This window comes from Streptomyces sp. NPDC001536, from assembly GCF_042894505.1.
Lineage (GTDB): Bacteria > Actinomycetota > Actinomycetes > Streptomycetales > Streptomycetaceae > Streptomyces.
In genome coordinates, this window is the sequence record NZ_JBIAVQ010000009.1 from 338,562 (window position 1) to 430,487 (window position 91,926).

General features: G+C 69.4%; 90 protein-coding genes (1 of these 90 cut by a window edge). 56 read left to right on the forward strand and 34 right to left on the reverse strand.

What is annotated here, in order from left to right; genetic code table 11:
• Both ACFY0U_RS25545 and ACFY0U_RS25550 read left to right on the forward strand, forming a co-directional pair.
• Positions 1-192 carry the end of a glycosyltransferase gene (locus ACFY0U_RS25545; RefSeq protein ID WP_388639465.1) on the forward strand. It extends 972 nt beyond the left edge of the window, so only the last 192 of its 1,164 coding nucleotides appear in the window; the start codon falls outside the window, past its left edge; it ends in the stop codon at positions 190-192.
• Entirely contained in the window at positions 189-2,588 is a 2,400-nt protein-coding gene (locus tag ACFY0U_RS25550; protein ID WP_388639467.1) for a galactose oxidase-like domain-containing protein, read from the forward strand. The genes ACFY0U_RS25545 and ACFY0U_RS25550 overlap by 4 nt, the downstream gene beginning before the upstream one ends.
• Here the strand turns inward: ACFY0U_RS25550 and ACFY0U_RS25555 are convergent.
• The 4 genes from ACFY0U_RS25555 to ACFY0U_RS25570 form a co-directional block, all read right to left on the reverse strand.
• Complete coding sequence (locus ACFY0U_RS25555) at positions 2,575-3,306, reverse strand: Mut7-C RNAse domain-containing protein (RefSeq protein ID WP_388639469.1); 732 nt, start codon at positions 3,304-3,306, stop codon at positions 2,575-2,577. The two genes, ACFY0U_RS25550 and ACFY0U_RS25555, sit on opposite strands and share 14 nt — an antisense overlap.
• A 33-nt stretch (positions 3,307-3,339) precedes the next feature.
• The gene (locus ACFY0U_RS25560) at positions 3,340-3,969 is read right to left on the reverse strand and encodes a TetR/AcrR family transcriptional regulator (RefSeq protein WP_388639471.1); all 630 of its coding nucleotides are present in this window, start codon (positions 3,967-3,969) and stop codon (positions 3,340-3,342) included.
• A gap of 4 nt (positions 3,970-3,973) precedes the next feature.
• Positions 3,974-5,518, reverse strand: a complete 1,545-nt coding sequence (locus tag ACFY0U_RS25565) for an MFS transporter (RefSeq protein WP_388639473.1) — start codon at positions 5,516-5,518, stop codon at positions 3,974-3,976.
• 87 nt (positions 5,519-5,605) lie between these two features.
• Positions 5,606-6,319, reverse strand: coding sequence for a hemolysin III family protein (locus ACFY0U_RS25570; protein WP_388639475.1), 714 nt, complete (start codon positions 6,317-6,319; stop codon positions 5,606-5,608).
• 330 nt (positions 6,320-6,649) lie between these two features.
• Between ACFY0U_RS25570 and ACFY0U_RS25575 the strand changes: the two genes are divergently transcribed.
• The 7 genes from ACFY0U_RS25575 (at position 6,650) to ACFY0U_RS25605 (ending at position 13,927) form a co-directional block, all read left to right on the forward strand.
• The gene (locus ACFY0U_RS25575) at positions 6,650-8,473 is read left to right on the forward strand and encodes a phosphoenolpyruvate carboxykinase (GTP) (RefSeq protein ID WP_388639476.1); all 1,824 of its coding nucleotides are present in this window, start codon (positions 6,650-6,652) and stop codon (positions 8,471-8,473) included.
• A gap of 253 nt (positions 8,474-8,726) precedes the next feature.
• Complete coding sequence (locus ACFY0U_RS25580) at positions 8,727-9,713, forward strand: serine/threonine-protein kinase (protein ID WP_388639478.1); 987 nt, start codon at positions 8,727-8,729, stop codon at positions 9,711-9,713.
• A gap of 85 nt (positions 9,714-9,798) precedes the next feature.
• Positions 9,799-10,155 (forward strand): hypothetical protein, encoded by a 357-nt coding sequence (locus ACFY0U_RS25585; RefSeq protein ID WP_234441697.1) that lies wholly within the window; start codon positions 9,799-9,801, stop codon positions 10,153-10,155.
• Between the two features lie 91 nt (positions 10,156-10,246).
• On the forward strand, positions 10,247-11,182 hold the full coding sequence (locus ACFY0U_RS25590; protein WP_388639480.1) for a hypothetical protein: 936 nt from the start codon (positions 10,247-10,249) through the stop codon (positions 11,180-11,182).
• A gap of 25 nt (positions 11,183-11,207) precedes the next feature.
• Positions 11,208-11,969, forward strand: coding sequence for a hypothetical protein (locus ACFY0U_RS25595; protein WP_388639482.1), 762 nt, complete (start codon positions 11,208-11,210; stop codon positions 11,967-11,969).
• Positions 11,970-11,972: 3 nt separating this feature from the next.
• Entirely contained in the window at positions 11,973-12,764 is a 792-nt protein-coding gene (locus tag ACFY0U_RS25600) for a PP2C family serine/threonine-protein phosphatase (RefSeq protein WP_388639483.1), read from the forward strand.
• Positions 12,761-13,927 (forward strand): hypothetical protein, encoded by a 1,167-nt coding sequence (locus tag ACFY0U_RS25605; protein WP_388639485.1) that lies wholly within the window; start codon positions 12,761-12,763, stop codon positions 13,925-13,927. Before ACFY0U_RS25600 ends, ACFY0U_RS25605 begins: the two co-directional genes overlap by 4 nt.
• Positions 13,928-13,929: 2 nt before the next feature.
• On the opposite strand, the gene ACFY0U_RS25610 is transcribed toward ACFY0U_RS25605, so the two are convergent.
• The 6 genes from ACFY0U_RS25610 to ACFY0U_RS25635 form a co-directional block, all read right to left on the reverse strand.
• Complete coding sequence (locus ACFY0U_RS25610; RefSeq protein WP_388639487.1) at positions 13,930-14,523, reverse strand: hypothetical protein; 594 nt, start codon at positions 14,521-14,523, stop codon at positions 13,930-13,932.
• Positions 14,510-16,066 (reverse strand): substrate-binding domain-containing protein, encoded by a 1,557-nt coding sequence (locus ACFY0U_RS25615; RefSeq protein ID WP_388639489.1) that lies wholly within the window; start codon positions 16,064-16,066, stop codon positions 14,510-14,512. Before ACFY0U_RS25615 ends, ACFY0U_RS25610 begins: the two co-directional genes overlap by 14 nt.
• Positions 16,063-17,283: a toxic anion resistance protein gene (locus ACFY0U_RS25620; protein WP_388639491.1), complete on the reverse strand. Its 1,221-nt coding sequence runs from the start codon at positions 17,281-17,283 to the stop codon at positions 16,063-16,065. Before ACFY0U_RS25620 ends, ACFY0U_RS25615 begins: the two co-directional genes overlap by 4 nt.
• 13 nt (positions 17,284-17,296) lie before the next feature.
• Positions 17,297-18,361 carry a hypothetical protein gene (locus tag ACFY0U_RS25625; protein ID WP_388639493.1) on the reverse strand — a complete coding sequence of 355 codons (1,065 nt, stop codon included), beginning with the start codon at positions 18,359-18,361 and terminating at the stop codon, positions 17,297-17,299.
• A gap of 217 nt (positions 18,362-18,578) precedes the next feature.
• The gene (locus ACFY0U_RS25630; RefSeq protein ID WP_388639495.1) at positions 18,579-18,998 is read right to left on the reverse strand and encodes a hypothetical protein; all 420 of its coding nucleotides are present in this window, start codon (positions 18,996-18,998) and stop codon (positions 18,579-18,581) included.
• A 75-nt stretch (positions 18,999-19,073) separates the two neighbouring features.
• A complete protein-coding gene (locus tag ACFY0U_RS25635) occupies positions 19,074-20,285 on the reverse strand; it encodes a pyridoxal phosphate-dependent aminotransferase (protein WP_388639497.1) in 1,212 nt (403 codons plus the stop codon).
• Between the two features lie 1,328 nt (positions 20,286-21,613).
• Here ACFY0U_RS25635 and ACFY0U_RS25640 point away from each other — a divergent pair.
• Complete coding sequence (locus ACFY0U_RS25640; protein WP_388639499.1) at positions 21,614-21,925, forward strand: hypothetical protein; 312 nt, start codon at positions 21,614-21,616, stop codon at positions 21,923-21,925.
• A gap of 115 nt (positions 21,926-22,040) precedes the next feature.
• The gene (locus ACFY0U_RS25645; RefSeq protein WP_388639500.1) at positions 22,041-22,970 is read left to right on the forward strand and encodes a serine protease; all 930 of its coding nucleotides are present in this window, start codon (positions 22,041-22,043) and stop codon (positions 22,968-22,970) included.
• Positions 22,971-23,001: 31 nt separating this feature from the next.
• On the opposite strand, the gene ACFY0U_RS25650 is transcribed toward ACFY0U_RS25645, so the two are convergent.
• Positions 23,002-24,600, reverse strand: coding sequence for an amidohydrolase family protein (locus ACFY0U_RS25650; protein ID WP_388639502.1), 1,599 nt, complete (start codon positions 24,598-24,600; stop codon positions 23,002-23,004).
• A gap of 13 nt (positions 24,601-24,613) precedes the next feature.
• Entirely contained in the window at positions 24,614-25,891 is a 1,278-nt protein-coding gene (locus ACFY0U_RS25655; protein WP_388639504.1) for an amino acid deaminase, read from the reverse strand.
• A gap of 179 nt (positions 25,892-26,070) precedes the next feature.
• Between ACFY0U_RS25655 and ACFY0U_RS25660 the strand changes: the two genes are divergently transcribed.
• From ACFY0U_RS25660 to ACFY0U_RS25680, 5 genes are all read left to right on the forward strand, one after another.
• On the forward strand, positions 26,071-27,165 hold the full coding sequence (locus tag ACFY0U_RS25660; protein WP_388639640.1) for a sugar kinase: 1,095 nt from the start codon (positions 26,071-26,073) through the stop codon (positions 27,163-27,165).
• Positions 27,162-27,923, forward strand: coding sequence for an IclR family transcriptional regulator (locus tag ACFY0U_RS25665; RefSeq protein WP_388639506.1), 762 nt, complete (start codon positions 27,162-27,164; stop codon positions 27,921-27,923). The genes ACFY0U_RS25660 and ACFY0U_RS25665 overlap by 4 nt, the downstream gene beginning before the upstream one ends.
• Positions 27,920-28,330, forward strand: a complete 411-nt coding sequence (locus tag ACFY0U_RS25670) for a RidA family protein (RefSeq protein ID WP_362671425.1) — start codon at positions 27,920-27,922, stop codon at positions 28,328-28,330. The genes ACFY0U_RS25665 and ACFY0U_RS25670 overlap by 4 nt, the downstream gene beginning before the upstream one ends.
• Before the next feature lie 105 nt (positions 28,331-28,435).
• A complete protein-coding gene (locus tag ACFY0U_RS25675) occupies positions 28,436-29,908 on the forward strand; it encodes a GntP family permease (protein ID WP_388639508.1) in 1,473 nt (490 codons plus the stop codon).
• 105 nt (positions 29,909-30,013) lie between these two features.
• Positions 30,014-30,538, forward strand: coding sequence for a hypothetical protein (locus ACFY0U_RS25680; protein ID WP_388639510.1), 525 nt, complete (start codon positions 30,014-30,016; stop codon positions 30,536-30,538).
• A 100-nt stretch (positions 30,539-30,638) separates the two neighbouring features.
• Here ACFY0U_RS25680 and ACFY0U_RS25685 read toward each other — a convergent pair whose 3' ends face one another.
• Positions 30,639-31,988, reverse strand: coding sequence for a M14 family metallopeptidase (locus tag ACFY0U_RS25685; RefSeq protein WP_388639512.1), 1,350 nt, complete (start codon positions 31,986-31,988; stop codon positions 30,639-30,641).
• Positions 31,989-32,231: 243 nt separating this feature from the next.
• On the opposite strand from ACFY0U_RS25685, the gene ACFY0U_RS25690 reads away from it, so the two are divergent.
• Positions 32,232-32,717: an ATP-binding protein gene (locus tag ACFY0U_RS25690; protein ID WP_388639514.1), complete on the forward strand. Its 486-nt coding sequence runs from the start codon at positions 32,232-32,234 to the stop codon at positions 32,715-32,717.
• Positions 32,718-32,886: 169 nt separating this feature from the next.
• Entirely contained in the window at positions 32,887-34,212 is a 1,326-nt protein-coding gene (locus ACFY0U_RS25695) for an Nramp family divalent metal transporter (protein ID WP_388639516.1), read from the forward strand.
• Here the strand turns inward: ACFY0U_RS25695 and ACFY0U_RS25700 are convergent.
• The 3 genes from ACFY0U_RS25700 to ACFY0U_RS25710 form a co-directional block, all read right to left on the reverse strand.
• Entirely contained in the window at positions 34,188-35,459 is a 1,272-nt protein-coding gene (locus ACFY0U_RS25700; protein ID WP_388639518.1) for a hypothetical protein, read from the reverse strand. The two genes, ACFY0U_RS25695 and ACFY0U_RS25700, sit on opposite strands and share 25 nt — an antisense overlap.
• Before the next feature lie 88 nt (positions 35,460-35,547).
• Positions 35,548-36,057: a SigE family RNA polymerase sigma factor gene (locus ACFY0U_RS25705; protein ID WP_388639520.1), complete on the reverse strand. Its 510-nt coding sequence runs from the start codon at positions 36,055-36,057 to the stop codon at positions 35,548-35,550.
• Positions 36,058-36,396: 339 nt separating this feature from the next.
• On the reverse strand, positions 36,397-38,085 hold the full coding sequence (locus tag ACFY0U_RS25710; protein ID WP_388639522.1) for a chitinase: 1,689 nt from the start codon (positions 38,083-38,085) through the stop codon (positions 36,397-36,399).
• A 270-nt stretch (positions 38,086-38,355) separates the two neighbouring features.
• Here ACFY0U_RS25710 and ACFY0U_RS25715 point away from each other — a divergent pair, with 270 nt between their 5' ends.
• From ACFY0U_RS25715 to ACFY0U_RS25780, 14 genes are all read left to right on the forward strand, one after another.
• The gene (locus ACFY0U_RS25715; protein ID WP_388639523.1) at positions 38,356-39,207 is read left to right on the forward strand and encodes a hypothetical protein; all 852 of its coding nucleotides are present in this window, start codon (positions 38,356-38,358) and stop codon (positions 39,205-39,207) included.
• A 40-nt stretch (positions 39,208-39,247) separates the two neighbouring features.
• Positions 39,248-39,955 (forward strand): Flp pilus assembly protein CpaB, encoded by a 708-nt coding sequence (gene cpaB, locus ACFY0U_RS25720; RefSeq protein WP_388639525.1) that lies wholly within the window; start codon positions 39,248-39,250, stop codon positions 39,953-39,955.
• 7 nt (positions 39,956-39,962) lie between these two features.
• Complete coding sequence (locus ACFY0U_RS25725; protein ID WP_388639526.1) at positions 39,963-41,216, forward strand: CpaE family protein; 1,254 nt, start codon at positions 39,963-39,965, stop codon at positions 41,214-41,216.
• A gap of 59 nt (positions 41,217-41,275) precedes the next feature.
• A complete protein-coding gene (locus ACFY0U_RS25730) occupies positions 41,276-41,599 on the forward strand; it encodes a pilus assembly protein (protein ID WP_388639642.1) in 324 nt (107 codons plus the stop codon).
• 1 nt (position 41,600) lies between these two features.
• Positions 41,601-41,966 (forward strand): TadE/TadG family type IV pilus assembly protein, encoded by a 366-nt coding sequence (locus tag ACFY0U_RS25735; protein ID WP_388639528.1) that lies wholly within the window; start codon positions 41,601-41,603, stop codon positions 41,964-41,966.
• 12 nt (positions 41,967-41,978) lie between these two features.
• Complete coding sequence (locus ACFY0U_RS25740; RefSeq protein WP_388639530.1) at positions 41,979-43,316, forward strand: CpaF family protein; 1,338 nt, start codon at positions 41,979-41,981, stop codon at positions 43,314-43,316.
• 10 nt (positions 43,317-43,326) lie between these two features.
• Positions 43,327-44,271: a type II secretion system F family protein gene (locus ACFY0U_RS25745; protein WP_388639531.1), complete on the forward strand. Its 945-nt coding sequence runs from the start codon at positions 43,327-43,329 to the stop codon at positions 44,269-44,271.
• A gap of 14 nt (positions 44,272-44,285) precedes the next feature.
• Positions 44,286-45,173: a DUF5936 domain-containing protein gene (locus tag ACFY0U_RS25750; protein WP_388639532.1), complete on the forward strand. Its 888-nt coding sequence runs from the start codon at positions 44,286-44,288 to the stop codon at positions 45,171-45,173.
• Between the two features lie 21 nt (positions 45,174-45,194).
• Entirely contained in the window at positions 45,195-46,538 is a 1,344-nt protein-coding gene (locus tag ACFY0U_RS25755; RefSeq protein WP_388639533.1) for a sensor histidine kinase, read from the forward strand.
• Between the two features lie 56 nt (positions 46,539-46,594).
• Positions 46,595-47,407, forward strand: a complete 813-nt coding sequence (locus ACFY0U_RS25760) for a response regulator (RefSeq protein ID WP_388639534.1) — start codon at positions 46,595-46,597, stop codon at positions 47,405-47,407.
• Positions 47,408-47,526: 119 nt separating this feature from the next.
• A complete protein-coding gene (locus ACFY0U_RS25765; RefSeq protein WP_361480188.1) occupies positions 47,527-47,679 on the forward strand; it encodes a hypothetical protein in 153 nt (50 codons plus the stop codon).
• Entirely contained in the window at positions 47,676-48,275 is a 600-nt protein-coding gene (locus ACFY0U_RS25770; RefSeq protein WP_388639644.1) for a pilus assembly protein TadG-related protein, read from the forward strand. Before ACFY0U_RS25765 ends, ACFY0U_RS25770 begins: the two co-directional genes overlap by 4 nt.
• Positions 48,276-48,309: 34 nt before the next feature.
• Positions 48,310-48,888 carry a hypothetical protein gene (locus tag ACFY0U_RS25775; RefSeq protein ID WP_388639535.1) on the forward strand — a complete coding sequence of 193 codons (579 nt, stop codon included), beginning with the start codon at positions 48,310-48,312 and terminating at the stop codon, positions 48,886-48,888.
• 7 nt (positions 48,889-48,895) lie between these two features.
• Complete coding sequence (locus ACFY0U_RS25780; RefSeq protein ID WP_388639537.1) at positions 48,896-49,528, forward strand: OmpA family protein; 633 nt, start codon at positions 48,896-48,898, stop codon at positions 49,526-49,528.
• A gap of 61 nt (positions 49,529-49,589) precedes the next feature.
• Here the strand turns inward: ACFY0U_RS25780 and ACFY0U_RS25785 are convergent, their stop codons facing one another.
• A complete protein-coding gene (locus ACFY0U_RS25785; protein ID WP_388639539.1) occupies positions 49,590-50,063 on the reverse strand; it encodes a carboxymuconolactone decarboxylase family protein in 474 nt (157 codons plus the stop codon).
• Between the two features lie 152 nt (positions 50,064-50,215).
• On the opposite strand from ACFY0U_RS25785, the gene ACFY0U_RS25790 reads away from it, so the two are divergent.
• Both ACFY0U_RS25790 and ACFY0U_RS25795 read left to right on the forward strand, forming a co-directional pair.
• Entirely contained in the window at positions 50,216-50,494 is a 279-nt protein-coding gene (locus tag ACFY0U_RS25790) for a hypothetical protein (protein WP_388639541.1), read from the forward strand.
• Complete coding sequence (locus ACFY0U_RS25795; RefSeq protein ID WP_388639543.1) at positions 50,485-50,649, forward strand: hypothetical protein; 165 nt, start codon at positions 50,485-50,487, stop codon at positions 50,647-50,649. The genes ACFY0U_RS25790 and ACFY0U_RS25795 overlap by 10 nt, the downstream gene beginning before the upstream one ends.
• A 21-nt stretch (positions 50,650-50,670) precedes the next feature.
• On the opposite strand, the gene ACFY0U_RS25800 is transcribed toward ACFY0U_RS25795, so the two are convergent.
• Positions 50,671-51,036, reverse strand: a complete 366-nt coding sequence (locus tag ACFY0U_RS25800) for a DUF192 domain-containing protein (RefSeq protein ID WP_388639646.1) — start codon at positions 51,034-51,036, stop codon at positions 50,671-50,673.
• A gap of 276 nt (positions 51,037-51,312) precedes the next feature.
• On the opposite strand from ACFY0U_RS25800, the gene ACFY0U_RS25805 reads away from it, so the two are divergent.
• The 8 genes from ACFY0U_RS25805 (at position 51,313) to ACFY0U_RS25840 (ending at position 58,176) form a co-directional block, all read left to right on the forward strand.
• Entirely contained in the window at positions 51,313-51,969 is a 657-nt protein-coding gene (locus ACFY0U_RS25805; protein WP_388639544.1) for a hypothetical protein, read from the forward strand.
• A complete protein-coding gene (locus ACFY0U_RS25810; RefSeq protein WP_388639546.1) occupies positions 51,957-52,988 on the forward strand; it encodes a hypothetical protein in 1,032 nt (343 codons plus the stop codon). The genes ACFY0U_RS25805 and ACFY0U_RS25810 overlap by 13 nt, the downstream gene beginning before the upstream one ends.
• Before the next feature lie 129 nt (positions 52,989-53,117).
• On the forward strand, positions 53,118-53,441 hold the full coding sequence (locus ACFY0U_RS25815; RefSeq protein WP_388639548.1) for a hypothetical protein: 324 nt from the start codon (positions 53,118-53,120) through the stop codon (positions 53,439-53,441).
• Complete coding sequence (locus tag ACFY0U_RS25820) at positions 53,438-54,793, forward strand: hypothetical protein (protein ID WP_388639549.1); 1,356 nt, start codon at positions 53,438-53,440, stop codon at positions 54,791-54,793. Before ACFY0U_RS25815 ends, ACFY0U_RS25820 begins: the two co-directional genes overlap by 4 nt.
• A gap of 119 nt (positions 54,794-54,912) precedes the next feature.
• The gene (locus ACFY0U_RS25825) at positions 54,913-55,527 is read left to right on the forward strand and encodes a hypothetical protein (RefSeq protein WP_388639551.1); all 615 of its coding nucleotides are present in this window, start codon (positions 54,913-54,915) and stop codon (positions 55,525-55,527) included.
• A 24-nt stretch (positions 55,528-55,551) separates the two neighbouring features.
• Positions 55,552-56,259 (forward strand): hypothetical protein, encoded by a 708-nt coding sequence (locus ACFY0U_RS25830; protein ID WP_388639553.1) that lies wholly within the window; start codon positions 55,552-55,554, stop codon positions 56,257-56,259.
• A 128-nt stretch (positions 56,260-56,387) separates the two neighbouring features.
• Positions 56,388-57,260: an LLM class flavin-dependent oxidoreductase gene (locus ACFY0U_RS25835; protein ID WP_388639554.1), complete on the forward strand. Its 873-nt coding sequence runs from the start codon at positions 56,388-56,390 to the stop codon at positions 57,258-57,260.
• An 88-nt stretch (positions 57,261-57,348) separates the two neighbouring features.
• On the forward strand, positions 57,349-58,176 hold the full coding sequence (locus ACFY0U_RS25840; protein WP_388639556.1) for a methyltransferase domain-containing protein: 828 nt from the start codon (positions 57,349-57,351) through the stop codon (positions 58,174-58,176).
• 84 nt (positions 58,177-58,260) lie between these two features.
• Here the strand turns inward: ACFY0U_RS25840 and ACFY0U_RS25845 are convergent, their stop codons facing one another.
• Positions 58,261-59,463, reverse strand: coding sequence for a winged helix DNA-binding domain-containing protein (locus ACFY0U_RS25845; RefSeq protein ID WP_388639558.1), 1,203 nt, complete (start codon positions 59,461-59,463; stop codon positions 58,261-58,263).
• 731 nt (positions 59,464-60,194) lie between these two features.
• Here ACFY0U_RS25845 and ACFY0U_RS25850 point away from each other — a divergent pair.
• From ACFY0U_RS25850 to ACFY0U_RS25880, 7 genes are all read left to right on the forward strand, one after another.
• Complete coding sequence (locus ACFY0U_RS25850) at positions 60,195-60,968, forward strand: isoprenyl transferase (protein WP_388639559.1); 774 nt, start codon at positions 60,195-60,197, stop codon at positions 60,966-60,968.
• A 315-nt stretch (positions 60,969-61,283) separates the two neighbouring features.
• Positions 61,284-62,609, forward strand: a complete 1,326-nt coding sequence (locus ACFY0U_RS25855) for a PhoH family protein (RefSeq protein ID WP_388639561.1) — start codon at positions 61,284-61,286, stop codon at positions 62,607-62,609.
• Between the two features lie 401 nt (positions 62,610-63,010).
• Positions 63,011-63,712, forward strand: a complete 702-nt coding sequence (locus tag ACFY0U_RS25860; protein WP_388639562.1) for a transglycosylase SLT domain-containing protein — start codon at positions 63,011-63,013, stop codon at positions 63,710-63,712.
• A gap of 152 nt (positions 63,713-63,864) precedes the next feature.
• Complete coding sequence (locus ACFY0U_RS25865) at positions 63,865-65,199, forward strand: AI-2E family transporter (protein ID WP_388639564.1); 1,335 nt, start codon at positions 63,865-63,867, stop codon at positions 65,197-65,199.
• Between the two features lie 255 nt (positions 65,200-65,454).
• A complete protein-coding gene (locus ACFY0U_RS25870; protein WP_388639566.1) occupies positions 65,455-66,309 on the forward strand; it encodes a MarR family transcriptional regulator in 855 nt (284 codons plus the stop codon).
• A 78-nt stretch (positions 66,310-66,387) separates the two neighbouring features.
• Positions 66,388-66,774, forward strand: coding sequence for a roadblock/LC7 domain-containing protein (locus ACFY0U_RS25875; RefSeq protein ID WP_046262351.1), 387 nt, complete (start codon positions 66,388-66,390; stop codon positions 66,772-66,774).
• Between the two features lie 4 nt (positions 66,775-66,778).
• The gene (locus tag ACFY0U_RS25880) at positions 66,779-67,207 is read left to right on the forward strand and encodes a hypothetical protein (RefSeq protein ID WP_388639568.1); all 429 of its coding nucleotides are present in this window, start codon (positions 66,779-66,781) and stop codon (positions 67,205-67,207) included.
• Positions 67,208-67,259: 52 nt separating this feature from the next.
• Here ACFY0U_RS25880 and ACFY0U_RS25885 read toward each other — a convergent pair whose 3' ends face one another.
• From ACFY0U_RS25885 to ACFY0U_RS25905, 5 genes are all read right to left on the reverse strand, one after another.
• Positions 67,260-69,584 (reverse strand): ABC transporter permease, encoded by a 2,325-nt coding sequence (locus ACFY0U_RS25885; RefSeq protein ID WP_388639570.1) that lies wholly within the window; start codon positions 69,582-69,584, stop codon positions 67,260-67,262.
• Positions 69,581-70,207 (reverse strand): ABC transporter ATP-binding protein, encoded by a 627-nt coding sequence (locus ACFY0U_RS25890; protein WP_388639648.1) that lies wholly within the window; start codon positions 70,205-70,207, stop codon positions 69,581-69,583. The genes ACFY0U_RS25885 and ACFY0U_RS25890 overlap by 4 nt, the downstream gene beginning before the upstream one ends.
• A gap of 56 nt (positions 70,208-70,263) precedes the next feature.
• Positions 70,264-70,788, reverse strand: a complete 525-nt coding sequence (locus tag ACFY0U_RS25895) for a PadR family transcriptional regulator (protein ID WP_289927171.1) — start codon at positions 70,786-70,788, stop codon at positions 70,264-70,266.
• 116 nt (positions 70,789-70,904) lie between these two features.
• Positions 70,905-71,138, reverse strand: coding sequence for a hypothetical protein (locus ACFY0U_RS25900; protein ID WP_388639572.1), 234 nt, complete (start codon positions 71,136-71,138; stop codon positions 70,905-70,907).
• A complete protein-coding gene (locus tag ACFY0U_RS25905) occupies positions 71,135-72,067 on the reverse strand; it encodes an SPFH domain-containing protein (RefSeq protein WP_388639573.1) in 933 nt (310 codons plus the stop codon). The genes ACFY0U_RS25900 and ACFY0U_RS25905 overlap by 4 nt, the downstream gene beginning before the upstream one ends.
• Positions 72,068-72,327: 260 nt before the next feature.
• Between ACFY0U_RS25905 and ACFY0U_RS25910 the strand changes: the two genes are divergently transcribed.
• Positions 72,328-74,613, forward strand: a complete 2,286-nt coding sequence (locus ACFY0U_RS25910) for a transglycosylase domain-containing protein (protein WP_388639575.1) — start codon at positions 72,328-72,330, stop codon at positions 74,611-74,613.
• Positions 74,614-74,685: 72 nt separating this feature from the next.
• On the opposite strand, the gene ACFY0U_RS25915 is transcribed toward ACFY0U_RS25910, so the two are convergent.
• The 4 genes from ACFY0U_RS25915 to ACFY0U_RS25930 all read right to left on the reverse strand — a co-directional run bounded on the left by ACFY0U_RS25915 (position 74,686) and on the right by ACFY0U_RS25930 (position 81,114).
• On the reverse strand, positions 74,686-76,731 hold the full coding sequence (locus tag ACFY0U_RS25915) for a SpoIIE family protein phosphatase (RefSeq protein ID WP_388639577.1): 2,046 nt from the start codon (positions 76,729-76,731) through the stop codon (positions 74,686-74,688).
• Positions 76,732-77,024: 293 nt separating this feature from the next.
• The gene (locus ACFY0U_RS25920) at positions 77,025-77,717 is read right to left on the reverse strand and encodes a DUF402 domain-containing protein (protein WP_388639579.1); all 693 of its coding nucleotides are present in this window, start codon (positions 77,715-77,717) and stop codon (positions 77,025-77,027) included.
• Positions 77,718-77,790: 73 nt separating this feature from the next.
• Positions 77,791-79,176 carry a class II fumarate hydratase gene (locus tag ACFY0U_RS25925; protein ID WP_388639580.1) on the reverse strand — a complete coding sequence of 462 codons (1,386 nt, stop codon included), beginning with the start codon at positions 79,174-79,176 and terminating at the stop codon, positions 77,791-77,793.
• Positions 79,177-79,446: 270 nt separating this feature from the next.
• Positions 79,447-81,114: a fumarate hydratase gene (locus ACFY0U_RS25930; protein WP_388639582.1), complete on the reverse strand. Its 1,668-nt coding sequence runs from the start codon at positions 81,112-81,114 to the stop codon at positions 79,447-79,449.
• 155 nt (positions 81,115-81,269) lie between these two features.
• Between ACFY0U_RS25930 and ACFY0U_RS25935 the strand changes: the two genes are divergently transcribed.
• Positions 81,270-81,953 carry a DUF1707 domain-containing protein gene (locus ACFY0U_RS25935; protein ID WP_388639584.1) on the forward strand — a complete coding sequence of 228 codons (684 nt, stop codon included), beginning with the start codon at positions 81,270-81,272 and terminating at the stop codon, positions 81,951-81,953.
• A 163-nt stretch (positions 81,954-82,116) separates the two neighbouring features.
• Complete coding sequence (locus ACFY0U_RS25940) at positions 82,117-82,491, forward strand: WhiB family transcriptional regulator (RefSeq protein ID WP_095046695.1); 375 nt, start codon at positions 82,117-82,119, stop codon at positions 82,489-82,491.
• Between the two features lie 151 nt (positions 82,492-82,642).
• Here ACFY0U_RS25940 and glpX read toward each other — a convergent pair whose 3' ends face one another.
• A complete protein-coding gene (glpX, locus tag ACFY0U_RS25945; protein ID WP_388639586.1) occupies positions 82,643-83,677 on the reverse strand; it encodes a class II fructose-bisphosphatase in 1,035 nt (344 codons plus the stop codon).
• A gap of 127 nt (positions 83,678-83,804) precedes the next feature.
• Here glpX and ACFY0U_RS25950 point away from each other — a divergent pair, with 127 nt between their 5' ends.
• Complete coding sequence (locus ACFY0U_RS25950; RefSeq protein ID WP_388639588.1) at positions 83,805-84,329, forward strand: DUF4245 domain-containing protein; 525 nt, start codon at positions 83,805-83,807, stop codon at positions 84,327-84,329.
• Positions 84,330-84,410: 81 nt separating this feature from the next.
• Here ACFY0U_RS25950 and ACFY0U_RS25955 read toward each other — a convergent pair whose 3' ends face one another.
• The 4 genes from ACFY0U_RS25955 to ACFY0U_RS25970 form a co-directional block, all read right to left on the reverse strand.
• The gene (locus ACFY0U_RS25955; RefSeq protein WP_388639590.1) at positions 84,411-85,001 is read right to left on the reverse strand and encodes a malonic semialdehyde reductase; all 591 of its coding nucleotides are present in this window, start codon (positions 84,999-85,001) and stop codon (positions 84,411-84,413) included.
• 134 nt (positions 85,002-85,135) lie between these two features.
• On the reverse strand, positions 85,136-85,369 hold the full coding sequence (locus tag ACFY0U_RS25960; protein ID WP_388639591.1) for an exodeoxyribonuclease VII small subunit: 234 nt from the start codon (positions 85,367-85,369) through the stop codon (positions 85,136-85,138).
• Positions 85,370-85,451: 82 nt separating this feature from the next.
• Positions 85,452-86,660: an exodeoxyribonuclease VII large subunit gene (gene xseA / locus ACFY0U_RS25965; protein WP_388639593.1), complete on the reverse strand. Its 1,209-nt coding sequence runs from the start codon at positions 86,658-86,660 to the stop codon at positions 85,452-85,454.
• Positions 86,661-86,708: 48 nt separating this feature from the next.
• On the reverse strand, positions 86,709-88,079 hold the full coding sequence (locus ACFY0U_RS25970) for an APC family permease (RefSeq protein WP_388639595.1): 1,371 nt from the start codon (positions 88,077-88,079) through the stop codon (positions 86,709-86,711).
• A 125-nt stretch (positions 88,080-88,204) separates the two neighbouring features.
• Here ACFY0U_RS25970 and ACFY0U_RS25975 point away from each other — a divergent pair, with 125 nt between their 5' ends.
• Together ACFY0U_RS25975 and ppgK are read left to right on the forward strand one after the other, a co-directional pair.
• A complete protein-coding gene (locus ACFY0U_RS25975; RefSeq protein WP_388639597.1) occupies positions 88,205-89,206 on the forward strand; it encodes a 4-hydroxy-3-methylbut-2-enyl diphosphate reductase in 1,002 nt (333 codons plus the stop codon).
• 29 nt (positions 89,207-89,235) lie between these two features.
• A complete protein-coding gene (gene ppgK, locus ACFY0U_RS25980; RefSeq protein WP_388639599.1) occupies positions 89,236-89,979 on the forward strand; it encodes a polyphosphate--glucose phosphotransferase in 744 nt (247 codons plus the stop codon).
• A gap of 1 nt (position 89,980) precedes the next feature.
• Here ppgK and ACFY0U_RS25985 read toward each other — a convergent pair whose 3' ends face one another.
• The gene (locus tag ACFY0U_RS25985) at positions 89,981-90,511 is read right to left on the reverse strand and encodes a DUF6542 domain-containing protein (RefSeq protein WP_388639601.1); all 531 of its coding nucleotides are present in this window, start codon (positions 90,509-90,511) and stop codon (positions 89,981-89,983) included.
• 168 nt (positions 90,512-90,679) lie between these two features.
• Here ACFY0U_RS25985 and ychF point away from each other — a divergent pair, with 168 nt between their 5' ends.
• On the forward strand, positions 90,680-91,768 hold the full coding sequence (ychF, locus tag ACFY0U_RS25990) for a redox-regulated ATPase YchF (RefSeq protein ID WP_388639602.1): 1,089 nt from the start codon (positions 90,680-90,682) through the stop codon (positions 91,766-91,768).
• The last annotated feature ends 158 nt before the right edge of the window (positions 91,769-91,926 follow it).

Genomic DNA, 91,926 nt, shown 5'->3' on the forward strand with positions numbered 1-91,926 from the left:
GGCCGGTTCGCCCTGCTCGCCAACGCCGACCTGGTGCTGCGCATCCCGCTGATCGCGCTGTTCGTGCACCGGTTCGACATGGGCGCGCTGTCCGCCACCGCGCTCGCGCTGGTGACGACGTTCGTCCTGCGCTTCGCCGGGACCGAAGCGCTGGTCTACCTTCCGCGCAGAAACAGGAGCCGCACCGCATGAAGCTCAGACGGAGAACCGCCCTGCTCTCGGTGGGCGCCCTCACCGCCGGCCTTCTCCTCACCGCACCCCAGCCCGCCTCCGCCGCCAACCTCATCAAGAACGCCGGCTTCGAGACCGCAGGCACCGGCGACATGCCGTACTGCTGGGAGAAGTCCGGCTGGGGCGACAACGACTTCACCTTCACCACCACCTCCGACGCCCACTCCGGCTCCAAGGCCATGAAGGTCGAGCTGACCCGCCGGGTCGAGGGCGACCGCAAGGCGCTGATCACCGAGTCGGCGGAGTGCGCCCCCGTCGTCAGCGTGGGCAAGCAGTACGACCTGAGCCTCTGGTACAAGTCGACCACCCCGGACGCGGCGGTCACCCTGTTCCGGCACGACACGACGGCCGGCTGGCAGTACTGGACGGACCTGAAGACCCTGGAGATCGCCGGGAGCTGGACGCAGGCGAGCGTGCGTACGCCCGAGGTCCCCACCGGCACCGACCGCATCAGCTGGGGTGTCTCCGTCTACGGCACCGGCTCCGCCACCACCGACGACTACACGATGGAACAGGTCGCCGACCCGGTCCCGCCGGCGCAGTGCACCGGCACGGCCGAGCAGTGCGCCAACGGCCGCTGGGACGTGCTGCCCACCCAGAACCCGGTGCGCTCCATGCACTCCGTCGTCCTCAACAACGGCAAGGTGCTGCTGATCGCGGGCTCCGGCAACAGCGAGGAGCAGTTCAACGCGGGCACCTTCACCTCGGCCGTGTACAACCCGGTCAACGGCACGTACAAGGTGATCCCCACCCCGAAGGACATGTTCTGCGCCGGGCACGTCCAGCTCCAGGACGGCCGGGTGCTGGTGATGAGCGGGAACAAGGCGTACCCGGTCGCCGGCGGACACGGCTACGAGGGGTTCAAGGACTCGTACGTCTTCGACCCGGTCACCGAGACGTACAGCAAGACCAACGACATGAACGACGGCCACTGGTACCCGTCGGCGACGATCCTCGGCAACGGTGACGTCATCTCCTTCGGCGGGCTGCGCGAGGACTCCACCGGTTCGGTGACCGCCGAGCTGTGGTCGGACGCCGAGCAGAAGTGGCTGGAGCTCTGGAAGGTCAACCAGACCTGGTCGTACTGGGGCCTGTACCCGTCGATGATCCTGATGCAGGACGGCCGCCTCTTCTACTCGGGCAGCCATGTCTTCGGCAACAACATCCCGGGCACCGGCAGCGCGATCTACGACTACGACGCCAACACGATCACGCAGGTCCCGGGGTTGCAGAACAAGGACGAGCGGGACCAGTCGGCGAGCGTGCTGCTGCCGCCGGCGCAGGACCAGAAGGTCCTCACGATCGGCGGCGGCAACATCGACTCCAACCCGGACGCCAACCGGCTGACCGACGTCATCGACCTCAAGCAGGCCAACCCGGCGTACACCGCCGGTCCACCGCTCCCGCAGGGCACGGTCGACCTCGGCAACGGCAAGCAGGCCCAGACCGGCAGCCAGGGCAAGATGTACGTCTCCGTCGTGCTGCTGCCCGACGGCAAGGTGCTGGAGACCGGTGGCGCGCTGCACAACCGGGCGGACCCGGTCTACGAGTCCTCGATCTACGACCCGGACACCGGCACCTTCGACCCGGTGGCCGCCGACCCCGAGGCCCGCGGTTATCACTCCTCGGCGTTCCTGCTGCCGGACGGCCGGGTGATGACGACCGGCGACAACCCGGGCAACGGCACCTGGAACCACAACGTGTCGATCTACACGCCGCCCTATCTCCTCAAGGGGCCGCGTCCGGCGATCACTTCGGTCATCGACACCGAGTGGACCTACGGCGACACCCAGCGGATCACCGTCGACCGGCCCATCGCCAAGGCCGAGTTGATCCGCCCGGCCGCGGTGACGCACTCCTCCGACCCGAACCAGCGGTTCGTCGATCTGCCGCTGTCGGTGGACGGCAACAACGTCGACCTCAATGTGACGAGCAATCCCGATCTGGCCCCGCCCGGCTGGTACATGCTCTTCGCGGTCGACGCCAACGGGGTGCCGTCGGTGGCCAAGTGGGTCCATCTGCAAGGGCCTTCGGCGCTGAGCGCGACGGACGCCTCGGCGCACGTCCACTCCTTCGCCGACGACCTCTCGGGCAAGGTCACCGAGCCCGGCAAGAAGCGCACCTCGCAGAAGGTCCCGGTCACCGTCTCCGGCTGCGACCGGCACTACGGCTCGATCAACGTGTGCGTGCCGACCGACTTCCCGCCGACCGTGAAGGCCACCACCAAGGCCCGCTGCGACTGGCTGAAGAAGAACGACTACGGCCGGCTGAAGGTCAACGGCAAGGACGACCCGCTGCGGCTCGACCGCAACGGCGACGGGACCGCCTGCGGGAAGGCCGACCTCAGGAAGCGTTAGGGAAGTCCGCCAGGGCGCGTGCCACGATGGCCTCCAGCTGTTCGTGGTGCGCGCCCTTCCAGTACGCGCGCCCGCACTGGGTGCACTGCGCGAACACGTCGTAGGACCGGTGTGTGCCGCCCGCCAGCTGGTCCGCCACCTCCTCCTTGGTGGCCTCCTTGAGCAGGCCGTTGCAGGCGGTGCAGCGCGTCCAGGGCCGTAGCTCGGGGCGGAACCGGTCGAGGATGTCGCGGAGTTGTTCCTCGGGGCGGGTGCTGTAGACGTAGGCGCCGGCCCACAGTTCGCGGCGGCGCAGCAGGCCCCGGTCGCGGCTGAGCAGGACGCGCTGCTGGACGGCGGAGCGGGTGGCGAGGGCCGGGTCGCCGATGTCGGTCGACTCGTAGGCCGTGTCCACGCCGAGCAGGCGCAGCCGGCGGGCGAGGGTGCCGAGGTGGACGTCGAGGAGGAAGCGCAGCGGAGCGCCGGGCACCCGCTGGGGGCGCTCGACGTCCCGTACGGTCACGGAGTCGCCGGCGGCGGGGACGTAGGACCTGGGTACCTCGCGGCCGTCCACGAGGAGGGCGCCGACCTCGGTCAGCGGGACGCCGAGGGACTCGACGACATGGCCGAGGGTCGAGACGCCGTCGGTGGTGACCGTGGTGGAGCCGTGGCGGCGTTCGTGCGGGACGAACAGGGCCGGCCTGGGCGCGAATTCGACGTGGATCTCCGGTCCGTTCACCTGATCAGGATGTCATGTCGGCCGTCGGTGGCCTCAGGTTTTCCGGACCGGCAGGCCGTTCGTCAGGACCTCCACGGTGCGGTCGACGAGGTCGACGAGGTCGTCCCGGAAGCCGTTCTCGGCCCAGTACTGGGTGATCTCCCCGAAGCCGCTGATGAGCGACATCGTGTAGACCCGTACCTCCAGGCCGTCCTTGTCCCAGCCGGTGCGCTCGGCGACGGCCTCGGCGAGCATGCGGCTGGTGTCCGCGATGTGCTCCCGCATCCGGGACCGCACCGCGGGGACCTGGACCAGGAGATGCGACCGCATACGGGTGATCTCGGGTTCCCTTTCGAGCCCGAAGCCGATGGCCTTCTTCATCACGTACCGCATCGAGTCGACCCACGCCTCGTCCGCCGGCCGGTTGCGCAACTCGCCCAGGATGATCGGGTCGTACTCGTCCGTGAGGACGATGTCCTCCTTGGTCGGGAAGTAGCGGAAGACCGTGGACGGCGACACCTCGGCGCGCTCGGCGATCTGCTCGACGGTGGTGGCGTCGTAGCCCTGCTCCTTGATCAGGGCGTACGTCGCGTCGCGGATCGCCGTCCGGGTCTTGATCTTCTTCCGCTCGCGAAGTCCCAGCTGGGGGGCGTCGGTGAGCGGGAGGGGGCGTGCGGGCGTCATGGGTTCATTGTCGGGCATCGGCCTGCGGGGCCACCATGTCCGGGGTGTCGGCGCTCTCGTCGGTCTTGCGTGTCCCTGGCAGGAACGCCGCCGCGAGGAGTGCCGCTACGAGGGCGGCGGCACCGCACACCAGCATGACGACGCCCATGCCGTGGACGTAGGCACCGTTCGCGGAGGCCAGCAGGTCGGCCGAGCCCGCCTTCTCGGCGACGAGGTGTGCCGCGACCACGGACTCCCCGGCGGTGTCGGCGGCCTTCGTCGGCAGCCCGGTGACGTCGAGCCGGTCCCGGAACGTGCTCGCGAGGAGGCTGCCGAGCAGGGCGATGCCGATCGCGCCGCCGACCTGGCGCATCGTCATCAGCAGCCCGGAGCCGCTGCCGGCGCGGTCGCGGGGCAGGGCGCCGAGGGCTCCGGCCATGGCCGGCATGAGCGAGAAGCCGAAGCCGAGACCGGTGATCGCGAGCCACAGCGCGGTGAAGCCGTAGCCGGAGTCGACCGTCGTACGGGCGGCGAGGAACGCGGCGAACGCCAGGACCACCAGACCGGCGCTGACCGTGGCGCGGCCGCCGAACCGGTCGGCGGCCTGCGGGGCGGTGCGCGAGGCGATGAGGATGCCGCCCATCATCGGCAGCAGCCGTACGCCGGTGCCGAGGGCGTCGTTGCCGAGGACGGCCTGGAGGTAGGGCGGCAGGACGAACAGGAGGCCGGACAGGACGAACATGACCAGGGTCGCGGCGATCGTGTTGCAGAGGAAGCCGCGATGGGCGAGCAGGGTCATGTCGAGCATGGGGCGTTCGACCCGGCGTTCGCGCAGGACCAGGGCGGTGATGAGGGCGACGGCCGCCGCGAGCATGGCCAGGACCAGCGGGTCGCCCCAGCCGCGGGTGGGCGCCTCGATGATCGCGTAGACCAGGGCGCCGAGGCCGGTCGCGGTGAACGCGGTGGAGACGGTGTCGACCCTGGGGGAGGCGGGGTCGCGGGTCTCGGGGAGCAGGAGGACGCAGGCGGCGATGCCGAGCGCGGCCATCGGGACGTTGACGAGGAAGACCGAGCCCCACCAGAAGTGGTTGAGCAGCCAGCCGCCGATGATCGGGCCGAGCGGCAGGCCGAGCGCCGAGGCGGCGGAGACGATGGCGGTGGCCTTGGGCTGCTCGTCGCGGGCGAACAGGGTGGGCAGGACGGAGAGCGCGAGCGGGGTGATCAGGGCCGCGCCGACGCCCATCAGCGCACGGGCCGCGATGACCCAGTGCACGTCCCCGGCCAGGGCGCCCACGAGGGAGCCGGCGAGGAAGACGCCGAGCCCGGTGATCAGCATCCGCCGCCGTCCGAAGCGGTCGCCGAGCAGTCCGGCGGGGAGCATCAGCGCCGCGAACACGATCACGTACGCGTCCGCCATCCACTGCTGCTGGCCGGTGGAGGCGCCGAGGTCGGCGGCCATGGTCGGCAGCGCCACGTTGAGGATCGTGGTGTCGAAGCCGAGGGTCAGCATGCTCGCGACCAGGGCGGCGAGGGCCCACCAGCGCCGCGGGTCTGAAGTGGAAGCGTCCATGAAATGAGAGTAGCTCTCAAAAAGGAGTTCCTGTCAACAAGAAAAGGGCCACGGCTTGAAGCCGTGGCCCTTCCGGAGGAGCAGGGGTTACGCGTGCTGGTACGCCACCAGCGAGATTCCGACGTAGTGGGTGACGAAGGCCGCCAGCGTGAGCGAGTGGAAGACCTCGTGGAAGCCGAAGAAGCGCGGGGAGGGGTCCGGGCGCTTGAGGCCGTAGATCACGCCGCCCGCGCTGTAGAGCAGACCGCCGACGATCACCAGGACCAGGACCGCGATGCCGCCGGTGCGCATGAAGTCGGGCAGGAAGAAGACCGCCGCCCAGCCCATCGCGATGTAGCAGGGGGTGTAGAGCCAGCGCGGGGCGCCCACCCAGAAGACCCGGAAGATGATTCCGGCCAGCGCGGCGCCCCAGATGCCCCACAGCAGCCACTGCCCCTTCGCGCCGGGCAGGAGCAGCATGGTCAGCGGGGTGTAGGTGCCCGCGATGATCAGGAAGATGTTGGCGTGATCCAGTCTGCGCAGGACGCCGTCCATGCGCGGACTCCAGTTGCCCCGGTGGTAGAGGGCGCTGACGCCGAACAGCAGGCAGGCTGTCAGGGCGAAGATCCCGCAGGCGACACGGCCCCGCGGCGAGTCCGCGAGGGCGGTGAGCACCAGGCCCGAGATGAGCACGGCCGGGAACATGCCGAGATGGAGCCAGCCTCTGAGCTTGGGCTTGATCTCTTGCGGCAGGGAGAGCGCCGCGGGGCCACGGCCGGCGGCCGGCGAGTCCAGAGGCGCATCGGAGGCGGACGCAGTCATACCCGGCATCGTACCTACGGAACCGTAAGTTGCGGATGAGTGCGGGCCCGGAAAAGGTCGAGAGTGTCCATCATCTCACGGCAGTTGACGCTTTGAGGTCCGGTCAAGGAAGGGCCAAGTGAACCCAAAGTGCACGGTTGGCAACACTCCGACACGTGGCAATCCTCACTCCGCTCAGGTGTGAGGCCTTCTGGACAGATGGGCACTCGGGACGGATGATCAGATGAGTGCGGTCGGCACCGGATGAGCGCCAAGGTCACCACCGAGAAGCATCCGGGTCGCAGCCCCCACGGGGCCTCCAAACAAAAAATCCCTCATTTAGGAGCAATCGTGGCGCGCGACATCGCGGCTCCCCCCGTCATCCCCACCCAGCACAAGGAACTGGTCTCGTGGGTGAACGAGATCGCAGAACTGACGCAGCCGGACAGCGTGGTCTGGTGTGACGGATCCGAGGCCGAGTACGAGCGCCTGTGCGAGGAGCTCGTCGAGAAGGGCACCTTCCGCAAACTCGACCCCATCAAGCGCCCGAACTCCTACTACGCGGCCTCCGACCCGACCGACGTCGCGCGCGTCGAGGACCGCACCTTCATCTGCTCCGAGAAGGAAGAGGATGCCGGCCCCACCAACCACTGGAAGGCCCCCGCCGAGATGCGGGAGATCTTCGCCGGTGACAAGGGCATCTTCCGCGGCTCCATGAAGGGCCGGACGATGTACGTCGTCCCCTTCTGCATGGGCCCCCTCGGCTCGGACCTCTCCGCCATCGGCGTCGAGATCACCGACTCGGCCTACGTCGCCGTCTCCATGCGCACCATGACCCGCATGGGCCAGCCGGTCCTGGACGAGCTCGGCTCCGACGGCTTCTTCGTGAAGGCCGTCCACACCCTCGGAGCACCGCTCGCCGAGGGCGAGGCGGACGTCCCGTGGCCGTGCAACTCCACCAAGTACATCTCGCACTTCCCCGAGAGCCGCGAGATCTGGTCCTACGGCTCCGGCTACGGCGGCAACGCCCTGCTCGGCAAGAAGTGCTACGCCCTGCGCATCGCCTCGGTCATGGCCCGCGACGAGGGCTGGCTCGCCGAGCACATGCTGATCCTCAAGCTCACGCCCCCGCAGGGTGAGTCGAAGTACGTCGCCGCCGCCTTCCCGAGCGCCTGCGGCAAGACCAACCTCGCCATGCTGGAGCCCACCATCTCCGGCTGGACCGTCGAGACGATCGGCGACGACATCGCCTGGATGCGGTTCGGCGAGGACGGCCGCCTCTACGCCATCAACCCCGAGGCCGGCTTCTTCGGCGTCGCGCCCGGCACCGGCGAGCACACCAACGCCAACGCGATGAAGACGCTGTGGGGCAACTCCGTCTTCACCAACGTGGCGCTCACCGACGACGGCGACATCTGGTGGGAGGGCATGACGGAGGAGACTCCCGCCCACCTCACCGACTGGAAGGGCAACGACTGGACGCCGGAGTCCGGTGTCCCGGCCGCGCACCCCAACGCCCGCTTCACCACCCCCGCCGCGCAGTGCCCGATCATCGCGCCCGAGTGGGAGGACCCCAAGGGTGTGCCGATCTCCGCGATCCTCTTCGGCGGCCGCCGCGCCACCGCCGTACCGCTGGTGACCGAGTCCTTCGACTGGAACCACGGTGTGTTCCTGGGCGCCAACGTGGCCTCCGAGAAGACCGCGGCCGCCGAGGGCAAGGTCGGCGAGCTGCGCCGCGACCCCTTCGCCATGCTGCCGTTCTGCGGCTACAACATGGGCGACTACATGGGCCACTGGGTCGACGTCGCCAAGGACAAGGACCAGTCGAAGCTCCCGAAGATCTACTACGTCAACTGGTTCCGCAAGAACGACGAGGGCAAGTTCGTCTGGCCCGGCTTCGGTGAGAACAGCCGTGTCCTGAAGTGGATCGTCGAGCGCCTCGACGGCAAGGCCGAGGGCGTCGAGACCCCGATCGGCGTGCTGCCGGCCAAGGGCGCGCTGGACACCAAGGGCCTCGAACTCTCCGAGTCCGACCTGGACTTCCTCCTCACCGTCGACAAGGAGGTCTGGCGCGAGGAGGCCGCCCTGGTCCCCGAGCACCTCAACACCTTCGGCGAGCACACCCCGAAGGAACTGTGGGACGAGTACCGGGCGCTGGTGCAGCGCCTGGGCTGAGCCCACGAAGAAAGACTCCGCGGCCGGTTTGGATGTGCCCTGACCAGCGATCGTCACGACCGGCCGCGGTGTGAGCAGACGAGACTCCGTACAACGGCGTGCGGGGTCCTGGGCCTGTCGTCGTGTTCCCGTCCGCCCCGATGGGAGCACCACGACAGGCCTTCGTCTTTTTCGGCCATCACCTCTGTGCGGACCGGGATTTCGCGGGACACTCGGGACATCCTGCAACGAACCCCGAAATGAGGTGAGCGGGGTGCGCACACCGGTCAGCGATCCCTTGAAGGTGGGGCCGTACCGCATCGTCGGACGGCTCGGGTCCGGCGGCATGGGCTGGGTGTATCTCGGGCGGTCGCCCGCCGGGCGCGAGGTGGCCGTGAAGGTGGTGCGGCCTGAACTGGCCGCGGAACCCGAGTTCCGGGAACGCTTCGCGCGCGAGGTCGCCGCCGCCCGGGTCGTCAGCGGCGCGTACACCGCGGCGGTGATCGACGCCGACACCGAGGCCGAACTGCCCTGGCTGGCCACCATGTACGTCCCCGGCCCCTCGCTCGCCGAGGCGGTCCGTACGGACGGGCCGCTGCCCGAGGACCAGGTGCGCCGGCTCGGCGCGTTCCTCGTCGAGGCGCTCCAGGCCGTGCACGCGGCGGGAGTCGTGCACCGCGACCTCAAGCCGTCCAATGTGCTCCTCGCCTCCGACGGGCCGCGCGTCATCGACTTCGGGATCTCCCGCGTCGACGGGGCGCCCGGCCTCACCAAGGTCGGACTCGTCGTCGGCACACCGCCGTTCATGTCGCCGGAGCAGATGAAGGGGGCCCGGGTCGGGCCGGAGAGCGATGTGTTCTCGCTCGGCGGAGTGCTGGTCCACGCGCTGTCCGGCCGCCCGCCGCACGGGACGGGGGACGCGGTGCGCTACCAGGTCGTCTTCGGTGACCCCGACCTCGACGGCGTACCGCCCGCCCTGCGTCCGCTGATCGCGCGCTGCCTCGCCAAACGGCCCGAGGAACGGCCCCGGCTGGCCGCACTGCTGACCGAACTGCTGGAGGAGGCCCCGCAGTCGCCCTCGTGGCCACCGCCCAAGGTGCGGCGGACCATCGAGATCCGGGTGGGCGAGCTGGCCGCGCGCCGGGCCTCCGGTACGAGCGTGTCCGTGCCCTCCTGTCTGATGCTGCACGCCCAGGCGCTGCTGGACGCCGGACTGACCGACGCGATGGTCGCCCGGGCGGTGGGCCGTGGCACCGTCTGAGTCCTCGATCGGACCGGCCCATGAAATCGGCACGCACTGGCGGCAGTTGGTACGGAACTGGGGTACCGGGCGGAATTTCCACGCCGTGACCGACACCGATTCCGTGTCCCTGCAATTCGATCTCGAGGAAACGGGGCGCACGCTCACGGTCCGATTCATGACCACCAAGCGGCTGCTCGTCGCCTTTGTCACCGACGGCAATTTCCTGCGCCATGACCAGCTGGCCGTCGCCGCGGCCGCGTCGAACGCGTGGAATACCGAACAACTGAATCCCATGCTCTCGGTGTGGGACGTACGGGGGCCGCGGCCGTGTCTCGCAGGGGTGTGCGATCTGCCGCTGACCTGCCGGGTCACCCAAGCGGACTTCGATGCTTTGGCCAGCGATTGGGTGGAACGGGCGCGGCAGATGTTCACCCGTTGCCATGAGGTGTTCCAGTTGTAGAAGGGAAACGCGGGAAAGCGTAAACCCCTTTCGGGAACAGGGCTGTTGGCTCCAATATGAGCGAGGGTCGTTTCGGGCCACGGGGGTGCCCATGAGGCGTTGGTCGTGTTTCACCGTGTTTCTCGGGCTGCTCACTGCCCTGCTTTCCGCCGCACCCGCGAACGCGGCCGACGCGTGCGAGGGGGCCTTCGCGGACCGGCTGGGATGCTGGACCCGGGAGATCAAAGAGCACGCCGTCACGGTGACCGTGGACCGGCGGCTGCCGTTCGACGGGACTCAACGGGGCCGGAGCACCGTCGCCGCCACCGTGCTGGGCAACCGCAACAACCTCGAAGTACAGGTGCCGGACGGGGTGACGACCGGCGAGGGCGGGACGGCGCTGCTCGTACTGGCGGGCCACCGGCTCGTCCACCCGAAGGCCCGCATCACCCGGCTGGCCCCGACGCAGGTCGCGGAACTGGAGAGCGTCGGTGCCTGCACCAAGGAGCCCGGGGATCTGTGCGATCTGGTCGGTCCCGGCCCCGGCAAGCAGGTGTCCGGCGCCGAGCTGATCAACGCGCAGGGCATCGTGGGCCTCCCCGAGTCCGCGTACTCCCTGGGCCCCTCCGAAAAGTCAGGCCTGGGCTACGAGGACTGGCTCCTGATCACCGTCGCCACTCTTCTCGTCCTCCTCCTCATCGCCTTCTACTTCGCCGTACGCCGCACCCGCACAGCCCCCGCCTCCGGTCCGGCGCCGGCCGCCCGTACCGCCGACGAACCCACCCGCGCCCTGCGCACCACCCCCGCCCGCCCCGGCCGGCACCGAGCCCCGAACGGCCCCACCCGCCCCGCCCTCGTCCGCACCGACCTGCACCCCCAGGGATACGTCGAACTCGACCGCGTCCTCTACCGGGCCCTGTGGGCCGAGCCCGGGCAGGTGCCGCCCTCGCCCGGTTCCCGTGTCGACGTCACCGACGGACCGGAGCCCGACTCCGGCGTCCTGTACGCCTTCCCGCCCGCCGCCGGGCGCCACGCCCACGCCCGTTGACGTACCGCTCCACCAGGAGACGCCCATGTCCAGCGAATACCCGCCCACGCTGCCGGCGGAGTACGCCGACATCGAGTTCGAGAACAACGCGCAGCGGCTGCCGCTGGTGCTGTGCCTCGACACGTCCAGCTCCATGGCGGGCCCACCGATCCAGACGCTCAACAACGCCCTCGTGGAGTGGACGCGTGAGCTGCACGACGACGTGGCCCTCAGCTACAGCGTCGAGGTCGCCGTCGTCACCTTCGGCGGACAGGGGGTCGCCGCCTGGCGCGGTCCGCAACCCCTCGCCCCCGGCGCCCCCGTGAGCCCCTTCGTGCCCGCCCACATGTTCCGCCCGCCGCAGCTCGGCGCCGCGGGCGTGACCCTGATGACGGAGGCCCTGGAGCTGTCGATGCACATCGTCGCCGCCCGCAAGGCCGAACTGCGCGCCTCCGGACTCCAGTACTACCGCCCGCAGATCTGCCTGGTCACCGACGGCATCCCCACCGACGCCACCGGCCGCCGCACCGACTCCTGGCACCGGCTGGTCCCCGTCCTCGCCGACGAACAGCAGGCCCGCCGCTTCAGGCTGTACGCGATCGGCGTCGGCGGCATCACCGACACCGGCGAGCAGGTCCTGCGGGCGTTCGCCCCGAAGTTCAACGCCACCATCCACGGCTTCCCGTTCCGCGAACTGCTCCAGATGATGTCCGCCAGCGCCAACGCCGAACAGAAGGGCGCCGGCGACGAGGTCTTCGAGAAGATCTTCAGCCAGTTCAAGACCCAGCGCCCCGCCTGGGAGAGCTGAGCGATGGGCAGGGCCGGCTGGCGGATCCACGGCATGAGCGTCGAGGGCTACCGGCACCGCAGGGACGGTCTGCCCTGCCAGGACGCCTGCGCCCACGTCGAGTCGGGGCCGGTCGCCGTGCTCGCCGTCGCGGACGGCGCCGGCAGCCGGCCGCGCTCCGACGAGGGTTCGCGGCTCGCGGTGGAGCTGGCCGCCGAGCACTTCGTACGACGGGCCGCCGCGGCCGTCGACAGCGCGCCCGGCGAGGCCGTGCACGACCTGCTCGCGGACGCCTTCCACGACGTCACCAAGGTGTTCCTGGACACCACGGGCACGGCGGCCGGTGACTTCGCGACCACCCTCACCGTCGTCGTCCTGGCCCCGGACTGGCTCGGCCATCTCACCGTCGGCGACGGCTTCGTCGTGCTGCGCGCCGGGGCCGAGGACGGCGAACCGCAGTTCCATCTGCTGCCGCAGGCCGCGGACGCCAGCGAGTACAGCAACGAGACGGTCTTCCTCACCTCGCCCGACGCGGCCCGCTGGATGCGCACCGACTGTGTGGCCGACCCGGGCATCGACGGCGTCCTGCTCTCCACCGACGGACTCGCCCAGGCCGCGCTCTCCCGCACCGGCGGCGGCACCCCCACCCCCAACGCCTCCTTCGCCGACGCCGTCTTCCGCTCCCTCGACGGCCCCGGACCGGTCTCCGACTCCGCGCACGACAACCTGGCCGCACTGCTCAGGTCCGACCGGCTGACCGCGCTCAACGCCGACGACAAGACACTCCTGCGGGCCGTGCGCAAGGCGCGCCCATGAGCGGCCGCGTCGTCCACCTGGACGGGAAACCGGTCGTGCTCGCCGAACAGCCCCTGAAGGGCGGCGGACAGGCGGCCGTCTTCCCCGTCGAGGGCGACCACGGAACCGTCGTCAAGCTCTACCGCGACCCGCCCGGCCCCGACCAGGAGCGCCGGCTGGCCCGCATGCTGACCATGTCCCCGCTCGCGGCCCGCCCCACCGACCGCTCCCAGCCGCCCGAACTGGCCTGGCCCACCGCGATGGCCCGCAGCCCCGAGGGCGCGTTCCTCGGCTACGCCATGCACCGCTTCGGCGAGCCCGAACACGTCCAGCTGGTCGGCCTGTTCACCCGCGCCCAGCGCCTCAGGCTCTTCCCGCAGGCGGACTGGCGGTTCCTGGTCGGCGTCTCCTGGAACCTCGCCTTCATGACCGCGCGCATGCACCACGACCACCTCGTCATCGGCGACTTCTCCAGCAGCAATGTCGTCGTCGACGCCAACGGCTTCGTCACCTTCCTCGACTGCGACTCCATCGCCTTCACCGACCCGGTGACCGGCGAGCCGTTCCCCTGCCTGATGCACACCACCGACTACTCGGCCCCGGAACGCCAGGCGGGCGGCCCCGCGACCCGCTCCAGCGACGACTTCGCGCTGGCGGTCCTCGTCTATCAGCTGTTGACGGCCGGCAACCACCCCTTCGGCGGCGTCCCGCACGAGAGCACCTCCGAGTCGACCGTCAAGGACAACATCGCCGCCAGCTGCTCCTACGTCGTGCGCCCCGAGCAGGTCGTCATCCCGCGCGGCACCATCGACCCGTCCGTCCTCCCGCCCGACCTGCTCACCCTGGCCCGCGCCGCCTTCGGCCCCGGCGTCCACGCCCCCGCCGCCCGCCCGCCGGCGGAGGCATGGCTGCGCGCCCTCGACAAGCAGCGCGCCCAGATACGGGTGTGCCAGGCGCGGCCGCTGCACGCGTACGGCGCCCATCTGCCGGACTGCCCGTGGTGCGTACGGGCCCTGAGCACCGGCCACGACGTGTTCAACGGCCCCCGGCCGGTACCGCTGCCGCCGCCTCCGCCGGTGCCGCAGGAGGTGCCGACGGGCCCCCGGTTCGGCCGGCTGAAGGTGGCGGCTCTGCTGATCCTGCTCGTGCTGGTCATCGCGATCGTGTCGACGATCGCCGGCTGAACTCAGTTCGCCCGGTCCTCCAGATACCGCGTGTGCGACTCCTGCCGTCGCGCCTCCGTCTCCCGCAGCGCCGAGGCCAGTCCCTCGGCCTCCTCCTGGAGGAGCGTGAGCTGCCGCTCCAGATGCCGTTCCGGCGCCTCCTGACCCGGCGCGAGACGCGTCCACCAGCGGGTGCGTACGAAGGTGTCGACGGCCTCGGGAACGTCCTGCCGTACCGCCCGGGAGAGCGTGTGCACGCCCTCCGGATCGTGCGCGAGCAGCTCGGTCGACCAGCCGGGATCGAGCAACGCGCCCAGCAGTTCGGTGAGTTCGGTCAGCCGGCCCGCCGCGGCGGGCGGCAGCTCGATCTCCGCCAGGTAGCTCCGCAGGGTCTCGAAGTCACCCCGCAGGGCGTCGAGTTGGGCCGAGGGGTCCGGGAAGTCCGGCAGCGGAGGCCGCTCCGGCGGGGCGATCAGCGCGCCCGCGCCGTACAGCCCCGCGACCACGACGGGCCAGTACGGACCCGCCACCCCCGCGAAGGTCAGGCCCAGCCCGGCGATCCCGCACACGCTGCCCGTGATGTTCTTCCGGGACTCTAGGTACTTACTGATAGCCACGGATCTCCTCGAAGGCGCCGTCCAGCGAGCCCTGCCGGGCGTCGAAGAGACGGCCGCCGGTCAGGTCGGCGATGTGCTCCAGTTCCTCGCGGTCGGAGTCGCCGAAGAGGATGGGGAAGACCGGGATCTGCTGCTGGGGGCCGCTGAGCCCGCGGTAGAAGTCGTCGAACTCCCCGGCGTCCGCCCCGGTGGTGTTCTCGCCGTCCGTCATCAGCACGATCGACGTGAACGCGTCCTTCTCGGTGCGCAGTTGCTCGTACGCCTTCTGCACCGAGGTGTAGATGGCGGTGTCGCCGTCGGCCTCCAGCCCCGCGGTGTCCTCGCGGATCCCGTCGAGCCCGGACCGTGGGTCGGCCGGGTCCACCACATGCGTCCGTACGCTCTTCACATCCGAGCCGAACGGCATCAGCGTGACCTCCTCGCGCTCCCGGAAGTCACCGGTGAGCCCGGTCAGGGCCGTCTTCAGCCGCTCCAGCCGGTCGCCCTCCATCGAGCCCGAGGTGTCCAGGACGTACACGGTCCGCGAGGGGCGGCGCAGTTCGTTCTCGTACGAGTCGAGCAGGCCGTCGGCGACGGAACGGCTGCCCGGGAAGGGCAGTTCACGCCGTCGGTCGGTGTCGAGGCCGGCCGCGGGGGTCACCGAGGGCACCACCGGGCGGCGGTGGGTGCGCTCGGTGATCTCGCGCTGGATCTCCGGGGTGCGCAGGGCCTCGGCCAGCCGGCGGACGTCCTCGCGGACCGTGGTGTCGGTGGCGGCGAGGGAGGAGAGCGGGTAGTCGGCGGTGACCACGCCGTCGCGGGGACGGATCACGGTGAGGCCCGGGATGCCCTTCAGGACGGACTCGTAGTTGAGCAGCGCGTCGACGTTCCCACGCCGGTCGTACGCCGCCGCCAGCCAGCCCGACGAACCCGACGTCAGCTTCTGCCCCTGGAAGAACTCCTTCAGCCGCGGGGTCGCCTTGGTGACGTCCGCGTCGGTGAGCGCCGACTGGGCGCCGGAGAGCGCCGAGGCGACGGCGACCAGCGTGGAGAAACCGGAGTTGGACCGGGACGGGTCGGTCATGCCGTACGTCAGCCCGCCGTCCTGGACGGCCTGTTCGACCTGGGCCCAGGTCACGTCGTCCGGCTTCCAGCCGAGGGCCTTCAGCGAGGTGCTCTTGATCCCGATCGCCACCGGGCTGGACATCACCGGAGTCTCGGAGACCACCTTCTTCGCCGCGTCGGGGCGCAGCCGCAGATAGTCGTTGGAGGACAGCCACAGGGCGTCGTACGTCCCGTCGGCCCTGCCCTTCGCGAGCAGGTCGATCGCGTCCAGGGTGCCCAGATAGACGGGGCGGACCTTGATGCCGGTGTCCTTCTCGACGCGTTCGAGGACCGGGGTCATGTCGCTGAGCTCGCTGGAGGCCAGGACGCGCAGGGTGCCGGGTTCGTAGGAGCCGGCGACGCCCGGCGTGCTGATGCCGTCCCCGCCGGGCGTCCCGGTCGAGGTGCACGCGGTGAGCAGGGCGAGGGCCGCGACGGCCAGTGCGAGGGGTCGTCTCATCCGAGGCCCCCTTCCAGCGCGCCCTGCGACCGGCTGCGCTCCAGGTACGCGGAGGCGTGCTGGAGTTCGGAGGTCAGGGACTCCACGGTGGACGCCATCACCTCGGTCGCCTGCACCTTGTAGGTGTCGATGGCGTCGAGCGTGCGGTAGATCTGCTGGAACGCCGTCCGCAGGGTCTCCGCGCCCACGGCCGGGTCGGCGGCGATGCGCTGGATCTCCCCGCTCTGGGTGGCGAGCATCTCCGCGTTGCCCCGGATGAGGTCCTCGGTCGTCCCACGCAGGGCGTTGACCTGCTCGATGACCTTTTTCTGGTTGTCGAGCGCGGACGCCAGCATCACGGAGATCCGCAGCGCCGACACCGTGGTCGTGGCCGCGCGGTCGACGCCCTTGATCAGCTCCTCGTTGTTGCGGCGTACGACGTCCATGGCGAGGTAGCCCTGGGCGCACACCGCGAGCTGGGTGAGCAGGTCCTGGTGCTTCTGCCGGACCGGGAAGAGCACGTCGGCGCGGAGCGAGTCGGCCTGCGTGGGGTCCTGTGACTCCACGCCGGTGATGTGCCGCTCGACGGCGGTGTCCAGGGCCTCGGTGAGGACGACGTACTCCTGGAGCTTGCCCATGCTCTCCCACAGCCGGACCCGCTCGGTCTGCAACGCGGCGTTGTCCCGGCGCAGTTCGTCCTGGCCGCCGCGCAGCGAGCCCACGATCTTGTTGAGGGTTCCCTGTGCGGAGGAGTACTTGGCGACGTAGTCGCGCACCTTGTTGCCGCCGGGCAGCCGGGACAGGAACTTCCGCCCCTTGGCGGCCGCCAGATCCCGCGGGTCCAGGTCCTCGACGACCCGCCGCAGTTCGACGAGCGAGCCGGCGACCTGCGACTGGGCGTCCCCGCCCTTGTCGGGCAGGCTGCGGATGGTCCGCTCCAGCATCCGGTTGGACTGTGAGGCGGCGGTCCGCATCTCGCCGGCGCCGAGCGCGGTGATCTCACCGACCTTGCCCGCGAACTCGGGCGAGCGGGCGTCGAGGGCGGCGAGCCCGGCGACATAGTCGGCGGCCTTCTGCGCCATGCCGGTACGGACGCTCTCGTCGACGGGGACGAGCCCGCCGGCCTTCTCCCGCGGCACCGGCGCCACTGCCTCGGGCGGGGTGAGCGTGAAGACGTCCTCCCCGCTGAGGGTGTGCTGCTGACTGCTGTTCTGGCTGGTGTTGCCGAAGTCGCTCATACGATCCCCCCGTTCATCCCCGCGCCCGTCGCGCCAGCTCGTGCAGCACCGTGGAGGTGGGCACGGGCGCCTGGCGGACGCCGGTCAGTTCCTGCTTGAGATAGGTGCCGGCCGAGGCGAACTCGGCGGCCGCGCCCTGCGGACGGAACCCGTGCCGGACCTCCAGCTTGCGCAACTGAGGGTCGGTGGACAGGAGTTCGGCGAGCGCCTGGCCGTTCTCGGTCAGCGGTACGACGGTGTGGTCGCTGTTGACCGTGGTGTCCGGGTAGAGGACGACCAGGTCGTCCGGCTGCTGTCCGTCCGCGAGGAGCGAGGCGACCTGCGACTCGTAGACGAGGACGAGCGGGTTGCCGGCCCCGCTGACGAAGTCCCGGAACGCCGCGTCCGTGCTGGTCTGCTGGGCGCCCTGGACGCTGATCAGCTTGCGCAGCAGGGGAGTCGCCTTCCCGACCTCGGCGTCGCTCGCGACGACCTTGCCGCCGTTGCCGACATAGGAGGCGGCGGCCAGATACAGGGCGCCGGAGTTGGAGGACTCCGGGTCGGTGCTGGCGAGGTAGAGCGTGCCGCTCAACTCACCGTACTTCGCGGCCCCCTTGAGCTGCTGCCAGGTGCGGTCCTCGCGGGCCGCGTCGAGATAGGCGGCCATCTTGAGCGTGCCGCGGTGCTCGGTGTCCAGCGTGACGAGCCCGTTGCCCGCGAGCACCTCGGCGGCGCTCTTGTGCGCCACGACGACGAGGGGCGAGTAGAAGGGGCGGGGGAGTGTCCCCGACACCTTGTACTTCGCCGCGAGTTCCACGGCCGGCGCCTGACTGGAGGGAAGGGCGAAGTCGTACCCCTTGAGGTCCAGCCCCTCCATGGCCCAGGACCCGGAGGTCTCGGCCTTCACGGTGAGCCCCTTGGCGGCCAGGGCCTTCACCACATCAGGATCGGCGAAGAACTCCGCCTTCTCCGATCCGATCACTCCTCGCACGGTCTTCGTTGCCGTGCTCTTGTCCCCGGTGTCCCGGCCCGCTGCGACGGCTACCGCCACTCCGCCGATCAGCAGAACCGCGAGGACGATTCCGATGATTCGTCTCACACAGGCAGACTGCTCGCGGAACCCAACATTCCCCGGCGCGGGGGGTGAACGGGGGGTGTCATACCCACTCCAGTACTGCAACGCCGCCAGGGGCGCGGGGAACTGCGCGATCAACCACCACGAACCGGCAGCCGCGAGACGACGCGAACCCCCGAGCTATGTGGCGCCCGGTCCGCGCGTCGCTGCGGGTGCACGCGGACCGGGGCCGTTCCTGGGATCAGCCGGCCGCGGTCAGTTCACGCGGCTCAGCCAGCGCAGCGGAATGCGCATCCATGCGCTCAGCGGCCAGAATCGCCGCCGCGGTGTCCGCCCGCGATGCCGCCACCACCAGCGCCCGCCCCGCCAGGGCATGCGCCCGCCGGTGCAGAGACGCGAGCCGCCTGTCGCCCCCGCCGGAGGCACGGGCCGGAGTGCTGCCGCTCCGCAACCGCGTCACCTGCTCGGCCAGCCGCTCCGCCGCCGCGTCGAGCTCGGCCGACGGCGCAGCCGAACGCAGTTCGTCCGTCACCGCCAGCAGTGCCGCCAGATGTCCCGCGAGCTGGAACTCCAGCTCCTCCTCGCGGGTCCGGTGCGGAAAGTCGGACGTGGTGTCGGCCATCGTGCTGTGGACCGACTTGGTGCGGATCGGTTCGTACATGGGATGGCCTCCTGTGCTGTCAGGAAGTCATCCTAGCTTAGATTCAGTCTAAAGTTGAGCGATGTGGCGGATCCCCTACGGCTGGCTGTAGCCGTCCAGGAAGTTGCCGATCCGTGTCACCGCGTCCCGCAGGTCACGGGCGGTGGGCAGCGTGACGACCCGGAAGTGATCGGGCTCGCTCCAGTTGAACCCGGTGCCCTGGACGACCATGATCTTCTCGCGCCGCAGCAGGTCGAGGACCATCTGCCGGTCGTCCTTGATCTTGAAGACCTTGGGATCGAGCCGGGGGAAGAGATACAGCGCGCCCTTGGGCTTCACGCAGCTCACACCCGGGATCTGGGTCAGCAGCTCGTACGCCACGTCCCGCTGCTCCCGCAGCCGTCCGCCCGGCAGCACCAGGTCGTTGATCGTCTGGCGCCCGCTGAGCGCGGCGACGACCCCGTGCTGTCCCGGCTGGTTCGCGCACAGGCGCATGTTCGCCAGGATGGTCAGGCCCTCGATATAGGACTCCGCGTGGGCGCGCGGCCCGGAGAGCGACATCCAGCCGGTGCGGTACCCGGCGACCCGGTACGCCTTCGACATGCCGTTGAAGGTGAGGGTCAGCAGGTCGGGGGCGACGGCCGCGGTCGGGATGTGCACGGCGTCGTCGTAGAGGATCTTGTCGTAGATCTCGTCGGAGCAGACCAGCAGATTGTGGCGGCGCGCGATGTCCGTCAGTCCCCGGACCATCGCCTCGTCGTAGACCGCGCCCGTCGGGTTGTTCGGGTTGATGATGACGATCGCCTTGGTGCGGTCGGTGATCTTGCGCTCGATGTCGGCGAGGTCCGGCATCCAGTCGGACTGCTCGTCGCAGCGGTAGTGGACGGCGGTGCCGCCGGACAGGGAGACGGCGGCGGTCCACAGCGGATAGTCGGGCGACGGTACGAGGACCTCGTCGCCGTCGTCCAGCAGGGCCTGCATCGCCATCACGATCAGCTCGGAGACGCCGTTGCCGATGAAGACGTGCTCGACGTCGGTCTCGATGCCGAGGGTCTGGTTGTGCATGACGACGGCGCGGCGCGCGGCGAGGAGGCCCTTCGCGTCGCCGTACCCATGGGCCGAGGACACGTTCCGGAGGATGTCCTCCAGGATCTCCGGCGGGCACTCGAAGCCGAAGGCGGCCGGGTTCCCGGTGTTCAGCTTGAGGATGCGGTGACCCGCCGCCTCAAGCCGCATGGCCTCCTCGAGAACCGGGCCCCGGATCTCGTAACAGACGTTGGCGAGCTTGGTCGACTGGATCACCTGCATGTCAGGGAGCTTACGGCGGGGTAACGCTCCGTGGGTCGTGTTTTCCGCCACGCGAGACGGTGCGGTTTGGGCGGTTATCGCCGCTAGCTGTCCCAGGGGCCCCTCCCATCCCTACAATCCGCGGCCATGTCGAGGCCGACGGAGCAGGAAAACGGGACGCTTGGCGCGAACGGAGCGCAGACGCCGCCGATGGTGTACCAACCGCAGAGCGGGGTGGCCCCGGCCTACGAGGAGTACGCGGATCCGGCGACGGCACACGGCTGGCAGAACGCGTACGACGAAACGACCGAGCTACCCCGCACGGAACCGGCCACCCCCGCCTCCGGCGGCCGAGCGGACCGACGCCGCGCCGCCCGCCGGGGGCGGGGCTTGGGTTTGCGGAGGGGCGTGGGTGCTCCGCGGTCGGGAGACGGGGACGCAACTGGCCAAGGGGGCCCCGGCACGGCCTCTGCCGGTGGTCTGGACGCACCTTCTGCGGGTGGTGCGGGTGTGCCCGGGGTGGGGAACGCGGGCCCTCTGGACGTGTCCTCCCCGGGTGGTGCGGGTGCGCCCGGGGAGGGAAATGCGGGTCCGTGGGGTCAAAGTGATCTGGGCGTGGCCTCTGGCGGGGGTCTGGACGCGCCCTCCCCTGGTGGCGCGGACGCGCTCCAGGCGGGGGTGTGGGCTCAGCGCGGGAGGGTGGACTGGGTCTGTCCGGTGCGGGTGGTTCGGATGCGTCGCGGGCCGGCCGTGCGGGGGCGCGGCGGGCCGGGCATCGGGGTGGGGCCCGTTCCGGTGGTCGTGGCGCCGCTGGTGGCGGTCGCCCGGACGCGCCACCGGCCCGCCAACCCCGCTCGCGTCGCCTGGTCGTGGCCGCCGGTGCGGTCGGGGTGGTGTCCGTGGCCGCCCTGATCGCGGGGCTGTCGTTCGCAGGCTCCGCCCCGGAGCCCTCGCAGGGTCGGGGGGAGAGCAAGCCCTCGGAGACGGCCGAGCCCGCGGACCCGGCGCCCTCGTCCCCCTCGGCGGTCCCCGGCGGGACGGACTCCGGAGAACCGGCGGCCGGTGCGAGCGCTTCGGCGTCGGCGCCCACCGGACCTGAGACGGGCACCCCGACGGCGAGCGCGAGCCCTTCCGCGCCCTCCTCCTCCTCCGCCGTCCCTTCGGCGACCTCCTCCACCTCCACCCCCGGCCCGGGTAATGGCAAGGGCCGCGGTCAGGGCAATACGAAGGCACCCAAGTAGGCTCCGCGCTGGGTAGGTTGACCCCGTCGAACGGGAGGCGGGGGCTCGGTCACCACGGTCGCGGCCCGACGAGGACGACGCGCGCCCTTACGCCGGATCGCTGGTGCTGTGGTCGACGACCATCCGGAGAGCAACCGCCAACACGCCGACCGTCTGGAGTCGCCGGGCGGGCAGGTGGTGTTCGCCGAGGACGCGCGGCAGGCGGAACTCGTCCTTGACGGCCCCACCCGTGGCGATCCGCTGATCTCCGACGTGGCGCGCGGCATGGACGGCGACGCCCGGTTCACGGCGCTTGAGCGCTGGCGCGCCAACGGCCGTGCGCTCGGCGCCGAGATCACCATGTCCAGCTCGGAGTTGTACCAGTACACCGACTCCGTACCGGCCCGACCGCCGAGTGCGCGTTCCCGCCAGGTCCCATGATCAGGCTTGACACAACTTCTTGCCCGATTGCCCACCCCTCTTCACAATGCGCATGACAAAATCACGGGCGGCCGGAAGATTTCCGGTCGTCCAAGTCGCAAGAGGGGACCCCCACATGAGAAAGCCTCTCGTCGCCGCACTCAGTGTCCTGGCGCTCGCCGGGATGGGTACGGCACCTGCGGTCGCCGCCGAACCCGCCGCGGGCGTCGGCAAGAGCGTGGACACGGACACGGTCACGTCGGTCGTGCACGACCTGGTCACGTCGACCACGTCGGCCCTCGACCAGGCCACGTCGCCGTCGCCCACGCTCCAGGCCGTGACGCTCGCGGGGACCGTCTCGCTCAGCAACTGTTCCGGTTCGGTCATCCGCTTCCCGAACTCCCTGGACACCGACCCGGCCCTGGTGCTCAGCAACGGCCACTGCCTGACGTCCGGCTTCCCGGCGCCCGGCGAGGTCATCACCAACCAGGCCTCCACCCGCACCTTCGGCCTGCTCAACTCCTCCGGCTCCCGGGTCGCGACGCTGCGCGCGAGCAAGCTCGCCTACGCGACGATGACCGACACGGACGTCTCGATCTACCAGCTCACCAGCACATACGCGACGATCAAGAGCTCGTACAACATCTCCCCGCTGACCGTCCAGGACACCCATCCGACCGCCGGCACCGCCATCACCGTGGCCTCCGGCTACTGGAAGACGCTCTACAACTGCAACATCGACGGGTTCGCCTACCGTCTGAAGGAGGGTGACTGGACCTGGAAGGACTCGGTCCGCTACACCTCCGCCTGCAACACCATCGGCGGCACCTCCGGTTCCCCGGTGATCGACCAGGCCACCGGCAAGGTCGTCGCGGTCAACAACACCGGCAACGAGGACGGCGAGTCCTGCACGGTCAACAACCCGTGCGAGGTCAGCGAGAACGGCACCGTCACCGTCCGCCAGGGCATCAACTACGCCCAGGAGATCTACAACATCCCGGCCTGCTTCACGACCCGCAACCAGCTCAACCTGAGCGCGAGCACATGCACGCTGCCTAAGCCGTAACGGTCCTTGGGGAGTTGAGGCGGGCGTTCCGTCACATGGGACTGTGACGGACCGCCTTGCCCGCTAGTACGTCCGTTCGCCGGCCGTCCTCGATCACGAACCGGCCGTCGATCAGGACGTGCGGGATGCCTGTCGGAAGGGTGCGCGGGTTGTCGTACGTCGCGCCCGCCGCCACCGTCTCCGGATCGAAGAGGACCAGGTCGGCCCGGTAGCCCTCACGCACCAGCCCACGGTCCGGCAGGCGCAGTCGTGCCGCCGGGCGGGCGGTCAGATGGGCGACGCACTCCTCCAGGGAGAGGACACCCAACTCCCTCACGTACCGGCCGAGATAGTGCGGGAAGGTGCCGTATGCGCGCGGGTGGGGCTTGGCACCTTGCAGGATTCCGTCCGAGCCGCCGGTGTGGACGGGATGGCGCATGATCGTGCGGACGTTCTCCTCGTGGCCGACGTGCTGGAGGATCGACGGGGCCAGCCGGTCGGCGAGGAGCAGGTGCCGGGCGGTGGCCCAACTGTCCAGGCGGCGGCCCACGTAGTGCGTCAGCGAGGGATCCGTGACCCCCGAGATCTCGATCGTGTCCCACTCCATCGGTACCCCGTGGCAGCCGTCCGAGCCGATGACCTCAAGGTGGTGGCGGATACGGTCAGCCGTCGCGTCGTCCGCGAGCCGCTTGAGGATCTCCTCCGGACCGCCCTCGCTCGCCCAACTCGGCAGCATGGCCACGAGAGTCGTGCAGCCCGGGGTGTAGGGGTACGTGTCGAGGCTGATGTCGGCACCCGACGCGAGCGCCTCGTCCAGCATCGTGACCAGTTCCGGCGCCCGGCCCTTGTTCACCCCGAAGTTCATGGTGGCGTGGGCGAGATGCAGGGCGCAGCCCGCCTCCCGGGTCAGGGCGACCATCTCCTCGTACGCCTCCAGCGCCCCCGCCCCGTAGGAGCGGTGGTGCGGGCAGTAGTAGCCGCCGTACCGCGCCACCACCCGGCACAGCTCGGTGAGTTCGGCGTCCTTGGCGTACATGCCCGGCGTGTAGGTGAGCCCCGACGACATGCCGACGGCGCCCTGTTCCATGCCCTCGGCGACCAACTGCCGCATCCGGTCGAGCTCTTGGGGCGTCGCCTCCCGGTCCTCCCAGCCGACGGCCAGCATGCGGACGGTGCCCTGGGGGATCAGATAGGCCGCGTTGACGGCGATGCCCCGGCCTTCGAAACCGAAGTCCAGCCGGTCCAGATACTCGCCCACCGACCGCCAGTCGAAGTCGATGTCGTCGCCGTACCCGTTCCAGCCGGTGATGGCGCGGCGGACCTCGGCGAGGGTGCGGTCGTCGACGGGGGCGTACGACAGCCCGTCCTGGCCCAGGACTTCGAGCGTGACCCCCTGCGCGGCCTTGGCGCTGTGGTCGGGGTCGCGCAGGAGGGCGAGGTCGCTGTGGGCGTGCATGTCGATGAAGCCGGGGGCCAGGACGAGCCCCTCCGCGTCCAACTCGCGGCGGGCCTTCGGGCGTTGACACCCGGCGTCGGCCGCTTCCTTGACGATCGAGACGATCCGGCCGGCGTCGATCACCACATCGGCGCGGTACGACGGCGCACCGCTGCCGTCCACGACGTCCGCGTCCCGGATGACGAGCTCTTCCATCAGCGACAGCCCCCTAGAAGTAGGTGCGGATGTAGTCGACGACCGTGCCGTCCGCCTCGGCCACCGGGATCAGCTGCCACTTGTCGAAGGACGTGCACGGATGGGACAGCCCCAGACCGACCCAGTCACCGACCTCCAGATCGGCCTCGGGCCCGGTGCGCAGCCAGGCGTGCTGGTCGGACAGGCCGGTCACCTCGACGCCGTCCGCCGGGCGCTCGACCCCGTCCCGCCGTACGACCTGGGCGAACGGCAGATGGAGGTCGTAGGCCGCGTCGCGCTTGCCCGCGTTGGCGAAGGCCTGCTCGGGGGAGGGCCGGGAGACGACCTGCGCCCACAGCCGGAACGCCGGCTCCAGGGCGCCCTCCTCCGGGACCCGGTTGAAGGGGGTGATCTCGCGGTAGTGGCCGTCGTCGTGCGACACGTAGGCGCCGGATCGGAGCAACTTCAGTACGGGAAGGGAGAGTTCGGGGATCTCGGCGAACACGTCGGCGACGGCGTCGAACCAGGCGCTGCCGCCCGCGCTGACGACGACCTCGTCCGTCTCTCCGAACCGTCCGTCCTTGTCGAACGCGACCGCGAGGGACACGAGCCGCCGCAGCCAGGCGTGCACGCGCTCGGGGTCGGCGTTCGGGACCTCCCCCTCGTACCCGGCGACACCGACGAGCCGCAGGGTCGGTACGGCGGCCACGGCGTCGGCGACGGCGGCACACTCGGCCTCCGTGCGGACGCCGGTACGGGCCCCGTCGCCCGCGGCGAGCTCGACGACCACGTCAAGGGGGCGGGTGGCGCCGCGCAGGGCCGCGTCCATGAGCTCGACGCCGCGTACGGAGTCGACGTAGCAGACGAGACGGAAGTCGGGGTCGGCGTCGAGCTCGGCGGAGATCCACCGGAGCGCGGCGGGGTCGACGAGTTCGTTGGCCAGGAAGACGCGCCGGGTGCCGAAGGCCCGGGCGACGCGGACCTGGTGCGGTACGGCGAGGGTGATGCCCCACGCCCCGTGCTCGATCTGCCGCTGGAACAGCTGGGGTGCCATGGAGGTCTTGCCGTGCGGGGCGAACGCGAGTCCGTGCCGTTCGGAGTAGGTCTCCATGAGCTCCAGGTTGTGCTGGAGCCGCTCGGCGGAGAGGGCGAGGACGGGGGTGGTGAAGCCGTCGGTGAAGAGATTGCGGCGCTGGGCGGCGAGCTCGCCGACGGTGAGGCCGTCGGCGTCCGGGGGGAGGCCCTTGAAGCGGTGGTCGACACGGTCCTCTGCGAGACGGGCGAGCGCGTCGGAGGGGCTGTCGGCTGTCATTGAGCCTCCCTGATCTGGCGCGTTGCACTTACTGCAACGTCCATTGCGTATATCGCTTACTGCTGTCTAACATCTCGGCCAACGCAGGGTCAATGGAGCCCCATGACCGAGACCGAGGAGCTACGACGATCGTGACCAACGCCCCCGACATCGTGGATGTCGTCGCGCTCGGCGAGTCCATGGTCACGTTCCTGCCCACCCGGCCCGGCCGTCTCGCCGATGTGCCCTCTTTCGAGCGGGGGATCGGGGGTGCGGAGTCGAACGTGGCCTGCGGGCTGGCTGCCGCGGGGCACTCCGTGCGGTGGGTGAGCCGGGTGGGGGCGGACGGCTTCGGTGACCATCTGGTGTCGACGATCGCTTCGTACGGCGTCGACGTGTCGGCCGTACGTCGTGATCCGGCGCGGCCGACGGGGGTGTACTTCCGTACGGCGGGGGAGCGGGGGACGGATGCGCACGAGGTCGCCTACTACCGGGCGGGGTCGGCGGCGTCGGCGATGTCGGCGGAGAACGTGGACCTGGAGGCGGTGCGGGCGGGGCGGGTGCTGCATCTGACGGGGATCACGGCGGCGCTGTCCGAGGGGTGCGTGGAGCTGTTGCGCGAGCTTCTGGCCGCCGGGCCGGATCGTCCCCTCATCTCCTTCGACGTGAACCACCGGCCCGATCTGTGGAGGGATGCGGAGGGGGCTGAGGTGGTGCTGGAACTGGCGCGCCGGGCGGATGTGGTGTTCGTGGGGGAGGACGAGGCGGAGGAGGCGTGGAGGGTGACGGGCGGTCCTTCGGCGATCCGGGAACTGCTGCCCGAGCCGGGCGTGCTGGTGGTGAAGCAGGGGGTTGAGGGGGCTACAGCATGTGTGTCGGCTGCGGCCCGGTGGGGGCTGGTCGCGCCCCGCGGCGGAGCCGCATATCGATACAGCCCCGCGCCCCTTGGGCCGGTCGCCGGCCCGGAGTCGGAAGCCGCGGCATCCTCGCCCACCCGGAGCACCTTTGTTCCCTCCCTCGACGTCGACGTCATCGCCACCACCGGCGCCGGTGACGCCTTCGCCGCCGGGTTCCTTTCCGCCGCCCTCCGGGGGCTCCCCGTGAAGTCCGCCCTCCGTCACGCGCACCTCCACGCCGCCGCCACCCTCACCACCCCCGGCGACCTCGCAGCACCCCCCGCTCGCGACACCGCCGACCGTCTGGCCGCCGTGGACGACGGCACCTGGGAGACACTTCGACTCGGCCCCGGCTGGACACAAGCCGTGCAGGCCCCGGAGGAGGTACGTATTCCATGAGCCAGACCGTCGACCGCGCGCTCAGCATCCTGCCGCTGCTCGCCGAAGGTCCCGCAGACCTGGGACAGGTCGCCGACCGCCTCGGCGTCCACAAGTCCACCGCGCTCCGCCTCCTGCGCACGCTCCACGAACACGGCATGGTCTACCGCCAGTCCGACCAGCGCTACCGCCTGGGCGCCCGCCTCATCGCGCTGGCCCAGGAGGCGATGGAGAACCTGGACATCCGCGAGATCGCCCACCCCCACCTCGTACGCCTCAACGAGCAGTGCGGCCACACCGTCCACCTCGCCGTGTACGAGGAAGCCGAGGTCCTCTACATCGACAAGGTCGAGAGCCGCTACCCGGTCCGGATGTACTCCCGGATCGGCAAGCCCGTCGCCATCACCGTCGCCGCCGTGGCCAAGCTGCTCCTCGCCGACCTCCACGAGTCCGAGCGCCGCGCCCTCGCGGACAAGTTCGAGTACCCCATGTACACGTCCCGTTCGACCCCCAACGCACCCGCCTTCCTCAAGGAGTTGGAGCGCGTGCGCGAACAGGGCTGGGCCACCGACCTCGGTGGCCACGAGGAGTCCATCAACTGCGTCGCCGCACCGATCCGCGGCGCCGACGGCAGGGTCGTGGCCGCGATGTCGGTCTCCGCCCCGAACGTCGTCGTCACCGCCGACGAACTCCTCACCCTCCTCCCGCTGGTCCGCCGTGTCGCGGACACGATCAGCGGCGAGTACTCCGGAAGAACGCCAGCGAAGGATCCCGTATGACGGACAAGATCGCCCTCACCCCCAAGACCCACACCACCCCGCCCGCGAAGTTCTCGCACGGTGTCAGGAAGGGGAACATCCTTCAGGTGGCCGGGCAGGTCGGGTTCCTCCCGGCCGAGGAGGGCAAGCCGCCCACGCCCGCCGGACCCACCCTGCGCGAGCAGACCCTCCAGACCCTCGCCAACGTCAAGGCGATCCTGGAGGAGGGCGGCGCGAGCTGGGACGACGTGATGATGATCCGCGTCTACCTCACGGACGTCGACCACTTCGCCGAGATGAACGGCATCTACAACACCTACTTCGAGGAGCAGGGCCTCACCGCGCCCCCGGCCGCCCGCACGACGGTCTACGTCGGCCTCCCCGCCGGACTCCTCATCGAGATCGACGCGCTCGCCGTACTCGGCTGACGCCCCCTCAACTCCCGCACGCCGTAACCGGGACGGCACCTCCAGGGGTGCCGTGCCGCGATCCCCCCTGCCCGAAAGCAGTATGTGCTTACGTAGAGGACCCCCATGTCCCAACCGCTCGCCGCGACCACCGAAACGCCCCCGCACACAGGTGGTCTGCTCCTTCTCATCGACGGCACCGCAGGTCTGCTCACCGTCGCCGCCATCGGCATCGCGCTCCTCCTCTTCCTGATCATCAAGGTCAGACTCCAGCCCTTCGTCGCCCTCCTCGCCGTCTCCATAGCCGTCGGCCTCCTCGCGGGCCTCTCGGTCACCGAGCTCTTCGGCACGGTCCAGCGCTCCGACGCCGTCTCCACCATCGAGTCCGGCATGGGCGGCATCCTCGGCCATGTCGCGATCATCATCGGCCTGGGCACGATGCTCGGCGCGATCCTCGAAGTCAGCGGCGGCGCCGAGGTGTTGGCGTCCCGCCTCCTCAACCTCTTCGGTGAGAAGAGGGCACCGCTCGCCATGGGCCTCACCGGCCTCATCTTCGGCATCCCGGTCTTCTTCGACGTGGGCATCTTCGTCCTCGCCCCGATCGTGTACGCGGCGGCGAAGCGCAGCGGCAAGTCGATCCTGCTCTACTGCCTCCCCCTGCTCGCGGGTCTGTCGATGACCCACGCCTTCCTGCCCCCGCACCCCGGCCCGGTGGCCGCCGCCGGACTGCTCCACGTGGACCTCGGCTGGGTCATCCTGATGGGCGTGGTCTGCGGCATCCCGGCGGTGCTGGCCGCCTGGGCGTTCTCCGCGTGGATCGGCCGGCGCATCTTCGTGGCCGTACCGCAGGACATGGTGGAAGCGGCCGCGGAGGCCAGGCTCGCGGTCGTCAACGAGCAGCGTGAGCAGGGCGTGGAGCCCCGCGAGGACCCGGTCCCGCTGGGCACGGTCCTCGGCATCATCGGCACCCCGCTGGTCCTGATCCTCGCCGCCACCTTCTCCTCGATCGCCCTGGACCCCTCCACGGGCCGCTCGGTGATCGAGTTCTTCGGCAGCCCGTTCGTGGCCCTCACGATCGCCCTGCTCCTCGCGTACTACCTCCTCGGCCTCCGGCGCGGCTGGTCCCGCAAGTCCCTGGAGACCGTCTCGACGGCCTCCCTCAAGCCGGTCGGCAACATCCTGCTCGTCGTGGGCGCGGGCGGGGTCTTCGGCGCGATCCTCAAGGCGAGCGGCGTGGCCCAGGCGCTCTCGGACACCTTCAACGACGTGGGCCTCCCGGTGATCGTCCTGTCGTACCTGATCTCGGTGGTCCTGCGGGTCGCCCAGGGCTCGGCGACGGTGGCGATCGTGACGACGGCCGGCATCGTGGCGCCCCTGCTCTCGGAGGGCGACCACTCCCAGGCCTTCGTGGCCCTGGTCATCATGGCCATCTCGGCGGGCTCGATCTTCGCCTCGCACGTGAACGACGGCGGCTTCTGGATGGTCGCCAAGTACTTCGGCATCAGCGAGCGGGACACGCTGAAGACCTGGACGGTCCTGGAGACGGTCCTGTCGGTGGTCGGCTTCGTGATGGCGGCCGTGCTGAGCCTGGTCGTCTAGCCAGGCGAGACCGATCGGCGGATCTGCCGATCGGTCTCGCCCCGACCCCCTCGGGTTTGGGCCCCGGCGTCCCATGGCACAGCTTCGTCCGCCATACTTCCCGCTGTGGAGCAGCGCATAGGTTCGAGCAGCAAGCCCCTGGAAGGTGCCGGGTTCGACCCGGCCTTCATCCCCGGGCTGACCTCACCCGTGTCCGGCGAGCCCGAGGACGCCGAGGAGCCCCGTGCGGAGGAGGACGCCCTCGCGAAGAAGGAGGACGCCACCGACATCGAGGAGGAACCCACTCCCGACGAGCCGGAGGCGGACGCCGACGCGGTCGACGGGCCGGTCTTCGAGGCGTCCGACCGGCGCGCGAAGATCGTCGCCGACGCGAAGGGCGTACGCCTGAGCCTCGACGAGGAGCGGTGCGAGTTCCGCTGGGACGAGATCGGGGCGGTCGAGACCGAGACCCCGCGCTTCGGCAAGCGGTACACGGTCACCGTGCACACGCCGGACCGGCGCTGGTACCCGATCGAGGTCGAGGCCACGTCGCGGGCGCGGTTCCAGGAGTGGGACGAGCAGCTGGACGCCGTCCTCGACGCCTACTTCGAGGACGGCGACGCCGCTACCGACGAAACCGAGGACGACTAGTCCTGCCCAGGGGCGCGGGGCTGTATCGACCTGCGGCTCCGCCGCGCGGGCGCGACCAGCCATCACCGGCCGCCCCCGCACCCCGCCAACCTGTCCACTCCTAACCGCAGTACTGCGCCTCCTTGCCGATGGACCGGTACATACAGTCGGCGTTCTCCAGCAGCTGGAGCACCGCGTCCCGGTTGCGCGCGGTCTCCCGCACGATCACCTCGTCGGGCGGGTAGAAGCCGCCCCCGGCGCTCGACGACGGGTACATCTCGAAGGTGTACCCGAAGATCTTCTGGCTGCCCCACAGCCAGTCGTCGATCGATCCGTCGGTGATGTACAGGTCGCTGGACTGCTCGGGTGTGTAGCCGTTGCTCGCGGCCATCTTCCCGCCGACCGTGGCGAAGGCGTTGCGGTCGTCGGCCGTCATGCCGGTGGCCGTGTCCGCGGTCGTGTACCCGTAGGGCCACAGCACCAGTTCGCTGTACGTGTGGAAGTCGATGCCGGCCTTGATCTGCTGCACGCCGCCGACGACCCGGCTGCGGACGAAGTTGGCGACGACCTTGACCTCGGGCGCCGACTCGGCCGCCGTGCCGCGGTAGGTCTCCGAGGACGTCGACCCGGACGAGCCGCCGCAGCAGCCGAACCGGTAGGCCCAGTTGCGGTTGAGGTCGGTACCGACGTACGAGGAACCGGAGTTGGGCTGCCGGTTCTTGCGCCACGAGCGGTAGGAGCCGGTCGCCACGTCGTACTCGCCGCCGTCGGGGTTGAGGTCCGGGATGATCCAGATCTCGCGGCTGTTGACCATGTTGGTCACGCGGGAGTCGCTGCCGTAGTCCGAGGTCAGCTCGTTGAGCAGGTACAGCGCCATCTCGACGGTGAGGTGCTCACGGGCGTGCTGGTGGTGGGTGAACAGCACCTCGGGCTCGGACTCGTCGGTCGCCACGTTGTCGCTGATCTTGATGGCGACGATGTTCCGGCCCTGGTACGAGGTGCCGATCACGCGCGTGCTCGCGATGGAGGAGTTGGCGGAGACGACCGAGTTGATCTCGCTCGTCATCTCCGCGTAGTTGTGGTACCTCGAGTCGGCCGAGGGGAAGTCGAGGATCCCGACCTCGCCGTCCGCGGCGGAGGACCGGTCGGGGACCGCGCCGAGCGCCGTGATGTCGTAGCCCTGCGCGCGCAGCTTCTTGATCTGGTCGGCCCGGCCGGAGATCACGACACCGTGGTCGTCCACCTCGTCGATGGCCACGCCGGCCTGCTGGAGGGCCGAGCGTTCCTTGACCGTGGCGTGGGTGTGGACCTCGTACTGGCGGATGTCGTCCGCCGAAGGGGCCGCCTTGGTGGTGCTGTCGGCGCTCGCGCCCGGGGAGAGGGGTGCCGCGAGCGCGAGGGCGACCAGGACGGCGAAGGCGGCGGTACGTCTTTTGCCGAGGGCGCCTGAGCCTCGTATGCGAAGTCGCATGAAGTCTCCTAGTTTCTCCAGGGATTCCGGGGTCTCCGGGCCTGAAGCAAGTGGGGATACAGGTGACTCACAGGTGCGGGTGCGGCGCTCATCGTGCGCCTATGGCATGAGCAGGTCAAGAGTCAATAAAGGCGCGATGGCCGGAACCCGGCGTCCTGGCCCGATCCCGAACTGGTGTCCTTAGGTAGTGAATCGGGTATTCCTCCCCGTGTGCGGCGCGGCTGCGGCGGACATCCTGCTTCCATGCTGCGACTCTCCGGGGGCCGCCTCCCGGACCCCGATCCTCGGTACGCCCCGTACCCCCAACCCCCCTTGGGGGCGGGCCATCTGAGCGCCGAGTACGCCCCCCGTCCCGCAGCCGTCCGAGAGGCCCGCGCCACGGTCCGCCGGCAGCTGGAGGGGTGGGGCCTCGCGGACCAGGAGGACCTGGTGGACACGGCCGAGCTGCTCGTCAGCGAGCTGGCCACCAACGCCCTCCTGCACTCGGCCAGCAGCTTCCGACTCACCCTGTTCGCCTCGCACGGCATGCTGCGCTGCGAGGTCGCCGATGTCGGCCGCCGTACCCCTCAGGTGCTCCAGGCGGGCACCGCGGAGAGCGGCCGAGGGATGTTCCTGGTGGATGCGCTTGCCCGGCGCTGGGGCTGCCATCAGGACGGGCCGGGCAAGACCGTGTGGTTCGAGCTCGGCACGTGCGGGTCCGACGACTGTGGTCGGCGACAGTCGTTCTGACCCGAGAGTTCCGGATACGTCAACTCAACTCCCCCCGGAACCACAGCCCGGGCCCCGGTGCGCTTGCCCAGCCGCCGGGGCCCGACCCTTTCCCCCGAGTACGCGCATCGGGTGAAGATCCACGCAGGCCCTCTTGCCGGGCGGCCGGCTTTGGGCTTTCTTGACCTGCATGGCGGACACCACGGGCAACCCCACGGACACCCAGGCATCATCCGGCAACCCCCAACCCCGCAAGTCCAGTTGGAAGTACATCGGCCCCGGCATCGTCGTCGCGGCCACCGGCGTCGGCGCCGGAGACCTGGTCGCGACGCTCATCGCGGGCAGCAACTTCGGCTACACGCTCCTGTGGGCCGCCGTCATCGGCTGCCTCGTCAAGATCTCCCTCGCCGAGGCCGCCGGCCGCTGGCATCTGTCCACCGGACGCACCCTCTTCGACGGCTGGGCGAGCCTGGGCCGCTGGACCTCCTGGTTCTTCGTCGCCTACGTGGTGATCTGGGGCTTCGTGTACGGCGCCGCCGCGATGTCGTCCAGCGCGCTCCCGCTCCAGGCCCTCTTCCCGGACGTGATGGACCTCAAGTGGTGGGCCGTCGCCTGCGGTCTGACCGGTCTCGTCTTCGTCTGGTTCAACAAGTACGAGGTCTTCGAGAAGGTCATGACGGTCCTGGTGGGCGTCATGTTCGTGGTCACGGTCTACCTGGCCATCCGGGTCACCCCGAACCTGGGGGACGCCTTCGCGGGCCTGCTGCCCGTCCTCCCCGACGAGAAGGACTCCATCCTCAACACCCTCGGCCTCATCGGTGGCGTCGGCGGCACCATCACCCTCGCCGCGTACGGCTACTGGGTCAACGCCAAGGGCTGGACCAACACCGGCTGGATGAAGGTCATGCGGCTCGACAACCGCGTCGCCTACGCCACCACCGGCATCTTCGTCATCTCCATGCTGTTCGTCGGCGCCGAGATGCTGCACTCGGCCAACATCGCCATCGCCAGCGGCGACAAGGGGCTCATCCAGCTCAGCGACATCCTGGAGGACAAGTACGGCTCGGCGACCGCCAAGTTCTTCCTGATCGGCTTCTTCGCCACCTCGTACACCTCCCTCATCGGCGTCTGGCACGGCGTGAGCCTGATGTTCGCCGACTTCGTCGCCCGCTTCCGCGGCACGGGCGAGAGCGCGGGAACGGGCGAGGAGGTCGCCTCCGGCGCGCGCGAACGCTCCTGGCCCTTCCGCGCGTACCTGCTGTGGCTGACCTTCCCGCCCATCGTCCTGCTCTTCCAGGGCCAGCCCTTCCGCCTGATCATCCTCTACGGCGTCCTGGGCGCGGCCTTCCTCCCCTTCCTGGCCGGCACCCTGATCTGGCTCCTCAACTCCTCGCGCACCCCGGCCGAATGGCGCAACGGCCTGGTCAGCAACGGCATGCTGGTGATCGCCGGGCTGCTGTTCCTGGTGCTGTGCGTGAAGCAGATCTGGGATCAGCCCTGGTCGGAGTTCTTCTGACCGGTCAGCGCCTCTTCCCGGCTCGGCCCCCACTTCGAGCTGAGCGCGATCTTCTTGAGCTGCTCCATCGTCAGGGCGGGCTTGTCACGGCTCGGCGCGTCGTGCGGCCCGCCCGCGTTGAGGGCGCTGATCACGACCCGCAGCCCGTTGATCCGCACCGTGTCGACGGTCCACCTGACCGCGCCCGAGACGTCCTTGTCACCGGCGTCCTCGCGGGTGATCAGCACCGTGCCGTCGCCGACCTCCTCGGAGCCCTCGAAGATGCTCTCGCCGAGAAGGTCCCCCATGTTCGGCTGCACGTTGATCTCGACGAGGCTCTTGCCCTTGCCGTCGTCGACGACGACATAGCCCCACCCGGACTCGTCACCGCCCCTGGAGACCACCTTGACGTCGTCGGGCATGAGATAGGCGAGGTCCTTGCGGATGTCGCCGCTGGGAGCGGACGTCTCCTCCGGCCTGGCCAGCGAGGACTTGTCCTCCTTGGGAATGGCGTCGACCGCCTTCAGCCACGCCGGCGCGGTCACCAGCTTCTTCAGCTCCGCGGCGTCCAGCGGCGGGTTCTCCCGGGTGACCGGCGAGCCCTTCTCGGCCTCGGCGTTCCACTCGGCCACCGAGACATGCTCGCCCCTCGGAGTGACCAGTTCGGCGGTCCACAGCTTGGTGGGCTCCCGCTTGTCGGGATACTCGTACCCCTGGAGGATCTTCAGCACCGAGCCGTTCTCCAGCCGGCTGGTCGTGCAACTGTCGTACGGCGTGAACGTCTTGTCCGGGCACTCGGTCAACTGCCGGGCGTTCTCGCTGCCCGCCTCGACCCGTTCGAGGCTCACGGAGACGACCGAACCCCCGTCCCCGTCGTCCCACACGAGCCACGCGTACGGCGAGTCCGCCGTACCGCGACCGGTCTCCTGGCTGAACTTGCCGTACCCGAGCTGCTCCTTGAGCGTGCTGATCAGCTCCTGGCTGGAGACGGGCGGCACGGTCGGCGAGGCGCTCGGCGTCGACGCCACCGAGGACGGGTCCGGGTCGGTACCGCCGCCGGGCAGGAGCAGCGCCCCGCCCACCCCGACGAGCGCGAGGGAGGCGGCGCCGCCCACGACGGCGGCCCGGCGCCGCAGCCGCAGCCGCCGGCCACGGGCGAGCCCCGCAGTGGTGAGTGCGTGCGAGTCGGCGTCGAACTGCCCGCCGACATCGCGCAGTTCGGCGACGATGCGGTCCTCGAAGGGATCACTGTGCTGTTGAGCGGGCATGGCTAACCACCGTTTCCCCGAGGTGTGAAGGATGAGAAGTCAGAGGTGTGGGTGAGGTGAGGCGAGGTCATGGGGACGGGCGGGCCCGTCAGAAGCGCGCGTACTCGCCGAGGTCCTCGCCCAGCAGCTCCCGCAGCCGGCCGAGGGCGCGGGTACAGCGGGTGCGGACCGCGGCGGAACTGGCGTGCATCGCGTCGGCGGTCTCCTCGATCGAGCGGTCCTCCCAGTAGCGCAGCACGACCACCGCCCGGTCCTTGGCGGGCAGCCGGGCCAGCGCCTGGAGCAGCGTGAGGCGCAGCGGGACGTCGCCCTGGTCGGCGTAGGCCTGCTCCGGGAACTCGGCGGTGGCGCGCTCCTTGCTGCTGCGGCGCCGCTGGTGGGCGAGGAACGCCCGGGTGAGGACGGTCTGCGCGTACCCGGCGGGGTTGCCGACCCGGGCCACCCGGTGCCAGCTGATGTACAGCCGGCCCAGGGTCTCCTGCACCAGATCCTCGGCGAGATGCGTGTCCCCGGCGGTGAGCAGGCACGCGGAGCGGTACAAATGCCCCGCGCGTGCCGCCGCGAACTCCGCGTACTGGTCCGCAAGGACCTGTCTCATGTGTTCCCCCTGCTCGTGGGTGCGCCTGCTTCGCGCTCTCACTTCATTGATGCGGTGGAGCCCCGGAAATGTTTCACACCGGATGCAGGGGATCTCGCGGGGGCGTTCAGTTCGACCCTCGAAACGGCAGGCACGCCACCCCGGGGGACCCGAGATACAGGACAAGCCCCAACGGCAAGTCCCCCATGCTCGCGGTCGTCCACGTCTACGAATGCGTGGCCAAGCCGCGGGAACCCATGGGGGGAGTGGTTCGCGGGGCCGGCGGCGGTGTTGAGGTACTACCGGCCGATGGGGTGAGCGTGGGAGCGGCGTGCTCACCCCCACGCTCGGTCACGTCCGTTACGGCAGCGCGTGCACGTGCGGCCCCACCGCGTTCGACCACGCGTTGCCCGCCGTCGCGTCCCAGTTGGTGGACCAGGTCATCGCGCCGCGCAGGTCGGGATACGTCCTGGACGGCTTGAAGGAGCCGCAGTTCGTGCCCTTGGTCAGGCAGTCCAGCGCGTTGTTCACGATCGTCGGGGACACGTACCCGCTGCCCGCGCCCCTCGTCGAGGCCGGGAGGCCCAGGCCCACCTGGGACGGGGCGAGGCCGCCCTCCAGCTGGATGCAGGCGAGGGCGGTCAGGAAGTCGACCGAGCCCTGTGAGTACACCTTGCCGTCGCAGCCGAGCATCGAACCGCTGTTGTAGTACTGCATGTTGACGACGGTGAGGATGTCCTTCACGTTCAGCGCGGTCTGGAAGTAAGCGTTCGACGTCGACTGCATGTCGATCGTCTGCGGGGCCATCGTGATGACGAGGGACGAGCCCGCCTTTGCGGAAAGCGACCGCAGCGCCTGGGTCATGTACGTCGCGTTGAGGCCGTTCTCCAGGTCGATGTCCACGCCGTCGAAGCCGTACGTCTGCATCAGCGAGTACACCGAGTTCGCGAAGTTCGTCGCCGACGCCGAGTCGTTCACGGAAACCGTGCCCCGCTCACCGCCCACCGAGACGATGACCTTCTTCCCGGCCGCCTTCTTCGCCGCGATGTCCGCCTTGAACTGGTCGACGGTGTAACCGCCGAGCCCCGCCGAGTCGAGGGTGAAGGTCACCGCGCCCGGAGTCGTGGTCGCGTCCGCGAAGGCCACCGCGATGATGTCGTACTGGGACTGGACGTCGGAGAGCTTCTGGACGGCGGCCCCGTTGTTGAAGTTCTGCCAGTAGCCGGTGACGGCGTGCTTGGGCAGTGCCGGACCGGTCGGGGTCGCCGTCGTCGTCCCCGTGACCGCCGCCGACTTCGGGGACTCGCCCGCGGAGTTGGTCGCGGTGACCTGGAAGGAGTACGACGTGGACGCCGCGAGCCCGGTCACGGTCGCCGACGTGCCGGTCACCGCCGTCACCTTCGTACCACCGCGGTAGACGTTGTACCCGGTCGCGCCGGACACCGTGTTCCAGGACAGGGACACCGACGAGGACGACGTACCGGAGACCGCGAGGCCGCCCGGCGCCCCCGGGATCGTCGGTGCCGGGTCGGTGCCACCGCCGCCGTCGGGGCCGTACACCGAGACGTCGTCCGCGTAGTACGCGGCCTGTCCGTACCAGCCGTGCGTGTAGACCGTCACCGAGGTCGTCGAGGCCCCGGTGGTGAAGGTCGTCGACAGCTGCTTCCAGGACGAGGAGTCGGGCGTCCACGTCGACACGTCCGTCGTACCGGTGCCGGTCACCCCGAGGTAGGAGTACCCGCCCTGCACCCACGCGCTCAGCGAGTACGTCGACCCGGGCTTCACCGCCACCGTCTGCGTGCACTTCGCGTTGTCCTGCCCGGCCGGCGTCGCCTTCAGCGCGGCCGCGCCGCCGTGCACCGGCGAGGAGACGGTCGCCCCGCTGCCCGCCGTACAGGTCCAGTTCGTCAGGCCGGACTCGAAGCCGGCGTTCTTGGCGTTGTTGACATCCGCGGCGGAGGCCTGGCCTGTGCCGGACACACCGAGGGCGAGGGCTGCGAGAACCGCTGCCGACCAGAAGCGAGCAGAGCGTCGTCTGAGTATGGCCATGACAAGCAGGCTGGTCCAGACCAATCGTGTCCGTCAATAGGTCCAGACCATCTTTGCGGCTTTCACGGGTTCTCCACGGGGCATCGGCGTATGCAATCCGCCCTGATTTGGGGAACCTTGCGCAAAAACAGTTGCCATCAGCTGAAGAAACGCTGTTCTCCGGTCACATGGGCGTGGCTAGAGTGCTGACGTAGTCACGCAGTGAAGTCGACTGGGTGTGCCGGAGTAACGCCGGTCGGGCCGGCGGGGCATGGGAACGGGGAGCTGCGCGTGCCAACTGCCATTGCCGTGACCGGTGCCGACATGGCGCTGCCGCCGCAGGACGAGCGGACCGTGCCCGCGACCGTCCTGGCGGACCTCGACAAGGAACCGCTGGAGCGCTCGCTGGCGGTCCTCCAGTCGCTCGTCGACCAGCACGGCCATGTGATCGTCGTCTGCTCCAAGGCGATACCCAAGGCGGTCGAGCGACGCCTGCACACCGTACGGTCCCTCCTGGAGAGCGACCGCATCGCCCTGTTCCGCCCCGATCTGCCACCTCTCGGACTGGCCGTCCTGGCCCGCCAGTTGAGGCAGCTCGCCTCCTGCGACCTCAGCCCCGGCGTGCTCGCCTCCGCGGGCCGGCTGCTCACCCACTACATCCATGCCGGGGCGGTCCTCGGCTCCGTCACCAAACTCGACCGCGTTCCCGTGGACCTCAAGGCGCATGCCAAGTCATGGGTGCCGGGAAGTCAGTTCGGTGTGATCGCCCACCCCGAACCGCAACTGGTCCGCATCGGCCCCGAAGCCGCCCTGAAGGGCCCCGAGTTCGCCACCGCCATGCTGGTCGCCAAGGGACAGCTCCAGTCCGACTGGGTCACCGGCACCCTCGCCCCGTCCTGGAACGCGCAGGGCCTGCGCGAGGCTCCGCTGCCCGCCGAGTCGCCGTCGTGGTGGGGCACCCCGAAAGTGATCGAGTTCTGCTCGTTCCTGCCCGATCTCTCGGTCCTGTACCAACTGGTCGCCTCGGTCCGCCAGGGCGCCTGCCACTGGTGCGGCATCGATGTGATCGGCGACCGCTGTGTGTTCTGTTCCGCCACGTCACCGCTCACCGAGAACCAGCAGAACCAACTCACCGCCGGGTGAGCCCTGTCGACCGATATCCCCCAATGAGGTTGTCCGGTTCATGAACTCCCGTCAGCGCCGCGGCGTCATACTCCTGATCCTGTCGGCCGTCTGCGCCCTCGCGGCCTTCGCCGGCGTCCTGTCCGTCATCAACGACGCAGAGTCCAAGGTCGGCCCCGAGGTCGCCGCCTACCGGCTCAAGACGAACGTGGAGCCCTACAAACCGCTGAGCGCGGCCCAGTTCGAGAAGATCGAGATGCCCGAGCGGTGGCTGTCCGACAACGCGGTCCGCGATCTGCGCGAGATCGACGGCAAGATCGCGGTCACCGCCCTCAAGAAGGGCTCCCTGCTGCAGAGCGACATGATCGTGGCACAGCCGGCTCTGCAGCCCGGGCAGCAAGAGGTCGCCATCATGATCGACGCGGCGACCGGTGTGGCCGGCAAGATCACGCCGAACTCCACCGTCAACGTGTACGCCACCTTCGAGGGTGAGCGGGAGGGTGCTCCCGACCAGTCCAAGATCATCGTAACCAACGCCAAGGTCCTCGACGTAGGCGACCTCACCCCGCTCCAGCCCGACGCCGACGACCGCACCCGCGAGGCCACCGAGGCCGTCCCCATCACCTTCGCGCTCTCCGCCATCGACGCCCAGCGCATCACGTACGCCGAGTCCTTCGCCAAGCGCGTCCGGCTCGCACTGGTCGCGCCGGGCGAGACCGGCACCGTCCCCGAGCAGGACCGCACGTACGAACTCGCGAAGGACAAGTGAGAGCCGTATGCCCACGAGGATCCTGCCGGCGGTAGGCGACGCGGACGCGGTCCGCTCCATCACCACCCTGCTCAGCCAGCTCCCGGACGCCGAACCGGTGGCCCCGGTCGTCGACTCCACCCAGCTCGTCGACACCCTCGCGCGCCTGGCCGCCGAGTCCTTCGACGAACTGCCCGAGGTCGTGGTCGTCCACGAACGCATCGGCCCGGTCCCGGCGTTGGAGCTGATCCGCGAGGTCGCCCTGCGCTTCCCCGCGGTCGGCGTCATCCTCGTCACCTCCGACGCCAGCCCCGGCCTCTTCCAGGCCGCCATGGACTACGGGGCACGCGGACTGGTGGCGCTGCCCGTGAGCTACGAGGAACTCGCCAGCCGCGTCCAGGCGGTCGCCCAGTGGTCGGTGGGCGTACGGCGTCATCTGGGCGGCACCGTCGACGTGTTCACCGGCGTCGGCGGCACGGTCGTCACGGTCAGCGGCGCGAAAGGCGGAGTGGGCACGACCCTCACCTCCATCCAACTCGCCCTCGCCGCCCAGGCGTCCGGCCGCAGCACCGCCCTGGTCGACCTCGACCTCCAGACCGGGGACATCGCCTCCTTCCTGGACGTCCAGTTCCGCCGCTCGGTGGCCGACCTCGCCACCATCACCGACATCTCGCCCCGCGTGCTGGCCGACGCCGTCTTCCGCCACGACACCGGGCTCGCCCTGCTGCTCGCCCCCGGCGAGGGCGAACGCGGCGAGGAGGTCACCGACCGGGCCGTCCGCCAGATCGTCAGCGCCCTGCGCTCGCGCTACGAGGTCGTCGTCATCGACTGCGGCGCCCAGATCGGCGGCGCCGGCGCGGCGGCCGTCGAGATGACCGACACGGCCCTGCTCGTCACCACCCCCGACGTCATCGCGGTACGCGGCGCCAAACGGACCGTCCGCATGTGGGACCGGCTCCAGATCCGCAAGGCCGAGGAGACCACGGTGGTCGTCAACCGGCACACACGCGGCACCGAGATCCAGCCCTCGCTGGTCCGCAAGATCACCGGCACACCGGTCGCGGGGGTGGCGATCCCCGCCAACTTCAAGGAACTGCAATCGGTCGTGGACGCCGGACGCGTCCACGAGCTCGACCACAAGAGCGTCGTGAAGCAGGCGCTGTGGGCGCTCGCGGGGGAGCTGGGCCTGGTCAAGCCGGCCGAGGGAGCGCACAAGGGCGGCCGGTCCAGGGGCGACCGGGCCGCGGTGGGCTTCCGCCGACGCAGGGAGCTGGGGCCGTGAGGCGGCTCGGGGACATCAGAAGGCGGGACTCCGGTCAGGTCACCATCGAGTTCCTGGGCATGACCCCGCTGATCATCATCACGTTGGTGCTGCTGTGGCAGTTCGTGCTGGTGGGGTACACGTTCACGCTGGCGGGGAATGCTGCGGACGAGGCGGTACGGGCGGGGACGGCGGCGAGTCCGGGGGAGCGGCAGGGCGCGTGCGAGGCGGCAGGCCTGGAGAAGCTGCCGGACGCGTGGAACGGCACCGTGGAGTGCGGCACCGGCGGCGGCTATGTCACCGCCGACGTCGAACTCCAGGTCCCCGTCCTCTTCCCGGGCGCGATCGGGTTCCCGTTCACGGTCGAGGGCCACGCGGGAGCGGTGGAGGAGGAGACGGACTGAGATGTCGTACGACGGGAAAGTCCGCGACCGCCGACGTGCCGATCTCGGCCAGGTCGCCATCGAATACCTCGGGTTCATCCCGATCCTGATCCTCGTCGCCATGGCCGGCGTACAGATCGGGCTCATCGCCTACACGGCACAGCAGGCGGGTACGGCGGCCCGGGCGGGCGCGCGGGCGGCCTCGCTGGAGAAGAGCGCCCAGCAGGGCTGTACGACCGCGGTCAGCGACTGGCTGTCGGTCACCTGCTCCGCCGCGCAGGGCGGCGACGAGGTCACCGTCACCGCCACGGTCCAGATCCCCTCGATCGTCCCGGGCTGGGACTTCGACCCCGCGCAGAAGACCGCCACCATGCCGCTCGACCACTGAACGAGGTACCCCATGAGTCTCCGGGCCCGCATCAGCACCCCCGAGGAGAACGGCAGCCGGGGCGAGGACGGCCACCTGGTCGCCTCGTACCGCGCCAAGCTCCTGGAGGAGATCGACCTCGCGGAGATGAGCTCGCTGGCGGCCGCCGAGCGCAGGGCCCGTCTGGAGCGGGTGCTCGGGCACATCATCAGCCGCGAGGGCCCCGTGCTGTCGACGGTCGAGCGCTCGCAGCTGATCCGCAGGGTCGTGGACGAGGCGCTGGGCCTCGGCATCCTGGAGCCGCTCCTGGAGGACGCGTCCATCACCGAGATCATGGTGAACGGCCCGGACGCGATCTTCGTCGAACGCGGCGGCCGGGTCGAGCAGTTGCCGCTCCGCTTCCCCTCCCACGACCAGCTGATGCAGACCATCGAGCGGATCGTCTCGACGGTCAACCGGCGTGTGGACGAGTCGAACCCCATGGTCGACGCCCGCCTCCCGTCCGGCGAGCGCGTGAACGTCATCATCCCGCCCCTGTCGCTGACGGGCGCGACCCTGACGATCCGCCGCTTCCCGCGCTCCTTCACCCTCCAGGAGATGATCGGCCTCGGCTCGCTGGACGAGCACATGCTCTACCTCCTCGCGGGCCTGGTGCAGGCGAAGTTCAACATCATCGTGTCGGGCGCCACGGGCACCGGGAAGACGACCCTGCTCAACGCCCTGTCGGGGCTGATCCCGGAGCGCGAGCGCATCATCACCATCGAGGACTCCGCGGAACTCCAGCTCCAGCAGTCGCATGTGATCCGCCTGGAGTCCCGCCCGCCGAACGTCGAGGGCAAGGGCCAGATCACCATCCGCGACCTGGTCCGCAACTCGCTGCGGATGCGCCCGGACCGGATCGTCGTCGGTGAGGTCCGCGGCGGCGAGTCCCTGGACATGCTCCAGGCGATGTCGACGGGCCACGACGGTTCACTGGCGACCGTCCACGCGAACAGCACGGAGGACGCCCTGATGCGGCTGAAGACCCTGGCGTCCATGTCCGAGGTCGGCGTCCCCTTCGAGGCGCTGCACGACCAGATCAACAGCGCGCTCGACGTGATCATCCAGCTGACCCGGTTCCCCGACGGAGCCCGCCGCATCACGGAGATCGCCCTCCTCGACAGCTACGGCGCCGAGCCCTACCGCCTGGCGACGGCGGCCCGCTTCCACGCCCAGCCCATGGCGGCGGACGGCCGCGTCTACGGCACCTTCGAGTACTTCCCGCTCCCACGCCGTACCGCGGACCGCCTCTACATGGCGAGCCAGCCGATCCCCCAGGCCTTCGGCGTGGCCCAGTCCGCGCTCGAACTGACGACCCGAGAAGCCAGGTAGGTACCGCCCGATGGAACTCGACTCGCTGATCACGCTCACGACGGGCATCGCCCTGCTGACCTGCGTCCTCGCCGTCGTGGGCCTGCACGCGTACGCCATGGGCAAGGCCCAGCGCCAGGCCCTGGTCGACCGCCTCTCGGCCACGGGCCAGATATCGGCGGGCGGCCGTCGGCGCCGCTTCCCGACCCTGGACCGCCGGCTGCGCCGCACCAAGCTCGGCCGGAAACTGGAGCTGAGGCTGGCGGCGACCGGCCTGGACGTCACCCCGGGCGAGTTCTTCGTCTACATGATGGCCACGGTGGCCGGCCTGTTCCTGATCGGCCAGGCGGCCCTGGCCCCCTTCTTCGGCCCCCTCGCCGGTCTGCTCGGCATCTGGGTGGCCGTGCAGTTCCTGAACTGGCAGCGCCAGAAGCGCATCGAGAAGTTCATCAACCAACTCCCGGAACTCTCCCGGATCCTGGCCAACGCCACCCAGGCGGGCCTGGCCCTGCGCACCGCGATCGGCATGGCGGCGGAGGAACTGGAGGCACCGGCCGGTGAGGAACTGGGCAAGGTGGCCAACCAGCTGGCGCTGGGCGCCTCCCTGGACGACGCGCTGGGGGAGATGGCGGATCGGCTGCCGTCGCGCGAACTGGTCGTCCTGGTCACGACGTTGGTGCTCTCCAACCGGGCGGGCGGCCAAGTGGTGGGCGCGCTGCGCAACTTGACGGAGACGCTGGAGGAGCGCAAGGAGACGCGACGGGAGGTCCGTACGCAACTGGCACAGGTCAACATGACGTCGTACGCCGTCCCGGTCCTCGGAGTGGGCTCCCTCTTCCTGATGAACGGCGTGAAGGACGGCGCCCTGGACCGTATGACGGGCTCCCCGGCCGGTCAGGCGGCCGTGATCGTCGCCTTCGCGCTCTACGCGGTGGGGTTCGTCCTGATCCGCCGACTGTCCCGTATCGACGTCTGAGGGGGCGTACGCAGATGGCACTTCTTCTCGCCCTGCTGATGGGCCTCGGGGTCTGGGGGATCTTCGCCGGGATCCGTATGTACCGGGCGGACGCGAAACTCCCCGGCGACCTCGTCCTCGCCCTGGAGGTCGGCGCGACGCGCACCGGCGCGGTGGACTCGCTGATCGACCGGCTCGGGATGCGCTACGCACCCGCCGTGCTGCGCCTGATGGGCCCCAAGCAGGTGGCGAAGTACCGCCGCAGGATCGACCTGGCCGGCAACCCCGGCGGCCTGACCATCGACCGCTACGCGGCCCGCCGCGCGGTCTACGGCTTCCTGGGCGGCTTCGGCGGCCTGGTCTTCGTGATGCGCGGACAGTTCCTCGTGGCCCTGCTGCTGTTCGCCTTCGGGGCGTTCTGGACGGAGGTCGGCATCTGGTCGGCGATCCGGATCCGCAAGGACGTCATCGAGCGGACCCTGCCGGACTTCCTCGACGTCCTCGCGGTCGTGGTCAGCGCGGGCCTGGGCTTCCGGCAGGCGCTGGACCGGGTGGCGACGAAGTACGAGGGCCCCTGGGCCGACGAACTCCGCATCACCCTGCGCCAGATGGACCTCGGCATGAGCCGCCGCCAGGCCTTCCAGGAACTGCGCCGCCGCAACGACTCCGAACAGGTGGCCATGTTCGTCACCGCGCTCCAGCAGGGCGAGGAACTGGGCGCCCCGATCGTCGACACCCTCGTCGCCCTCGCCAAGGACATGCGCCGCACCGACGCCCAGAACGCCCGCCGCAAGGCCGCCCGCGCGGTCCCCAAGGCCACGATGATGATCACCACGTTCATGGTCCCGGCCACGATGATCCTCCTGGGCGCGGGCCTGCTGCTGGGCTCGGGGACGGACTTCGGCTCGATCACGGGTGACTAGGGGGCGGTGAGGAGGATGTCGATGACCGGGGAACGGCCTGTCGCCACGCACGAAGGGTGGGCCGCCGACGGTGGAGGCGCCCCACAGGGGCCACCCGCACCCGACGACGAAAGTAGTACGGGTGGCGCACCCGCACAGGCCGACGCACCCGCCATCCCCCTCCAGCTCCAGGTGAACGCCCTACAAGCCCTGGCCCGCCAAGTCTTCGGCTTCCGCCTGGCCATGATCGCCCTCGCCGCCCCCTCCGCCCTCCTCAACGCCAACCCGGGCCTGGGCGCCCGCCTCGTAGGCGCCGCAGTCGTCGTCACTTTCATGGGCTCCTACGTCCTCTTCAGGGACTGGGAACGCTTCGGCCCCCTCCTCCTGCGCCACCCCACCCTCCTCGCCGCGGACACCCTCTTCGGCTCCCTGCTCCTCATCTCCGCGGGCCCCGACACCACCCTCGCCTACGTCAGCGTCTGCACCCCCCTCCTCGCCGGCATCGTCTACGGCTGGCGAGGCGCCGCGATCTTCGCGAGCCTCCAGTCCCTGATCTTCCTGTTGGTCTACGCGACGACACAGAACCCGGCGACCACCGTCGCCGAACGCCTCCTCCTCCCCGGCCTCTGCGTCATCGCCGGCGCCGTCGGCTCGGCCCTGCGCAACCTCATGTTCCGCTTCGGCGCCGCCACCCAGGCCCTGACCGAGGTCCAGGCCCGCCTGGCCGTCACGGAGGCGATCGCCGAGGAACGGGCCCGCCTGGCACGGGAGATGCACGACTCGGTGGCCAAGACCCTCTACGGCGTGGCCCTAGCGGCGGACGGCCTGGCAGGCTCGGCCGACCGCATGAACCCCACGCTGGTCAAGGAACAGGCGGAGCTGGTGGCCCGCTCGGCCCGCCGGGCAGCGGCCGAATCCCGCGAACTCCTGGCGGACCTGCGCCGGGAGACGGACCCCGACCACGCCACCGACGTACTGACGGAACTGGCGGCCCGCACAAGGGACTTCGGCACCCGCACAAACCTCGCGGCCACCTACCACCCCACAGGCGGGAAGGAGGTGCCGACCATCCCGCCGGCCGTGGCCCGCCAACTCCTCACCATCGCCACGGAAGCACTGGAGAACGCCCACCGCCACGCGTCCCCGACCCGCGTGGACGTGAGCGCGGGAGTCCACGGCGGCCTCCTGTGCGTGAGCGTCTACGACGACGGCCGGGGCCTGCCCCCCGGCACCACCCTCGAACAACTCCGCAGGACAGGCCACTTCGGCCTGGTGGGCATGGTCGAACGAGCCGCCTCCGTCGGCGCCCGCATCCGCATCGGCCGCGGCACCCACCCCAAGGGCACGGAGGTCCGCCTGGAACTCCCGCTGGCAGCACACGTATGACGCCGCACGCCGCACAAGTCCCCCACGCCACGCGAGACGACGAGAGGAGGCCGCAGATGCCGGACCAGACGACTCCCCATCCCCACCCCGGCGCGAAGCAGCCACCGCCCCACGACCCGTTCGAAGACTTCCCGCCCCCCGCACCACCGACCGCCCTGCGGGTCGTGGTGGCGGACGACAACCCCGTCGTCCGAGCGGGCCTCACCGCCCTCCTCTCCGGCCGCGAGGACATCACGGTCGTCGCGGAGGCCGCGGACGGCCGCCAGGCCTACGAGGAGGCCTTGGCCCACCACCCCGACGTGATCCTCCTCGACGTCCGCATGCCCGGCGTCGACGGCCTCTCGGCCCTCCCGCACCTGGTCCGGATCGCCCCGGTGGTGATGCTCACCTACAGCAGGGAGTCGGAGATCGTCCACGAGGCCCTGCGCCGGGGCGCCGGCGGCTACCTCGTCCACGGCGAGTTCACCGCGGACCAACTGGTCGACGCCGTGCGGAACATCAAGAACGGCCGCGCCCACTTCACGCCGACAGCGGCGGACGCGCTGGTGGCCAGGCTGCGGCAGACCAAAGAAGACAGTGCGACTGCACACGATTACACCCGGCACCAACCCAAGCCCCCACTGATTTCTGCGAAACACCTTTCGCAACTGCAACCAGTTGTGGCACAGTCTGACAAGTCACGGTTCCAACTGAGCGCAAGGGAGGCGGAGATCATGGACCACATCGCGTCCGGCATGACCAACCAACAGATCGCCGCCACCTGCTTCATCAGCGAGAAGACCGTCAAGAACCACATCAACCGCATCTTCGCCAAACTCCACAGCACCAGCCGCGCCGAGGCGGCCGCGAAGTGGCTAGGGGTGACCTGAGATGAGGACTGGGGGGAAGGGAAAACGGAATTGGGCCCACAGTTGGGCCCAGGGACCCTCCGCGAAGCCATGCGCCACCTCATACGTTGCCCCCACCACGGACAACGGAGGGCAACGCCATGCGGAACTGGAACGACGAGGGACAGACCGCGGTCGAGTACCTGGGGATCATTGCGGTGGTTGTGGCGATCGTGTTGGCGATTACGGGGACGGATATCGGTCAACAGATCTACGACGCCATCGTGGAGAAGATCGACGAAGTCATCGGCTGATCAGGCGGTCCCCGTACGGCGACGCAGGGCAGGCCTTCCCCATCTACATCACGGTGGTGGCGGGCCTGCTCTTTCTTGCGTTCGCCTATCTTGCGGTCGGCCAGGCCGCGGCAAACCGGAACGGCGCCCAGACGGCAGCGGACGCGGCAGCGCTCGCGGCTGCCCAGGACACCCGGGACCAACTCGCGGGCAAGTGGGTGGAGGTCGTACTCGACCCGACGAAATGGCAGGACGTCTTCGACGGCAACGTGCCAGGTCTGACTCCCTCGTGCGGCCGGGCTTATGAGCTGGCGGCGCAGAACGACGCGCATGTAGAGGTTTGTCAGCTGACGGGACTCCTGGCGTACGACGTCGAAGTGGAGACGGACGAACCGGTGGGGGACTCCATCGTCCCCGGCACGGAGAACAAGTATGCGAGGGCGTCCGCCCGGGCAGTGATCGAACCTCTCTGCACGTTCGATCTCCCTGGCGCGGGTACCGGGGGCAACGTATTGCCCCAACTCACCTGCAAGGACAGGGACTGGGACTTGGACCCGGCCGATCTCACCGTCCTGCCGGAGCCCGAGGACCTCTTCGAAGTTCATCTGGCCGACTGACAAGCGAACGACAAGGGATGAAGGAAGCGGAGTCATGAGCATTCGGTTCACTACGAAGGCCCGCAGGGGGATGGTCGCACTGACTGTTGCGGCTGGACTGGCCGTCGGCGTGGCCGGCTGCGGCGGTGGGGGCGACGACGACAAGAAGCCGGAGGCGTCGGCGTCGGCTTCCAAGGACACCGGGTCCAATCCGAGTGCGCAGGAGGGGACGGACGAGCCCCTCGCCGAGCTCAAGGGCGAGGACGGGCTGATCCTCGAAATCACCTCTGCCCAGAGGGACTCGGGCGGGTTCGTCACCGTGAGCGGTGAGATGAAGAACGACGGTGCCGAGGCAGCACGTGTCTCCGTGCGGACATCGGGCGACGAGACCGAGATCATCAGGCACGGGACGTCGCTGGGTGGAGCAACCCTCGTGGACTCCGCGAGCAAGAAGCGCTACTACGTGCTGCGTGATACCGACGGGCGCCCGCTGACCACGACGGGTATGCCGCGGATCAAGGCCGGCGATTCCATCCCCGTCTTCATGCAGTTCCCCGCACCGCCCGCCGACACGGGCGAGGTCACCTTCCAGCTGCCCACCTTCGCAGCCGCCACCATCACGATCTCCGGGTGAGGCCCCGATGACCCTCACCCCACCCCGCCTCGCCCTGACCCTCACCGCCGCGTCGGTCATGCTCGCCACGAACCTCTTCGTCGCGACGACGGCCGAGGCCGACGAGACGCCGAGCGTTCCCCCCGGGACCGAGGCCACCGCCGCGGCCCCCGTGAAGGTGGACGCCAACGACCCCGACCTGAAGCTCCCCGAGGGCGCGACCCTGGCCGAACCCAAGGTCCTGGACATCAAGCAGGTCGTGGAGGACCAGTCCGGCGAGGAACGCCGGGAGGACACCAACGCCGACGTCAAGTTCGCCCTCCAGGCGGAGGTCCTGTTCGGCAAGGACAGCGCGAAGCTCAGCGGCGAGTCGAAGGCTCGTATCGCGGCGATCGCGGACGAGATCAAGAAGCAGAACGCGACGAAGATCCGCGTCTTCGGCTTCACGGACAACCTGGGCACCTCCGCCCACGGCGATGTGCTGTCGAAGCAGCGGGCCAACGCCGTACAGGACGTCCTGGAATCAGAGCTGAACGACGCGAACATCACGTACGAGGTGCGTGGATACGGCGAGCAGTACCCGATCTCCGACAACTCGACGGAGGCCGGCAGGAAGAAGAACCGACGGGTCGAGGTCTCTTTCCCGCGTACGGACAGCTGAACGGCGAGGCGCCGGGGAGGAGAGCTCCCCGGCGCCGGAAGAACGGCCGATCGTCGTTCGGTCAGCCGAACATGCCGGGCTGGTAGTCACCGGCGGGCTGCTGGATGATGACGTTGAAGCGGTTGTACATGTTGATGAGGGCGATGGTGGCGATCAGCGCGGCCAACTGCTCCTCGTCGTAGTACTTCTGGGCGTTCGCCCAGACCTCGTCGCTGACACCGCCGGCCCCGTCGGCGATACGGGTGCCCTCCTCGGCCAGCTCCAGCGCGGCGCGCTCGGCGTCGGTGAACACCTTGGCCTCACGCCAGGCGGCGACGAGGTGGAGACGCTCGTGGGTCTCGCCGGCGGCGACCGCGTCCTTGGTGTGCATGTCGGTGCAGAACCCGCAGCCGTTGATCTGGCTGGCGCGGAGCTTGACGAGCTCCGCCGTCGAGTGCGGCAGAGTCGAGTCCGCGACCGCCTTGCCCGCCGAGTTGACGTACCGGATGACCTTGCCGGCGAGCGGGTTACCGAAGAGGTTGAGGCGGGCTTCCATGGTGAGCTCCTGTGGCGTTGGTGTCGATGCCTACACCCCCTAGACGGAACGACCCCACCGAGATGTGACACCCCCTGAATGTGACGCGCGTCTCCTGGGGCGTCGGGGTGCTCCCTCAGGTTTGATCTGCCGGGGGAGAGGGGGGTCCCCACGTGGATGATCAAGTGTCGGAGGGGGCGGCGACGGTGTTCGACGCGCTGGGAACTGGTTACGAGCAGGCCGTCGAGGGCCTGGCCGGGCAGCGGGCAGCGGGCGGCGCTGCGGTGCTGACGGCGCGGCTGCCGCGGGGCGCAAGGGGCGCAGGTCCCGGGGCCCGGTTCGAGCTGGCCGACGCACGCACGTACGAGGCACCGCCGTACGCCTTCGACGCGGTGTGCGCGTTCTTCCTGCTCCTCATCACGTCCCAGGTGACTACAGCGACGTGGAGCTGACATGGATGGGCCACCGGGCGACGGTCAGCAGCCTGGCGGCGAACGAGTACAAGCACCGCCTACGAGCCCAGGGCCTGGAGATCCTCTTCACGGAAACCCTCTTCCGCTACGCCCACCGCCCGAAGCACGCCCCAGGTGAGCGCGGCCACGGCTGAACCCGGGACCGGCGCCGTCAGTCACCCCTCGGGGGACACGGTCACCCGTACTCCCGGCCGCAGCCCCCACCCCGCCATGGCTCCGGCCTCCGCCTCCAGCACATGCCTCGAACGCAGCCGGGGCGCCCCCAGCCGGCCGGGCCTCATGGTGCGTACGGCGGTGACGACGAGGTGGCGGTCGAGGTAGGCGACATCGATGGGCATGCGCATACGAAAGGTGTGCACCCCGCTGGCAGGCGACAGCAGGATCGCCCCGTCCACGGAATCCCGCCCCAACAACCCTTTGGTACGGGCGCGATAGGACGCGGCGATCTCCAACGGAACGGAAACACCGGCCGGTTCCCCGTGGACGACCAACGTCCCCCGCCCATCCCGCAACCGCCCCATGCCCGAACCACCCCCATCGCTCACCACGCACACCCGGCTAGCCACTCCCGCAAACGGTACGTACCGGCAGGCGCCCGGTGGCGGCCTTTGCGAGTTCATAACTGGAACCACCCGCTCACCACGCGTTATCCAACCGTTACGGCTCAAGTAGGGTCACGCAAGGCCGATTTGGCCCCATATACCCCGCCCCTTGACAACCGTAACCCTGGTGTCGCCGCTGCCCCCTGGATAGCGTTGCTTCGCTCAAGAGAAGCCTCGCCTCACCGGGAGCCGACCGTGAACCGCCGCCCCACGCTGCTCGCAGCGCTAGCCCTGACCGCCACCGCGGCCCTGACGCTGTCCGCGTGCGGAAGCGACGACAGCTCCAAGGACAAGGACAACGACAAGATCGCGGGAGCCGACACCGGCAAGACATCACAGTCCCCCAGCCCGAGCGCTTCGGCCTCCGAGGGCCGCCCGAAGATCACTTTCCCTTCCGACGCCAAGAACGTCTTCGAGTACGAGAAGACCGGCAATGCCGCGAAGGATGCCGCTCTCGCCGACAGCACGCTGAGCACCAACTCCGTCGACGAAGCGATTTTCGAGAAGAGTACAGGTACGAAGGCGCTCGGCTTCTACAACGCTGACAAGGCTTTGAGCGCGTACATCACATACGTGCAGAAGTACATCGGCGATGACGAGACGTGGGTCGGTGAGACCCGGTACTTCAACTACAAGGTGACCCTCTCAGGGGGCAGCAAGGCCTACGTCACCTACTGCTCGGATGAAAGCAAGTCCTACATCAAGGACAGGAAGACCGGAAAGGTCGACAGGTCACCGGCGACGGCAAATGCATACGTGCTGTACAACACCAGCCTCACCAAGAACGCCGACGGTGTCTGGCAGACCACTGACATTGTGTCGAACAGGGGGAACAAGGCGTGCCAGCCCTAAGGCATTTGGCGAGGACTGCCACGGTTCTCGCACTCACGTGCGCAACCACATTCGTTTCGCACACGGCCTTTGCCGAGCGCGATGGTAACGGCAATGCGAACGAGGCGGACAAGCCCAGCGGTGCGAATCTCGATGGCGACACCCTTTCCGTGACTGCCGGCGGCGTTGTCTTCGACCGTTCGAAGAACGGCAGCGGCGGCTCGACGGGCGCGCTGAAGGCGACCACCTCCTGGACGCCCCCTGCCTGCTGGTACGCCCCGAAGTACACCCCGGAGCAGCTCCAGAAGTACATGGAGCCGATCTGGGAGGCGGGATCGACAGGCGCCGAATGGGATGCCGAGCAGCGGAAGAAGTACAACGCCAACGACGAAGAGAAGGCGTTCAACAAGGACAAGACGGGCAAGGGCTATTGGTGGGACTCGTACGTCGACAAGAGCTACCCACCGGGCTGGGACGCCTGTGACGACGGCCCCTTCTGGGTCGACACCGGCGACGCCCCGCCCGCCGACATGGAGAACGCCGTCACCCCGGAGATCCTCGCCGAACTCGCCTACAACGAGATCCGCGTCCCCGGCACCAAGGTGACCCTGGCCCCCGCGAACGCGACCAAGGTCAACCTCCCGACCTGGTCCTGGCTCGACGGCGCCGAGTTCAAGCCGGTCTCCGTCACCGCCTCCGTCCCCATCATCGGCATCGACGCGACCGCGACCGCCGAACCGGTCTCACTCAAGATCGAACCCGGCACCTCGGACGCCGTGACCTACCCGGCCTCCGGCGTCTGCGAGATCAACAACGGCCGCATCGGCGAGCCTTACGCCAAGGGCAAGGCCGACGAAACACCACCCTGCGGAGTGAAGTACCTGCGCTCCTCCGGCGACGACACCTACCCCCTCAGGGCAACGGTCACCTGGAAGATCGAGTGGACCAGCACCAACGGCCCCGGCGGCGACCTGCCCGACGGCAGCTTCGGTGCCACACAGGACGTCGTCGTACAGGAGATCCAGGCCGTCAACCGCTGAGCAGCGGGGACGGTCCGATGTGAGGTGCCTGCCCTCATGGAAGCGCAGGCACCTCGGCTCTGGTTCACAAGTGGAACGACTAGAGTCACCCCCCTGCGAGATCGGTTGAGGCGGGGAGAGGGCACGGGTGTGGCTGATCGGCTGGCTGTTGATGACACGGAGCTTGCGCACTTCATGAAGTCGCTTAAGAAGTCGAGCGACTCGTTGAAAGGACTGCGTAAGGCGCTGAGCGACGCGACGGTCAGCGGTCTCGGCACGGACGATCTGGACTCAGCGTGCGAGAGCTTCCAGGAGGACTGGAAGTACGGCACTGAGCAGATCGGTGAGCAGACCGAGGACCTCGCAAAGATTATTGGCCAGTGCAAAGAAGGCTTCAACGAGGTCGACAAGGCGCTGGAGGCAGCTCTGCGAGAGGCGAAGGAAGGCAAGGGCAAGGGGGGAGGTTCGAAGTGACCTACACCCCCGGCCTCGAGCAGTCGGGCGGGTTCCTCGACCCGCAGGCTCGTGCGGACCTCGGCAAGCCTCAGGGTCTCAAGTCGCGCCCGGGCGTCTCGAACCCCAACTACCCACACTTGGGCTTCAATCCCACACCGGGCAGTACGGATACCGTCCGTGAGCTCTACAAGAAGCTTGCGAACTGCGCCAAGGTCCTGGAGCAGTCTCATGAGCTGGTGACCAAGCTGATGGAGGGCAGCTATTGGGAGGGCGATGCCGCTGTCGCGTTCCGGGAACAGCTCGACGGCGGCCCCTTGCCACTCAACCTCAAGAACGCCGCGCACTCCATTCGTAAAGCGGCTCGGCAACTGAACCGTTGGGAAGGCGAACTCGAAGACTTCCAGCGTCGCGCCAAGAAGCTGGACGACGAGGCGAAGGATGCGCAGGCCTCCTTGGACGCGGCGAAAGGTCGTGCGACCAAGGCGGAGAACGACCCGGACTTGGACAAGAAGGGGTCCCGCCAAGACGACGCGAAGACGGCACTGACCAACGCCAACGGTGACGTGGACGCGGCCCAGGCCGAACTCGAGAAGATCATCGGCAAGGCGAAGAAGCTGGCCGAGGAGCATGAGGAGAAGGCCAGGTACCGGGCAGGAAAGATTGTCGACGCGACAGAGAAGCTGGCACCGCACGAGCCGGGATTCTTCGACAAGGCGCTGGACTGGATCACCGACAACCTGCCGGACATTCTCAGCTGGACGGCGGCCGTTGTCGGCATCGTGGCACTCTTCGTAGCCACGGGCGGCGCGGCCGCGGCTGTCTTGCTGCTTGCTGCGGCCGCCCTCAGCGCAGGAGCCATCGCGTCCAAGCTGATGATGAAACCGGAGATCTGGGCATCGCTCAAAGACGGCTTCACCAAGGGTGAGCTCGACGCCGATTTCTGGAGCAACATGGTGGGCTTGACGGCCGACGTGCTGGGCACATTGCCAGGGATCGGCGCTGTGGCAAAGGGGCTGCCGGTTGCTCTTCGCGGTGTTGGGGCGGGAGGCGAAGCGCTCACGCTCGGCCAGCGGCTGGCCGCCGGAGGCGGAAAGACGATGGAGGCCGCCAAGGAGCTGACAAATCTGAGGAACCCGTTCACGGAATGGGCGATTCTCAAGGCCCCTCGACTGGCCCCCACCATCCGAGTCGCCGAAGCCAGTGCCCCTTGGGCCGGGTTGGCCACGGCAACGTACGGGTTGTCCGCCAGCCTCGTCGACTCCTTGGAGAACGACACTGCCGGAAAGGTCGCGACCTCCGTCGACGGTACGTTCCTTGGACCGGTCGATGTCGGCGAGTCCGTGGACTTGGTCCGCCGTATCTTCCAGTAGCAGGATCAGCGTCGTCCTCGCTCAGCCTCCCGTCGGATAGGAAAGCAGCCCCCATGCGCCCCTCGGACCACCCCACCGCCTGGGACCATCAACCCACCCGCTCCGCATGGGCGAAGCACATGACCATGAACGTTCTCGGGCAGCTCGGATGGACCGTCGCCTACCCGGGCTTGTTCTATGTCATGGTGGTGTACACATCACAGGCATTCGTCTTTGTGTTCCTTCCTTTCATCCTGTACTCCTTCTACCGGTTCGTCATCCAGCTCACTTATTTCCCGTGGGCTTACCGAATGCGCCGCGTTCTTCGGGAGTATCCATGGCAGCTGCTCGAAGCGGTACCCAGCGGGCTTGGTAAACATCCGGATGCCCAGGAAGACGGAATGTGGTTCGAACTCCGTAACCCGGCCGACTTCGATCAGAAGATCCCCCTGGTATTCATCAAACACCATCGCTCTCACTGGTGGCTGAAGCGCCTGGAAGGTCCTCGCACCAAGCCGCATCGGCGGGCGCAGATCGAACCCCTCTGGTTCGCGGGTGACCCCCGATTTCTCGCCGTCGTTGCTGCGCCTGGTCGAGGCGGCACGGAGCCCAAGCGGCTTCACCTGCTCTATCAACGCTCTGTCTTCGACAGCCGCAGCGTTCCTGAGAACTGGGCAGCGAACACTAGCGATGTCGATCGGGCCCGACGTGCCGGAGCCGTGCACCTCGACGGCACATCCCAGACTCACGCATAACGAAGGGCACGCGGCCCCCAGACCATGACGACGCAAGAACCCAACCTGGTCATCGATCCAAGCGCTACAGAACCTGGAGACGGCATCTGGTTCGCGCTGCCCGCAGGTTTCACGGCGCTTTCTCTTGCTGCTCTTGTCGCGTCCCCGGAAACCGCCGCGTCCGAGCGGTTTCACAAGGCGATGGAACCAGTCCTCGACACAGCGCCCGACGACGAATCCCGCCAGCAGTTCGTCACCACTTTGGCCGCAGCTGAGCAAATGTTCCGGAAGTTGACCGATGAAGGCACGGTTCACTGTTCTGTAGGCGTGCACAACGACGACACGGAAAACAGTGTCGGCGGTGCGCTGCTCTCCATGTTCACCATCACCTGGGTGGACACGTCCTGGGCGCCACGAGCAGTCACTGCCGCGAGGGCCATCACCGAGGCCGAAGGCCACGCTCACATCGAATACGCCGAACTGGCCTGCGGTCCGGCCTCGTTCAGCGAAACGCTCCGCACTCCGACCGTCGAGTCCGGCCTTCCACGGAATCCGCTCCTCCAGATCCATGCCCACCTTCCGCACCCGGACGGCACCAGCCTGGCGCTTCTCACCCTGAGCACGGCTTCTGTCGCCCGGCGCGAGGAATACCGGACGATTCTGCGCACGATGGCGGAGACGGTCAGTTTCGAGGACCCCTTCGCCTCTGGAACGGGCGAACAGAAGGCAGGACGAGACGGACAGCGTCGATGACTGGCTTTCTCCCAGCTTCGTAAGCCGTTGCAGGTCAGTCGCCGTCAAAGGTGCCCGGGGGCACCGATGTCGCTCGCGATCCTGTAAAGAAGTTGCCTGCGCTTGCGTCCCTCGGTAGGAAGACCCCCATGACCGGACTCGGCGCTGTGTTCCGTCCCCAACTGCCCCCCGAGCGACTGCGTGACATCGTTCGTCTCGCTGATGAATCGGGTCTCGAAGAGCTCTGGCTCTGGGAGGACTGCTTTCGTGAGGGAGGTATCTCCACGGCCGCCGCGGCTCTTGCCTGGAGCGAGCGGGTGCGGGTCGGTGTCGGGCTTCTTCCGGTGCCGTTGCGGAATGTCGCCATCACCGCGATGGAGGTTGCCTCGTTGCACCGGATGTTTCCGGGGCGGGCGGTCGTCGGGGTCGGGCATGGTGTGCAGGACTGGATGGGGCAGGTCGGGGCGCGGGTCGAGTCGCCGGTGACTTTGCTGCGGGAGTACCTCGGTGCGCTGCGGGCGCTGTTGCGGGGGGAGAGGGTGAGCGTCGAGGGGCGATACGTCCGTCTCGATGACGTGGCGCTCGACTGGCCGCCGGCCGAGGCGGTGCCCGTGTTCGCGGGGGCCACCGGGCCCCGTTCGCTGCGGCTGGCGGGGGAGGCCGCCGATGGGACCGTCCTCACCGCGGGCACCCCGGCCGACGGCGTACGACGGGCTCGGCGGCTCGTCGATGAGGGGCGGGAGTCGGCTGGGCGGGCCGATGCGCACCGGATCGTCGTCTACCTCCTCACCGCCACCGGCGTCGACGCCGCCGCCCGGCTCCAAACCGAGCTGGCCGACGAGGGGCTCGCCGACGTTCCCGACCTCGGTGTCGCCGGAGACGCGGGTGCCGTCGCCAAGGCCGTACAGAGGCTTGCGGAGGCCGGGGCCGACACGGTGATCCTGCAACCGACGGGGGACGAGCCCGACCCGGAGGGCTTCGTGCGGTTCGTCGCCGAGGAAGTCCGGCCGCTGGTGTCCTGACGGGACGGACGCGAGCGGGGGCGCCTTGCGGTGGTCCGCCCATGAAAATCAGCGGCGTTCCCCGGCCCCGCCCTGCGACGATCCCCTCATGCCGACCGACCACCCCCACCGCAGCTACGAAGCCCTCGTCGCCGAAGGCGCGTCCGTGCCCACCGAAGGCTGGGACTTCTCCTGGTTCGAGGGGCGGGCCAGCGAGGCGCGGCCCTCGTGGGGGTACGCCGTGGCCAAGGCCGAGCGGCTCTCCCGGGCCACCGCGGCGCTGGACATCCAGACCGGGGGAGGGGAGGTCCTGGACTTCGCCCTCAGCAAGGCGGCAAAGGCGAAGGCGAAGGCGGCAACAGCGGCGGAGGGCTCCTCCGTGCCCCGTCTCGTCGTCGCCACCGAAGGCTGGCCGCCCAACGTGGCCAAGGCCACCGCACTGCTCCGCCCCCACGGCGTCGCCGTCGTCGCCTCGCCCGAGGACGCCCCGCTGCCCTTCGCGGACGCGGCCTTCGACCTCGTCACCAGCCGGCACCCCGTCGCCCCCAACTGGCCGGAGATCGCGCGCGTGCTCCAGCCGGGCGGCACCTACTTCGCCCAGCACGTAGGCCCGCGCAGTGTCTTCGAGCTCGTCGAGCACTTCCTCGGCCCGCTCCCCGCCGAGCAGAGCGCGGTCCGCCACCCCGACCGTGAACGCGCCGGCGCCGAGGCCGCCGGGCTCGAGATCGTCGACCTGCGTGCGGAGCGGCTGCGCATCGAGTTCCACGACATCGGAGCCGTCGTCCACTTCCTGCGCAAGGTCGTGTGGATGGTGCCGGGCTTCACCGTCGAGACGTATCAGCCCCAACTCCGCGCCCTGCACGAGCGGATCGAGTCCGAGGGCCCGTTCGTCGCCCACAGCACCCGCCACCTCATCGACGCCCGCAAACCAAAGTAGGCCTAAATCATCCAAAATAGGCTCGAATAGACCCAAATAGGACAAAAAAATCCCAAGCAAGCCCAAATGCGCCCAAGCGATCCATCACGCATGAGGCCCCACCGTCACCTCCCCCACCACCAACTCCGCCTCCGCCTCCAGCACTTCACCCACCCGCTCCACCCGTTCCCCCAACTCCCGCAGCTGCCGCGCGGTAAGCCGTCGCAGCGGCTCCACCGTGACCGTCGTACGACGCCCCCGGCGCCGCTGATGCCACACCCCCGCCACCACACCGTCGACGAGCAGCAGCGGAAAGTTGCCGGCCTGGCCGCCCGCCAGCGCCCGCTGGTACGCGGCACCGGGGAACAGCAGCTCACGCGGCTGGGCGGCGATGCCGTACGAGTCGAAGTACGGCAGCAGCCGCACCCCCCGCACCCCCCGCACCCCCCGCACCCGATCGCGACCCCCGGCCCCGGCCCCGGTCCCGCCCCCGCCCCCGGGGAACTCCGTGTCCCCCGCCACCACCCACGCCACCGTCCCCTCGAAGTCGACCTCCTCGATCTCCCCCGCCTGAGCCATCCGCCCGAACAGCGCGCTCGACCAACCGCCGGGCGCCGCCAGCCACTTGGCGAACCACGCCGGGGTCGCGGGCCCGTAGGCGCGCAGATAGCGGCGTACGAGAGTCCGCACGGCGTCGTCCGCCGGCAGCGGGTCGAAGTGCGGTGGGCGGGTGTATGTCACCTTGCGGCCCCGGTTGGGGCCGAAGCACAGCGCGCCGGCCCAGCCCGCCCGGTGCAGCACCTGCCGCCAGCGCGGCCACAGGGTCTGGAAGGCGGGCATCACCAGGTCACCGGCCCAGGCGCCGGTGCGCGCGACGACCTCCTCGCCGAGTTCGTCCACGGTCAGGCACACCCCGTCCAGGGCGTCCCCGATCGCCGCCACGATCTGCTCGGCCTGCTCCTCGCTGACCCGTACGTCGGGTGTGAAGACCGACCCGGTCGGGACGGCCGGCAACGCGGCGCACCAGAGGGGGAGTTCGGCCGTGGGAAGCAGATGGACGGTCCCGCGCGGGCCGTGTGTCTTCACCAGTGACCGGTCCTGCCACAGCGCCTCGCGCACATCCGCCCGCGTCGTCCCCTCGGTCCGCACCCCCACCGACAACTCGGCCGCGGACAGCACCTGCGCATGCGCCCCGAGCATCGTGGCGACCACGTCGGCGGCCGGGACGCCCGGCTTCGCGGAAGTGGCCAAGAACTGCCGTTCGAGTCGGCGCGCGCTCGCCTCGGTCCATGTGATCCTCACCGTCATGTGTCGACGCTAGGACGGAACGAGGTCAGCCGGTGTCCTCTTCAGGGCCCCGGTAGGGATGTGCGATCGCCAGTAGGCATCACCATTGCGCAAATCGGGCAATCATCGCATCAGTGCCCCATCCCCCCTTCGCATCCATGGGATTCACGAGGTTTCCACATCGTTATCACCGTCAGCTCGCTTCTTACCTTGATCTCACGTAAGTTCAGACCAAGGTAATTCGCGCGAGCAAAGCTGCGCGGGGTGGCGCCGCGCAGCGGAGGGGGCTGCGCGGTGCCCTGCCTTCACGGCTCACCGGCGTCAATCGGGGGCTTGTGGCCGGGTCACCCACGTGGGGGATGCGAGAACAACTCGCCGAGTACTCCGCAAGCCGCCCCAAATCCTCCGGATCTCCGCGGAACCCACCCGATTGCCCTGGGAATCCGCCGTGATTCGGCCACGAATCCTCCATGAACGCGGCCTTTCCCGGCCATCGGGCCGTCGCCACACGACTCCGGAGAGTAGTTGTGGCACGCCGATGCACGCAGCATCACTTACGAAGGGTTATGGTGGAAACCCCCCCTCGGGCCGGTCCGTCTCCCCCCCCACGGACCGGCCCGTTTTTTTGTGCGCCGAGGTGCCCCTGGACCGCCTCGGCGGGACCGCCCGCTCGACCCGTGCTCAAGTCCCCCTCCACCGCAGCGGTAGGCTTCCGCCCGCGGGGACCGCCGTACGGAGGGGCTGACAAGAACGTGAACCTGCGCGACAAGCTGCGCGGCCTGCTGGTCAGGCTCTACGCACGCCGGGTGGAAGGCCACCTGGACCACGCTCAGGTGCCGGGGCACATCGGCGTCATCATGGACGGCAACCGCCGCTGGGCGAAGGCCGCCGGCTCCAGCACCGTCCACGGCCACCGTGCGGGCGCCGAGAAGATCGAGGAGTTCCTCGGCTGGTGCTCCGAGACCGACGTCAAGGTCGTCACCCTCTGGCTGCTGTCGACGGACAACTTCGACCGGCCCCAGGACGAACTCGGCCCGCTGCTCGGCATCATCGAGGACGTCGTACGCACCCTCGCCGCGGACGGCCGCTGGCGGGTGCACCACGTCGGCACCCCCGACCTGCTGCCCTCCCCGATGCAGATGGCGCTCAAGGAGGCGGCGGAGTCGACCGCGCACGTCGACGGGATACTCGTCAACCTCGCCATCGGCTACGGCGGTCGCCAGGAGATCGTCGACGCCATGCGGTCGATGATGCTCGACGCCGCCGACAAGGGCACCTCGCTGGAGGACCTCGCCGAGTCCGTCACCATCGACGCGATCGGCCGACACCTCTACACCGGCGACCAGCCTCACCCCGACCTCGTGATCCGCACCAGCGGCGAGCAGCGGCTGTCCGGATTCATGCTGTGGCAGACGGCCCACTCCGAGTACTACTTCTGTGACGTCTTCTGGCCGGCCTTCCGCAAGGTCGACTTCCTGCGCGCCCTGCGTGACTACGCGGCGCGCCACCGCCGTTACGGCGGCTGATCGGCGCGGCGCCGACCACCCCCTCTGGGGCGGAAGTAACAAGGAGTTCACCAGCGCGCCGTCATATGCGCTGGCATGGCACCGCATGTTCGAGGGCATAAGCCAAGCAGGTCGACACCCGAACCACGGGTGTCGGATCTCAGCGGACGGCGCCGGAGCCGTTCGCCCGGGAGGCCCTTTGCACCAGCTCTACCGTGCGGTCACAGCACGGAAGAAGCAGTGGAGGGCCGGTTTTCGGCCCGCGCATCGCGGCCGTCGACCGGTCCAGCTCCACTCCGTCGCTCCCCGACCTCATCCGAGGGGGTACGTCCTTCCGTGGTGACCAGCACAAAGCGCCGTATGCCAGACCGGCGCACCTATGTTCTCGACACCAGCGTTCTGCTGGCCGACCCGAACGCCCTGAACCGCTTCGACGAGCACGAGGTCGTGCTCCCCATCGTCGTGGTGACGGAACTGGAGGCCAAGCGGCACCATCCCGAGCTCGGTTACTTCGCCCGGCAGGCACTGCGGCTGCTCGACGAGTTCCGGGTGCGGTTCGGCCGACTCGACGCCCCCATCCCGATCGGGGATCTCGGCGGAACCGTCCGTGTCGAGCTCAATCACTCGGACCCCAGCGTGCTGCCCAGCGGCTACCGCCTGGGGGACAACGACTCCCGCATCCTCGCGGTCGCCCGCAATCTGCAGGCCGAGGGATTCGACGTCACCGTCGTCTCGAAGGACCTCCCGCTCAGGATCAAGGCCTCCTCGGTCGGTCTCCTCGCCGAGGAGTACCGCGCCGAGCTCGCCATCACGGGCTCCTCCGGCTGGACCGGAATGTCCGAACTGACCCTTCCGGGCGAACAGGTGGACATCCTCTTCGAGGAGGGCCACGTCTACGTCCCCGACGCCGCGGACCTGCCCGTGCACACGGGTCTGACGATCCAGTCCGAGCGCGGCAAGGCGCTGGGGCGGGTCAGCCCGGAGGGCAACATCCGCCTGGTGCGCGGTGACCGGGAGGCGTTCGGCATCAAGGGGCGCAGCGCGGAGCAGCGCATCGCGCTGGACATCCTGCTCGACCCGGACATCGGGATCGTGTCGATGGGCGGCCGCGCCGGCACCGGCAAGTCGGCGCTCGCGCTGTGCGCGGGTCTGGAGGCGGTCCTGGAGCGCCGCCAGCACCAGAAGGTCATGGTCTTCCGTCCGCTGTACGCGGTCGGCGGCCAGGAGCTGGGTTATCTGCCGGGCTCCGAGTCCGAGAAGATGAGCCCCTGGGCGCAGGCGGTCTTCGACACCCTGTCCGCGGTCGCCAGCCGCGAGGTCATCGAAGAGGTCACCGCGCGCGGGATGCTCGAGGTCCTGCCCCTCACCCACATCCGCGGACGCTCGCTGCACGACGCGTTCGTGATCGTGGACGAGGCGCAGTCGCTGGAACGGAATGTGCTTCTCACCGTTCTGTCCCGCATTGGTGCCAATTCGCGGGTGGTTCTCACCCATGACGTGGCCCAGCGGGACAATCTGAGGGTGGGGCGCTACGACGGTGTCGTCGCCGTCGTGGAGAAGCTGAAGGGACATCCGCTCTTCGCCCACGTCACGCTGACGCGGTCCGAGAGGTCCCAGATCGCCGCCCTTGTGACCGAAATGCTGGAGGACGGGCAGATCTGACCCTGTCGTCCAACTTCACCAGGGTTACGCAGTAGTTGGCGCCGTTCGGAAAGGCAGTGAGCCTAGCCGGGCGGCGCCTCCGCGTGTGCGGGTTTCCTGAAATCCCCTGGGGCAAACGAGGTGTGAGCTTTCACACGCAACTCAGAATTGCCACTCGACGTCCGGTTACGGCAGAGTCTCACTCCTGTCAGGCCCCGCATACGACACACCTGTACCCCCAGCGGTACGGCACCACAGCAACACCAGCTTCAACTCCATAGTCGACGTCGTATGCCGCCCGAGCACCATGCGGCGCCTCCCTCACGGGAGTTGCCCACCGGGCCCGAACCTCCCGTGACCCAGCAGTTGGGAGGTCAGCGTCAGGGGCAAGATTGCGTCCGCCAGGGTCACCGAAGCGGGCGATGCTGGAAGGAAACCGTGTGAGTCCGATTTCGGTCCGGGGATTCGCAGTGGCCTCTGCCACCGCGGTCACCGCTGTCGGAAGCGTCGTCGGCGTTGCCTCGGGCAGCACCGCGCAGACGAACGACGCCGAGGCGGCAGTAGCCGATTCGACGCTCCTCGCGGACATACCCGCGGGCCAGCAGGCCCAGGTGCAGACCGCGTCCTTGACGCAGCAGGCCAATGTCCAGGCCATCGCCGCCGACGCGAGTGCCAAGAAGGACGCCGAGGAATCGGCTCGCAAGGCTGCTGCCAAGTCGGCTGTCGAGAAGAAGGAAGCCGCCGAGAAGGCGGCGCAGGAAGCCAAGGAGCGCGCCGAGGCCAAGGCCGCCGCCTCCCGTGACGCCTCCAGCTTCCCGGTCCAGAGCTCGTACACCACCGCGCAGATCCAGGCGATGGCGCGCCAGATGGTGCCGAGCGGTCAGTGGACCTGCTTCAGCAACATCGTGGACCACGAGTCCAGCTGGAACTACACGGCGGTCAACGCCTCCTCCGGCGCCTACGGTCTCTTCCAGGCTCTGCCCGGCTCCAAGATGTCCTCCGTCGGTGACGACTGGCGGACCAACCCGGCCACCCAGATCAAGTGGGGCCTCAACTACATGGACAGCCGCTACGGCAGCCCGTGCGAGGCCTGGTCCTTCTGGCAGGCCAACCACTGGTACTAGAGCCGCCCGGCCCCGGCCGCCGCTCAACCCCGCGCAGCCCCTCACCGTCCTACGGTGAGGGGCTTTCGCCCTGTTGTACGGTCTGACGGACGACTCACAGGCTCCAGGGGGGAGTGGTGGGGAACGACGGGGGAAAGGGACGGAAACGGATCATGTCGCGAGTGCCTGAGTGGCTCGGTCGGCTCGGCCACGGACTGACCGAGATGGGCGACCGGCTGGACGAGCGCCGAGCGGAGGCGGAGCGCGAGGACCAGGAGGCGGCCTCGCCTCCCGAGGAGCCCCCGCCGCCCACCGACGAAGCACCCCCCGCCGCGGCTCCCCGCCCCGACCCCGCGCAGGCGGTCCCCTGGGGCATGCGCGTCGCCGCCGAGGCCGGCTGGCGACTGCTGGTCCTGGCGGGCACGGTCTGGGTCCTCATGCGGATCATCAGCGCCGTACAACTCGTCGTCCTCGCCTTCGTGGCCGCCCTGCTGATCACCGCGCTGCTCCAGCCGACGGTGTCGTGGCTGCGGCGCTACGGCGTGCCGCGCGGCCTCGCGACCGCGCTCACCGCGATTCTCGGCTTCGTCGTGATGGGCCTGATCGGGTGGTTCGTGACCTGGCAGGTCATGGAGAACATCGACAACGTCTCCGACCAGGTCCAGGACGGCATCGACGAGTTGCGGAACTGGCTGCTCAACAGCCCGTTCCATGTCACGGACAAGCAGATCAACGACATCGCCGAGAACCTGCGGGAGGCGGTCGGCGCGAACACGGACCAGATCACGTCGGCGGGCCTGGAAGGTGTGACGGTCGTCGTCGAGGCGCTGACGGGCATCCTGCTCGCGGCCTTCTCGACGCTCTTCCTGCTCTACGACGGCAAGCGCATCTGGGAGTGGACGCTGAAGCTGGTGCCGGCGGCGGCGCGGCCGGGCGTCGCGGGTGCGGGTCCGCGCGCGTGGCGCACGCTGACGGCCTATGTGCGCGGCACGGTGATAGTGGCTCTGATCGACGCCATCTTCATCGGCCTGGGCATCTACTTCCTGGGTGTCCCGATGGCCGTTCCGCTGGCGGTCTTCATCTTCCTGTTCGCGTTCATCCCGCTGGTCGGCGCGGTCGTCTCGGGCGCGCTGGCGGTGGTCGTCGCGCTGGTGACCCAGGGTGTGTTCACGGCGGTCATGTCCCTGGCGGTCGTGCTGGCCGTGCAGCAGATCGAGGGCCACATCCTCCAGCCGTTCATCCTGGGCCGCGCGGTCCGGGTCCACCCGCTGGCCGTGGTCCTGTCGGTCGCCGCGGGCGGCATGGTCGCGGGGATCGGCGGTGCGGTGGTCGCGGTGCCGTTGGTCGCGGTGACCAACACCGTGGTCGGCTATCTGCGGTCGTACTCCCTGGAACAGGCCCTGAAGCAGTCGCCTCGGCCGAGGGGCGCCACAGCGGTGGGCGTCGCCCCCGTGACCCCTCCGGCGGACGACCCCGGCCCCACGGAGGGCCCCACCCACCAGGGGTGAGCGGGGGACGGAGCCCGCCCTGTCCGGCGCCGTCTCCGCACCGGAGGAGACTCGAGACGTCCCGCGGTTCGGAGACAGTCGTCTGGGAATCGTTCAAATGAGCCCCGAACAAAGCGAATTGAACGCCTCCGCGCTTCAATTTCCGACAGCTGGGAGCAGCTCGGAATAACCCGGCCGAAATATGCCTCGCGGCTGATACACATACCCCCCTGAGTGCTACGCGCCAGGCGTATGTGCGAAATGCCAGGGGGAGTGATGTCGGGCCTTCACGACCCCCTCGACCTCGACCAGGTCGGTCATGACCTGCTGGCGCACGCCCTGACGCTGTGCGGGCGCGAGGAGTTCACCGGGGAACTGAGAGTGGCCGGAGCTCCCGGCGGCACCCTCCATCTGCGCAACGGGCTCGTCGTGGGCGCGGAGAGTCCCGGCGCCCCCGGCCCCGAGGCACTGCTGCTGCGCTCGGGCCGGGTCAGCGGGGAGGAATGGGCCGCGCTGGTACGGGAGTCGGGCGGCGCGCGCTGGCCGGCCGCTGGACTGATCGCGCGTGGTCATGCCGGGGCCGCCCAGCTCAAGGTCGTGTGTGTGATGGCGCTGCACGACGCGGTCTTCGCCGTCCTCGCCGGCCGGGTGCACGGCTGTGAACGTGTCGCCGAGACCGAGCCGTTCGCCACGGTCGCCGTCGGCGAGATGTCGAACCGGCTGCTCCGGGAGGCCACCCGGAGGCTCACCGCCCTGGCCGCGCTGTCCCACCCCGTGCACCCCGAGCGGGAGCGACCGCGTCCGGTCCCGGGCGGGGACGCCGGCCCGCTCACCGTGCTCCAGCGCGAGCTGTTCAGCCACGCCGACGGCCGCAGCACCGCCCGCGACCTGGCCTTCCGCACCGGGCGCGGTGTCTACACCGTCACCGTCGAGATGGCCCGGATGCTCGGTGAGGGGCTCCTGGAGTGCGCGGCGGCACCCACCCCGATTCCGGTCCGCCCGATCCCCGACGGCCAGGGCGTGCGCCAGCGCGACCCGTCGCCGCCCGCCGCCCCGCCGCTCGTCCCCGGCACCCTGCCCCGCCGTAAACCCGGCGGATTCTTCCGGACGCGAAACGGAGCCCCCAAATGAGCCCCCGAATTGACCCCCGGCCAAGCCCCCGAATGAAAAAGCCGATCAGATCCGAACAGAAATTGGGGAGTTGAATACATGGATCACGAAGCACTGGCACTGGAAATGCGTGGACTGCGGGAACAGGTGACCGGCATCACCGACACCGCGGTCGCCGCCGCCGACGGGCTGCTCATCGCGGCGGACACCGCCGACTCCATCGACCCGGAGGGCCTCGCCGCCCTCGCCGCGGCCGGCCTCGGTCTCGCCCGCCGTACCGCCCAGGCGACCGCCCGGGGCACCCTGCGCCAGACCGTGACCTACGGCAGTCACGGCTGCGCCGCGTTCTACGCGGTCGGTGACACCGCCCTGATGGTCGTCCTCGGTGACGAGGGCATGGACGTGGACCGACTGCACCGGGCGACCCAGCCCGCTCTCGACCGTATCGGCTCGATCCTCACGCACAAGGCAGCGGAAGGAGTCTGAAGGGATGGCGACGAAGCGTATGACCCCCGGTTTCTCCGACCAGGTGATGGGCCTGGTCAAGTCACTGCGTACCGATGCCCCCGACTGTGTCGCCTCGGGCGTCGTCGACATGTCCACCGGCATGCTGCTGTCCTACGAGACGGTCGAGAACCATCCGCCGGAGGTCCTCGACCTGCTGGCGGGTGCCACGCTCGACCTCTTCCAGGGCCGCACGGTCGTGATGATCGAGGACGTCTTCAAGGAACGCCGTGGCATCAGCAGCGACAACCACTTCTTCCAGGAGATCCTGGTCAACAGCGAGAACCTCACCCACCTGTTCGTGCGGCTGATGGAGCAGCAGGACGTGGTGGCCGTGGTCGTCTGCCGCAAGTCGGTCAACGTGGGCATGCTGTTCGCCCAAGTACGGCGGGTGGTCAAGGAGTACAGCCTCTGAGCACACGGAAAGGGCCCCTCCGTCACCCGGAGGGGCCCCACCGTCGTACCGGCTACTCCGTCCGCAGCCCGTCCGGCCGCATCAGCCTGAGCAGCGGCGGCAGGCTGAGCACCGTCACCACCAGGACGACCGCGGCGCCGGCGCCCGTCATCGACAGCACGCTCGTCCAGTCCACCGACACCGGGGTGTCCGTCATCTTCAGCAGGACCGTGCCCAGTGTCAGGCCGACCGTCGACGCCAGCACCAGACCGAGGCCGACCGGGATCGCCGTCTGCCACAGCACCGACAGACTCAGCGTGGAGCGCTTGGTGCCGAAGGCGATCAGGGCGGACAGCAGCTTCTTGCGTTCGCGCAGCTGCTCCAGCTGGGAGACGAGCAGGCTCGCGCCGATCAGCATCAGGACGCAGGTGGCGCCGACGAACAGGCCACCGCGGATGGAGGCGTAGTTCTCGTCGCGCAGGGAGGACGTGAACTGGATGGGCTCCTGGTACGGATCGATGGCCGCCGTCGTGTTGCGGATGTACTCGATGGCGTCCGGCACCGCGTTGTCGAGCCCCAGATACAGCTCGGGGGTGAGCAGCGGGGCGGCTCCCGAGGGCAGCGCCGACGGGGTGAGCAGCACGCCCGCGCGCCCGACGCGGTCCGAGATCTCGGTGCCCTGGACGACCTTGAAGTCCTTCGGGACGGTCCAGGCGACCGGCTTCGTCTTCTCGCTGTCGTCGGAGTCGTCGAACCAGAGCTCGTTGCCGCTCTTGATCATTTTTCCGGTGTCCTGGGCGTAGTCGCCGTCCTTCATGACGAAGACGTCGCCGTCACGGCAGGAGGGGAGCTTCGCGACCTCGCGCAGGGACGCGCAGGTGCCGACGGACACGGGGGCGAAGTTCTGGGGGTCGACGCGGCTGTTTCCGAGGTAGCCGTCGGAAAGGTCGTAGACATGCTCGACGCCCCGGGTCGCCGCGAACTTCTCCTCGGCCTCGGCGATCGGACTTCCCGCGGCCAGCTGTACGGCTATCTGCGCACCGCTGACAGGCTCCTCCTTGCGCTCCGTGTACTGGCTGTCGACGCCGGCGAACAGCATCTGCAGGGCGATCGCGCCGGCCACCGCCACCGCGATGCCGTTGACCATGCGGGCCGCCGTGCCGCTGCTCACCTGGAGCCTGCGGACCGCCAGTTGCCAGGCCACCGGGCCCGCTCCGAGCCGGGAGACGACCGCCTCGACGACCCAGGGCAGCAGCGCGGTCACCCCGACCAGCAGCAGCATGACGCCGCCGACGGTGAGGTACTGGTTGAAGTTCCCGCGGTCGTTCCCCTGGCCGATCATCGGGTAGAGCATCGCGAGCCCGCCGAGCGGCAGCAGCAGCCGCCACCACAGCCGGCGCCGCGAGGGCTTCGCCGTGCGCACCACGCCCAGCGGCTCGATGACGACCCCGCGCAGCGCCAGCTGGGTGACCAGCACGGCGGCCGCGGGCACCGCGACGGCGACCAGCAGGGCCAGCAGGGGCGAGGGGTTGAGATAGCTCGGGAAGAAGCTGTAGTCGAAGACCTCTACGGAGCCCGCGATCTGACGCCCGATCATGAAGAAGCCGGCGCCCAGGACCAGGCCCACCATGGCCCCGGCCATCGCCTCGCCCGCCGCGACCCGCCGGGTCATCCGCGCGTCGGAGCCCACCAGCCTCAGGGCCGCGAGCCGCCGGTCGCGCCGCTCGCCGCCGAACCGCACGGCCGCCGCGATGAAGACGGCGACGGGCGTCAGCAGCACCGCGAAGACGACGAGGATCAGCAGGAGCAGGATGGGATCCAGCGGTTCCTTGTCCTGTTCCGGGGCCCCGAACTGCTTGATGCGGTCCACCATGCCGCCGTTGATCTTGGGCGCGAGCCCCTCGGCACCGCGGTAGAAGGCGAGTTCGGCCGAGCCGATCAGTCCGCTCTCCCCGATGGTCCCGACGATCCGGTCCGGCAGCCGCTCCCGCAGCACCTTCCCGTCGTCGGACTCCAGGAGCTTCTTCAGCGCGGGGGAGACCACCATCTCGCCCGCCGCGGGGAAGGCGGAAACCCCCGGTGGCAGCGGCGCCTTGGGCCCCTCGGGCTCCAACTGCCGTCCCCGCACGCTCTTGTCGTGGTACGTCGTGGTGACGTATCCGACGATCAGGGTGTCGTCGGCCTTCTTGATCCGGGTCGCGCTGAACGACATGTCGGTCCGCGCGGCCTCCCGGCTGTCCCGTGCCGCCATCGCGTTCGGTATGGCGGTCGTCAACAGCAGCAGCGCCACTCCGAGCCCCACCCCGACGGCCGTCAGCGCGACCCGGATCCAGCCTTCGCGTCCCCCCGCGAACGCGAATCTGACCCCCATCCCCAGGTCCCGCGTCCACTGCCTCATACGACCCGCTCCATGTCCCGCGACTTGCCGTCCCGTACGACGATCTCGCGGTCGGAGTAGGCCGCCACCCGCGCCTCGTGCGTGACCAGCACGACGGCCGCGTTGGTCGACCGGGCCGCGTCCGTGAGCAGCTCCATCACGCGCTCGCCGTTGAGCGAGTCGAGCGCGCCGGTGGGCTCGTCGGCGAACAGCACGCGCGGGCTGGTGACCAACGCCCGTGCCACGGCGACCCGTTGCCCCTGACCACCGGAGACCTCACCGGGCCGCTTCTTCTTGAGGTCGTCGACCTCCAGCCGCTCCATCCACGTCAGGGCGGTCTTCTCGGCCTCCTTGCGGGAGGTGCCGTTCAGCCGCAGCGGCAGGGCGACGTTCTCCACACAGGTCAACTCGGGGACGAGCTGGCCGAACTGGAACACGAACCCGAACTCGGAGCGCCGCAGCTCGCTGCGCTGGGCGTCGTTCATCGTCGCCATCTCGCGCCCGCCGTACATGATCGAGCCCGAGTCGGGTGTCACGATCCCGGCGAGACAGTGCAGCAGCGTGGACTTGCCGGACCCGGAGGGGCCCATCACGGCGACGACCTCGCCGGGGTGGATGGAGAACTCGGCGCCGTCGAGCGCCATGGTCGGGCCGTACGCCTTGCGCAGGGCGTCGGCGACGAGGAGAGAACCTGCGGGAGTCACTGGGCCACCACCTGGGCGAGCTTGTCGAGACGCGCGGCGGTCAGCTCCAGCCAGCGCAGATCTGCTTCGAGATGGAACAGGGCGTGGTCGCAGATGAGCTGGTCCGCGAGGTCGCCCTTCCGCTTCCGGTCGGTGAGGATCCGCATCATCCGCAGATGCTCGGAGCGCTGGGTGTCGAGGATGTCGGCCGCGTCGCGGTGGGTCAGCAGCGCCAGGACGACCTTCGTGTACAGCGTCGACTGAAGGTACGGCTCGGGCTTCTCCGGCGTGGCCAGCCAGCGCTGTACGTCGGTGATGCCGGCCTCGGTGATCGCGTACCGCTTGCGCTCGGGGCCGCCGCCGGCCTCGATGCCGTCGACCTCGACGAGCCCGTTCTTCAGCAGACGGGACATCGTCGAGTAGACCTGGCCGTAGTGCAGGGGCCGGTCGTGACCGAACTTCTCGTCGAAGGCCCGCTTCAGGTCGTAGCCGTGGCGGGGCCCGGACTCCAGGAGTCCCAAAAGGGTGTGACCGATGGACATGGGGAGGACTGTACATGCGGTGTATACCCCGCATGTATACGTCGAGTGTGTAGAGGGCGCGCACAGGCGCCGAACCGCAGGTGAGGGCCGATTGTCACGGTTCTGCTACACGGACCTCAGGCCTCCGGATCCACCGGCGGCCGCCCCCGGCGCGGGATCGGCCGGGCCTCGCCCGGCAGCCGCCCCGCGTCCGCCAGGGCCTTGCGCAGCAGGAACTCGATCTGCGCGTTCGCCGACCGCAGCTCGTCCCCGGCCCACCGCGCCAGCGCCTCGTACACCGACGGGTCCAGCCGCAGCAGCACCTGCTTGCGCTGCTGCGGCCGCCGCTTCGGCGCGGACTCCTCCGTCACTGGTAGAGGGTTCCCGTGTTCAGGACGGGCTGCGCCGCCCGGTCCCCGCACAGCACCACCATCAGGTTCGACACCATCGCCGCCTTCCGCTCGTCGTCCAGCTCCACGATGTCCTGCTCGCTGATCCGGGCCAGCGCCGCCTCGACCATCCCGACCGCGCCGTCCACGATCTGCCGTCGCGCCGCGACGATCGCCCCGGCCTGCTGGCGCTGGAGCATCGCCGAGGCGATCTCGGGAGCGTAGGCGAGGTGGGTGAAGCGGGACTCGATGATCTCGACGCCGGCCGCCTCCACGCGCGCGTGCAGTTCGAGGGCGAGCTTCTCGGTGATCTCCTCGGCGTTGCCGCGCAGGGAGAGGCCGCCCTCGTCATGGGCGTCGTAGGGGTACTCGATGGCGATGTGCCGGACGGCCGCCTCGGTCTGCGTCGACACGAACTCGATGTAGTCGTCCACCTCGAAGGTGGCCTGCGCGGTGTCCTCGACGCGCCACACCACGACCGCGGCGAGCTCGATCGGGTTGCCGTAGGCGTCGTTGACCTTCAGGACGGCCGTCTCGTGGTTGCGCACCCGGGTGGAGATCTTGGTGCGCGAGGTCAGCGGGTTCACCCAGCGCAGTCCGTCCTGCCGGATCGTCCCCCGGTAGCGCCCGAAGAGCTGCACGACCCGCGCCTCGCCCGGCGCCACCATGTTCAGCCCGCACATGGCGAGGAAGGCGGCGAGAGCGACCAGGATCCCGCCGACGATGAGCGCTGCCTTGGCGCCGTCCGCCGAGACCGCCGTAGCGCCCGCAATCATTCCGGCGCCCGCGAACAGCCCCAGCAGCCCGAGGAGCAGGGCGAGGCCGCCGCCGATGCTGTGCGCGGCGAACTCCCGCACGCGCGGGGCGGGCATGTCGGGTACGTCGACGGTGGTGGCGTCGTGTGTGGTCATGGGTGGCCCCCCGTTCTTGGTACGCCATGGTGTGGCGTATCGCTGATCTATCTAAGTGATATCACTTTTTCCCGCGAGGGCAACCCTTTACACCCTTCGCACGTCGGTTCCATAGGAGCGGGTGCTGATTGTCACGTCCGCAAAAGACCGGATCGGGCGCCCTTTGTCACATCTCCCGGTGTTAGCTTTCTGAGCTGACCTGAGCGGCGAACCTGTGTGACACCTGCGCACACACGAGCGAAGCGGAGCGGAACGGACCCATGGGACGAGCGGAAGAAAGACGAGCGCGGCAGCGCGGCGGTCGCCGCGCCGCGCCCAAGGGCCGTTCGTCGAGGGCGGCCGTCAGCCGCAGCGGCGGCAGCGAGAAGAGCGTCATACGCCGGCTCTTCACCTGGAAGAAGATCCTCGGCACGTTCCTCGGCTTCTGCCTGCTCGGCATCGGCGCCTTCATCGTCCTCTACATGATGGTCCAGGTCCCCGAGGGCAACGCGCAGGCCGAGCTCCAGAGCAACACCATCAAGTACAGCAACGGCGACGTCCTGGTCCGGGACGGCGAGGTGAACCGCGAGACCGTGGACCTCGCCAAGATCCCCAAGAAGGTCCAGCTCACCTTCGTGGCCGCCGAGAACAAGTCCTTCTACCAGGACTCCGGCGTCGACCTGAAGGGCACCGCCCGCGGTCTGCTCAACACGCTGTCCGGCAAGGGCAAGCAGGGTGGTTCGACGATCACCCAGCAGTACGTCAAGAACTACTACCTCACCCAGGACCAGACGGTCACCCGCAAGCTCAGGGAACTGGTGATCTCGCTCAAGGTGGACCGCCAGAAGTCCAAGGACGAGATCCTGGCGGGCTACATCAACACCAGCTACTACGGCCGTACCGCCTACGGCATCCAGGCCGCCGCGCAGGCCTACTACCAGGTCGACGCCGACAAGCTCTCCGTCGAGCAGGGCGCCTACCTCGCCGCGCTGCTCCAGGCCCCGAGCCAGTACGACTGGGCGGTCGCCTCGGACACCAGCAAGAAGCTCGTCACGCAGCGCTGGAACTACGTCCTGGACAACATGGTCGAGGAAGGCTGGCTGGACGCGTCGAAGCGCGCGGACATGAAGTTCCCGACCCCCAAGGAGCCCAAGGCCGAGGCCGGTCTTGAGGGGCAGAAGGGCTACTTCGTCAAGCTCGCCAAGCAGCAGCTCGTCGCGCAGTTGATGAGCACGGACGGCCTCACCGAGGACGAGGCGCTGGCCCAGTACGACAGGGGTGGTTGGACCATCACCCTGAACATCGACAAGAAGAAGCAGGCTCAGCTGGAGAAGGCCGTCAAGACCCAGCTGACCGACAAGCTGGATCCGGACAAGCGGACGGTCGACAAGAACATCCAGGCGGGTGCCGTCTCCGTCGACCCCAAGACGGGCAAGATCGTCGCTCTCTACGGCGGTTCGGACTACATCAAGCACTCCTACAACAACGCCAACCGCGTGGACTACCAGCCCGCGTCGACGTTCAAGCCGGTCATCCTGGCCGCCGCCCTGGAGGACGGCGCCGTGACCCAGGACGACAAGAAGATCACCGCGAGCACGGTCTACGACGGCACCAGCAAGCGTCCCGTCGAGGGCAGCGACATCGCCTTCGCCCCGGAGAACGAGGACGACCGGGACTACGGCGACGTCACCGTCCAGACGGCGATGAACAAGTCCATCAACTCCGTCTTCGCGCAGCTGGGCGTGGACGTCGGCATGGACAAGGTCCTCAAGACGGCCGCCGACCTCGGCATGGACACCGCCGACCTCAAGGCGCTGCCCGCCTACACGCTCGGCACCATGGGCGCGAGCCCGATCCAGATGGCCGGCGTCTACGCCACCCTCGACAACCACGGCAAGAAGGTCACCCCGACCATCATCAAGTCGGCCGAGCGCAACGGCGACGCGGTCGAGATGCCCGACCCGATCGGCGAGCAGGTCATCAGCCGCGAGACCGCCGACACGGTGACCTCGGTGCTGACCGGCGTGGTCGACGACGGTACGGCCAAGACGTCCGTCCGTGACAACCCCAAGCGCGACGGCCAGGAGGTCGCGGGCAAGACGGGTACGTCCGACGACAACAAATCCGCCTGGTTCACCGGTTACACGCCGGACCTGGTCACCTCGGTCGGCCTGTTCGGCGAGAACCACAAGAAGCCGGGACAGGTCGAGATGTACGGCGCGGGCGGCGAGGATCGCGTCAACGGCGGTGGCTTCCCGGCGCAGATCTGGGCGGCGTACATGTTCGGCGTGACGTCCACGTCCGCCGAGTTCGACCTGGACACCGACCAGGGGGCGGCGGTCGAGCCGACGTGGACGCCGACTCAGACGCCGACGCAGACGCCCACGCAGACCCCGACGCAGACGCCCACGCAGACGCCGACGCAGACCCCGACGCAGACGCCGACGCAGACGCCGACGCAGACCCCGACCCAGACGCCGACGCCGACACCCACCCAGACGCCGACGACGAAGCCACCGACGGACGGCATCCCGGAGGATCCGGTGGACCCGGGGGACGATCAATAGCGCAGAACGAAGGGCGCCCGGCATCCGCCGGGCGCCCTTCGTGTTCTGTTCTCAGCTGCGGGGTTTCTGTTCTCAGCTGCGGTTCAACTCGAACCAGACCACCTTGCCGGTGCTCAGCCGGGTCGCTCCCCACCGCCGCGCCAGCTTGTTGACGAGATACAGCCCCCGACCGCCCTCGTCGGTGGCCCGGGCCTGCCGCAGCCGCGGCAACTGAGGCACGTCGTCGCCGACTTCGCACCGCAGTACATCGGTCCGCAGCAACCGCAACGTCACCGGCCGCGAGGCGTACCGCACGGCATTCGTCACGACCTCGCTGACCAACAGCTCCACCGAGTCGGACATGTCCTCAAGTCCCCAGCGGGACAAGGCGCGTCGGGCCAGCCGCCGGGCACGCCCGGGCGCCGCGTCCTCCGGTTCCAGGAACCAGTACGCCACATCACTGGGCGCGATCCCCTCGAAGCGGGCGGCGAGCAGCGCGATGTCGTCGTCCCGGTCACCCGGTCCGAGCATGTCGAGCACCTCGTCGCACAGAGCCTCCAGCGGCGGCGGATGATCCGGCCCGGTCAACTGCGCGGTCGCGGCGAGCTTCTCGCGCAGCTGCTCTATGCCGCTCCACACGTCCCGAAGGCGCGATTCGACCAGCCCGTCGGTGTAGAGGAGCAGCGTCGCCCCGGCCGGGGCATCGAGCTCTACGGCCTCGAAATCGACGCCGCCGACGCCGATCGGCGCGCCCGGGGGCACCCGCAGCACCTCCGCGCGGCCGCCCAGGTGGAGCAGGACGGGCGGCGGATGGCCGGCGTTGGCGATCGTGATGCGATGCGACACCGGGTCGTAGACGGCGTAGAGGCAGGTCGCCATGCGATCCGTGCCGAGCCTCTGGGCCTGTTCGTCGAGGTGGTGCAGCACCTCCTGCGGCGGCAGGTCGAGACCGGCCAGGGTCTGGGCGGTGGTCCGCAGCTGGCCCATGATCGCGGCCGAGGTCATGGAGTGGCCCATGACGTCGCCGACGACCAGCGCGACCCGGCTCCCCGGCAGGGGGATCGCGTCGTACCAGTCGCCGCCGACCCGCGCGGTCTCGGCGGCCGGCAGATAGCGCGAGGCCAGCCGGACCCCGGTCGGGCGCGGGAGGGTCTCCGGCAGCATGGTGCGCTGGAGCTCGTCGGCGATGTACGCCTCGCGGCCGTACAGCACCGCCTTGTCGATGCCGAGCGCGCTGTGCGTGGCGAGCTGGGCGGCGACCAGGAGGTCGTCCGGCTCGAAGGCGATGCGTTCCGGGCGGCGCAGGAACAGCGCGGCGCCGATGACCCGGCGCCGGCCGCGCAGCGGGGCGAGGATGGCGCGCCGGCCGCCGGGGACGATCAACTCGCCGCCCTCGCCGAGGAGTTCCGGCAGCGCGGCGCGGGCCGCGGGAGAGTCCGTGAAGACGGGTCGTACGCCCCGCAGCACCTCGGCGAGCGCGCCGCCGGTGCGCACCTCGCACAGCTCGGCGGTGACGGCCGACAGCTCGGTCAGCTCGGTCGGCTCCGGCTGGGGCGCGGGCACGGCGAAACCGCCCTCGGTGTCCCGCTCCTCCGGTATCCGGTCGGTGCGGCGCAGCCGCAGCACCAGCGGGCCGGTGGGCCGCTCGTCGCCGACCGGCAGCGGGTCGCGCAGATAGACCAGGATCGCGTCCGAGAAGGTCGGCACGGTCGCCCGGCACAGCCCCATCACGATCTCGTCCAGGTCGATGCCGCGGGCGATCCGCCGGGTCGCGGCGCCCACGAACCGCAGCCGGTCGCCGTCCCGCCGCATCGGCGTGGGCCGGCCGAGCGCCTGCCCCTGTCCGGTACGCCGCTCAGGGCCGTCGGACGCGGCCTCCGACGGGGCCGTTACGGCCTCGGGCACCGGTCGCGGACGGTGGGTGTCCGGCTCGGCGGCCGCCGTGGGCTGGGAGTGCTCGGGGTCGCCGCCGGGCACCGGTGTCGTGATGTCGGACCCGGGGGGCGGCGTCTCGCCCGCCCGGGCCTGTGCCGGTAAGGCGCTGTGCGGGGGCGTGGAGGCACGCAGGAGCGCCCCGCGAGGGTCCGCGGGGTCGGCGCCCGGCTGGGGGCGCTCGAAGGAGGTGGGCTGCTCCGTCACGCGTGTCGAATCCGTCCGTCGGTGGCTGCGCGCCGCGCGCTCAGCTCGTCCCGCCGAAATGCCGATACCCGGTATACGTGCCCCAGGAACGGAATTCCCGCGTGGTCAGAGGATGTTCCTGTGCCACCGGCGGAGCGTCTGGCCTCCGAACCGGTGTTGCCCTCGTACCCCTCGCTCACGTCCTGCCGCCCCTCGGTGACGAATGGTCAAGCTCGATGCACGCTCCGGTAGTTGCCGCCGCGCGCTTGCGGAGGACGATCCTACGTTTGTTGCCCGGGGGCGCATCAAGGGTCTCATGAGGACATGTGCGCGGGCGTGCGGTCCCAGTCTTCCGGCAGCAACGGTACCGACCAGGACGGATCCGGTCGCCAGCGCTGCCAGCCGTCCGAGTACGGCGGGCCCCAGGAGCGGATGACCTCCACCGCCGAGCGCCCGGCCTGCCGCACCTGTTCGGCCTGTGCCGCGTCCATCAGACCGTCGCGCTGGGCCTGCGCGAACTCGTCCTCGTCGCGCCAGTGCCAACTGCGGTCCGGGTGCACGGAGATGTCCAGGAAGTGATCCTCGGAGTCGACCCCGCCGTCCCAACGGGCCAGCGGTTCCTCCAGGTTCACGTACCAGTTCTTGAACAGCCAGCCCGGCTCCCAGAACAGCCACACCGACCACGGCTCGCCCGGCCGCGCCAGCTTCAGCACACCGGTGCCGAACCAGCGGTCGCGCTGCACGGTACGAGGCTTGGTGTACCGGGTCTCCAGCGGCTCCGCGTGCACCGAGGTGCCGTCCGAGAGCACGGGCTTCACACACTCGGTGCCGGGGGCCATCCACACGGCCAGCAGGTCGTGATCGTCCCGGACGACGGTCACAGGGCGTGCGATATGGAAGCGCGCGGCGCCGTTCTCCCGGTAGCGCCACAGGATCTGACTCCCGGGCTCCCAGAAGGACGTCGACCTGCCCGCTTCCACCGCTCTCACCGCTCCACCGTCTGCCATGAACAGATATTAGGTGCCATGGGCATACGACGCTGCGGCGCGCGTCACGGTTCGCGCGCGGGGGCGGCAATGGTTACGGACGCGTCATACGCAGGACATCCAGCGCTTCGTCGAGTTGTTCGACGGTGAGGTCGCCGCGCTCGATGTACCCGCCCTCCACGACGACCTGACGGATGGTCTTCCGCTCCGCGAGAGCCTTCTTGGCGACCTTGGCGGCCTCCTCGTACCCGATGTACTTGTTCAGCGGGGTGACCACGGAGGGTGACGACTCGGCGTACTCGCGGGCGCGCTCGCGGTGCGCGACGATCCCGTCGACGGTCCGGTCGGCGAGGAGCCGGGAGACGTTGGCGAGGAGCCGGATCGACTCCAGTACGTTCTTCGCGATGACCGGCAGCATGACGTTCAGCTCGAAGTTGCCGGCGGCTCCGGCGGTGGCGACGGTGGCGTCGTTGCCGACGACCTGGGCCGCGACCATGAGCACGGCCTCCGGGATCACCGGGTTGACCTTGCCGGGCATGATCGACGACCCCGGCTGGAGATCGGGCAGGGAGATCTCGGCGAGCCCGGTGCGCGGCCCCGAGGCCATCCACCGCAGATCATTGGCGATCTTCGTCAGCCCGACCGCGATGGTCCGCAGCTGCCCGCTCGTCTCCACGATCCCGTCCCGGGCCCCCTGCGCCTCGAAGTGGTCGCGCGCCTCGGTCAGCGGCAGCCCCGTGGCGCGGGCGACCTCCTCGATGACGGCGGCGGAGAAGCCGGGCGGGGTGTTGATGCCGGTACCGACGGCGGTACCGCCCAGCGGCAGCTCGGCGAGCCGGGGGAGGGACGCGTGGAGCCGCTCGACGCCGTACCGCACCTGGGCCGCGTACCCGCCGAACTCCTGCCCCAGGGTCACGGGCGTGGCGTCCATGAGATGGGTCCGCCCGGACTTCACGACATCGGCGAACTCCTCGGACTTGGCCTCCAGGGAGGTGGCGAGGTGTTCGAGCGCGGGAATGAGATCCCGGGTGACGGCGGCGGTGGCGGCGATGTGGATGGAGGACGGGAAGACGTCGTTGGAGGACTGGGAGGCGTTGACGTGATCGTTGGGATGAACGTCCCGCCCCAGCCGCTCGGTCGCCAGCGTGGCGATGACCTCGTTGGTGTTCATGTTGGACGAGGTCCCGGACCCGGTCTGGAAGACATCGATGGGGAAGTGCGCGTCCCACCGCCCCTCGGCCACCTCACCGGCCGCGTCCTGAACGGCCCCGGCGATGTCCTTGTCGAGCACCCCCAGCTCGGCGTTGACCTTCGCGGCGGCACCCTTGATCCGTGCGAGCGCCTCGATATGGGCGCGCTCGATCCGCTGCCCGGAGATGGGGAAGTTCTCCACGGCCCGCTGCGTCTGGGCGCGCCACTTGGCGTCGGCCGGGACGCGTACTTCGCCCATGGAGTCGTGCTCGATGCGGTAGTCGCTCATACCGGGTACAGCGAACGGGGACGCCGCGATGTTCCGGGACTTGGGCCGAACGGAGACACCCGGTGTTTCGGGGACGAGGGTGTGCCGTCCCGATACCCCACCCGCCCGCAGCTTTCAGCCCGTCCGGCGTTTGAGGACGAGGCCGTTCAGGCCGATGGGGGTCCAGGGGGCGGAGCCCCCTGGGTGCGGGGTCGAAGGGGCGGCAGCTCCTGGAGGATGGGACGGGTAGGGGCGGCGGGGGCGAGAAACAGTCCGGCCGCCCCGAGGGGGTTACGCCAGTCCAGGCCCGCGGACCGGGATCGACGTGAACGTCGGTGCCGGGGCCGGGTCCTGGAAGAAGTCGTTGCCCTTGTCGTCCACCACGATGAACGCCGGGAAGTCCTCGACCTCGATCTTCCAGACCGCCTCCATGCCGAGCTCCTCGTACTCGACGACCTCGACCTTCTTGATGCAGTCCTGGGCGAGCCGGGCGGCGGGGCCGCCGATGGAGCCGAGGTAGAAGCCGCCGTGTGCGTCGCAGGCCTTGGTGACCTGGGCGGACCGGTTGCCCTTCGCCAGCATCACCTTGGAGCCGCCCGCCGCCTGGAACTGCTCGACGTAGGAGTCCATGCGGCCGGCCGTCGTCGGGCCGAAGGAGCCGGAGGCGTAGCCCTCGGGGGTCTTGGCCGGACCGGCGTAGTACACCGGGTGGTCCTTGAGGTACTGCGGCATCTCCTCGCCCGCGTCGAGGCGTTCCTTGATCTTGGCGTGCGCGATGTCACGCGCCACGACCAGTGGACCGGAGAGCGACAGCCGGGTCTTCACCGGGTACTTCGTCAGCTCGGCGAGGATCGAGTCCATCGGCTGGTTCAGGTCGATACGCACGACGTCACCGGCCTCGTCGAGGTGCTCGTCCGTCGTCTCCGGCAGGAACCGCGCCGGGTCCGTCTCCAGCTGCTCCAGGAAGACACCCTCGGCGGTGATCTTCGCGACGGCCTGCCGGTCGGCCGAGCAGGAGACCGCGATCGCGACAGGGCAGGACGCCCCGTGCCGCGGCAACCGCACCACGCGCACGTCGTGGCAGAAGTACTTGCCACCGAACTGCGCGCCGATCCCGATCTTCTGCGTCAGCTCGAAGACCTTCTCCTCCAGCTCCTTGTCCCGGAAGCCGTGCCCCAGCTCCGAGCCCTCGGCCGGGATCTCGTCGAGGTAGTGCGCGGAGGCGTACTTCGCGGTCTTCAGCGCGTACTCGGCCGACGTACCGCCGACCACGATCGCCAGGTGGTACGGCGGACAGGCGGCCGTACCGAGCGAACGGATCTTCTCCTCCAGGAACTTCATCATGGAGGCCTCGTTCAGGACGGCCTTCGTCTCCTGGTAGAGGAAGGACTTGTTGGCCGAGCCACCGCCCTTGGCCATGAAGAGGAACTTGTACGCGCCGCCGTCGGTGGCGTACAGCTCGATCTGCGCGGGGAGGTTGGAGCCGGTGTTCTTCTCGTCCCACATGGTCAGCGGGGCCATCTGCGAGTAGCGCAGATTCAGGTTCAGGTACGCGTCGTAGATGCCCTTGGACAGGGCCTCCTCGTCGCCGCCGGACGTCAGCACGTTCTGCCCGCGCTTGCCCATGACGATCGCCGTGCCGGTGTCCTGGCACATCGGAAGGACGCCCGCCGCCGCGATGTTCGCGTTCTTCAGCAGGTCGAGCGCGACGAACTTGTCGTTGCTCGACGCCTCGGGGTCGTCGATGATCCGCCGCAGTTGCGCCAGGTGCGCGGGCCGCAGGTAGTGCTGGATGTCGTGGATCGCCTCTTCGGCGAGCTTGCGCAGCGCCTCCGGCTCGACCTTGAGGAACGTGCGCCCGTCGGCCTCGAAGGTGGAGACACCCTCGGAGGTCACCAGCCGGTAGGGGGTGGTGTCCTCTCCCATGGGGAGCAGATCGGTGTACGCGAACTCAGGCATCTCAGCCCATTCCTCACTCGGCAGACGGCGACCCGCCTCCGTTGGCGAGCCTCACCAGCGTAGAACCTGTCCAAGGCCGGAAGCTTGTGAGGTAAGGCTCAGTTGGTTGTCCACAGGCCTAGTCGCGATCTATCGCGTTTGGGTACGCTGCTGCCGTGGACCTTCAGAAGCAGACGCCGCCCGCTGCCACCACCGACCTGCGCGCCTCCGACGCCGACCGCGACCGCATCGCCGACATCCTGCGCGAGGCCCTGGCCGAGGGCCGTCTCAGCGCGGACGAGCACGCCGAGCGGGTCGAGGGCGCGCTGGCCGCCAAGACGGTCGGCGAACTGGACGCCTTCATCCGGGACCTGCCCGCCGCACACCAGCGGCGCACGACACCGCCCGCCGCGCCCAACCGCCCCACCGTCGGCGCCATCCCGATCGAGCCCGACGAGAACGTGGTGGCGGTGTTCAGCAGCGCCGTCCGCAAGGGCCGCTGGCGCGCTGGCCGCCGTATCCACGCGTACGCGATCTTCGGCAGCGTCGAGATAGACCTCAGCGAGGCCCTGTTCGAGTACCAGCAGGTCGTGATCAAGGCGATCTCGGTCTTCGGCAATGTCGAGGTCCGGGTCCCGGAGAACGTGTCGCTGCGCGGCACCGGCGGCGGAGTCCTGGGCAACTTCGAGGTGCACACCCTGGATTCGGACGACCCCGAGGCGCCCGTGGTCTACGTCGACGGGTGGGCCGTGCTCGGCAACATCGAGGGCAGGCCCAGGCGCGGCAGGCTCGTCGCGGACATTCTCGATCGGGTCCAGCACAAGGTCGACAAGAGTTTGCGCAAGCATCTGGATCGTTGACGGTTGTGAACCGGCCCGCGTGCGAAACGATCGGTTCCACTCACACCCCAGCACGGGACCACCCGGAATCCAGCGGTTCGGAACTCAGTGCATAGGCACGCGCACAGCGGGTAGGCCTTGCTGCATCGTCGCTCGCTCGCGAAGCCGTCGTCAGGAGTAGACCGTGCTGCAACCGCCGCATTCGTCCCTGCAGGTAGCTGCCGTTCCGGCTCAGCGGGTGCCAGTGCGAGACAGGGACCAAGACGCGCCTTGGCACACCGAGGCGGTGTGCCGGCGCGACGAGGCCGGCCTGTTCTTCGCCCCCTCGAAGGAACCCACCGCCGCCCGGCTCTCCCGCGAGGAGGCCGCGAAGCGGGTCTGTGCCCGCTGCCCGGTCATGGTCGAGTGCCGCGAACACGCACTCCTGCAACCCGAGCCCTACGGCGTCTGGGGCGGCCTCACCGCGGCGGAACGCCGCGTGGTCCTGGCCCGCCGCAGGCGCCGCGACATGGAACTGAAAAAGGCGGCAGGAGCCTCCCGCATAGCGCAGGCGGGCTGAAAGCCGCAGGACATGTGAAAGGGGCGCCCCCACCGCACCGGGGGCGCCCTTCACTTTTCAACCAGGGGGAGCTGGATGCCGCCAGGGGCGCGGGGAACTGCGCGACAAGCCACGAAGCACCCGCAGCCGCCAACGCTCCACAACCCCCGGGCTATTTGGCGCGATCAAAGTCAATCGCGCTGTAAGCCCGCAGCTTGCTCAACCGATGCTCGGAATCGATCCTCCGCACCGTCCCCGACTTCGACCGCATCACGATCGAGTCGGTCGTCGCGGTCTCCGACCGATACCGCACACCCCGCAGCAACTCACCGTCGGTGATCCCGGTGGCGACGAAGAACACGTTCTCGCCCGACACCAGGTCGTCGGTGGTCAGCACCCGGTCCAGATCGTGCCCCGCGTCGATCGCCCGCTGCCGCTCCTCCGCGTCCTTGGGCCACAACTTGCCCTGGATCGTGCCGCCGAGGCACTTCACGGCGCAGGCGGAGATGATCCCCTCCGGCGTACCGCCGATGCCCAGCAGCATGTCGACGCCGGTGCCCTCGCGCAGCGCGTAGATGGAACCCGCCACGTCACCGTCGGAGATCAGCTTGATGCGCGCACCCGCCTCCCGGATCTCCTTGATGATCCCCTCGTGCCGGGGCCGGTCGAGGATGACGACGGTCACGTCCTCCGGGGTGGACCGCTTCGCCTTCGCGACCCGCCGGATGTTCACGGACACGGGCGCGTCGATGTCGACGAAGTCCGCGGCCTCGGGGCCGGTGACCAGCTTGTCCATGTAGAACACGGCGGACGGGTCGAACATCGACCCGCGGTCCGCGGCGGCCAGCACGGCGATCGCGTTCGGCATGCCCTTGGCGGTGAGGGTCGTGCCGTCGATCGGGTCGACGGCGATGTCGCACTCGGGACCGGTCCCGTCTCCGACACGCTCCCCGTTGAAGAGCATCGGGGCCTCGTCCTTCTCCCCCTCCCCGATGACGACCACGCCGTTCATCGACACGGTGGAGACGAGGCTACGCATGGCGCGCACCGCGGCACCGTCGGCGCCGTTCTTGTCGCCGCGGCCGACCCAGCGGCCCGCGGCCATCGCCGCGGCTTCGGTCACCCGGACGAGTTCCAGGGCGAGGTTGCGGTCGGGGGCTTCGGAGGGCACTTCGAGTTCGGACGGCAGATGATGATGCTCGGTCATCGAGACGCACCTTTCTGATACGACGACGGCCGGATGAGGGTGATGGCGTCGACTCTATCGTTAGGCAGACAAAATGAGCAGGGGACCCCACGGATGAGCGGACCAGGGCACCTGCGACGATAGGGCTGTGGCAGGTTCGAACGGCAAGCAGAAGACGGTCCGGGACATGGTTCTCTCCCTGGGCCTGATCAGTCTCATGGCGGGGGTCATCTACCTCTTCATCCCGCACGACGACTCCCCGCAGGAGGTCAAGCGGGTCGACTACCGCGTCGAGCTGCTCACGGCCCGGCGCGCCGCGCCCTACCCGGTGCTGGCGCCCGCGGGTCTGCCCGACACCTGGAAGGCCACCTCCGTCCGGTACGACGGCGCGGACTCCGACGCCTGGCACCTCGGTTTCCACACCCCCGGCGACGGCTACGTCCAGATCGAGCAGTCGACCCATGAGCCGGCCGGCGAGTTCATCGACGAGGCCAGCCAGGGCGGCGAGAAGACGGACAAGACCGAGGAGATCGACGGCCGGACCTGGACGCGCTACACCGGCGGCCGCTACGACGCGCTCGTCCACCAGGCCGACGGCGCGACGACCGTCGTGGCCGGCACGGGGTCGCACGCCCGGCTGACGCAGATGGTGAAGGCGCTCACGTCGGAGTGAGCGCCCGGTGCGCGAGGCATCCGTACATGCGAGAAGGGCCCCCGGAACCGGGGGCCCTTCTCGCATGTCCGTCCGGGTCGCTCAGACCGTGGTGACGACCTCGTCGTAGGCGAGGCGCGGGGAGCGCGGGTGGGAGGCGTTGTCGCCCGGCTTGCCGATGTTGACGACCATCAGCGGGGTGTGGTCTCCGTCGAGGAACTCCTTGCGGACGCCCTCGAAGTCGACGCCGGTCATCGGGCCGGCGGCGAGACCGGCGGCGCGGACGCCGATGATGAAGTACGCGGCCTGGAGGGCGGCGTTCAGCGCGGCCGCGCTCTCACGGGCCGGGCGCTCGCTGAAGAAGAGGTCCTTGGCCTGCGGGAAGTGCGGGAGCAGCGTGGGCAGCTCCTCGTGGAACTCGTTGTCCGCGGAGAGGATCGCGACCAGCGGGGCGGTGGCCGTCTTGGGCTGGTTGCCCTCGGCCATGTGCCGCACGAGGCGCTCACGGGCCTCGGGGGAGCGGACCAGGGTGATGCGCAGCGGGGTCTGGTTGAAGGCGGTCGGGCCGAACTTGACCAGGTCGTAGATCGCCTGCACCTGCTCGTCGGTCACCGGCTCGTCGGTGAAGGCGTGGGCGGTGTGCGCCTCGCGGAAGAGCAGGTCCTGGGCGGTGGGGTCAAGGACGAGAGACATGGGTGAACCTTCTCGGGGACGTACGTCGGATCCGGGTTCCGGATCGGCTGACGTGGATGACTGTACGCGCCATAGGTTGAATGTTCAACAATAACCGGAGTGTGGTGACCCGCTTCACAGATCACCACGCCCCGCTACTCGGAGTCGGCCTCTTCCCCGGCCGACTCCTCCTCGGCGAGCGCCGCGTCCAGCCGCGCCCGCGCCCCCTCCAGCCACCGCCGGCACACCTTCGCCAGCTCCTCGCCCCGTTCCCACAGCGCGAGGGACTCCTCCAGCGTCGTACCGCCGGCCTCCAGCCGCCGTACGACGTCGATCAGCTCGTCCCGCGCCTGCTCGTACCCGAGCGCCTCATCCACCTTGCTGGTCATGCGCCCACCCTAAGCATCGACTCGGACACCGCTGTGTTCCCCCGGGGACGCCTCGTCCCGCCGCCGGGGCGGCCTCGTGCGGTCACTCGGCCCGGACCACCGTGAACTCGCCCTCGGCCACCCGCGCCCGCAGGCTCTCCTGAGCCGCCACCTCGTCCGGCGCCCGCACCACGTGCCCGTCGGCCTTCTGCAGCACCGCGTACCCCCGCTTCAGGGTCGCGGCGGGGGAGAGGGCCACCACGCGTGCGTGCGTGTGCGTGAGCTCGGAGTCGGCGCGGTCGAGGAGATGGCCGAGGGTGCGCCGCGACCGCTCCACGAGCGAGGCCACATGATCGGCACGCTCGTCGATCATCCGGTGCGGATCCTCTATCGACGGCCGGGCGAGCGCATGGGCGAGCCCGCGCTCCTCCCGCTCGATGAACCCCTCGACGCACCGCCGCGCCCGGTCGCGCAGCATCCGCACCCGTTCGTACTCCTCGCCCACATCCGGTACGACCTTCTTGGCGGCGTCGGTCGGGGTGGAGGCGCGCAGGTCGGCGACATGGTCGAGGAGCGGGTTGTCCGGTTCGTGCCCGATGGCGGAGACGACGGGGGTGCGACAGGCGGCGACGGTACGCACCAACTGCTCGTCGGAGAAGGGCAGCAGATCCTCCACGCTGCCCCCGCCCCGGGCCACGATGATCACGTCGACGTCGTCGTTCTCGTCGAGCTCCTTGACCGCCTGCACCACCTGCGGCACCGCGTGTACGCCCTGTACGGCGACATTGCGCACCTCGAAGCGGACGGCGGGCCAGCGGTGCCGGGCGTTCTCCAGCACGTCCCGCTCGGCGGCGGACGCCCGCCCGCACACCAGCCCGACGAGCTGCGGCAGAAACGGCAGCGGCTTCTTCCGCTCGGCCGCGAACAGGCCCTCGGCGGCGAGCGACTTCTTCAACTGCTCCAGCCGCGCGAGCAGTTCCCCGACCCCGACCGGCCTTATCTCGGCGGCCCGCAACGACAGCTGCCCCCGCGGCGCGTACCACTCCGGCTTGGCGAGCACGACGACCCGCGCACCCTCGCTCACCACATCGGCGACATCGTCGAACACCTGCCGAAAACAGGTCACGCTCACCGAGATGTCGTACGACGGGTCACGCAAGGTCAGAAACACGACCCCGGCACCGGGCCGCCGGGACAGCTGGGTGATCTGCCCCTCCACCCAGACGGCACCGAGCCGGTCGATCCATCCCCCGATCAGCCGGGAGACCTCACCGACGGGCAACGGCGTTTCCGCGGACGTGTTGAGAGCCATGCGCCGAGCGTAGTGGCCGGTAGTGACAACGCGGCCCAGGTCCGCCGGTCAGTGCGCGGTCTCCGCCCGCCCCCGCTGCCCCAGCAGGACCGCGAGTCCGATCACGAACCACACCGCCCCCACCAACTGCGCCGCCCCCGACGCCTCCACGATCACCGCGACGGTGATCGCCGCGCCGACGACCGGGACCAGCACATGTCGCCACCAGCTCACCGGCCCACCTCGCCGCCGTACCGCGAACCACCCCACCACGCTCGCGTGCAGCAACGTGAAGGCCGTCAGCGCGCCGATGTCCACGACCGACACCAGATGGTCCATCCCGTCGCCCCGCCGAGCCGCCCACACCGCCGCCACCAGCGTGATGACGGCCGCGCACAACAGCGCCACCCGCGGCACCCCCGCATCCGTCCTCGACAGCACCCGCGGCAACCGCCGGTCCCGCCCCATCGCGAACAGCAGCCGCCCCGCGGCCGCCTGCCCGGCCAGCGCCGCGAACGCCGCCCCGATCGCCTTGCTCACCGCCACCAGATCGTGCAGCCAGGTCCCGACGGACACGTCCACGGCGTCGTAGAAGGCGGACCCCTGCTTCCCCGGCTGGGCCGCCAGCTCCGCCGACGACATCGGCTCCAGCAGCGACACCAGATACGCCTGGGCCACGAACAGCACACCCGCCAGCGCCAGACAGAACAGCACCGCCCGCGCCACCTTCGCCGACCCGCCGGTGACCTCCTCCGCGAAGGAGGCGATCGCGTCGAAGCCGAGATACGACAGCACCGCGATCGACACCGCCCCGAGCACCGCCGACAGCGCGAACGCCCCCTGCGAGCCGTCCCCCGACAGCGGCGACAGCCACCCCCGCTCGGCACCGTCACGCGCGAGGACGACGATCGCGGAGACCACGAACACCAGCAGGACCACGATCTCCATCGCCAGCACCAGGAAACCGACCCGGGCCGCCGCCCGGACGCCCCACAGGTTCAGCAGCGTCGTCACGACCACCGCCAGCGCCGTCCACACCCACCGCGAGACCTCCGGGACCAGCGCGTTCATCGCGATGCCGGAGAAGAGATACGCGACCGCCGGGATGAGGAGGTAGTCCAGCATCGCCATCCACCCCGCGACGAACCCGGCCTCCTTACCGAGCGCCACGCGCGCGTAGGCGTACACGGAGCCCGCGCGCGGGACCACCCGCACCATCTGCGCGTAGCTGAACGCGGTGAACGCCATCGCGACCGTGGCGACGACATAGACCAGCGCCACCGCCCCGTGCGACTTGGCGTCGAGCGTGCCGAACACGCCGACGGGCGCCATGGGGGCGATGAAAAGCAGCCCGTAGACCACCAGATCCCGGAAGCCGAGGCTGCGCCGCAGGTCATGGCCCGGATCGGCGGTACGGGTCGTCGTCTGGGTCTCGGACATCCATGCCTCCGCCGGTGCTTCACCTGTTGTCTGCCGTCGCCGGTTCCCCGCCCTTCACACTTCCCGGCCAGTCTCGCCAACAACGCGATCTTCGACCCGTCCGGCGCGGCCTTACGATGGGACGCATGACTGCTTCGTCTGGCCGCCGTGTCCTGCTCGCCGCCCCCCGGGGCTACTGCGCGGGTGTGGACCGCGCCGTGATCGCCGTCGAGAAAGCCCTGGAGCAGTACGGCGCTCCGGTGTACGTCCGGCACGAGATCGTCCACAACAAGTACGTCGTGCAGACCCTGGAGAGGAAGGGCGCCGTCTTCGTCGAGCGGACGGAGGAGGTCCCCGAGGGGAACATCGTCATGTTCTCCGCGCACGGCGTCGCGCCCGTCGTCCACGAGGAGGCCGCGCGCGGCAGGCTCGCCACCATCGACGCGACCTGCCCGCTGGTCACCAAGGTCCACAAGGAAGCCGTCCGCTTCGCCAAGGAGGACTACGACATCCTCCTGATCGGGCACGAGGGCCACGAGGAGGTCATCGGCACCTCCGGCGAGGCCCCCGACCACATCACGATCGTCGACGGCCCCGAGGACGTCGCCAAGGTCGAGGTCCGCGACGAGTCGAAGATCGTCTGGCTCTCCCAGACCACGCTCTCCGTCGACGAGACCATGGAGACCGTCGACGCGCTGAAGGAGAAGTTCCCGCAGCTCATCTCCCCGCCCAGCGACGACATCTGCTACGCCACGCAGAACCGTCAGCTCGCGGTGAAGCAGATGGGCGCCGAGGCCGAGCTCGTCATCGTGGTCGGCTCCCGCAACTCCTCCAACTCCGTGCGGCTCGTCGAGGTCGCCAAGCTGGCCGGCGCCCGCGAGGCCTACCTCGTGGACTTCGCCAGCGAGATCGACGAGGCCTGGCTGGAGGGCGTTACCACGGTCGGCGTCACCTCCGGTGCCTCGGTGCCCGAGGTCCTCGTCGAGGAGGTCCTGGAGTACCTCTCCCAGCGCGGCTTCGGCGATGTCGAGCTCGTCAAGGCGGCCGAGGAGTCCATCACCTTCTCGCTGCCCAAGGAGCTCCGCCGCGATCTGCGCGAGGAGGCCGCGGCGCTGGTCGCGGAGCGTACGGGAGCCTCGAAGGAGTGACTGTCGGTCGCTCGTCGTAACGTAGGGCCATGCAGATCTTCGGTGTGGACATCGGCGGATCCGGGATCAAGGGCGCCCCGGTGGACCTGGCCAGAGGCGACCTCGCCCAGGAGCGCCACAAGGTGCTCACCCCGCATCCGGCGACGCCGGACGCGGTGGCGGACGGTGTGAAGGAGGTCATCGACCACTTCGGCTGGTCGGGGCCGGTCGGGCTGACCTTCCCCGGCGTGGTCACCGGCGGGGCCACGATCCGTACGGCGGCCAATGTCGACAAGGACTGGATCGACACGGACGCGCGCGCGTTGTTCAGCGAGCGGCTCGGCGGCCTGCCGGTGACGGTGGTCAACGACGCGGACGCGGCGGGCGTCGCCGAGATGGAGTTCGGCGCCGGTCACGGCCGCAGAGGCACCGTCGTCCTGCTGACCTTCGGCACCGGCATCGGCAGCGCCCTGTTCGTCAACGGCGTCCTGGTCCCCAACACCGAGCTGGGCCACCTGGAGCTGCACGGGCACGACGCGGAGACGCGCGCCTCCAGCAAGGCCAAGGAGGACGGCGAGCTGACGTGGGAGCACTGGGCGCGCCGCGTCCAGAAGTACCTCGCCCATGTCGAGATGCTCTTCTCGCCCGAGCTGTTCATCATCGGCGGCGGCGTGAGCCGCAAGTCCGAGAAGTTCCTGCACCACATCAAGGGCATCAAGGCGGAGATCGTCCCGGCGCAGCTCCAGAACAACGCGGGGATCGTGGGAGCGGCGATGCGGGCGGCGAAGGAGTAGCTCAGAAGGACCGGCGGTTCGCCTGCCGCCGCCGGTTCATCAGCCGGATCTTGCGTACGGTCACGATCAGACCGGTGAGGAGCGTCCCGCCGTACAGCCAGCCGGCCTCGGTGGCCAGGGCGGTCACCAGGCCCATCAGGCGGGTGCCGATCCCGTCCCCGCCCTGGGCGAGGGGCACGAGCCCCGCGGCGAAGGCGATCGGGACCACGATGGGTGCGGTGACCAGGTCGTTGCGCCGCATCCAGACGGCGGTCAGCACGCACACCGGCAGGAACAGCACGCCGTACGCCGTCAGCGACCCGAACGTCAGCGCGTCGAGGCAGCCGAGCATCAGCATCACCGCGATGCAGAACAGACCGCCGCCGAGCCCGGTGAGCCGGGGGTTGGGGAAGCGGCGCACCGCCTGCGCGACCGGGGGAGCGGGCCGTCGTACGACGGGTGGACGGCGCCCGCCGCGAGCCGCCTGCGGGGGCAGGGAAGGTGTCTCGCGTCGTGCTCGAATGTGCGGGGGTCGCGTCCTGTGTTGCTCCACTGGACCAACTTAGGACGGTTTATATGCAGAATCGCCCTTCAGACACGCCGATGGATCGACCTTGGCCAAGTGTTCGACGCCTCGAGGAGGGCGGGGCCCGGTACGCCGTAGACTGGTGGATCGGCCCCAGCCCTCAGTCCTCTCCTCTCACGTACGGGAAGTCGCAACGTGTCGCTCACGATCGGAATCGTCGGTCTGCCGAATGTCGGCAAGTCGACCCTGTTCAACGCCCTGACCAAGAACGACGTGCTCGCGGCCAACTACCCGTTCGCCACGATCGAGCCGAACGTCGGTGTCGTGGGCGTCCCGGACGCGCGTCTGACGAAGCTGGCCGAAATCTTCTCCTCGCAGCGGATCCTCCCGGCGACCGTCGACTTCGTCGACATCGCGGGCATCGTGCGCGGCGCCTCCGAGGGTGAGGGCCTGGGCAACAAGTTCCTCGCCAACATCCGTGAGTCCGACGCGATCTGCCAGGTCATCCGCGCCTTCAAGGACGAGAACGTCGTCCATGTCGACGGCAAGGTCTCGCCCAAGGACGACATCGAGACGATCAACACCGAGCTGATCCTCGCCGACCTCCAGACCATCGAGAAGGTCCTCCCGCGCCTCCAGAAGGAGTCGCGGATCAAGAAGGACATCGCGCCGAAGGTCAAGGCCGTCGAGGAGGCCAAGGAGATCCTGGAGAAGGGCGACACGCTGTTCTCCGCGGGCATCGTCCAGGGCTCGGGCAACGAGGAGCTCCTGCACGACCTGCACCTCCTGACCACCAAGCCCTTCCTCTACGTCTTCAACGTGGACGAGGACGAACTGGTCGACGAGACCTTCAAGGACGAGCAGCGCGCCCTGGTCGCCCCCGCCGAGGCGATCTTCCTCAACGCCAAGCTGGAGCAGGACCTCGCCGAGCTCGACGAGGACGACGCCATGGAGCTTCTGGAGTCGGTCGGCGCCGAGGAGCCGGGTCTGGCGACGCTGGCCCGCGTCGGCTTCAACACCCTCGGCCTCCAGACCTACCTCACGGCCGGCCCCAAGGAGTCCCGCGCCTGGACGATCAAGAAGGGCGCCACGGCCCCCGAGGCGGCCGGTGTCATCCACACCGACTTCCAGAAGGGCTTCATCAAGGCCGAGGTCATCTCCTTCGCCGACCTCGTCGAGACCGGTTCGGTCGCCGAGGCCCGCGCCAAGGGCAAGGCGCGCATGGAGGGCAAGGAGTACGTCATGCAGGACGGGGACGTCGTGGAGTTCCGCTTCAACGTCTGATCAGCCGTGACGGAAGGGGCCGGGCTCTGGTGAGCCCGGCCCCTTCCGCGTTCCCGTACGACTCCTAGTAGGACTCCGTTAGGTCGTTCTCGATCTTGGTGTCGTGTGTGCCCTGGCTGGTAGAGCTTGATGGCAGGTGGTGCAGATGCCGGTCCAGC

What these genes read in the sequence shown, in the direction of transcription:
- ACFY0U_RS25725 (WP_388639526.1), top strand. Translation starts at nt 39,963, where the DNA reads ATGCCCACGAGGATCCTGCCGGCGGTAGGCGACGCGGACGCGGTCCGC.
- ACFY0U_RS25960 (WP_388639591.1), bottom strand. Translation starts at nt 85,369, where the DNA reads ATGACCAGCAAGGTGGATGAGGCGCTCGGGTACGAGCAGGCGCGGGAC.
- ACFY0U_RS25865 (WP_388639564.1), top strand. Translation starts at nt 63,865, where the DNA reads ATGTCGCGAGTGCCTGAGTGGCTCGGTCGGCTCGGCCACGGACTGACC.
- ACFY0U_RS25830 (WP_388639553.1), top strand. Translation starts at nt 55,552, where the DNA reads ATGACGACGCAAGAACCCAACCTGGTCATCGATCCAAGCGCTACAGAA.
- ACFY0U_RS25645 (WP_388639500.1), top strand. Translation starts at nt 22,041, where the DNA reads ATGAGAAAGCCTCTCGTCGCCGCACTCAGTGTCCTGGCGCTCGCCGGG.
- ACFY0U_RS25890 (WP_388639648.1), bottom strand. Translation starts at nt 70,207, where the DNA reads ATGGCGCTCGACGGCGCCGAGTTCTCCATCCACCCCGGCGAGGTCGTC.
- ACFY0U_RS25700 (WP_388639518.1), bottom strand. Translation starts at nt 35,459, where the DNA reads ATGCCCGCTCAACAGCACAGTGATCCCTTCGAGGACCGCATCGTCGCC.
- ACFY0U_RS25665 (WP_388639506.1), top strand. Translation starts at nt 27,162, where the DNA reads ATGAGCCAGACCGTCGACCGCGCGCTCAGCATCCTGCCGCTGCTCGCC.
- ACFY0U_RS25880 (WP_388639568.1), top strand. Translation starts at nt 66,779, where the DNA reads ATGGCGACGAAGCGTATGACCCCCGGTTTCTCCGACCAGGTGATGGGC.
- ACFY0U_RS25620 (WP_388639491.1), bottom strand. Translation starts at nt 17,283, where the DNA reads ATGAGCGACTTCGGCAACACCAGCCAGAACAGCAGTCAGCAGCACACC.
- ACFY0U_RS25845 (WP_388639558.1), bottom strand. Translation starts at nt 59,463, where the DNA reads ATGACGGTGAGGATCACATGGACCGAGGCGAGCGCGCGCCGACTCGAA.
- ACFY0U_RS25750 (WP_388639532.1), top strand. Translation starts at nt 44,286, where the DNA reads ATGGCACTTCTTCTCGCCCTGCTGATGGGCCTCGGGGTCTGGGGGATC.
- ACFY0U_RS25885 (WP_388639570.1), bottom strand. Translation starts at nt 69,584, where the DNA reads ATGAGGCAGTGGACGCGGGACCTGGGGATGGGGGTCAGATTCGCGTTC.
- ACFY0U_RS25675 (WP_388639508.1), top strand. Translation starts at nt 28,436, where the DNA reads ATGTCCCAACCGCTCGCCGCGACCACCGAAACGCCCCCGCACACAGGT.
- ACFY0U_RS25635 (WP_388639497.1), bottom strand. Translation starts at nt 20,285, where the DNA reads ATGCAGGTGATCCAGTCGACCAAGCTCGCCAACGTCTGTTACGAGATC.
- ACFY0U_RS25650 (WP_388639502.1), bottom strand. Translation starts at nt 24,600, where the DNA reads ATGGAAGAGCTCGTCATCCGGGACGCGGACGTCGTGGACGGCAGCGGT.
- ACFY0U_RS25710 (WP_388639522.1), bottom strand. Translation starts at nt 38,085, where the DNA reads ATGGCCATACTCAGACGACGCTCTGCTCGCTTCTGGTCGGCAGCGGTT.
- ACFY0U_RS25745 (WP_388639531.1), top strand. Translation starts at nt 43,327, where the DNA reads ATGGAACTCGACTCGCTGATCACGCTCACGACGGGCATCGCCCTGCTG.
- ACFY0U_RS25825 (WP_388639551.1), top strand. Translation starts at nt 54,913, where the DNA reads ATGACCATGAACGTTCTCGGGCAGCTCGGATGGACCGTCGCCTACCCG.
- ACFY0U_RS25660 (WP_388639640.1), top strand. Translation starts at nt 26,071, where the DNA reads ATGGTCACGTTCCTGCCCACCCGGCCCGGCCGTCTCGCCGATGTGCCC.
- ACFY0U_RS25905 (WP_388639573.1), bottom strand. Translation starts at nt 72,067, where the DNA reads ATGACCACACACGACGCCACCACCGTCGACGTACCCGACATGCCCGCC.
- ACFY0U_RS25930 (WP_388639582.1), bottom strand. Translation starts at nt 81,114, where the DNA reads ATGCCTGAGTTCGCGTACACCGATCTGCTCCCCATGGGAGAGGACACC.
- ACFY0U_RS25895 (WP_289927171.1), bottom strand. Translation starts at nt 70,788, where the DNA reads ATGTCCATCGGTCACACCCTTTTGGGACTCCTGGAGTCCGGGCCCCGC.
- ACFY0U_RS25595 (WP_388639482.1), top strand. Translation starts at nt 11,208, where the DNA reads ATGTCCAGCGAATACCCGCCCACGCTGCCGGCGGAGTACGCCGACATC.
- ACFY0U_RS25860 (WP_388639562.1), top strand. Translation starts at nt 63,011, where the DNA reads ATGCTGGAAGGAAACCGTGTGAGTCCGATTTCGGTCCGGGGATTCGCA.
- ACFY0U_RS25975 (WP_388639597.1), top strand. Translation starts at nt 88,205, where the DNA reads ATGACTGCTTCGTCTGGCCGCCGTGTCCTGCTCGCCGCCCCCCGGGGC.
- ACFY0U_RS25705 (WP_388639520.1), bottom strand. Translation starts at nt 36,057, where the DNA reads ATGAGACAGGTCCTTGCGGACCAGTACGCGGAGTTCGCGGCGGCACGC.
- ACFY0U_RS25765 (WP_361480188.1), top strand. Translation starts at nt 47,527, where the DNA reads ATGCGGAACTGGAACGACGAGGGACAGACCGCGGTCGAGTACCTGGGG.
- ACFY0U_RS25690 (WP_388639514.1), top strand. Translation starts at nt 32,232, where the DNA reads ATGCTGCGACTCTCCGGGGGCCGCCTCCCGGACCCCGATCCTCGGTAC.
- ACFY0U_RS25685 (WP_388639512.1), bottom strand. Translation starts at nt 31,988, where the DNA reads ATGCGACTTCGCATACGAGGCTCAGGCGCCCTCGGCAAAAGACGTACC.
- ACFY0U_RS25780 (WP_388639537.1), top strand. Translation starts at nt 48,896, where the DNA reads ATGACCCTCACCCCACCCCGCCTCGCCCTGACCCTCACCGCCGCGTCG.
- ACFY0U_RS25590 (WP_388639480.1), top strand. Translation starts at nt 10,247, where the DNA reads ATGAGGCGTTGGTCGTGTTTCACCGTGTTTCTCGGGCTGCTCACTGCC.
- ACFY0U_RS25630 (WP_388639495.1), bottom strand. Translation starts at nt 18,998, where the DNA reads ATGTACGAACCGATCCGCACCAAGTCGGTCCACAGCACGATGGCCGAC.
- ACFY0U_RS25670 (WP_362671425.1), top strand. Translation starts at nt 27,920, where the DNA reads ATGACGGACAAGATCGCCCTCACCCCCAAGACCCACACCACCCCGCCC.
- ACFY0U_RS25600 (WP_388639483.1), top strand. Translation starts at nt 11,973, where the DNA reads ATGGGCAGGGCCGGCTGGCGGATCCACGGCATGAGCGTCGAGGGCTAC.
- ACFY0U_RS25605 (WP_388639485.1), top strand. Translation starts at nt 12,761, where the DNA reads ATGAGCGGCCGCGTCGTCCACCTGGACGGGAAACCGGTCGTGCTCGCC.
- ACFY0U_RS25755 (WP_388639533.1), top strand. Translation starts at nt 45,195, where the DNA reads ATGACCGGGGAACGGCCTGTCGCCACGCACGAAGGGTGGGCCGCCGAC.
- ACFY0U_RS25735 (WP_388639528.1), top strand. Translation starts at nt 41,601, where the DNA reads ATGTCGTACGACGGGAAAGTCCGCGACCGCCGACGTGCCGATCTCGGC.
- ACFY0U_RS25775 (WP_388639535.1), top strand. Translation starts at nt 48,310, where the DNA reads ATGAGCATTCGGTTCACTACGAAGGCCCGCAGGGGGATGGTCGCACTG.
- ACFY0U_RS25920 (WP_388639579.1), bottom strand. Translation starts at nt 77,717, where the DNA reads ATGGCAGACGGTGGAGCGGTGAGAGCGGTGGAAGCGGGCAGGTCGACG.
- ACFY0U_RS25800 (WP_388639646.1), bottom strand. Translation starts at nt 51,036, where the DNA reads ATGGGGCGGTTGCGGGATGGGCGGGGGACGTTGGTCGTCCACGGGGAA.
- ACFY0U_RS25835 (WP_388639554.1), top strand. Translation starts at nt 56,388, where the DNA reads ATGACCGGACTCGGCGCTGTGTTCCGTCCCCAACTGCCCCCCGAGCGA.
- xseA (WP_388639593.1), bottom strand. Translation starts at nt 86,660, where the DNA reads ATGGCTCTCAACACGTCCGCGGAAACGCCGTTGCCCGTCGGTGAGGTC.
- ACFY0U_RS25840 (WP_388639556.1), top strand. Translation starts at nt 57,349, where the DNA reads ATGCCGACCGACCACCCCCACCGCAGCTACGAAGCCCTCGTCGCCGAA.
- ACFY0U_RS25560 (WP_388639471.1), bottom strand. Translation starts at nt 3,969, where the DNA reads ATGACGCCCGCACGCCCCCTCCCGCTCACCGACGCCCCCCAGCTGGGA.
- ACFY0U_RS25870 (WP_388639566.1), top strand. Translation starts at nt 65,455, where the DNA reads ATGTCGGGCCTTCACGACCCCCTCGACCTCGACCAGGTCGGTCATGAC.
- ACFY0U_RS25615 (WP_388639489.1), bottom strand. Translation starts at nt 16,066, where the DNA reads ATGAGACGACCCCTCGCACTGGCCGTCGCGGCCCTCGCCCTGCTCACC.
- cpaB (WP_388639525.1), top strand. Translation starts at nt 39,248, where the DNA reads ATGAACTCCCGTCAGCGCCGCGGCGTCATACTCCTGATCCTGTCGGCC.
- glpX (WP_388639586.1), bottom strand. Translation starts at nt 83,677, where the DNA reads ATGACCGAGCATCATCATCTGCCGTCCGAACTCGAAGTGCCCTCCGAA.
- ACFY0U_RS25655 (WP_388639504.1), bottom strand. Translation starts at nt 25,891, where the DNA reads ATGACAGCCGACAGCCCCTCCGACGCGCTCGCCCGTCTCGCAGAGGAC.
- ACFY0U_RS25695 (WP_388639516.1), top strand. Translation starts at nt 32,887, where the DNA reads ATGGCGGACACCACGGGCAACCCCACGGACACCCAGGCATCATCCGGC.
- ACFY0U_RS25955 (WP_388639590.1), bottom strand. Translation starts at nt 85,001, where the DNA reads ATGTCTCTCGTCCTTGACCCCACCGCCCAGGACCTGCTCTTCCGCGAG.
- ACFY0U_RS25760 (WP_388639534.1), top strand. Translation starts at nt 46,595, where the DNA reads ATGCCGGACCAGACGACTCCCCATCCCCACCCCGGCGCGAAGCAGCCA.
- ACFY0U_RS25570 (WP_388639475.1), bottom strand. Translation starts at nt 6,319, where the DNA reads ATGACTGCGTCCGCCTCCGATGCGCCTCTGGACTCGCCGGCCGCCGGC.
- ACFY0U_RS25875 (WP_046262351.1), top strand. Translation starts at nt 66,388, where the DNA reads ATGGATCACGAAGCACTGGCACTGGAAATGCGTGGACTGCGGGAACAG.
- ACFY0U_RS25785 (WP_388639539.1), bottom strand. Translation starts at nt 50,063, where the DNA reads ATGGAAGCCCGCCTCAACCTCTTCGGTAACCCGCTCGCCGGCAAGGTC.
- ACFY0U_RS25550 (WP_388639467.1), top strand. Translation starts at nt 189, where the DNA reads ATGAAGCTCAGACGGAGAACCGCCCTGCTCTCGGTGGGCGCCCTCACC.
- ACFY0U_RS25925 (WP_388639580.1), bottom strand. Translation starts at nt 79,176, where the DNA reads ATGAGCGACTACCGCATCGAGCACGACTCCATGGGCGAAGTACGCGTC.
- ACFY0U_RS25740 (WP_388639530.1), top strand. Translation starts at nt 41,979, where the DNA reads ATGAGTCTCCGGGCCCGCATCAGCACCCCCGAGGAGAACGGCAGCCGG.
- ppgK (WP_388639599.1), top strand. Translation starts at nt 89,236, where the DNA reads ATGCAGATCTTCGGTGTGGACATCGGCGGATCCGGGATCAAGGGCGCC.
- ACFY0U_RS25730 (WP_388639642.1), top strand. Translation starts at nt 41,276, where the DNA reads ATGACCCCGCTGATCATCATCACGTTGGTGCTGCTGTGGCAGTTCGTG.
- ACFY0U_RS25970 (WP_388639595.1), bottom strand. Translation starts at nt 88,079, where the DNA reads ATGTCCGAGACCCAGACGACGACCCGTACCGCCGATCCGGGCCATGAC.
- ACFY0U_RS25565 (WP_388639473.1), bottom strand. Translation starts at nt 5,518, where the DNA reads ATGGACGCTTCCACTTCAGACCCGCGGCGCTGGTGGGCCCTCGCCGCC.
- ACFY0U_RS25910 (WP_388639575.1), top strand. Translation starts at nt 72,328, where the DNA reads ATGGGACGAGCGGAAGAAAGACGAGCGCGGCAGCGCGGCGGTCGCCGC.